Source organism: Streptomyces sp. NBC_01497 (assembly GCF_036250695.1).
Classification (GTDB): domain Bacteria; phylum Actinomycetota; class Actinomycetes; order Streptomycetales; family Streptomycetaceae; genus Streptomyces.
Window position 1 is genome coordinate 2,875,965 of record NZ_CP109427.1, and the last position, 114,649, is coordinate 2,990,613.

The following is a 114,649-nucleotide window of genomic DNA, read 5'->3' on the forward strand; positions in this document are numbered from 1 at the left end:
GTCCTGCATGCGGCCGGCGTCGACGGCGGCCTGGAGTTCCTTGAAGTGCGCGGGGACCACGGTCTTCGCGACGCGCGTGCCGGTGATCCGCTCGACCAGCGCCGGCTGGATCTCCGAGCTGCGGACATGCCGGTTGACGACGGTGACGGTCTGATCCGCCTTGCGGATCTGCAGCCGGTCCCAGAGCCGGACCATGCGCCGCGCCGCCCGGACCGAGACGACGTCGGGCGTCGTCAGCAGCACGGTGGTGTCGGCCATCTCGATGGCGGCGGCGTTGGCGCTGTTCATCTGGGTGCCGCAGTCGAGCACGACGATCTCGTACCGGTTGCGCAGCGCGCTGACGATCTGCCGTACGGACCGGTCGTTGATCTCCTCGCCGCGCTCGCCGTCGGCCGGGGCGAGCAGCAGCCCGATGCCGGTGTGGTGCTGGAACACCGCGTCCTGGAGGACGCGCGGCGAGATGTCCTGGATCGCGGAGAGGTCCACGACCGATCTGCGGAACTGCACGTCCAGGTACGAGGCGACGTCCCCGGCCTGGAGGTCCAGGTCCCCGAGCGCGGTGGCCATGCCCGACGCGTTCGCGGCGAGCGCGAGCTGGACCGCGACGACGGTCGTGCCCACCCCGCCCTTCGCGCCGCTGACGGTGACGACCCGCCCGCCGGGACCCCCGTACAGCTCGACGCCGCCCTGCCCGAGGTGCCGCCGCACCCCCGTCGACCAGGCCGCGGCGGCCTGGACGCGCTGCGCGAGTTCCTCGTACGACAGCGGGAGCGTGACGAGGCCCCGGGCGCCGGCGTCCATGGCGGCGGAGAACAGGCCGGGGCCCGGTTCCGAGGTGATCAGGATGACCGCGACGGACGGGAAGCGCAGCGTGATCTCCCGGACGAGTTCCAGTGCGGGCACCGGCCCGACGCGCTCGTGCACGAGGACGACCTCGGGCAGTTCGCCGACCGCCTCGGTGGCGAGCCGGGCGAGGGTGTCGACGAGGCTGGTGGAGTCGGCGAGCGGCGCGGCGGGTTCGGCGTCGGGCAGCTGGCTGAGCAGCGTGGCGAGGGCGCGGGCGGCGTCCGGATGCGCGACGGCCGCGAGGATGCGGGTGCTCATGGGGCGCTCACTTGTCCCCGGCGAGGGTGTACACGTCCTGGCCGGGGCCCGGGGGGACGGACTTGCCGTCCGGCAGCAGGGCGAGCCGTACGTGGTCCGCGAAGGACTCGGCGTACGCGACGCGCTGTGCGTCGACGGTCTTCAGCGCGAACGTGATGGGAACGGCCTGTTCGGTGCCGAGCGCGCGGTCGTCGGTGCCCTTCTGCTGGAGGGCCGTGATCCGGCCGACGTCGATGACACGGGCGTCGCTGACGATGATGCGGGACTCGTCGGCGGTGGCCTTCCCGTTCTTCTGGTCACCGGCGAAGGTCGCGAAGATGTTGACCCGGGAACCCGGGGTGATCTTGCCCGCGACGCCGGTCTCGGCGTCGATCATGATGGCGATCTCCTCCTCGTCCGGCGCGAGCGCCGGCTTCGGCACGATCATGTCGCTCTGCAGGAGCGAGCCCTTCTTGAGCTGGGTGACCGCTATCTTCCCGTCCACCGCGGACAGGTCGGTGACGGCGGTCGAGGAGAGCCACCGCTTCGGCATGCTCACCTTCGTGAACTGCCCCTGCTGCAGCGGGGTGTACGGGGCGACGTCCGTCTTCAGCTCGTACGCGCTCACCTCGGGCCCGACCTTCGAGTCCACGTCGCTGATCACCAGCAGCACGCCGGCGAACGCGGCGAGGGCGCACAGGACGGAGACGAGCAGGAGCAGGATGCCGCGGCGCTGCCGTGAGTTCATGTCGGAGTTCCTCGGGTCAGGGCACCCGCGACGCGCCGGTGGGTCTCCGGCGGCGCGATCGCCGCCGAGCAGAAACCGCAGCGGTCACCGATCAGGTCGAGGCCGCACCAGGAGCACACCTCCCGCCGGACGGATGAGACGAGCTGGTAGAGAACGGTGATGTCGGGGAGGTACGCGGCGAACTCGACGGCGCGCTGCGTGCCCCACCAGTCCGGAGAGCCCGCGGGCAGCGGGCACTCCCGTACGGCGGCCACCTGCCAGGCGGGCGCGAGGGTCGCGGTGGGCCAGTCGGTGGTGAGCTGGCCCCTGGCGATGAGGAGTTCGGTCCCGAACTCGGGTCCGGGAAGCTGGTCCACGTCCCGGGGGCCGCCGTCGGCGCCGCCCTTGCCGGTCTTGGCCGCCTTGCCCGCGGGGGCGCTGCCGCCCGAGCCGAGCCGTACGAGCGCGGGGCTGGGCGCGGCGAGCACCGCGAACTGCGAGCCCGGGACCCAGGACTTGGCGTGGGACGTGAGGCTGACGGGCACCCGGTCCAGCTTCGCGACGGAACCGAGGACGGCGCCCGCGTACAGGTAGTGGGAGAGCAGCCGGGCGGCGGAGGCGACGACGCCCGCGCTGAAGTCGCAGACGGACAGCTGCCGCAACTGGCGTACGAGGACCCCCAGCGCGAGCGGCGGCAACTCGGAGCGGAGCAGGGCGATCCGGTCGCTCTCCAGGAGGGAGCGCACCGTGTGCAGGCGGCGTTCGTACGCGGCGGGCAGGTTGGCCGGATACAGCACCACGACGTAGCCGTGCTGTTCGAGCAGCAGCTGGGCCGTGGACAGCGCGTCGCCCAACGGCTGCTGTTCGGGCGGCTGGAGGACGGCGGCGGTGGGGGTCTGCCGGTCGGTGGGCGGTAACACCAGATCAGGGCTGGTGACGGCGATTGCGGTCGGCACGCTGGTTCCCCGTTCGGCTCCGGACGCCGGCGTCCCGGCCGTCGCAGCTCAACTCAACTCCTGCTGTGCGTGGTGCGTGTGCGCTCCTGCCTCAGCACTTTATCCACGACCTGGGGCACAGTGAACACTTTTCGGAGCGCCCATGGCACCGTCCGTACATGAACAGCGTCCCCAACCGGGGCGAACCGCCCGTAAGCACACCGCGAACCCTCACCCGGGGGCGGGACCGGCACATCCGGCCCGGACGCCCCCCGCACTTCAGGCACCCCGGACGTCGCCCGCACTTCAGGCACCTCGGACGTCGCGCGCACTTCAGGCACCCCGGACGCCCCGGACGGGCGTCCACGGCGCCTCAGACATCCAGGATGCGGCTGTGCGGGGTGCTCGCGAAGTCCTGGGCCCCCGCTCCCGCGTCGATGTGCCGGGCCTCGTCGTTCATGCGGCGGAGCGTGTCCGCCTCCTGGTCGGTGAAGCCGTCGCGGCTGAGGCGGACCGCCTCCTCGACGACGCCCAGGAGTTCGCCGACGCGGACCACGTCCTTGGCCACCCGGAGGTGGTTCTCGCGGTAGCCGTCACCGGCGTCGCTCTGCCAGCCGCCCTCGATCGTGTCGACGAGGGTGGACATGCGCCGGACCTGGTCGCCCAGGTGGTCCCGCATCTTGTTCAGGCCGCCCACGAGATGGGTGAGGTCGTCCGCCGATACGTCGAGGTCCTTGTCGTCGCCCATGCGCCGACTCTACGACCCGGCGCGTGACGCCTGAAGGGGCTCGGCCCGGTTCGCCCGCGAACGGCGGCCGGGGCGCCGGCACCGGGCATCGCGCCGCACTGTTGCCTTCTTTCCTTTCGCGTACGGAGTCTTGACATCACCCAATGGTCTGGACCAGTTTGTAACCGCTTTCCCCCCACACGTTTTCCGCTCTCCCCCCACGGAGGCCAAGCAGTGCACCTCACCTCACTCCCCCGCAGGGCCGCCCTCGCGGTGGCCGGACTGGCCGCCGCCGCGACGGTGTTCGCCCTGCCGGCAGCCGCCCAGGCGGCACCGGCACCCCAGGCCGCACCGGCCGCGTCGGCGGCCGCCGTCCCGGCGCACGCCGTCACCGGCTACTGGCAGGACTTCGACAACGGCGCGCAGGTCCAAAAGCTCGCCGACGTGCCCGACCAGTACGACATCATCGCCGTCGCGTTCGCGAACGCGACAACCACGCCCGGGCAGATCGCGTTCAGCCTGGACCCGGCGGTGGGCTACACCTCCGACGCCCAGTTCACGGCGGACATCGCGGCCAAGCAGGCCGAGGGCAAGTCCGTGGTGCTGTCCGTCGGCGGGCAGAACGGCACCGTCTCCGTCAGCGACGCCGCCTCGGCGTCCGCGTTCGCCGACTCCGCGTACGCGCTGATGCAGCAGTACGGGTTCAACGGCATCGACATCGACCTGGAGAACGGGCTCAACTCGACCTACATGGCGCAGGCACTGCATCAGCTCGCGGCCAAGGCGGGCTCCGGGTTCGTGCTGACGATGGCGCCGCAGACCATCGACATGCAGTCGACGTCCGCCGAGTACTTCAAGACGGCGCTGGCCGTGAAGGACATCCTGACCGTCGTCAACATGCAATACTACAACAGCGGTTCGATGCTGGGCTGCGACGGCAAGGTCTACTCACAGGGCTCCGTCGACTTCATCACGGCGCTCGCCTGCATCCAGCTCCAGGGCGGACTCGACCCGTCGCAGGTCGGCATCGGCGTACCGGCGTCGTCGAGCGCGGCGGGCAGCGGGTACGTGGCGCCCTCGGTCGTCGACGACGCCCTGGACTGCCTGACGAAGGGCAGCAACTGCGGTTCCTTCACTCCCCCGACGACCTGGCCGGGCGTGCGCGGTGCGATGGCCTGGTCGACCAACTGGGACGCGTCGGCCGGCAGCGCCTGGTCGAGCACGGTCGGCGGGCACGTGCACTCCCTCTGAACAGGCAGCCTGCCGCGGGGTGATCACCCGCGGAGGACGTCCGACCGGAACGCCGTCCGCCACCGCGGGCGGCGTTCCCGTTCGCCCGGCGGGAAGGCGCCGGGGCCCGCAGGACACGTGGCCGGCGCCTCCGGGCCGCCGCACTTCCTGCGGAATTCGCCGTGACATCTTGACAAGTCCATTGGTCTGGACCATTTTACCGGTCAGGCGGTGGCCACCGTTTCCCTTTCCGCACCTCCATCCCACCCCCATCCGGAGGCAGTAAGTGGAACGCACCAGACGCAGATCCTGGCTCCGCAGAACCGCGGGCGGCGCCGTCGCCGCCCTCGCGGCCGGGGCGCTGAGCCTCGCCGGACTCGCCGGCACCGCGCACGCCGCCGACATCAACGTGGCCAAGAACGGCGGTTACGAGTCCGGGCTCGCCAACTGGACCTGTGCGGCGGGCACCACCGCCGTGGTCTCCTCCCCCGTGCACGGCGGCTCCGCCGCTCTCCGGGGCACGCCCGCCGGGCAGGACTTCGCGCAGTGCGCGCAGACCGTGGCCGTCGCGCCCAACTCCTCGTACACGCTCAGCGCCTGGGTCCAGGGCTCGTACACGTACCTGGGTGCCACCGGCACCGGTACGACCGACCCGCAGACCTGGACACCCGGCAGCTCCGGCTGGACGCAGCTGAAGACGACGTTCACGACGGGCCCGTCCACGAAGTCCGTCAGCGTCTACACACACGGCTGGTACGGCCAGGCCGCGTACGACGTGGACGACCTCACCCTCGTGGGCCCGGACGGCGGCGGGGGCGGCGACACCGGCCCGCAGGCGCCCGCCACGCCGGGCGGGCTGAGCGCGAGCGGCGCCACCGCGTCCTCCGTGAACCTGAACTGGGGCGCCGCCTCCGGCGCCACCGGCTACAACGTCTACCAGGGCGCGACGAAGATCCAGTCGACGTCCGGCACGTCCGCGACGGTCTCCGGGCTCGCCGCGAACACGACGTACCAGTTCCAGGTCAGCGCGACCAACTCCGCGGGCGAGTCCGCGAAGTCGACGGCCGTGAGCGTGACGACCACCTCGGGCGGCGGCACCACCCCGCCCGGCGGCTCCCCCTCCGTGCCGAAGCACGCGGTCACGGGCTACTGGCAGGACTTCAACAACGGCGCCACCGTGCAGAAGCTGCGGGACGTCCCCTCGAACTACGACATCATCGCCGTGGCGTTCGCGGACGCCACGAGCACGCCCGGCCAGCTCGGCTTCACCCTCGACCCGGCGGTCGGCTACTCCTCCGCCGCCGACTTCAAGGCGGACATCGCCGCGAAGAAGGCCGCGGGCAAGTCCGTGATCCTCTCGGTGGGCGGCCAGAACGGCACGGTCTCCGTCAACAGCGCCTCGTCCGCGACGGAGTTCGCGAACTCGGCGTACTCGCTGATGCAGACCTACGGCTTCAACGGCATCGACATCGACCTGGAGAACGGCGTCAACTCCACCTACATGGCGCAGGCGCTGCACCAGCTTGCCGCGAAGGCCGGCTCCGGGTTCGTCCTGACGATGGCGCCGCAGACGCTGGACATGCAGTCCACGGGCACCGAGTACTTCAAGCTGGCGCTCGCGGTGAAGGACATCCTCACCGTCGTCAACACCCAGTACTACAACAGCGGTTCGATGCTGGGCTGCGACGGCAAGGTCTACTCGCAGGGCTCCGTCGACTTCATCACGGCACTCGCCTGCATCCAGCTCCAGGGCGGCCTCTCACCCTCGCAGGTCGGCATCGGCGTACCGGCGTCGACGAGCGGCGCGGGCAGCGGCTACGTGGCGCCGTCCGTCGTCGACAACGCGCTGGACTGCCTCGCCAAGGGCAGCAACTGCGGTTCCTTCAAGCCCTCGACGACCTGGCCGGGCCTGCGCGGCGCGATGGCCTGGTCGACCAACTGGGACGCCTCGGCCGGCAACGCCTGGTCGAACACGGTGGGCCCGCACGTGCACGCCCTGCCGTAACACCCCGCCCGGGGCCGGGGGCCAGGGGCCCGACGGCCTCTCCCGTTCCCCCCACAGGGCCGACAGCGCCGCCGCGTCGAAACGGCGGCGCTGTCGCGCGCCCAGGTCCGGCCGGGAACGGGTCCGGCCGGGAAGGGACTGCGAGGACGGACTCAGCCGAGGACGGCCAGCGCGTCGATCTCGATCAGCAGGCCCGGGGGCAGCGCCACGTACACCGTCGTACGGGCGGACGGCGGGGCCTGCAGGTTCTGCTCCGCGAAGTACGCGTTGTAGATCTCGTTCATCTCCGCGAAGTGGGTCACGTCGGTGAGGTAGACGCGCATCATCATCACGTCGTCCCAGCTCGCGCCCCCCTCCTCCAGGATCGCCTTGACGTTCGCGAGGGTCTGGAGCGTCTGCTCGCGCAGGGTGGGGCCCGCGGGCGTGGGGGCCTGGCCCGCGACGGCCGGCAGGAAGCCGACCTGGCCCGCGACCTGCAGGATGTTGCCCTTGCGCACGCCGTGCGAGAACTTCGCCGGCGGCTCGGTGTGGGTGGCGGGGGTCAGCGCGGTCTTGTCGCTCATCCTGTTGCTTCCTTGGGTGGTGTGGTACCTGCGTACTCCCTGCTGACGGCGTCCGCCGTGCGGCGGACCTGCGGCAGCAGTCCGAGGAGTTCCTCGGCGGTCACGACGACGTTCGGTGCCGAGACCGACATCGCGGCAACCACCCGTCCGTCGGGTCCCTTGATCGGGGCGCCCACACAGTTGATGGACTCCTCGTGGCCACCGAGGTCGGTGGCCCAGCCCTGGTCGCGCACGACGGCCAGCTCCCGGAGGAACGCGGGCGCGTCGGGCGTCGAACGGGGCGTGTACATGGGGTAGTCGAGGCGCTCGGCGAGCGCCCGCCGCTCCGGCTCCGGGAGGTCGGCGAGCAGCAGTTTGGCGACCGCCGCGACGGTGATCGGCACGGACTTGCCGATCCGCGAGTACATCCGGACCGGGTAGCGGCTCTCGACCTTGTCGATGTAGAGGACCTCGCGCTCCTCGTAGACCGCCAGGTGGACGGTGTGCCCGCAGCTCTCGTTGAGGGCCATCAGATGCGGGTGCGCGACGTCGCGCACGTCGAGGTTCAGGGCGGCTTCCTGGGCGAGGGTGAACAGCTTGGCGCCGAGCCGGTAGCGCTGGTCGCGCTGGCGGTGCACGAGGCCGTGCTCGTTCAGGGTGCGCAGCAGCCGCATCGCGGTCGACTTGTGGACGCCGAGCGCCTCGGCGACCTCGCCGAGGTCGGCGGGGCCGCGGGCGAGCAGCGGCAGGATGCTCAGGGCGCGGTCGACGGTCTGGCTCATGGCGTACGCACCGCCCCGGCGGCTCCCGCGTCACCGGCGGCCGGGTCCGGTGCGGGGGCCGCGGCCGGGTCCGTCGCGCCGGCGTCCTTGCGGCCCGCGTCCGTCCAGCCCGCCGAGAGCCGCAGCGCCGCCCACTCCCGTTCGCCGAGCGCGGCCAGCCGGTCGGCGTGGGCACGCTCCGGCGGTACGCACACGTCGGCCTCGACCGTCAGGACGGAGGCAGCCATCAGGTGGCCGTGCCGCAGCCGTTCGGCGGGCGGCAGGCCGCGCAGCGTCGCGGACAGGACGCCCGCGGCGAAGGCGTCGCCCGCGCCGACCGGAGCCACGACGTCGACGCTGAGCGCGGGCGCGGTCACCGAGGTGCCGCCGGTGAACAGCGTGGCACCCGCCGCTCCCCGCTTGACGATCAGCGTCGCAGGCTCGGGCAGGGCCGCCCGGATCGCCTCGGCGCCACGCACGTCCCAGGCCTCCGCCGCCTCGTCCTCGCCGACGAAGACGAGGTCGGCGCCGCGCGCGAGGTCCAGCAGGACCCGGGCGCCGGCGGCGTCGCGCCACAGCCGGGGCCGGTGGTTGACGTCGAAGGACACCAGGGGCCTGCCGGGCCGCCGCGCGGTGAGGGTTTCGAGGAGGGCGAGGCAGTCCGGCGACAGGGCGGCGGTGATGCCGGAGAGGTGGAGGACGCGACAGTCGTCGAGGAGGCCGAGCGGCATGTTCGCGGGGGACATCGCGGAGGCCGCGGAACCCGCCCGGTAGTACGCGACCTCGTGCGCGGTCGTCGCCCGGTCGTTGGCGGTGCGGAAGTAGATGCCGGTGGGACGCTCCGTGTCGCGCCGTACCGCCGAGGTGTCGACCCCGTACGCCCCTATCGCCTCGACCAGGTGGTCCCCGAAGCCGTCGGCCCCGACCCGGCTGACCCAGGCGGACCGGTGGCCCGCGGCGGCCAGCGCGCAGGCCACGTTGGACTCCGCGCCGCCGATACCGCGGGCGAAGGAGGGCACGTCCGCGAGGCGGCCGGGCCGCGACGGTACGAACGTGACCATGGACTCGCCCACGCACACAACCTCGGTCACTCGCCGGCTCCTCCCGATTGACCCGATGTCGCGTCGGATGTTAGACAACGACAAGCGTCATGCGCAACGCGCGTTGCAGCATGTGCAACCAACAGGGGGACCACTCACCCCAGGCGACTCACCCCGCAGGAGCGCACACCCATGGGCCCGATCAGCGAGGAGGCCGTCGCAGGCCTCGCAGAGACCCGCGTCGACCACCGGTTCAAGGGGCTGCCGCCCGACGCGGAGGGGCTGACCGTCGGGGAGCTCGCCGCGCAGCACCGCTCCCTGTTCACCGGCGGCTTCACCACCCCGGTGCTCGCCCTGTCCGCCGAGCGGCTTGAGCACAACCTCGCGCTGCTGGAGACCTACACCGCACGCCACGGCCTGGACTTCGCGCCGCACGGCAAGACGTCCATGGCGCCGCAGCTGTTCGCGCGACAGCTCGCGCACGGCGCCTGGGGCATCACGGCGGCCGTCCCGCACCAGGTGCGGGTCTACCGGGCGTACGGGATCCAGCGGATCTTCCTCGCCAACGAGGTCGTCGACGCGGCGGCCCTGCGCTGGATCGCCGCCGAACTGGACGCCGACCCGGACTTCCGCTTCGTCTGCTACGTCGACTCCGTACGCGGCGTGGAGCTGATGGACGAGGCGCTGCGCGCGGCGGGCGCGAGCCGGCCCGTCGAGGTCGTCGTGGAACTCGGCGCGGGCGAGGGCGCGCGGACCGGCGCCCGCACGGAGGCCGACTGCACGGCGGTCGCCGACGCGGTCGCCGCGGCCGGCACGCTCCGGCTGACCGGCGTCGCGGGGTACGAGGGCGAGGTGCCCGACGCCGACAGCGAGCGGGTGCGTGCCTACCTGCGGCGCCTGGTGGCGCTCGCGGCCGGCTTCGACGCTCAGGGCCGGTTCGCCGGGGCCGGGGACATCGTGATCAGCGCGGGCGGCAGCGCCTGGTTCGACGCGGTGGCGGACGTGTTCGAGACGATCCCCGAGCTGTCCGCGCCGGTCGTGAAGCTGCTGCGCTCGGGGGCGTACGTCTCGCACGACGACGGCCACTACCGCCACCTCACACCGTTCAACCGGGTGCCGCAGGAAGGCGCGCTGGAGCCCGCGTTCCGGCTGTGGGCGCAGGTCGTCTCCCGCCCGACGGGTGAGCAGGCGTTCGTCAACGCGGGCAAGCGGGACGCCGCCTACGATCTGGACCTGCCGGAGGCGCAGGTCGTACGGGACGGGCGCACCGGCGAGATCCGCGCGGCCGACGGCATCGCGGTGGCCCGCCTGTCCGACCAGCACGCCTGGATCACCACCGGGCCGGGCGCGGACCTGGAGGTCGGGGACTGGCTCGGGATGGGCCTCTCGCACCCGTGCACGTCGTTCGACAAATGGCAGCTGATCCCCGTGGTCACGGCCGACGGCACGGTCACGGACCTCGTCCGTACGTTCTTCTGAGAGGTACGGCGTGGATCTCGTCATCCGTGGGGCGCTGATCGTGGACGGATCGGGCGACCCGTCCTACCGCGCCGACGTGGGCATCGACGGCGGCCGGATCGCCGGGATCACGCCGGAGGGCGGCGGGCCGCGCCCGTCCGCCGCCCGGCAGATCGACGCGGCGGGGCTCGCCCTGTCCCCCGGCTTCGTCGACATGCACGCGCACAGCGATCTGGCGCTGCTGCGCGACCCCGAACACCTCGCGAAGACCGCGCAGGGCGTGACCCTCGAAGTACTCGGACAGGACGGCCTGTCGTACGCGCCGGCCGACGACCGCACGCTCGGCGAGATCCGCCGCACCATCGCCGGCTGGAACGGCGGCGGGCCGGGCGACCGCTCCGTCGACTTCGACTGGCGCACGGTCGGCGCGTACCTGGACCGGCTGGACGGCGCGTTCGGCGGACGGGGCATCGCGGTGAACGCGGCGTACCTGGTGCCGCAGGGCTCGGTGCGGATGCTGGCCGTCGGCTGGCAGGACCGGCCGACGAGCGCGCGGGAACTCGACCGGATGCGGCAGTTGGTCGCCGAGGGCCTGCAGCAGGGCGCGGTCGGCATGTCGTCGGGCCTGACGTACACGCCCGGCATGTACGCGGACGACGCCGAACTGACCCAGTTGTGCCGGGTGGTGGCCCATTACGGCGGCTACTACTGCCCGCACCACCGCAGTTACGGCGCGGGCGCCCTCGCCGCCTACACGGAGATGGTGGAACTGTCCCGCGACGCGGGCTGCGCCCTGCACCTCGCGCACGCCACGATGAACTTCCCGGAGAACGAGGGCCGCGCGCCCGAACTCCTCGCGCTCCTGGACCGCGCGCTCGCGGACGGCGCCGACATCTCGCTCGACACCTACCCGTACACCCCGGGCGCGACGACGCTCGCGGCGATGCTGCCGAGCTGGGCCAACGAGGGCGGACCCGACGCCGCGCTGGCCCGCCTGGCGGATCCGGCGGTGGCCGCCCGGGTCCGCCACGACCTGGAGGTCACCGGCTCCGACGGCTGCCACGGCGTGCCCATCGACTGGGACACCATCGAGATCTCCGGCGTCACCTCTGCGGACCTCGCACCGTACGTCGGCCGGTCGGTGGCCGCCTCGGCGCGGGCGGCGGGCGAACAGCCGTGGACGGTGGCACTGCGCCTGCTGACCCGCGACCGGCTCGCGCCGACGATCCTGCAGCACGTGGGCCACGAGGAGAACGTGCGCCGCATCATGCGCCACCGGGTACACACCGGCGGCAGCGACGGCATCCTGCACGGCAGCAAGCCGCACCCCCGCGCCTACGGCACCTTCCCGCACTACCTCGGCCGCTACGTACGGGAGTTGGGCGTGCTGTCGCTGGAGGAGTGCGTGGCCCACCTGACCGGCCGTCCGGCGGCCCGGCTCCGCCTCGCGGACCGGGGCCTCGTGCGCCCCGGCTTCCGCGCCGACCTGGTCCTCTTCGACCCGGACACGGTCGCGGCGGGCTCCACCTTCGACGCGCCGAGGACGCCCCCGACAGGCATCCCGTACGTCATGATCGACGGGCGGTTCGTGATGGCGGACGGCCGCCGCACGGACGTCCTCGCGGGCCGCTCGGTACGGCGGAGGGCGGACGGGACGGCGGTCTGAGGACGGGGTGCGAAGGCGCGCAGGTCTGCGCCTGCCGTGTGGCCGGCGCACCGCTCAGCGCTGCTTCGTCAGCGTGTAGAGGTCGGACCCGTCGACGAAGACGTACAGCTGGGGATCGTGATCCGTGCCCAGCACCGACCACTGTTCCGTGCCGCAGGACTTGCCGCCCTCCGTGCGCACCTCCTGTTGCCGCTCGCCCACGTCCGCGTCGAAGGACCAGGTCCCGCTCACTGTGCAGCCGGGACCGAGGACGACCCGGCCGCCGTCGTGCGTGGCCCGGTCGTGCAGGCGCACCGCCTCCATGAAACCGTCGGACTCCAGCCGGACGCCGCCGCCGTGGCCGTCCGCCCAGACACCGACGAGCCGGGCGGGCGTGAGCACCGGCGGCCGGTAGACGTGCAGCGGCCCGACCGTGAACAGCAGCACTCCCGCAGCCACGACGGCGGTGAAGCCGAGGCCCCCGCTCAGCCAGACCCGCTCCCGGGCGTCGGGGAGCGGCACGGGCCGCTCGTCGCGCAGCGTCCACCACACGGGCACGCCCGCGCCGGTGAGCGCTCCGGCCACGGCGAGCGCGGCCCAGCCGGCACTCGCCGGAGCCGCCCCCGCCATCAGGCAGCTCAGTCCCGTCGCGAGGCCCGCCACCGCGGCGAACGCGGGGAACCACCAGCCCCCGTAGCGGCCGCGCCGCCTGCGGACCAGGGAGCCGACGAGGCGCACCAGCGGCACCACGCCGACGCCCGCCAGGATCCGGCACACTCCCCAGACCACGGGCACCATCGCCAGCAGGAAGAACCCGAACAGCCCCCAGTCCCCGCCTCCCGCGTCCGGCTCGGCGGCCCATACCGGTACGTACACCGCCCCGGCGAGCAGCACCTCGAAACACAGCGCGAGCGAGGCCGTGCCCGCCTGCGCCCAGCGGCTTACGCTCTCGTCCTCCGCTGCCGCCGCCCGAAGCGGCCGCATCATCCCCGAACCGTCCACACGCTCCCCCTGTCCCCCACGGCATTCTGCGCTCAGAGGGACCGGGCGGGTCGCGGCGCCCCCGGCCGTCCGCGCGAACGCCTCCCGGCACGCCCGGCCTGTACCGGTACCGCGCCCCGCGTCCGATTCGCGGCCCGCGAGTTTATGAGATTGCTGTGCGAACGGATCCCGGCGGCCCGTTCGATCGTCTCTTTCCCCGACACGGTTGTCGGGGTGGGAGCAGGTAGCGCGATGGGGCAGGCCGCCGGGGGCACGCGGGTACGCCGAGAGGTGCGGGGACGGGCAGGGCGGCGGGGCCGGGGGCGGCTTCGCGCGCGGGCGATGGGGACGGCGGCGGGAGCGCTGGCGCTGGCCGCGCTGCTCGCGGGGTGCGGGTCCGACCATGTGCGGGCGGCCGGTCCCGGGGCGGGCGCGGCCGACGGGAAGGCGCCGCCCCGCCCGTCCGCGTCGGCGAGCCCGTCGCCGACGCACCGGCCGCTGCCCTCACAGACCTCGACGCCCGATCCCGCGCTGCCGCCGCCCGTCGTGTCGATGGACATCGCGCACGCGGCCCTCAGCGGCGGCAAGGCGGTCAACATCACGATCGACGACGGGCCGGACCCGGCGTGGACGCCCCAGGTGCTGCACGTGCTGAAGGAGAACGGCGTCAGGGCGACGTTCTGCATGATCGGGCCGCAGGCCGCCGCCCATCCGGACCTGGTGAAGGCGGTCGTCGCGGCCGGCCACCGGCTGTGCGACCACACCGTGGACCACGACGAGTCGATGAACCACAAGAGCCGGGCGTACCAGAAGCACGAGATCCTGGCGGCGGCCACCCAGATAGCCCAGGCGTCGGGCGGCGTGAAGCCGCAGTACTACCGGGCGCCGGGCGGCGCCTTCACCCCGTACAGCAGGCAGGTCGCGGCGGCGGCCGGACTGCGGCCGCTCGGCTGGAACGTGGACGCGAAGGACTGGGAGCGGCCGGGCGTCGGCGCCATCCAGGCGACCGTCAAGGACGAGCTGTCGAACGGCCCGACGATCCTCTTCCACGACGGGGGCGGGGACCGCAGCCAGACCGTGCAGGCGCTCGGGCAGCTGCTGCCGTGGCTGCGCCACCACGGCTACGCGTTCAGCTTCCCGGTGCGCTGACACCCGCGGGCCGGCGTCCGGGCCACCCGCCCGGCGGGCGCGGGAGCGGGCGCCCCAGGCCCTGGGCGCCCGCGTCCCGGCGGCTCCCGCCGGTCCTGCGCCGGCCGGGCGAACGTGGGGAAAACCACGGCGCGGCCCCGGGCCCGCGCCCGTACAGTGGCGGTCATGCAGGTGATCCAGTCGACCAAGCTCGCCAACGTCTGTTACGAGATCCGGGGCCCGGTGCTCGACGAGGCGATGCGCCTTGAGGCGGCCGGCCACCGCATCCTGAAGCTCAACACGGGCAACCCCGCGGCGTTCGGCTTCGAGTGCCCGCCGGAGATCCTTGAGGACATGCTCCGCAACCTCGCCACGGCGCACGGCTACGGCGACGCGAAGGGGCTGCTGTCCGCGCGGCGCGCGGTGATGCAGCACTACCAGACCAAGGGCATCGAGCTGGGCGTCGAGGACATCTACCTCGGCAACGGGGTGTCCGAGCTGATCCAGATGGCGATGCAGGCCCTGCTGGACGACGGCGACGAGGTGCTCGTACCGGCACCGGACTACCCGCTGTGGACCGCGTCGGTCTCGCTCGCGGGCGGCACCGCCGTCCACTACCGGTGCGACGAGCAGGCGGACTGGCAGCCCGACCTCACCGACATCGAGCGCAAGATCACCGACCGCACCAAGGCGATCGTGATCATCAACCCGAACAACCCGACGGGCGCGGTGTACGGCCCCGAGATGCTGACGGCCCTGGCCGACGTCGCCCGCCGGCACGGCCTCGTGATCTGCTCGGACGAGATCTACGACCGGATCCTGTACGACGGCGCCACCCACACGCCGACCGCGGCGCTCGCGCCCGACCTGCTGACGCTCACGTTCAACGGCCTGTCCAAGAACTACCGGGTGGCCGGGTTCCGCTCCGGCTGGCTCGCGGTGTGCGGCCCGAAGGGCCACGCGTCCTCGTACATCGAGGGGCTGACGATCCTCGCGAACATGCGGCTGTGCGCGAACATGCCGTCGCAGTACGCGGTGGCCGCCGCGCTCGGCGGCCGGCAGACCATCGACGAGATGGTGCTGCCGGGCGGCCGGATCCTGGAGCAGCGGGACACGGCGTACGAGCTGCTGACGCAGATCCCGGGGGTGACGTGCGTGAAGCCGAAGGGCGCGCTGTATCTGTTCCCGCGGCTCGACCCGGCGGTCTACAAGATCAAGGACGACCGGGAGATGGTCCTGGACCTGCTCCGCGCGGAGAAGATCATGGTGGTGCACGGTACGGGCTTCAACTGGCCGGAGCCGGACCACTTCCGGATCGTGACGCTGCCCACGGCGGCGGACCTGGCGGACGCGGTGACCCGGATCGGGACGTTCCTCGACGGCTACGGACAGCACTGACGCCGGGACTCCTGGTAGCCGTCGCCGCCGGTCTTCGATCGGCCTCAACTTTAGACTGATTCCAATGTAGGATGGGTTCCTGACGACGCCAGGAGGCCATGCCATGTACGAGCAGATCCGCACCAGGTCGGTCCACTCGATGGCCGCGCCGCGCCCCGACGTCCCGCACCGCAGCCGCGAGGAGGAGCTGGACAGCCAGCTCGCCGGCTACCTGACCGCCCTCCTCACCGTCACCGACGAGCTCGGCCTCGACGAGGCGGCGCGGCGCGTGCTGCGGGAGATCGTCCGGCTGCGCGGCACCGAACCCGTACGGGCCGCCGCGGTGGACGACGCCGGACACCGTGCCGGACTACACCGCCGGGCCGCCGCCGCCGCGGCGCGCGCCCTCGTCGTCGCCGAGTCCCGCGCGGACGCGGCGGCCACCGAGGTGCTGACGGAGCGCCTGGCGGCGCACACGCGGGCGCTGCGCGAGGGAGCCCAGCTCACGGGCGCGCACTGACCCGCAGCGCGCACCCCCGCGCGGAGCGGCCGGCGCACCGGTCCGCGCCCCGCCCGGCGAACGGCCGTACCAGCAGCCGGAATTGGAGCCTCCGGTTCGTTACCGGGATGGGTACTTCACCTCCCGTACACCCGAACCCGCCCGGAATGTGGAGTTCCGAGAGCACGCTCCCCCTGTGAAGACACGCATCCTGGGAATCGTCCTTGCGGTGGTGCTGATCGGTTGCGTCGCCTCGGTCGTCGTCAACCACCACTCCGAGGACGCGAAGGACCCGGCAACGAAGACCGTGGTCCAGGTGCAGGGCGTGATCGGGTCGGAGAAGGCGGACTTCTTCGCCGATCCCGCCGTGCGGAAGGCACTGGCGGCAGAAGGCTTCTCGGTCAAGACGGTGACGTCGGGCTCGTGGGCCATGCAGGACCAGCCGCTCAAGGGCGACGACTTCGCCTTCCCCTCGTCGCAGGCACCGGCCGACGCGCTGGCGCGGCAACTCCATGTCACGCGCGAACTGCCGCGGCCCTTCTACTCACCGCTCGTCGTCGTCGCCACCCACGCGGCGGCGCAGGTCCTCGCGGACAACGGCCTCGCCACCCTCGACGCGGCCCACCGGGGCACCCTGAAGATGGGCGCCTATCTGAAGGCCGCGGGCCGTGGCACCAAGTGGCAGGACCTCAAGGGGACTTCGTCCCACGCGGAGCTGCGCGGCACGCTCACCATCACCTCCACCGACCCCGACACGTCCAACTCGGGCGCACTGCTGCTCGCGGACGCCGCCTACGTCGACAGCGGCGGCAGCGTCGTCACCGACCAGGCCGGCCTCGACCGCACGGCGCCCCTGCTCAGGAAGCTCGTATCGGCGCAGGGCTCGCAGAAGTCCAGCTCCGAGGAGCCGTTCACGGACTTCATCAGCGGGGTCGGGACACCACTCGTCCTCGCCTACGAGTCGCAGGTGGCGGCGCTGCTCCTGGCCCACCAGGACCCGGGCGACCTGGTGACGCTGTACCCCGACACCACCGTCAGCAGCGACCACACGATCGTGCCGCTGACGCCCGAGGGGTGGCGCTTCAGCGCCCTGCTGAGCGGTGACCCCGCCCTCCAGCGCCTCGAAGTGCGGCACGGGTTCCGGCCGCGCGCGGCGCGCGCCGCGTTCGACGAGGCCACCGCCGGCGACGGCGCGTACCTCAACCGGTCGCTCTCCGGGGTCGTCCTGGCACCCGTGCCCACCAGCGACATCATCCGGCGCATGGCCCGAGCGGCCACGTCCTGACACCGGGCGCCAGGACGCCCGCGTCCCGGCCGCGGTGTCGCGGCGGCCGGGACGCGGCACCGACGTCCACCCGCGTACGCGCATCCGCCGTACGCCCACCGCACGTCCAGGGGGACCCCTTGTCCACTCAGAACAGTACGGAGGTCAGCAGCGTGCCCAGCGACGCCGGAGAGTTCATCCTCACCCCGCCCGATCCCGTGCCGCCGGTGCGCACCGAGCAGGCGTCGGGGCTCGTGCCGCTCGACGCGTCCGTACGCGAGGAGATGGAGCGGCGGGCCGCCGAGTACGTCTCCTCGCTGTCCACGCTCGACGCGCGCTCGCCCGAGTTCACCGCCCGCATCGGCGAGATCGCGAACCTCGGCGCGGGCGACATCCGGGGCGCCGCCCAGCAGTCCAACCGGATGCTGGAGCGGACCGTGCGCTCCCTCGCCGGCGGTGACGTGGACGCGCAGGCCCGGGTGGGCAGTTCACTGGTCGAGCTGCGGCGCACCGTCGAGGACCTGGACCCGCGCGACGGCGCCGGCCGGGGCCGCCGGTTCCTGTCCAGGCTGCCCGGCGGGAACAGGCTGCGCGACCATGTCGCCAAGTACGCCTCCTCGCAGGCGACCCTGAACAAAATCGTCGGCTCGCTGCGCGGCGGCCAGGACGAACTGCGCCGGGACAACGCGGCGCTGCACACCGAACGCACCCGCCTGTGGGAGACCATGGGCAAACTCCAGGAGTACGCGGTGCTCACCGAGGCGCTGGACGCGGCGGTCGAACGGCGCGTCGACGCCGTCGCCTCCACGGACGCCACGCTGGCCGACGCCCTGCGGGCCGACGTGCTCTTCCCGGTGCGCCAGAAGCACCAGGACCTGCTGACACAGCTCGCCGTGTGCGCGCAGGGCTACCTCGCGATGGACGTCGTACGGCGCAACAACGACGAACTGATCAAGGGCGTCGACCGGGCCGCCACCACGACGGTCTCCGCGCTGCGCATCGCCGTGATGCTCGCGCAGGCGCTCCAGAGCCAGCGCAAGGTCACCGAGCAGGTGACCGTGCTGCGGGCGACGACCGAGGACCTGATCCGGGGCAACGCCGAGATGCTGTCCACGCAGAGCGGCGAGATCCAGCGGATCGCGGCGGACCCGGCGGTCGGCGTGGAGACACTGCGGGCCGCCTTCCAGCAGATCTACCGGACGCTCGACGCCATCGACACGTACAAGGTGCAGGCAACCGAAGCCATGGCGACGACCGTCGAGTCGCTGAGCGGCGAACTGCGCACGGCGCGCACGCACCTGGAGCGCAGCCGCTCGGCCAACGCACTGGAAGGCGGTACGCGCTGATGCGCACGGGATCCCCGGGCCCGCGATCACGTCGTACCGGGCCGCTGCGGGTGCTCGCCGCGTTCGCCGTGACGCTGCTGGCGGCGACGGCGTGCACGTCCGGCGGCAGGGGCGGCGCGGACGGCCGCGTGCCGGTCCGCGCCACCACGCCCGCCACCTACCACCAGGGCACACTGCGGGTCCTCGCCTCCAGTGAGCTGTCCGACATGGCGAAGATCCTCACCGACGCCCGCAAGGCGACGGGCGTCGATGTGAAGATGACGTACTCCGGCACGCTCGACGCGGCGGAACTCGTCGCGGACGGCGGTGCCGACGGCCGCTACGACGCGATCTGGCTGTCCTCCAACGACTACCTGCGGCTCCTGCCGGGCACCGGCCCGAAGATCACCGACGAGACGCCCGTCATGTCCTCACCGGTGGCCATCGGAGTCCGGGCCGAGGACGCCGGCCTGCTCGGCCGCCCGGCGTCGGACGTGACCTGGTCGGACGTCTACGACGCGGTCACCCGCCGGGGACTGACGTACGGCATGACCGACCCGGCCCGCTCCAACTCCGGCTACGCGGCGCTGATCTCGGTCACCTCCGCGCTCTCCGACGCGCAGTCCGCACTCACCCAGGCCGACGTGGACCGCACCTCCGCGAAGCTCACGTCCTTCTTCTCCGGTCAGAAACTGACGTCGGGGTCCTCGGGGTGGCTGGCGAGCGCGTACCGGCGCGACGGCTCGGTCAACGCGATGATCAACTACGAGTCGGTGCTGACCGAGCTGAACCGCACCGAGCACGCCGGGCTGAGCGTGATCCGCCCGAAGGACGGCGTGGTCACCGCCAACTACCCGTTCACCCTGCTGACGTCGGCGCCCCAGGACGCCCGCACCTCGGCCGACGCGCTCACCGGCTACCTGCGCACCCCGGCGGTCCAGGAGCGGATCAGCCGGCAGACCTACCGGCGGCCGGTCGTGCCCGCCGCGGCCCCGGCCCCCGGGCTCGGCACGGACAAGCGGCGCGAACTCCCCTTCCCCGGCTCGCTCGCGGTGGCAGGCGGCCTGCTCGACGCGTACGAGAACAAGCTGCGCCGCCCTTCGCGCACGGTCTACGTGCTCGACACGTCGGGCTCGATGGCCGGTGACCGGCTCGCCCGCCTGAAGAGGGCACTCATCGGCCTGACCGGTTCCGGGACGGGCGGGGGCGGTGCGGGCGGGGGCGGTGCGAGCGGCGACGGTGCGGGCGGTGCGGACGACGGCTTCCGGGACCGCGAACAGGTGACGCTGATGCCGTTCGGCACCACGGTGAAACAGGTGACGACCCGCACGGTCGCCCCGGCCGACCCGACGGCGTCGCTGGCGGTGCTGCGCTCCGACATCGGCCGGCTCACGGCCTCCGGGAACACGGCGGTCTACGACAGCCTGGAGGCGGCCTACGCACACCTCGGCCCGGGCAGCGCGAACACGTTCACCTCGATCGTGCTGATGACGGACGGCGAGTCCAACGCCGGTTCCCCTGCAGGGCGGTTCGACACGTTCTACGCGGGACTGCCGGCGGCGGGGCGCTCCACGCCCGTCTTCCCCGTCGTCTTCGGCGACGCGGACCGCGCGGAACTCCAGCACATCGCCGCACTCACCGGGGGCCGGCTGTTCGACGCGACGGGCGGCGACGCGGCTCTCGACGGCGCCTTCGAGGAGATCCGTGGCTACCAGTGACCAGGACCCCGCGGACCCCGGCCGGGTCGTCGGCTACCTGGAGTCCGGCAAGAACATCACGGGCTGCGCGGCGGGGCTCGTCGGCGTCGGCCTCGGTGCGGCGGGCCTCGCGGGCGCCTTCTGGCCTGCCGCCGTGGTGGGCCTTTACGCGGCGGGCGCGCTGATCTTCCCGCCGAAGCGCCCCACGGCGCCGGTGTTCACCGCGGACGCCACGACGGACGAACTGGACAGCGCGCGGGCGGACTTCGCCTCGTTGCGTACCTACCTCGCGGAGGTGGAACTGCCCGCGGGGGCACGCGCCACGGCGGACGAGCTGACCGAGGTGCTCGGCATGCTCCTCGAACCCGGGTGGGTCGGGGACGCCCTCGCCGGGGACCCGGAGGCGGTGCACGTGCTCTCGCGCGCGATCCGCCGCGACGTGCCGGAGTCGGTCGACTCGTACGTCAGGGTCCGCTGGTGGACGCGGCTCCAGCCGGGCGCGCAACCGCCCGAACGCCATCTGGAGCGGCAGCTCACCCTGCTGCGTGAGGAGGCCGGGTCCCTCGCCGCCGCCCTGCGCGAGAGCGAGTCGCGGCGCCAGCAGTCCCACACCCACTACCTGGAGAGCCGCCACCGGGAGCCGGGCGACGGCCTGCCGCGCGACGCCTGAACCCCCGCCGTGACGGGACCCGTTGCGCACCGCCGTGCCTGCGCCGGGCCCCCGCGCGGTGGGCCCCGGCGCGAGCTGCCGCCGGGCCCGCCCGCGTCAGGTGCCCTCGTTCCCGCGCAGTTCCTCGACGGCCACCCGCGCCGCCGCGCCGATGACGGCGTCGGCGCGCGGGAGCCTGGCGTCGGCGCGGGCGGCCTGCGTGAAGACCACGGCGGTGTAGGCGCTGCCGTCGGCGAGTTCGACCACGCCCGCCTCGTGCCGCATCGCGCCGAAGGTGCCCGTCTTCCCCGACACCCGCACGTCGTCGTAGGGGAAGCCGGACGCGAGCCGGTGGTTCCAGGGCTGCTTGCCCATGACGTCCCGCATGAAGCCGCAGCTCTCGGGGGACGCGGCCCGGCCGGTCCAGACGGCCCGGAGCAGCCGGGCCATGTCCTCCGGTGTGCTGGACGCCTTCGACAGCGGGTCGTAGACGCCCTCGGGGACGGTGGCGTCGTTGTCCGCGACGCGCGCCATCGCGGCCGCCAGCGTCCCGGCGCCGGTCTCCGTCACCAGCCGCTCGAAGGTGCGGGCGGCGCCGCCCCGGATATCGGTGGCGGGCATACGGAAGAGGCGGCACACGTCCTCGACCGCCCCCGCTCCCACCGCGCGCAGCACCGCGTCGGCCGCCGTGTTGTCCGAGATGCTCATCATCAGGGCGACCAGGTCGCGCAGCGACATGGTGACGGCGTCCCGCAACAGGGACAGACCCGTCGGGCCGGGAACCCGGTCCGCCGGGTCGAGGGTCAGCCGAAGCGCCGGGTCGAGCACCCCCTCGTCCACCAGCCGGCAGAAGGCCACCATCAGCGGCACCTTGTAGAGCGAGCCCACGGGGACCGCCTCGCCGGGATCGAGGACCACCCGAGCGGCGGGCCTGCGCACGTCGGCGACGTGCAGCCAGCCGCGGACCCCGGCGTCCGCGAACAGCCCCCGCAGGGTCCCCTCCACCCCGCTCCGCCGTGCACCGCTCATGCCGCCGCCTCCCGGGTGAGCGCCTCGGCCAGCGACCGGGCCGCCCGCTCCGTCTCCTCGCGCGCCGCCCCCCGCGCGTCCCACACCACGCGCAGCCGCAGGGGCAGCGGCGGTTCGGTGGCACGCGTCCGTTCGACGCCGTCGGCGGACAGGGTGCCGTCCGCGGTGACCAGCGTCGCCGCGCCGGCCGCCACGAGCGCCAGCCCCGCCCGCTCGTCGGGCACCACCACGGTCTCCACCCGGCGGCCGCGACTGGCCAGCGCGTCCACGAACAGGTCGTAGGCGGCGGGCGCCTCGTCCCGGGGCCGTACGGCGACGGGCAGCGGCCGGCGCGTTCCCCCGGGCGTAGGCGCCGGGGTCAGCAGCCAGGTCGGGAAGAGTTCGACCGGCCCGGCGGCCAGCCCGTTCAGTACCGCCGGATGCCGGATCACGGCGAGGTCGAGGCGGCCCGTCGCCACCCGCGCGAGCAGAGTGGCCGTCGGAGCCGTCACCACGCCGACCCGGCCAGGCCCCCCGGCGCGCACGGGTGCGGCGGCCAGGCCCGCCGCGAGCCGCGCGGGCACCTCGGGGGCCACGCCGAGCCGCAGGCGCGGGCCTTCGGCGTGCTCACGGGCCCCGATCTCGCGGAGTTCCGCCATCGCTGCGAGCGCCGTGCGGGCGTGTGGCAGGAGCCGCTCGCCCTCCTCGGTGAGGGTCACGCCCCGGCTCCGGTCGAAGAGCCGCACTCCGAGCAGCGCCTCCAGCCGGCGCAGTCCCTGCGACAGCGGCGGCTGGGTGATGCCGACGCGCTGCGCGGCGCTGCCGAAGTGCCCTTCGTCGGCCAGGGCGACAAAGATCTCCACGTGCCGTTCGGTGAGCAACCGGCCTCCCGCGTGCGGTGATACGTCCTGCGAATGGGTGGGGCTGCCAGAGCATATTCGACATGGGCCCTCGGCGCGGATTGACTGCGGGGCACGGCCCGTGGACCACGGGCGACGTCCGGTACCGACGCCCCGGACCGCCGTGTGAGGTCCGCCCGGCGGTGCCCGGTGCCCAACGCCCGGGTCCGTCCTGGTGATGACCGGCCGTCGGCGCCCCGCCGACCGCCGTCACCCAGTCGACAGGAAGCGAGAACACATGACTTCGGCAACCGCACCCGCCTCTTTGTCCCGCCGCGCGGTCCTGGCCCTCGGGACGGGCGCCGCGCTGGCCGCCGCGCTGACCGCGAGCGGCGGCACGGCGTACGCCGGTACCACCACCGGGACCACCGGCCCCGCCGTGCCCCCTCCCCTGCGGGCCGGGGACGCGGTCGGCGGGCAGTTGAGGGCGCTCGAACGTGAACACGGCGTACGCCTCGGCGTGTTCGCCCGCAACGCGCGTACCGGCAGGACCGTGGCGTACCGCGCCGACGAACGCTTCGCGATGTGCTCGGTGTTCAAGACGCTCGCGGCGGCGGCCGTCCTGCGGGACCTGGACCGCGACGGGGCGTTCCTCGCCCGGCGGATCCACTACACGCAAAAGACCGTGACGGACTCCGGGTACGCCCCGGTCACCGGCGAGCCCGAGAACCTCGCCCACGGCATGACCGTCGCCCACCTGTGCGCCGCGGCCGTCGGCCAGAGCGACAACGCGGCGGGCAACCTCCTGCTGCGCGCGCTGGGCGGACCCACCGCCATCACCCGCTTCTGCCGTTCCCTCGGCGACCGGCGGACCCGGCTGGACCGGTGGGAGCCCGCGCTGAACTCGGCGGAGCCGTGGCGCGTCACCGACACCACGAGTCCCCGCGCGGTCGGGACGACGTACGGGCGCCTCCTGCTCGGTGACGTCCTCGCGCCTGCCGGCCGGCGGCTGCTGACCGGCTGGCTGATCGCGAACACCACCGACGGCGAACGGTTCGGGGCGGGCCTGCCCGGGGACTGGACCCTCGCCGACAAGACCGGCGGGGGCGACGCGTACGGCGTGGCGAACGACGTCGGCGTGGTGCGGGCGCCCGGCGGGGCGCCGCTGCTGCTGTCCGTCCTGTCGACGCAGAAGCGCGTGGACGGGCCGACGGACAACGCGGTCGTCGCGCGCACCGCCACGATCGTGGCGGCGGCGCTGACCTGAGGCCCCGCACCGTGCGCGGCCGTCCGCTCCCGCGGCACGTGGGCCCGCGCCGCGCACGGAGGAACGCACCCTGCCGCACACCACACGCCGTGTACCGCCCGCTCGTCACCGGGCGGGCGGTACACGGCAGTCCGGGCCGTACGCGGCGCTGCGGGCAGCCGCCCGTCAGCGGGTGTCGGCGACCAGCCCGGCGGGAGTGCCCGTGGGCGGCGCCTCGCGGCGGTGCTCCCGCTTCGGCAGGATCAGCAGTGAGCCCGCGCCGATCACGGCCAGGACCGTCATCACCACGAACCCGCTGGAGAAGCTGCCCGTGGAGCTGACGATGAAGCCCATCACCGACGGCGCGACGATGCCGGAGAGGGCGAACGACGCGTCGGCGAAGCCCGCCGCGACACCCGGCTGCGAGGGTACGGCGTCGATCGCGGCGACCCACCAGATGCCGCCCGTGACGAAGCCGAGCCCCACGCCGATCGAGATGAAGGTGACCGACACGGTCAGCGACGGCGACGTGATGATCGGGACGAGCGCCGCGCCCGACAGCAGCAGTGCCACACCCATGATGGTGAAGCGGGTGCGCGGGCTGCCGGTGCGGGTGAAGACCCGGTCGGTGATGAAGCCGCCCAGGAGCGCGCCGACCACACCGGCCGCCCACGGCGCGACCGTGAAGAGGCCGACCGCGGTGATGCTGAGGCCGTACTGCGAGGAGAGGTAGTCGGGCAGCCAGTACATGAAGCCCCAGAACATGAAGCCCCAGGCGAAGTAGCCGATGGCGATGATCCACAGGTTCCGGCTGGTGAGCACCGGGCGCCACTGGACCCGTACCCGGGCCGAGCGCTCCTCCTCCCGCTGCCCGTCCGCGATGTACGCGCGCTCTGCCGCCGACACCTTCGGGTGTTCCTGCGGGGTGTTGCGCAGCAGCGCCCAGGCGATGACGAACCAGAGCGCGCCGAGCCCGGACAGCACCCAGAACATGCCGCGCCAGCCGACACCCGCGATCAGCTGGGTCACCACCGGGCCGCCGATCAGCAGCGATCCTGCGACGGCGACCCCGCCGACCATGGCGAGGGCGCGGCCGCGCTCGTGCTGCGGCAGCCAGCGGCTGACCGTGCGGGCGGCGGCGGGGAAGCCGGGCCCCTCGCCCGCGCCGAGCACCACACGCGCCGCGAACAGGCCGGCGAACGTGCCCGAGACCGGGGTGATCGCGGTGATCACCGACCAGATGGCCACCCCGATCAGCAGGATGCGGCGGGCCCCGTACCGGTCGACCAGCGGGCCCGCGAGGAACGCGAAGACCATGTATCCGATGGAGAAGGCGCTGCTGATGTACCCGTACTGGGACTTGCTGATGCCGAAGGACTTGGTCAGCGGACCGACGGCGTAGCTGACCGCGCTCCTGTCGATGTAGTTGATGACGATGAGGGCGACGATCAGGCCCAGCGTCGTCCAGCGCACGCCGGAACGGGTGGATCGCGTGGTGCTCATGGGTTCACCTCACACAGGTGGGATGGGAGGACTGCGGTGCGTCATGTGCCGGTCACCACCGCGGACAGCGCGCGGGTCAGACCCGCGGTGTCCTGAGCGCTGCCGATCTTCCAGACCTCGTCGGCGAGCTCCTTCACGGCCGTTTCCGCGCCGGCGCCGAGGGCGTTGGCGAGGAACTTGGCGGTGAGTTCGTCCGCGTCCAGAGGGTCTTCGGGGCTCCCCCTGTTGACCATGACCCGTTCGGTCATGGTGGTTCCGTCGTCCAGTTCGGCGGTGAGGACCGCGGGGAACTGGTGCGGGAACGTGGCCGTGCACTCCTCGTCGGCGACGCAGGTCACGCGCGCCGCGAGGGCGAGGCGGGCGGGATCCGCCGCCGCCTCGTCGGTGAAGTCCTGGTGGAACACGCCGAGTCCGGCGCCGGGCGCCGAGGGGTCGGCGAGGAGTCCCGCGGCCACGGTGTAGGGGCCGCTGAACGCCGCGTGGTAGCCGGACCGCGGGTGCGCCTTCTCCGCCGCCGGCTCCGCGATGGTGCGCAGCACCGGTGCGGGGACACCGAGGGTGAGGGCGGTGATCCGTGCGGGGTCGACGCCCCGCCTGCGCAGCCGCATCGCCGCGTCGACCCCCGCGTGCGTGAAGTGGTTGCACGGGTACGGCTTGACGAACAGCCGGGACAGCTCCCAGCGTTCGCCGAGGCCCTCGGTGACCGCGGCGGCCACGAGGTCCGGGTCGAACCGGTCTCCGCAGAACGCCTGGAAGAAGCCGAACCGGCCCTCCAGCACGGTCGGCGGTCCGGTCAGCCCGAGCCGCGCCATGTCGGCGGCGACCACCCCGGCGTGCGCGGCCCAGCCGCAGTGCACACGCTTGACGGTGCCGCCGGTACGGTTGGCCTCGATGATGCCGGACCCCATGCTGGCGGCGATGCCGATGGCGTCGCAGATCCCGTCGGCGTCCAGGCCGCGCAGCATGGCGGCGGCGACGGCCGCGCCGATCGCGCCGCAGATGGCGGTGGCGTGCAGGCCCCGGTCGAAGAAGACGGAGTTGCCGAGTTCCTCGTCGTACTGGGCCATGCCGAGCCGGCAGGTGACCTCGATGCCGACGGCGGACGCGGCGAGCAGCGCGGCCCCCGACGCGCCGACGGCCTCGGCGGTGGCGAGCGCGGCGGGCAGCACGGACGCCGAGGGGTGCAGCACCGACGGCAGGTGGGTGTCGTCGAAGTCGAGGCTGTGCGCGAGGGTGCCGCCGAGGAGGGCGGCGGACGGCGCGGGCAACCGTACGGGCGAGCCGATGGCGGTGGCGGTGGGCGCGCCGCCCCACTCGGTGACCAGTTCGCGGACGGCCGCGCCGGGCCGCTCGTCGAGGGCGGCGAGACTGTTGCCGAGCAGGTCGAGCAGGTGCCCGGTGGTCTTCTCCGCGAGGTCGGGGCGCAGGGTGGCGCCGCGTACGGCGACGGCGAAGCGGGCGAGGTGCTGGGCGGCGGTCGGTGCGGGGCCCGGTGTGCTGGGGCCGCCGTGCCCGGCGGTCGTGTTCGTGCTCACGTTGTTCCCCCTGGGCTCGTTCTCCGACGCGGTCTCTGCGGTGGACCCTTTGTCCCCGGTGGGCGCGGGCATCAGGCCACCACCGCCAGGGGACGGATCGGGGAGCCGGTGCCGCCGACGATCCGCAGGGGGGCCACCACGAAGAGGAACTCGTGCTGCCCGAGGGCCGCCAGGTCCTCCAGGGCGAGGTGCTCCATGATGTAGATGCCGTGCTCCACCAGCAGCACCCGGTGCACGGGCAGCACACTGTGGCCCGCGCCGGGCGGGATCTGCTCGCACGCGGTGGTGTCGCAGCCGACGGCCCGTACGCCCCGCTCCGCCAGCCAGTGGCCGGCGTCCTCGGTGATGCCGGGCACGCCGGACTCCTTGCCGAGGTACGCGGCCGGGTCACCGAAGTTCCGCGCCCAGCCGGTGCGTACGACGGCGACGTCGCCCGGTCGCGGCTCGGCCCCGCCCTCGGCGGCGGCCTGCTCCAGGTCGGCGGCGCTCACCCCGTACCCGCCCGGCAGGGTGTCGACGCCGTGGGCGGCTGCCACGTCGAGCAGGACGCCGCGGGTGATCATGGCGGGCGTGTGCTCCGCGCCGTGCTCGCTGAACGCGCCGCCGGACTGGGCCTCGGCGGCGTCGACCCCGCCGTGCAGCTTGCCGTTGTGGCTGACGTGCGACAGGGCGTCGATGTGGGTGCCGACGTGACCGCCGGTGATGATCACCTCGTTGGACGCGGACCCGCCGTCGGGGCGCACCATGTCACCGTGGCGGCGGGCCAGGGTCATCCGGAAGCCGGGGTGGTTGGGCGAGCACGGCATCCCGGTGAACAGCGGCTGGCCGAGCTCGACGATGTGCGCCGCCTCGGGCAGCGCGGCGAGCAACGGGTTGGCGGACTGCCGGACTTCGGGGGTACGCGGAACGGAGGTCATGGCCTGCCTTGCCTCGGGTCTGGTGGGGGTGGGGCCGGGTGCGGTGGCCCCGGTGGGGTAGGTGTCCGGGCCGCACCCGGAGGTACGGGTCCTGCGCGAGGGGCACGCGAAAGGGTGCGCGCGGACGGTGGGCGCCGGTGCCCGGCCGGTGCTTCGCGGCCGGGCGGGGCGCGCGCGGTCAGCCGGTGCGCTCCAGGATCCAGCGGGCCTGGGCGACCACGGCCGGGTCGATCAGCCGGCCCCGCTCGTCCAGCCAGGCCGCGCTGCCCGCGTCGGCGGCCGTGTTCAGCGAGTCGATCAGGCTCCGTGCCCCGGCGATCTCCAGCGGGGTGGGGGTGAAGAGCGAGTTGACCGGCGCGATCTGCCGGGGGTGGACGACTGACCGTCCGAAGAAGCCGTGGTCGCGGCCGTGTTCGGTGCTCGTGGCGAGCCCGTCGAGGTCGGCGACGTCGGTGTACACGCTCTGCACGGGCCCGGCCAGGCCCGCGGCGCGCGCGGCGTTCACGATCCGCGCCCGCGCCCAGTCGAGCGCGGCGTCCGCCCGTATCCGCAGATCGGCGCGCAGGTCCGCCTCGCCGAGCGAGAGGAGCGTCACGCGCCGCGCGTCAGCGGCGAGTTCGTACGCGCGCTCCACCCCGAGGGCCGTCTCGAACAGCAGGTGGAGCGGCGCGTCGACGTGGCTCAGGGCGATGGCGATCTGCTGCCGGCTCTCGCACTTGGGCAGCCTGAGCCCGTCGACGGGTGCGCCCGCGAGTGCCTCCAGGTCGGCGGTGCCGTGCGGGTGGCGGACGTCGTTGACCCGGATCCAGAGCGGCTTGGGCCACCTCGCGCGCACCGCCTCGGCGGCCTGGGCGCGCGCCTCGCCCTTGCGGGCCTCCGGGACGGCGTCCTCCAGGTCCAGAACGACGGCGTCGGCGTCGCCGCTCATGGCCTTCGCCAGCAGGTCGGGCCGGGTGGCGGGGACGTACAGCCAGGTCCGTACGGCGGTCGGGACCGCGGCGGCCGGGCTTTTGCCACAAGCGTCCGGCGTCCTCGGGGTGTTCATACGACGCCCCGTTCGGCGAGCCCGGTGAGCGCGTCCTCGTCCACGCCGTACGCACGCAGCACCTCGGCGGTGTCGCGGCCCTTGCGCGGGCCGGGCCAGCGGACGGCGCCTGGAGTGTCGCTGAGCCGGAAGGGCACGTTCTGGAACCGTACGGTGCCGAGTTCCTCGTCCTGAACGGTGGTGATCGTGTCGAGCGCCTGATACTGCGGGTCCTCGAAGATGTCACTCATGTCGTAGATCGGCGCGACGGCGGCCTGTGCCTGCTCGAAGGCCTCGATGACCTCGTCGCGGGTGCGCTGCGCGATCCAGCCGCCGACGGCCTCGTCGAGTTCGTCGGCGTGCTTCGCCCGCTCGGCGCCGGACGCGAACCACGGTTGGTCCACGTACTCGGGGCGTCCGACCAGCCGCATCACGCGTTCCGCGATGGACTGCGCGCTGGTGGAGACGGCGACCCAACTGCCGTCCTTGGTGCGGTAGGTGTTGCGCGGCGCGTTGTTCGCCGAGCGGTTGCCCGTACGCGGCTGGAGCTCGCCGAGCTGGTCGTACATGATGGCCTGCGGGCCGAGCAGGGTGATCATCGGTTCGATGATGGCGAGGTCGAGGACCTGGCCGCGGCCGGTGCGTTCGCGGGCGTGCAGCGCGGTCATGATCCCGAAGGCGGCGGTGAGCGCGGAGACCCCGTCGGCCAGGCCGAACGGCGGCAGGGTGGGCGGCCCGTCCGCCTCCCCGGTGATCGCGGCGAAGCCGCTCATGGCCTCCGCGAGGGTCCCGAAACCGGGCCGTTTCGCATACGGGCCGCGCTGGCCGAACCCGGTGACGCGGGCCAGCACGAGCCGGGGGTTGATGGCGCTGAGCTCCTCGTAGCCGAGGCCCCAGCGCTCCAGGGTGCCGGGCCGGAAGTTCTCGACGACGACGTCGGCGTCCGCGACCATGCGGCGGAAGATGTCCTGCCCCTCGGGACTGCCGAGGTAGAGGGTGATGGCCCTCTTGTTGCGGGAGAGCATCTTCCACCACAGCCCCACCCCGTCCTTGCTGGCGCCGTGGCTGCGCACCGGGTCGCCCTTGGGGTGCTCGATCTTGGTGACGTCGGCGCCGAAGTCCCCGAGCAGGGTCGCGGCGAGCGGTCCGGCGAAGAGGGTGGCGATGTCCAGCACCTTGATGCCGTCGAGCGCGGTGCCGGCGAGGGCCGCCGGCGGGGCCGCGCTCGTGTCGGCGGTGTCAGCGGTGTCGGGGTCACTCATGGGGAGCCGGGTCCTTTCGTGGTCGCGTGGCCGCCGGCGGCGGGCAGCCCGCCGTGCCGCCCGGCGGGAGTGCCGCCGGTCCAGCCGAGCGCGGCGGAGATGTCGCGCGCCGCCTCGGCCACGCGGGGAGCGCAGTCGTTGACGAAAGCGGGGGTGAAGCGGGAGCGCGGTCCGCAGACGGACACCGCGCCGCGCACGTCGCCGTCGAGGCCGAACAGCGGTGCGGCGATGGAGCCCGCGTCGGCCTGCCGCTCACCCTGCGAACTGGCGTAGCCGATGTCACGGATGGCGGCCAGTTCCACCCGCAGGGACACCGCGTCGGTGGGGGTGGAGTCGGTCAGCGCGGGCAGCGCGGCGGTGAGGATCTCCTCGCGCCGCTGCTCGGGCAGGAAGGCGAGGCAGCACTTGCCGGAGCTGCCCGCGTGCAGCGGGAACCTGCGGCCCAGTTCGACGGTCATCTTCACCTCGTGCGTGCTCACGATCTGGTCGACGTACGCGCGCCCGCCGGGCACGAGGGCCGTGAGGGTCACCGTCTCCCCCGTCTCCAGCTGGAGGCGGCGCAGGGTGTCCCCGGCGACCGCCCGCAGGTCGAACTCCCGCAGTGCGCGGGCGCCGAGCGCCGCTGCGCTGGGGCCGAGCCGGTAGAGCCGGGTCTCCTGATCGAACGCCACCATGCCGCGCCCGACGAGGGTTTGCAGGATGCGGTGGACGACGGCCTTGCTGAGGCCGAGTTCACGCGCGATCCGGGAGACGCCGAGTTCGTCGGGTCCGTCGGTGAACAGCAGGAGGACGTCGATCACCCGGCCCGCTGTCTCGGTTCCTGGCTGGGTCGTGGGTTGTGTCGTCATGGGCCCATTCTCGCCTGCCTCCTCGGGGGGTGGCTGACCACGGTCCAATTCTTCGTACCGCTCAATGGAACAACAGAGAAGCACCGCATTCCAGCCAGGTCAAGGGCTCATCACCAGTCAATCCGTGGGAAATGTCGGAGCTACAGGGGTTTTGGGGAAGGGTATTGACGATTCCGAGAAAGCGCTGAGATCATCGAAATATCAAGGCGTTCCGCTGAATGGAACAACCTGGAGGGAGGTGGACACCGTGGAGGTGGAGCCGACCGGACACCAGGACGCGGCAGCCGCGGGCACAGACGGCCTCGCCCGCTGGGCCAGCGGCCTTTCCTGGTCCGAGGTCCCCGTACCGGTACGGGAGCGACTGTCGCTCGTCCTGCTGGACACACTGGCCGTGACACTCGCCGGAGCCCGTACCGACGGGCAGCGGCGCATCAGGGCCGCCTGGCCCAGGCCACCGGGCGACGCCCCGGTGCTCGGATCCGGGTTCCTCACGCACACCGACACCGCCGCGTACCTGAACGCGTCGGCGCTCGTGTGCTGCGAACTCGACGAGGGCGGCAAGTACGCGAAGGGCCATCCGGCCGGGCACGTCTTCCCCGCCGTACTGGCGCTGGCGGCGAGCCTCGGCGCCAGCGGCGAGGCGACCGCGCTGGCCCTGCTCGCCGGCTACGAGGTCGCGGCACGCTTCGGCCGTGCCACCGCGCTCGGCCCCGGCGTGCACCCGCACGGCACCTGGGGCGTGACCGGCGCCGCAGCGGGCTGCGCGCTGCTGCTGGGGCTGTCCGCCCCGCAGGTGGCGGCGGCGATCGATACGGCGGCGGGCCTGCCGGTCGCGGGCCACTTCGACTCCGCGCTCGACGGCCACCGGGTGCGCGACGCCTGGATGGGCGCGGCGGCCGTGTCCGGACTCGCCGCCGCGCGGCTGGCCCGCGCCTCGGTGGTCCGCAACACCGGCACCGCGGCCCGCTCACTCGGGACCCTGCTCGGCACGTTCGACGCGTCGGCGCTGACGCGGGGCCTCGGAGCGCACGGCGCCGCGGCCGACGGCGACGGCCCCGGCGGCCCGGGCCAGGAGGGCATCGTCGACTGGCAGATCACGCACAACTACTTCAAGCGCCACGCGTCCTGCTCCTACACGCACCCGGCCGCCGACCTCGCCCTCGACCTGCGGGCGAGCCGGCTGCACGGCATGACACCGGCCGACGTCGTGGCGGCCGTCGACACCCTGACCGTCGACACCCACCGGCTCGCCGCGCCCCTGGACCGCACCCACTGGGACAGCGGGCTCGGCGCGATGTTCTCCGTGCCGTACGCGGTGGCCGCCGCGCTCCTCGACGGCGAGGTGGCCCCGGCGACGGCGGACGCCACCGAGGAGCAGCGGCCCGAACTCTTCGCGCTGGCACGGAAGGTGACCGTACGTGAGGAGGCGGCGTTCACCGCGCGCCTGCCCCACGAACGCCCGTCACGGCTGACGGCGCACTTCACGGACGGCCGGGAGCGGGCGGTGCTCAGCGCCCCGCACCCGGTCGGGGACAGCGCACACCACCCCTTCACGGACGCGACGCTGTCGTCCTTCCTCACCCGGCTCCTCGGGGACGGCGATTTGGTGGACTCCCTGCGGCAGTCGGCGAAGGACCTGCCGTCGGCGGACGACGTGGGGCCGCTCCTGCGGGGCCTCGCAGGGGAGCCCGAGGAGGACGGACACCCCGGTGCAACCGCCGGCACCACGGCGGAGCGCGCCGCCGGCACCACGGCGGCCGGCGCCGCCGGCACCCTCGGATCAGCAGCAGCATCGGGAGGCACAGCATGAAGATCCTGTCCGTCGCACCGGTGCGGGTCGACGCCGCGGAACTGGCGCGACGCCGTGACCGCTACCAGCAACTGTCGCCACTCGGAATGGAGTTCACCCTCGAACCGGCGGGCCGGGGCGCGCCCGGCCAGTTCGCCACCGCGGACGACATCGCGGCGTCGACGGAGTCGGTCACCGAGGCGCTGGTGGCCCCGCCCGGCGGCGGCTTCGCCTACCGGATGCCGGACTGCGTACTCGACCCGGGCGTGCCGCTGACCCCTGACGGCTCCCCGGTACCGACCGTCGGCATGCTGCGGCTGACCGCCGCGCACCTGGTCGCGACGGGCCGCCGCTTCGGCGCCGTGACCCGCAACCGCGCGATCGGCGACGCGCTGGCCGACCGGATCGAGGAGTACGGGTACGGGCCCTGGTTCGCCGGAGTGAGCGTCCTGGACCTGGACTTCGACGCGATCCCCGACACCGGACGGTGGAACGCCGCGGTGCGCACCGCCCTCGACGGCTTCGCCGCGCGCGGTGTGACCGCGGTCGTGAACGGCTGCTCGGCGGTGACGGTCGAGGAGACGGACGCGGACGGCGCGGGGGACGAGGGATCACCGGCGCCTATCACCGCGCGCCTGGTCGACCCGGCGCGACTGGCGCTGCGGCTGCTGGCGGCGGGAGCCGAGGTATGAAGGACGGCATGGACGGGCACACGAGGACCACGCAGAGCGCGGCAGGACCGGCCGCGAGCCCGGCGGACGAGGCGGCCGTCGACCTGGTGGTGGCCGGTGCCGGCGGCGGCCTCGCCGGGGCACTGCGGGCGGCGGAGGCCGGGCTGAGTGTGCTGGTCGTCGACCCGGACGAGCAGTTCCTGCGCGGCAACAACACCTCGATGTCCACCGCGATGATCCCCGGCGCGGGGTCCCGCTGGCAGCGCGAGGCGGGTATCGAGGACAGTCCTGAACGCTTCCTCGCCGACATCCGCGCGAAGACCCACGGAACGGCCGACCCGACTCTCGCCGCCGCCCTCGCCTCGCTCAGCGGCCCGCTGGTGGAGTGGCTCGCCGATGGCGCGGGACTGCCGCTCCAGCTCGTACGGGACTTCAGCTACCCGGGCCACTCGGCGGACCGGCTGCACACCGTCGAGGGACGGCACGGCTCGACCCTGCTGCGCCACCTGTACGAGCGGGTGCGGCGCTCCCCCTCGATCGACACGCTGGTCCCCGCGCGCCTCGTCGACGTGGAGGTCGCGGATCCCGACGCGCGGGGCGGCGGCCGGGTCACCGGCGCGGTCGTCGAGTACCCGGGCGGGCACCGCGAGACGATCGCCACCCGCGCCGTACTGCTGGCGACCAACGGATACGGCGCAGACCGCTCCCTGGTGGCGCGGCACCTGCCGGAGATCGCGGCGGCCGACTACCACGGCGGCCAGTTCTCGCGCGGCGACGGTCTGGCGATCGGGCTGCGGCACGGGGCGCGCCGTGCGTACATGGACGCCTACCAGGGCCACGCCGCGCTCGCCCGGCGCTCCCGCACCCTCGTCGGCTGGGCCACGATCATGCACGGCGCGATCATGGTCGACTCGGCGGGCGAGCGGTTCGGCGACGAGACGAGCGGCTACTCGGAGTACGCGGCGGCCCTCGCCGCCCGGCCGGGTGCACGCGGCTGGATCGTCCTGGACCAGCGTGTCCACGACCTGTGCACGCCGTTCACCGACTTCCGGGAGACCGCGGAGGCGGGCTCGCTGGTGTGGGCGGACGACCCCGCCGCCCTCGCGGACCGTACGGGCCTGCCGGCCGACGCCCTGGCCCGGTCCCTCGACACACAGGCGGCACAGGCGACGGCGGGGGCTCAGGCGACGGCGGACGCCCGCACGGCCGGGTCCGGCGGCGACGCCTTCGGCCGGACGTTCTTCGAGGCCCCGCTGCGCGCGCCGTACGCGGCCGTCGAGGTCGTCCCCGCGCTCTTCCACACCCAGGGCGGCCTGGTGGTGGACGGCGACGCACGGGTCCTCGGCCCGGGCGGCGCGCCCCTCGGGGGGCTGTACGCCTCGGGCGGTGCGGCGCACGGCATCTCCGGCCACGGCGCCGCCGGCTACCTCGCGGGCAACGGGCTGCTGCCCGCGCTGGGCCTCGCCTGGCAGGCGGCGAACGACCTGACCGGCGCCCGCGTCCCCTGAGGCGTCCGGGCGAAACCCCACCCCGGGCCCCGTCCCCACCCATTCCCCACTCCCCGCCCGCTCCCTCACCCCCTCGCATCCCACCCCACCCCACTCCACGCACCCCACCGCACCTCGCACCACCGAGAGAGGCACAGCACCATGACCGAACTGGACCTGCTGATCAAGAACGTGCGCCTGGTGAAGCACGACGCCGCCGACATCCCGACGACGGACATCGGCGTCAAGGACGGGAAGTTCCACCGCATCGCCCCCGGCATCGCCGCCTCCGAAGCGCGCGAGGTGGTGGACGGCAAGGGACTGCTCGCCTTCCCCGGAGTGGTCGACGCGCACCAGCACTGGGGCATCTACAACCCGCTGTCCGACGACACCGCGAGCGAGTCGCGCGCCTGCGCGCAGGGCGGCGTGACCACCGCCATCACGTACATGCGGACCGGGCAGTACTACATGAACCGCGGCGGCAGCTACAACGAGGTCTTCCCGCTGGTGCTCCAGGGCGCCGAGGGCCGCAGCCATGTGGACTACGCCTTCCACCTGGCGCCCATGCAGAAGTCGCACATCGAGGAGATCCCGGAGCTGATCGCGCGCTTCGGTGTGACCTCGTTCAAGATCTTCATGTTCTACGGCAGCCACGGCCTGCACGGCCGCTCCGAGGACCAGGGCTCGTTCCTGATGACACCGCCCGGCGAGCGCTACGACCTTGCGCACTTCGAGTTCGTCATGCGCGGCGTGCAGGCGGCACGCCAGGCGTACCCGGAGCTGGCGGAGGAGATCTCGCTGTCGCTGCACTGCGAGACCGCCGAGATCATGACGGCGTACACGAAGCTGGTCGAGGAGGAGGGCCGGCTCGACGGCCTCGCCGCCTACAGCGCCTCCCGCCCGCCGCACTCGGAGGGACTCGCCGTCACCATCGCCAGCTACCTGGCGGCGGAGACCGAACTGCCCAACATCAACCTGCTGCACCTGTCCTCGCGCAAGGCGATCGAGGCGGCGATGCTGATGGCGAAGACCTTCCCGCAGGTCAACTTCCGGCGCGAGGTGACGATCGGCCACCTCCTCGCGAACATCGAGACGGCCTCCGGTGTCGGCGGGAAGGTCAATCCGCCGCTGCGGCCGCAGTCGGACGTGGACGCGCTGTGGGAGCACCTGGTGGCGGGGAACGTGAGCTGGGTCGTCAGCGACCACGCCTGCTGCAAGGAGGAGAAGAAGTTCGGCGACCCCAAGAGCGACGTGTTCCAGGCGAAGTCGGGCTTCGGCGGCACGGAGTACCTGCTGCCGGGCCTCGCGGGCGCGGCCCCTTCGCACGGCCTGCCGCTGCAGAAGGTGGCGGAACTGACCGCGTGGGCACCGGCGCAGCGCTTCGGGCTGCGGACGAAGGGCCAGATCGCCGAGGGGTACGACGCGGACCTGGCGCTCGTCGACCCGGCACGGTCGTGGACGGTGGACGCGGCGGACTCGGAGTCGGCGCAGGAGTACACGCCCCTGCAGGGCCTGGAGATCGGCGCGAGCGTCGAGTCCACGTTCCTGCGCGGGCAGCGGATCTACGCCGACCGCAAGGTGACGGGCGACCCGCAGGGCCGCTACCTGTCCCGGCCGACGTCGCGCTGAGGCAGGCTCCGCCCGGCGCTGCGGCACACGAACCGGGCCCCCGGAACCGTCACCACGGCTCCGGGGGTTCGACGTCATCCGAGGCGGCGCACCAGCGCGCGGTACTCGTCCCACAGTGCCGACGGCGCGTGGTCACCGAAGGTGCCGAGGTGCGCGGGGATCAGCGCGGCCTCCTCGCGCCAGACCTCCTTGTCGACCGTGAGCAGCAGGTCGAGGTCGGCGTCGGACAGGCCGAGGCCCTCGACGTCGAGTGCGTCCCGGGTCGGCAGGGTGCCGATCGGGGAGGCGACGCCGTCCGCGCTGCCGTCGAGGCGTTCCACGATCCACTTCAGGACACGGCTGTTCTCGCCGAAGCCGGGCCACACGAAGGCGCCCTTCTCGTCCTTGCGGAACCAGTTGACGTAGTAGATCTTCGGGAGCTTCGCGGGGTCGCGGTCGGCGGCGACCTCCAGCCAGTGGCCCATGTAGTCGCCCATGTTGTAACCGCAGAACGGCAGCATGGCGAACGGGTCGCGGCGCAGTTCGCCGACCTTGCCCTCGGCGGCGGCGGTCTTCTCCGAGGCGACGTTGGCACCGAGGAAGACACCGTGCTGCCAGTCGAACGACTCCGTCACCAGCGGTACGGCCGAGGCGCGGCGGCCGCCGAAGAGGATCGCGGAGATCGGCACGCCCTTCGGGTCCTCCCACTCGGGCGCGATGATCGGGCACTGCCCGGCCGGGACGGTGAAGCGGGCGTTGGGGTGGGCGGCGGGCACGCCGGACTCGGGCGTCCAGTCGTTGCCCTTCCAGTCCGTGAGGTGGGCGGGCGGTTCCTGGGTCATGCCCTCCCACCACACGTCGCCGTCGTCGGTGAGTGCGACGTTGGTGAAGACGGAGTTGCCCCACATCGTCTTCATCGCGTTGGCGTTGGTGTGCTCGCCGGTGCCGGGGGCGACACCGAAGAACCCGGCCTCGGGGTTGATCGCGTAGAGGCGGCCGTCCTCGCCGAAACGCATCCAGGCGATGTCGTCGCCGATGGTCTCGACCTTCCAGCCGGGCACGGTGGGCTCCAGCATCGCGAGGTTGGTCTTGCCGCAGGCGGAGGGGAACGCGGCGGCCACATAGGTGGGCTCGGCCGTGGCGCCCGTCCCGCTCGGCGGGGTCAGCTTGAGGATGAGCATGTGCTCGGCGAGCCAGCCCTCGTCGCGGGCCATGACGGACGCGATGCGCAGGGCGTAGCACTTCTTGCCGAGCAGGGCGTTGCCGCCGTAGCCGGAGCCGTACGACCAGATCTCGCGGTCCTCGGGGAAGTGCGAGATGTACTTGGTGGTGTTGCAGGGCCACGGCACGTCGGCCTGGCCGGGCGCGAGCGGCGCGCCCACGGTGTGGACGGCCTTCACGAAGAAGCCGTCGGGGCCGAGTTCGTCGAGCACCGGCTGGCCCATGCGCGTCATCGTGCGCATGGAGGCGGCCACGTAGGCGGAGTCGGTGATCTCCACGCCGATGGCGGAGAGCGGGGAACCGAGCGGCCCCATGCAGAACGGGACGACGTACAGGGTCCTGCCGCGCATCGCGCCCCGGAAGATGCCCTGTTCACCGGTGAAGACGTCCCGCATCGCGGCGGGGTCCATCCAGTGGTTGGTGGGACCGGCGTCCGCCTCGTCGGCGGAGCAGATGAACGTACGGTCCTCGACCCGCGCCACGTCCGACGGATCGGAGGCGGCGTAGTACGAGTTGGGGCGTTTGGCGGGGTCGAGCTTGACGAAGGTGCCCTTGGCGACGAGCTCCTCGCACAGGCGCTCGTACTCGGACAGGGATCCGTCGCACCACACGACGCGGGCCGGCTGCGTGATCGACGCGATCTCGTCGACCCAGGTGAGCAGTTCCTTGTGCCCGGTGGGCGCCGAGGTGAAGCCGAGGGACGTGTCGGCGGGCGCGACGACGGGAGCTGCCATATCGCTTGCCACGAATGCTCCTTGATGAGGGTGGTGTGTTGGGGCCCCTTGGGGGCTGCGACCCGGACGCTTCGCCGCACGCTCATCCGGTGCCGACCGCACTCATTTGATGATCCGATGCGCGCGCCCATCTGTCCAGGGGGCCGCCCACGTGAGCATCGCCACGGGTCAAGAGCGGAACCCCGTCCGGCGGAATCGAGAAAGCCGCAGGTCAGCACGGATGGGCCGGGAAAAGGCGTCGACCGGCTCAAACGCGCGCACACCCCTCGACCCGGGCGGGTAAAGGACGTAAAGAAAGGCCTAAGGATTCAGCGCGCGCCGATCCGCCCTCATCGGCGTGTCGCGCAGGGCCCGTTCCTCACCGGTGCGCCGCGCGCAGAGCCCACTCGCCGCCACGCGCCTCACCCGCGCGCCTTGCCCGCACGCATCATCCGCGCGACGCACCCTCAACGTCGCGTCGCGCGCACCCGGCGCCGGCGCGGCATCGACTCCGCACCCACCCGCCACGCGACGACCGCGGCCACCGCCGCCGCGACGACCAGCGCGGCGGCCGGTCCGACGAGCAGGAACCCTCCGACACACGCCACCGCCGCGACGGCGGCCAGTCCGCGGAGCCCGTTCCCGTTCCCGTTCCTCATGCCCACGGGGACCCCCTCTCACTGCCCCGGCGGCCGCGCCCCGGGAGCCTTTGCCTACGGAGGGTGCGCGTACCCCCGACAGCACGTTACATGCGGAGGGGACAATCACGGCCGCATCACGACAAGCCGACGCGTGAGCCCGGGCGGGGACGGCCGGGACGGCGAGGCCGCACCCGCCTGCGGTGCCGCCCGGGCACGCCGGTGCCGCACACACCCCGGGAGCCACCTGGGACCCCACCGCCTGCCCCCGGCCACGCGACGTCCGACGCTCCGCAAGCCCCCCGCGCATCGCCCGGGACGTCACCCCCTGTCCCGTTCCCGCCCCCGGCCCCCGGGACGGACGCCCCGGACGCGGGTGCTCCACCTGTGGTCCCGCCGCGCGGGGGTGGCCGACAATGAGGGTCATGGACGTCACCCCCCACATCCCCTGCCTCGCGGAGCGCCGCGCGGGCCTCGGCCTGCGCGAGCGCAAGAAGCTCAAGACCAGGGCCGCGATCCGCCGGGCCATGTACCGGCTGATCGCACAGGAGGGGTACGAGGCGACGACCGTCGAGCAGATCGCCGAGGCCGCGGAGGTCTCACCCTCCACCGTCTTCCGCTACTTCCCCGTCAAGGAGGACATCGTCCTCAGCGACGATCACGACCTGGTGATGGCGGAGGTGCTCCGGTCGCGCCCGGCCGACGAGCCGGTCCTCGAATCCCTCCGCTTCGTGATCGCCCAGGGGCTTCGGAGCATGCTGCGCGACCAGCCGGAGGAGGTGTACGCGCGCACGAGGCTGATGGTCGAGGTGCCCTCGGTCCGCGCGCGCATGGCGGAGTCGATGTCCGGCACGGCGCAGCTCCTCACGGAGATCCTGGCGGAGCGCACCGGCCGTGATCCGGCCGGGCTCGAACTGCGGCTGTTCGTCTCCACGGTGATCGGTGCTCTGCGCGAAGTCACCGTCTACTGGGGGGAACGGGGGTTCCAGGACGACCTGTTCGCGCTCCTCGACCAGGGGATCGCGATGCTCCGGGACCTCGGCCCGCACGACTGAGGGAGCCGCCCCGGGGACGCGCCCGGGGTCGCCCCACCCGCCCCTACCGCCCGGCGCCCGTGCCCAGTTCGGCGGCGAGTTCCGCCGGGTCGGTCGTCGGGGCCTTGCAGACGAAGTGACGGCAGACGTACGCGGCGGGCGCGCCGTCCACCAACGGCCGGTCCACCAGCAGCGGGAACTCGTCGCTGCCGGCCACGCCCGCCGCGAGCACCGCGCCGGGCGCCGTGCCGAGCAGCGCCGTCCGGCGCAGGACCTCCGCCGCCGGGCCCTGACCGACGACCGCCACCTCGCGGGGGCCGTCCAGCGCGGCCTCCGCTGCGGCGAGGCCCCAGCCGACGAACCGCGGCACGCGCGGCCCGAGCGCCTTCACCACGCCCAACGCCTTCTCGGCCGCGGTGCGGTGCGGTTCCGAACCGGTGTGCGCCGCATACGTCAGGAGCGCGCTCGCGGCGGCCGTCCAGCCGGACGGGGTGGCGTTGTCGGTGGGGTCCTGCGGGCGGCGGATCAACTGCTCGGCGTCGTCGGCGGTGTCGAACAGCGCGCCGTCCTCGCCGGTGAACCGGTCCAGGACGATGTCGAGCAGGAAGCCCGCGAACTCCAGCCACACCCCCTCGCCGGTCACCGACGCCAGCGCGAGGAAACCCTCGGCGACGTCGCCGTAGTCCTCCAGGACCCCGGCGTGCGCGCCCGCCCGGCCGTCCCTCGACGTGCGGGCGAGACGGGCCGAGTCGTTCAGGTGCAAGCGTACGAGCAGGTCGGCGGCCTCCGTGGCCCGCTCGACGAGGTCCGGACGCTCGAAGTACGCGCCGGTCTCCGCGAGCGCCGCGATCGCGAGGCCGTTCCAGGCGGCGACGACCTTGTCGTCCCGGCCCGGCCGGGCCCGGCCGTCACGGGCCGCGAGCAGCCGCTCCCGTACCAGGGCCACGCGCGCCTCGTCCCCCGGCGCCGCGTCGCGCGGGAGCCGGAGCACCGACGTACCCTGCTCGAAGGTGCCCTCAGGGGTCACACCGAAGTACCCGGCGGCGAACTCCGCGTCCTCGTCGCCCAGCGCCTCGACGAGCTGCGCGGGCGAGAACACGTAGTACGCGCCCTCGACGTGCGCGCCCGTGCCGTCGTCGCTGTCGGCGTCCAGCGCGGAGGCGAACCCGCCCTCGGCGGTGCGCAGTTCGCGGACCATGAAGTCGGCGGTCTCGATCGCGACGCGCCGCGCGAGCGGTGATCCGGTGGCCCGCCACAGCCGCGCGTACACCCGGCACAGAAGGGCGTTGTCGTACAGCATCTTCTCGAAGTGCGGGACCACCCACGCGCGGTCCACGGAGTAGCGCGCGAAGCCCCCGCCGAGCTGGTCGTAGATGCCGCCGCGCGCCATCGCCTCGCACGTCTCGGCGGCCATCCGCAGCGCGTCCTCCGCGCCCGTACGGGCATGGTGGCGCAGCAGGAACTCCAGCACCATCGACGGCGGGAACTTCGGCGCCCCGCCGAACCCGGCGTCGCGCTCGTCGTAGTCCCGCTTCAGCCCCGACAGGGCCTGGGCGAGCTCGGGCTCACCGGGCGGGGCGCCGGCCCCCTGCGCGAGCGAGCGCCCGGCCAGCTCGGTCACGATGCGCTCCGCGACCTCCGCCACCTCCTCGCGCCGGTCCCGCCAGGCGCTGGTGACACCCTCCAGGACCTGCGGGAAGGACGGCATTCCGGAGCGCGGGGCGGGCGGGAAGTACGTACCGAAGTAGAACGGCCGCGCGTCCGCGTCCAGGAACACCGTCATCGGCCAGCCGCCCTGGCCGGTGGCCGCCTGCACGGCCTCCATGTACACGGCGTCCACGTCGGGCCGCTCCTCGCGGTCCACCTTGACGCTGACGAAGTGCTCGTTCATGTAGGCGGCGGTGGCGGCGTCCTCGAAGCTCTCGTGAGCCATCACATGGCACCAGTGGCAGGCCGAGTAGCCGACCGACAGCAGAACGGGTACATCACGCCGTTTCGCTTCCGCGAACGCCTCACGCCCCCACGGCCACCAATCGACCGGATTATCAGCGTGCTGAAGCAGATACGGCGAGGTCACACCAGCCAACCGGTTCATACGACCCAGCCTCTCACAGCGCCCGGCGCGACCAGCGAAACCCTCATGAGCCCACCCCACTTGGCCGAATCGGACGTGCGGGCCATCACGTGGTGGGCAGTTCCTTCTCCTCAGAGTCCGCGTCACCTCCTTCCCGGCGCTCCCCCGGGGTCGAGAAGCCCGGCCCCTCGAAACAGTAGGCTGGGCGCGGCAGCGCCGGACCTGCCGAGGCCTCTCGAAGGAGGTACACCATGACCGCCGAGATGGTGGCGCCCGCATGGATGCACACGCAGATCAGCGCGGAACAGTACGACTCCTGGTCCGAGGAGCAGTGCGCCTGCGTCGAGATCGTGGACGGGATGGTCGCCGTGAGCCCGAGCGCCTCCAAACGGCGCAACCGGCTGGCCCGGATCCTGGCCAATGCCCTTGACGCCGCCGCGGGCGCCGACTGGAACGCGGACACATACTTCGACGTCCGCCTGCAGGACGTTCCTCTCACCAACCGGCGTCCGGACGTCATCGTCTACCGAGCGAAGACCATCGACCTCACGCCCACCCGCCCCGAGCACGTGCTCCTGGTCGTCGAGGTCGTGTCGCCCGGTTCGCAGACCACGGACCGGATCGTGACGGCCGATCAGTACACCAAAGCGGGTGTCCCCTTCTACTGGCGGGTCGAGCAGGCCGCCACCGGCGTCCCGATCATCTACACCTACGTCCTCGACCCCGCCACCACGGCTTACAGGGACGGCGAGATGTTCACCGGCACGGTGAGGGCCACCGCGCCTTTCTCCATCACAGTCGATCTTGGGGACATGTAAAGAACGGAAAAGCCATCTCCCCTTTCGAATTTCAACGTTTGGCCGGTGGTGCCCGTATCGCGTCCTTCGCGGACCCATCGGGACGCTCTCCTCCTCCGAAACGGCCACTCCACTCGCGGCGGATGCCGCGCCCGGCCGGGGCGGATCCCGCGGATCACCCCTCACGACGACGGGCCGTACATCCCGGCCCTCACCACGGGGGTTCGGCGTACGGCAGCGCGTACGGGCCTTCGCGCTCAGCGGGGCAACGGGATCCACTCACCGTGCTCGGGGTCGGCGAGCACATCCGAGAGGCCCGCTTCCCCGAACGCCCGCGTGATCTCGGCGTGGCCCTCGCTGAAGTGCGCCCAGCCGTCGCAGTGCGCGGGGATGACCATCGCCGGGCCCAGGACGGCGGCGGCCGCGCTGCCCCGCTCGCTGGTCAGGGTGAGCGGACGGCCCTGCTCCTTGGCGGCCACCCGCGCCGCCCCCATGAACAGCACGGCGACGTCGACGCGGCCGATGCGCCGGGAGATCTCCGCGACCACCCGGACCGACGCGTTGTCCCCGCTGACGTACACCGTCGGCAGGCCCCGCCCGGACAGCACGAAGCCGGTGACCTCGCAGTTGACGTGGCCGTCGGCGTCGCGCGCGCCGTCCTCGGGACCGTGCACCGCGGGGACGGCGGTGACCCGCAGTTCCCCTTCTCCGTCGGGGCGCGGAAGCCGGTGCGTACCCCAGGTGGGCAGTCCGATCGCGGGGGAGCCCAGGCGGCCCGCGGTCACCGGCCCGGTCAGGACGACCGGCGCGGCCAGGGCGAACGCGCGCCCGCTCGTGTCGAGGTTGTCGGGGTGCAGGTCGTGGCTGACCAATACGGCGTCCACAGCTCCGACATCGGACGCGGAGGCCGCCGGGCCCGTCAGTTTCGTCAGGTACCCCTGAGCGCCGGGGCCGTCGAACGTCGGATCGGCGACGATCCTGAGACCGCCCATGTCGATCACCGTGCTGGGTCCTCCGAGCACACTGATCGCGCGGTCCTGCCGCGACGGCTGAACACGGTTGTTCATCCCGGCCTCCTGGGCCCTTCGAGGGCACCCGCGTCCGTACGCGACGACCCCGTCGGCACGACACCCGGGCCCGGCCCGGTGGTGCCGACCTCCGCGGTGCCCGTGGCGCCCGTGATGTGCCCGTGGTGTCCGCGGCGCCTCGTCGGACTCCCACCGCATCGTCACCCTAACCGGAGAGCCACCGTGCACGGGGCGGGCCCTCCGGTGTGCTCCGGCACCCGTGTCCCCGGTCGGCGTGCCGCGTTCCCGCGTGCTCCCGCCCGGTGTGCTCCGCTCCCCCTACTCCCGCCGGGCGCGGCCCGCACCTCCTGCGCGCCCGTCCGTGCTGTCGTAGCGTGGACCTTGGTGGACGGTCCTGCGGGAGCGGCCACCGGCAGCGAGCCCTGTCCCGGCCGGCGGATCCGGTCGTCGCGGGTACGCGGCCGCCATCAGGACGCGATCCACCTGGTACCGGCGCCGACACGCGGGCGTGTTTCGCCTTTCGGTCCGGGAAGGCGAGGCCGCCGGTTCGCCGGCGCGGGGGCCGCCGCCCGGACGTGCCGAAGCGGGCCGGGACCGGCCGACGCGTCGAGGCCCGCCAGGTCTGGAGTCAGCGCCGATGTCCCATCACCTCGATTCACCCGCTGCCCGGGCGGATGCCCGGCTGAACATCTCGGACCTGTACGTCTTTCGCGGAGAGAGCGGCACGGCCCTCGTGATGAACGTCAGTTCCGAATCGGCGGGACCTGACGCGCCGAAGGGGTTCCATCCCGAGGCACGCTACGAGTTCAAGATCGACGGGTCCGGCGACGCCGTCGAGGACGTGGTCTACCGCGTCACGTTCGAGCCCGCCGACGCACAGGGGGCGCAGGCCGTCGAACTGCGCCGGCTCGTGGGCGCGGAAGCGGGCGACGACGCGGCGGCCGGCACGCTGCTGCTCAGCGGCACCACGGGCCGGGCGGCCTCCGACGGCAACGGCCTGCGGCTGTGGGCCGGCCGGGCGAGCGACCCGTTCTGGATGAACCCCGGACTCGTCGAGGCGGTCGGCCAGGCGTTCCGGCACGGCACGGACGTCGCCGTACCGAACGACGACCCGACGCAGCTCAAGAGCCTGTTCGCCGACCAGAAGGTGCACGCGATCGTCGTGGAGGTCCCGGACGGCGACATGCCCGTGTCCGCCCAGGACAAACACGTCAACGTGTGGGGCGTCACGGCGCTCGCCACGGACGCCGGAGGATGGCACCGCATCAACCGCTGCGGTCTGCCGATGGTCTCGCCCATCTTCGCCCAGTTCGACGACGACCTGGCGGAGCGCCTGAACCAGACGGCCCCCGCCGACGACGTCCGCACCTTCAGCGAGGAGTTCGCCGACCTGGTGGCCGCGGTCGTCGGTGCGCGCGGCATCGTGACCGACCCGAAGGCCTACGGGCATGACGTCGCCGAGCGCGTACTGCCCGACGTCCTGCCGTACACGATCGGCACACCGGCGGAGTTCGGCTTCGCCGGGTTCAACGGCCGCAGCCTGACGGACAACGCGGGCGAGGCCATGTTCTCCCTGACCACCAACAGCGCACTGAGCCTCGGACTGACCAAGGACGCGATGGACGAACTGCCCACCCCGTCGTTCCCGTACGTACCGGCGGTGTGAGCGGACGGGACCGACCGGCGCACTGACCGGTAGGTACGGAGCGCTGACCGGTCGGTGGGGACGTGGCGGGCGTGACCGGGGGTTGCCTGCCACTCGACACCGGCCCCGGGTCTGCCGCTCGGCACCGGCCCGGGCCCGATCCTTCGCGCGGGGCACCCGGCGCGTCTCCGCCCGCCCTGATCGCCTCGGAAATACGTACGGATCTCCGTCAAGGACGGCCCCCGGGATCGTCCGGTCCCGCGCCGCCCCCGTGACGCGGACGGTACGGCGCGGAACGGGCCGACACGCAGGGCCAATCCGCCCTTGTGGCCCCGTTCCGTCCCGTCCCGGTCCCGGCACGGCAGCCGCAGGTCCGCCCACACCCGTTTGCCGGTGGGCAGTGTTTCCGTTCCCCACCGTCGCGACAGCGCCTCGACGATCAGCACAGGAGAGCGGCGGCGAACTCCACGGGCTGCGGTTCCGCTGCGCGTTGGAGCAGCACACCGGGGGCAGGGGCACGTACTACACCTACGTCGGCGAGGCGTCCGGCGCTCCCGGGTGAGGCCTGCACGGCGGACGCAGCGCGCGAGGTGTGGTTCGTCCGGCACCCGGACTTCGTCTTACGTCACCGCGCTCACCGCATGCCTGACCGCCGACCCGCGCGGCACCGCCACACCCTGCGTCCTCCCGGCGGGGCACCGTCCCGCGCACGACGGGGACCTCGCAGCCGTGCAGGGCTGACACCGGCCGGCGACCGCCCTGGAGTGTGAAGTCCTCCATGTGGCGCGCGCGTCGGGCCGGGTCGGACGCGGCGGGGCCCGGCGGGAGCCGCGAAGCGGGCGCGCTCCCCGGCGGCCAGGACCGGCTCGGGTCCCAAGAGACCGCCGCACGCGCCGCCTTGTCGTGGGCCCCGGCCCGCGCGATGCTGGCGGGTCCCGGTTCCGTCCCGGTTTCGTACGCGTGTTCCGTGACCGGCATCACGCGCATGCCGGGCGGGCATGACCTGGGACACACGACGCGCGTAGGCGGAGGGGGACTGCAGATGCGGGACAGCCATCGTGCCGAGGCCGAGCGGCTGTTGGTGCGGGCGGTGCAGGACGAGGCGCGGCGCGGCGGCGGGATCGACAGTGCCGCCCTGCTCGCGCACGCCCGCACCCAACTCGACCGGCTGACGGCCGAGGCGGCCGAGGAGTACACGGCATACCTGGCGGCACTGCGGGCGCTGGAAGCGGGCAGGGGCCCACTGGCGGGCCGCCTCGGCAAGGGCGCGGTGGCGACTCCCGCACTGGTCACGGCCGTCGCCGCGGTGGCCGCCGCCTGCGCGGACGCCGCGTTCGGCACGGCGGTGGGTACCGCCGTCGGCGCCGGGGCGGTCGTCGCCGTCGCGGGCGCCGCGACCACGGTGGTGCGGGCCACCTCCACGCACCGGCCGGCGCCCGGGCCCGGCGCGGACCCGGCGCGGGTGGAGCAACTGCGGCTCGCCTGGCTGGGGGCACTGGAGGTACGCGGTATCCGGCCGTTCCTGGACCAGCAGCGGGTGGTCAGGTCGGCCACGGTCCGCGAGGCCAGGGGCCGCGCGTCCGCGGTCTCCTCGCTGCGCGGCCAGGACCGCAGCGCGGCGGCGCGGCGGCGGTCGCTGCTGGAGCAGTCCTTCGGCCATCTCCCGGCAGCGGACGGGCCGTTCGCGGGACGTCGGCGCGAGGTCTCGCAGATCACCCAGTGGGTGCACGCGGCGCGCGCGTCCACCAGGACCCAGCCGACGGTGGTGGTGCTGCACGGCGAGGCCGGCTCGGGGCGTTCGACGCTGGCGGTGCGGGCGGCCCACCATCTGCGCGACCAGTTCCGGGGCGCGTGCGTGGTGGACATGCGGGGCGGCGCGAGCGAGGAGCCCACTCCGTCGTCGCCCCTGTCCCCGCTGTCGACCCGGGACGCGCTGCTGCACCTGCTGAACCGACTGGGCGCGCCGCGCGAACAGCTGCTGTTCCGGGACTCGTCGTCGCAGGAGCAGCAGGTGCGGCGCCTCACGGACCTCTACCACCGCCACCTCACGGGTCTGCCGGTGACGGTGGTGCTGGACGACGCGTCGGACGCCGAGCAGGTGCGTTCCTTGATACCGGAGCGCTCCGACAGCCTGGTCCTGGTGACGGCGCGCGACCCGCTGGAGCTGCCGGACGACCTCGCCGCGTGGGTCCATCAGCTGCCGGTGGAACCCCTCGACGCCGCGGGCGCGGAGGAGCTGCTGCGTGAGGCGGCGAGCGCCGGCTCGGACGAGGACGGGGACGAGGACGGGGGCGCCGGTACGGGCGCGGCGGGCGGGCCGCCGAGCGGTGCCGGTTCGGCCGGGACTCCCTACGACGCCCAATCGGTGGACCGTATAGCGCAGTTGTGCGGCGGGCTGCCGCTCGCGCTGCGTATCGCCGGTTCGTCGCTCGGGCAGCGGTCCGCGGACCGGCTGGCCACCGACCTCGGCGCGTACGGGCCGGTCCCGCCGGTGGAGCGGGCGCTGTGGCTGCGCTACACGGACCAGGACGGGCAGGGCCGCCGGCTGCTGCGCCGTCTCGCCCTCGCGGGACGCGCGTCGCTCGGCGCGTCCGCCGCGGCGGCGCTGCTCGCGACCGGCGAGCAGGAGGCGCAGCGGCTGCTGACCGCGCTCGCGGGTGCGGGCCTCATCGACCATGTGCGGGGCCGCCGTTACCGGCTGCACGACGTGGTGCGGGGCTTCGCCCTGGCGCGGTTGCTCGACGAGGAGGAGGCCGGGGACCGCACGGCCGCGCAGGAGCGCCTCATCAGGAACTACAGCCAGTTGGCGGACACCGTGATCCGGCTGGTCGACGGCAACATGTCGACGCGCGCCGACCTCTTCCGTACGACGGCCGGTGCGCACGGCTTCGCCTCCCCGGACGCCGCGCTGCGCTGGCTCGACGACGAGTCGAGCTTCATCACGGCGGCCCTGCGGCAGGCCGAGGGGGTCGACCAGCAGGCCGTGCTGGGGCTGCTCGGCGCGCTGTGCGACTACTGCCTGCTGCGCGGCGACCTCTACCGGCTGGGCGAGATCAACGAGTTGGCGCACGCCGTGGGCCAGGGTCTGCTGGTGCGGTCCGTGCAGTGGCGTACGGGCATCGCGGCCCGTCAGATCGGCGACCTGGACACGGCGCGCACGACCCTGACGTCGGTGGTGGAGCTGTACCGGGAGGCGGAACAGGTCGCGGGCGAGGCGCTCGCGCTGTGCTCGCTCGGCATCACGCTGCACCACCAGGGGGACCTGACGGGCGCCGCGGCGAAACTGCGGGAGGCGCTGGCGCTCCAGGAGCCGGAGTCGCTGGCGGGTGACCGGGCGTGGACGCTGCACGCGCTGGCCGCGGTGGAACGCGACCGGGGCGGTCTCCGCGAGGCCCTGACGATGCTGACCGACGCGCTGCGGCTGCACGGCCGCAGCGGCTCCGTGCACGGCGAGGCGTGGACGTACTTCCAGCTCGGGCAGGTACGCCTGCGGATGGACGACCCGGCGCGCGCCGAGGAGGACCTGCGCCACGCGCTCGACCGGTACGCCCGCACCCGCGACGGCCGCGGTGAGGCCTGGGCGCTGACCCAGCTGGCCCGTACCCGTCTGGTGGCGGGCGAGCCCGCCGAGGCCGCGGACGGCCTGCGCGGCGCGCTCGCCCGCCATCGCGACAACGAGGACGCTCGCGGCGAGGCATGGACGCTGTACTACCTGGGGCAGGCGCTGGAGGACGCGGGCGACGGGGACCAGGCGGTACGGGAACTGGACCGCGCGCGCACGATGTTCTCCCGGATGCGGGACGTGTACGGGCTGGCCTGCGCACGCCACCACCTCGGCCGCGTCACCCGCGACCAGCGGGCCGCCCGCACCGGCAACCTGCGCAACTCCGGCTTCGCCCGGCAGTTGCTGTCCGACGCGCGCGCCGACTTCCGCCGGGCAGGGGTCGCGTACGGCGAGGGATGGACGTGCGTCGAGCTGGCGATCGTGGACGCGGGCAACAGCCGTGCGGCCCAGGCGCTGGCGCTGTGCGACGAGGCGACGGTCCTGTTCGACTCCTACGGCGACGAGCGCGGCGCCGACTGGTCCCGCTTCCTGCGCTGCACCCTGCTGCCGTACGCGTCGGCGGGCGGCGCGGACGTCGGCACGGCCGTCGCCGAACAGGAGCTGTCCGATCTGTCGGCCGCCCGCCACGTCCTGCGAGATCCGAAGCTGGACGACTGTGTGGAGACCCTGACGGTGATGCTGGCGCGCGGGGTGACCCTGGAGGACGGGTGGCGCGCCTGGTCGCTGGGCATGGTCCCGGGCCGTCACGCGCAGGAGGTGATGGGGGTCGGACTCCCGCACCCCGCGGCGTGAGGCGGGGCGTGCGGCCCTGAGGCGCGCGCACCGGCGCGCCGGGCCGCAGGAGCTGGGGTGCGCGCACCCCCACCGCCCCCGGCGCCGCTGTCAGGCGGAGCAGACGTCCCGGTCCGGGTCGCGGAGGAGGCCGCGCAGCAACTGCTCCAGTGCGGTCCTGCGCTTCGCCGCGCTCGTCGGCAGGGGTGCCTTCGTCTCGTAGGAGACCTGCACCACGCGCCGGTAGCCCTTCCTGCGCGGACAACTGTCCACGGCCAGCGCGAAGTCGGACCGCACCTCGGCCCCCTGGCCGATGGGGACGTCCAGCTTCGGGGGGATGCGCGCCCCGCCCTTCCCCGGCCGCTCGTCCAGGGGGTCCGCGTACGAGTGGTCGGTCGAGGTGGTCGCCTGGAGGATGGTCCTCCCGTCCACGGAGACGAAGCAGAGAAGGGCACCGGGATCGTCGTGACCGGGTTCGGTCTGATCCACTGTGCGTTCGCTGACCTTCTCCCCCGGCGGCAGCAACACCGCGAGCGCCCCGGAGTCCACCGGGATGCCGCAGAGGTCGTGCGGAGCGGCGTAGTCCGTCCTCCCGCACCCGGCCACCGCGACGGCCACGAGCAGGCAACCTGTCAGTGCCACCGCCGCGCTCCGGACGCGTCCCGGCCACCGCGCCTCGGGCGCGGGACGCGACCCGGCGCCGGCCCTCCCGGCGCGGACGGCGACCGGGCCACGTCCGCAGGCCGGTCGGCCCGGCAGGGCCGCATCACGCGTCGTGTCCCACCCGCACCTCGTCACTGCGCTCCCGCCAGGCCATCCGCCATGTCGTTGCCGTTGTAGGCATACGTGTTGATGTCGCTGGTAGCGGTGTAGGCGTCCAGGCCGCTGCCCGGGTTCCTTGCCCTCCACTGTGCGGCAAGGGAGCTCAACTGGTTGGACCGGGCGGTGAACACGCCTTGCTCCTGACCTTGGAGCACCGCGTCATGCCGGTGCTGCTCGTCCAGCTGCCACTGATAGGTGGCGGCATCCACACCGCGCTGCGCGACGTCGCCGACGACGGGTATGAAGTTCACCGCGCTGCCGAACCCGTGATAGAGCCACTTCGCGTCCCAACTAGGGTCCAACTCACCCGCCTTGAGCTCCTGATACCGGGCCTGTTCCAAGAAGCCCACGGTCATCCCCGCCCTCTCCAGGGTCTCCCTGGGGTCGCTGGGGTGGCCCTCGTCGATGCTCTGGACGATCGCGTGGGTCATCCCCTGGTTCAGGATGCCGTACGACTGCTGATCACGGGATATCTGCTGGGTGACTGTCAGCAGCTGGTGCCGGTCGAGGAGATTCGGGTCGCCGGGATCGTCGGCGAGCGCGCTCATGCTGTGGTGGGTCACGTCACCGTAGTTGACGAGTACCGTCGCCATGTCGTCGCGCAGTTCCGGCGCGAAACCGTCTCCCGCGCCGGCGAGGATCCGCAAGGAGCCGTCGAGCACCGCACGCTGCTCGGCGGTGTGCGCGACCGGCCGGGCATCCTTGTCGTTGGGGTCGACACCGGTCGCCGCCGCGACGAGTGCTCTACCCGCCGCCTCGCGGGACTCGTTCGGGTTGTGCGGGTCATCGGGGGAGTCGTCGTACTCCGGCCGGTCCTTGAGGATCCACGCCGCGTTGTCCTGGGGCACCTTCTCATTGAAGAACCGCGTCGCCGCGTCCGGATTACCGGACAGGGCGGTGAGCAGGCCCGTCATGGGGTCGCGGCCGAGGCCGCCGGTCCTCAGGTAGTTCATCCGAGGAGCGGGCCCCGATGCCGTGCCCGTGACACCGACCTTCTTGTCATTCGCGACCATGGCGTTGCCGTAGCGGTCCAGGAAGCCGTCCCCGTACGTGCCGACCCGCATGAGGTTGCTCATCAGCTGGAAGCCGGACGCCTGTGTGTACGGCGTACTCACCGTCTTCGGACCGAGGTCGGTCATCTGCTGCTCCCACGTCTGCATCGCGGGGCTCCCCGACTGGGTGGCACCGGCGAGGACGAGGCTCAGTTCGCTCTGAAGCGTGCCCAGTTGGTCCTTCCGGGCCTCCTGGAGGCCGTTGCCCTCGATCGGGTCCGAGATGTCGGCCCAGAAGTCCAGGACGCCGTGCGCCCCTACAGTGGTCGCCAGGTCCTCCTGGAAGAGCGGGTCATTCCGGTACCGCTTCATGTCGGCGAGGAGCGCGTCGAATTGGGCCGGGGTCATGCTGTCCCCTTTCTTCATCAGCGCCGCGTCCTTCCTCGCCGCGTCCACCGCCGCCACCGCGCTGTCCCGGTCCTTGTACGCGGCGGCGGAGAAGCCCACCGGGTCCTGGGCGACCAGTCGCGCCAGCACGTCGGCCGCGCTGCTGTCGCTGTGTGTGGCGCCGGAGAGAATGGTGGTGAGGCGGGCCGTGATGTCCTTCATCGCCGCCTCGGTCGCGGCGGACGGTGTGAGGCGCTGCCCGTCCACGAGCCCGGGTACGGCACCGTTCCATTCGACGACCGCGCCGTCCTCGAACTCCGAGACCGTCAGGCCGTCCTCCCCGGCGTCGGCCACGGCCGCGACGAGTTTCCGCTGCCAGTCGACCAGTTCCTCGTGGGTGTCGCGCAGGATGTTGCGGATCGTGGTCGCCTCGGTCACCGCGTCGGCGAACTCGCCGGCGGTCTTCGTGATGAAGGGCTGGGTGACCGTCGCGTTGACACCCTTCCAGTCGGCCGATTTCGATCGGTGGTCGAGCTGTCCTCCGGCCTCGGCCGACAGGGTGTCCAGCTTCCCGATGAGACTGGTCCAGGCGTCCACGGCCTCGCCCAGGGGCGCGAACTTGGCGGTGCGCAGGGCGTCGAAGCGCATCAGGACCGCCCCTTGCCGTGGCCGAAGCCCTCGTCGAGCTGCGCGTACGTGAAGTCGCTGACGAGATAGCGCTCTTCATCGGCGTGCGCGTTCTTCGTGTAGTCGAGGTGGTCCGAGATCAGCGCGCACGCCGAGAGCAGGCTGTCCACCTGGGTCCCCCAGGCGTCGGCCAGCGCGGGCAGTTGGGCGCCGAGCGCGAAGTCCTTGCCCAGAGCCGTCCCCGCGGTGCGAGTCGGCCCGTCCGCCGTCGTACCGTCCGTCGTCAGCTCCCCGTGGAGCCTGTACGCCTCGTTGCCGACAGCCGCGAGGTCCCGCCGGTTGACCGCCAGGTCGCCGGACGGATCGCCTCCGCCGTCCGGTGCCCTCAGCGAGTTGAGTTCCGTGTGTACGACGGCGTGCTCCCGCGCGGCCGTCTTCGCCTGTGCCCATTGCGCGTCGAACGACATGGTGTCCCCCCACCGGCCGGTCATCGTCCCGTCATGGTGGTCCGCGGCGGCTCGAAAAACCGGGAGAAGCCCCGAGCTTTACCACTTCCTGACGCGGACACCACAGGCCGCGGCCGCCGGGGCGTTGTCGTTCGCTGTCGTTCGTACCGCCCGGACCGCGCCCCAGCGCGGAGCCTCATGACCTCCGAGGTAATCGACCGCGCCGCCCCCGGCGCGAAGACTGCGGGTACGGACGGACCGCCGGGAGCACCCGGGCAACCTCCGGGGCATCCCGGGGCGAGGAGGCAGACCATGACCGCGTACGCGATAGCGCATCTGCGGGACGCCGAGCCGCACGACGACATCCTCACCTACATCGAGCGCATCCAGGCCACCATGGACCCGTTCGGGGGCCGGTTCGCCGTGCACGGCAGCGCCGTCGAGGTGGTGGAGGGGACCTGGCCGGGCGGCGTCGTGGTGGTCGCGTTCCCGGACATGACGGAGGCGCGCGGGTGGTACGCCTCCGACGCGTACCGGGAGATCCTGCCGCTGCGCACGGACCACATCGACGGCGACGTGATCCTCGTACCGGGTGTATCCGACGGCTACGACGCCCGCGACACGGCCGGCGCGATGCGCGCGCGTCCGCACGCCTGACGGGGCGGCGGAACCCACGCCGGTCCCACGGGCGCCCCGGCGACGCGTGGCTCCGCGTCACCGGGGCGCCCGGACCGCCCGCACCCACAGGTCACTTCCGCGGTACGTCGATCCGCCGGGGCATCCGCCCACCGATGCTCCCGGCGCGGTGGCGCTCAGTCCGAACCCCCGGGCACCCACCGGGACGTGGCTTCACCCGCGAGCGAAGTCGAGCAGGTCCGCGTTGAACTGCTCCGCGAACTTCGGGACCATCGCCAGGCCGTGGGGGGCGCCGGGGTAGACCTTGTAGGTCGAGCCCTTGACGATCTTCGACGACTTTTCCCCCGCCGCGACGATGGGGACGATCTGGTCGTCGTCGCCGTGGGCGATCAGCGTGGGGATGTCGAACTTCTTGAGGTCCTCGGTGGTGTCGGTCTCCGAGAACGCCTTGACGCAGTCGTAGGCGCCCTTGATCCCGACGCTCATCGACCACAGCCAGAACGCGTCCTTGGTGCCCTGCGACACGTCGGAACCCTCGCGGTTCGCTCCGTAGAAGGTCTCGCTGAGGTCCTCGTAGAACTGCGAGCGGTCCTTTGCCACGCCCTCCCGGATGCCGTCGAACACCTCCATGGGCAGGCCGTCGGGGTTCGAGGCCGACTTCAGCATCAGCGGCGGGATCGCGGAGAGCAGGACCGCCTTGGCGACGCGGTCCGTCCCGTGCCGGCCGATGTAGCGGGCCACCTCCCCGCCTCCGGTCGAGTGGCCGACCAGGACGATGTCGCGGAGGTCGAGCGTCTGGATGAGCGATGCCAAGTCATCCGCGTACGTGTCCAGGTCGTTGCCTTCCCAGGTCTGGCCGGAGCGCCCGCCGCCCCGCCGGTCGTGGGCGATGGCGCGGAAGCCGTTGTCGGCCATCAGCTGGAGTTGGGGGTCCCACGCGTCGGCCGTGAGCGGCCAGCCGTGGGAGAAGACGACGGGCCGGCCCGTGCCCCAGTCCTTGTAGAAGATCTGGGTGCCGTCCGCGGCGGTGACGAAGGGCATAGCGCATTCCTTTCAACGCCGGTGTGGAACTCCGCGTTGCGAAGTCCAGTGCCCAGGCGGTGTGCGGATCCCGCGCTGCGGACCGGCGACGACGCACGTGGGCGCGGGGCACGGCCGGCAGCGGAAACGAGCGTGAGCACCTCTTGCAATCGACGCTACCCGCTGCCGGGTGATCCGGCAGATCGAGCGATATCCGCAGGTCACAGAGGTGGAGGCATCCGGCGCCTGGGGTCGCGTGCGGTCGGTCCGGGCGCCGGTTCGCGCCGGTACGGGCCGAGTTGGCGCCTTCGGTGGGCTCGGCGAAGCGGTGGGTTCGGCGAACCCGTGATACCGGCTGTCCCGGGATGTCGGCGAACCCGTGAGCCGGTCGTGCCGTGATGCCGGCCGTGCACCGCTGTGCGCGGGAGCCCGCGTGGGGGCCGCGTCACGTGAGGGGCGCGGCGCGCGCGGGGGGCTCGGCGTCACGCGGGGAGCGCCGGGGCGTACGGCGTTCACGCTCCGCGCCCGCTCCCGGGCAGCCCGGGAGCGGGCCGGGCGGGCCGGGGTCTGCGGGGTCGACGCCATGGCCCCCCGTCCGCACGCCGTACGGGAGGGGCGCCTAAGAGTCCGCGGGCGCCCACGTGCGTGGGCGCCGCGCGGGTCCTAACTGTCCGCCGGCGTCTTCGGGGTCGCCTTGCGGTCCGCCTTCGCCTGGGCCGGAGCCTTCGGGGCCGGGGTGGGGGCCGCCGTCTTCGCCGCCGCTGTCGCCGTCGCGGGCTTCTCCACGAAGTCCACCCGGCCCATGTGCCGGTTCATCGACTTCATCAGCAGCCAGACGCCCACCGCCAGCACCGCGAAGACGACGAACCCCAGCAGGCCGGGGGTCACCTTGTTCTCGTTGACCTCGGCCAGCGTGACCATGTTCGTCACCGCGTGAGTCGCATCCATGTCAGGCATTGTCGCGGATGCCCGCGAAGAGGTCGTCCTCGGGGAGGGTCGTATCGACGAGGGAGCGTGCGAGCTCGTACTCCTCCGTGGGCCAGACCTCCCGCTGCAGGTCCAGCGGGACCCTGAACCAGCCGCCGTCGGGGTCGATCTGCGTGGCGTGCGCGAGCAGCGCCTTGTCGCGGATCTCGAAGAAGTCGCCGCACGGCACGTGCGTCGTCAGGTTCCGCTCCCCGCGGTCGCTCTTCTGCCACCGCTCCAGCCACTCCGCGTACGGCGACTCCAGGCCGCGCGCCAGCAGCGCCTCGTGCAGCGCGATCGTACGGGTGCGGTTGAAGCCCTGGTTGTAGTAGAGCTTCTGCGGCTGCCAGGCCGGGCCGAACTCGGCCTCGGGGTACTTCTCGGTGTCCGCCGCGTGCTCGAACGCGACCATCGAGACCTTGTGGGTCATGATGTGGTCCGGGTGCGGATAGCCGCCGTTCTCGTCGTACGTCGTGACGGCCTGCGGCCGGAACGACCGGATGAGGCGGACGAGCTTGCCCGCCGCCTCGTCGACGTCGGCGAGCCCGAAGCAGCCTGCGGGCAGCGGCGGCAGCGGGTCGCCCTCCGGGAGGCCGGAGTCCACGTAACCCAGCCATTCCTGCTGGATGCCGAGGATCTCGCGGGCCTCGTCCATCTCCCGCTTGCGCACCTCGTGGATGTGCTCCTCGATGTACGTGTCCCCCTGGAGCTTCGGGTTGAGGATGTCGCCGCGCTCGCCACCTGTGCAGGTCACGACCACCACGTCCACCCCCTCGGAGACGTACTTGGCCATGGTGGCCGCGCCCTTGCTCGACTCGTCGTCGGGGTGGGCGTGGACCGCCATCAGTCGCAGCTGCTCAGTCAAGACTCGATCCTCAGTGATTCGTCGCAAAGGGCGGCTTCTATAGTGACGGATACCGGGGGGCGAAAATTCCGGCATAGGCGCCCGCCGCGAGAGGACTGATCATGGCCCAGGCGCGTACGCAGGCCCCCGCGGGCCGCTACGGCCGCTCGGCGGACGAGCGCGCGGACCACAAGCTCAAGATCATTGGCGCTGTGCTCGGCGCCGCCGCCGTGATCGGGCTCGGCTACTACGGCTTCCACACGATCGCCGACCAGAGCGTGTCCGGCCAGGTCGTCTCGTACGAGCAGGTGACGCCCTCCGAGGTGCAGATCCACCTGGAGGTCAACAAGGGCAAGTCGACGACCGGCAGCTGCACGGTCCGCGCCCTCGACACCGACCACAACGAGGTGGGCCGCAAGACGGTCCGCTACGACCAGCACACGACGCAGATCGACCAGATCATCACCCTCCGTACGACCGCGAAGTCGACCGCCGCCGAGCTGGTGGGCTGTTCCGACAGCTAGCCCGTTCCCCGGGCCGGCGGCACGGCCGGGCGGGCCCGGACCGAGGCCGTGCACAACAGCGTCGGTACGGGCCGTTCCGCAGGCCGGAAAAGGCCCCGCAGCGCCCTCGAAGAGGGGCGACAACACGCCACTGACCTGCACTGACGCATCTCTGACGGCTTTTGTGCTCCCCCTTTGGCCGCGAAATTGTTAGGCTCGTGGTTTCGCCCGACCGGGAAGGCCTCATCCTTACTGGTAGGGCGTTACTTTGTATTCCCAGTACCTACGAGGAGCACCAGTGACCCAGACCAGCGAGAACGTCACCTGGCTCACCCAGGAGGCGTACAACCAGCTCAGGACCGAGCTGGACTACCTGTCTGGTCCCGCCCGCACCGAGATCGCCAAGAAGATCGAGGCCGCGCGCGAGGAGGGGGACCTGCGCGAGAACGGCGGGTACCACGCGGCCAAGGAGGAGCAGGGCAAGCAGGAGCTCCGCGTCCGCCAGCTGACCCAGCTCCTGGAGCACGCGAAGGTCGGCGAGGCCCCCGCGGACAACGGCGTGGTCGAGCCCGGCATGGTCGTCACGATCGCCTTCGACGGCGACGAGGACGACACCCTGTCGTTCCTGATGGCGTCCCGTGAGTACGCGAGCGCCGACATCGAGACGTACTCGCCGCAGTCCCCGCTCGGCTCGGGTGTGAACGGCAAGAAGGTCGGCGAGAACGCGCAGTACGAGCTGCCCAACGGCAAGTCGGCGACGGTGAAGATCCTCGCCGCCAAGCCGTACTCGGCCTGATCTCCGCCCCGGCCGGATCCGCTCCGGCCGGAACCTCCGGCCGGAACCCGCTCCCGGCGGGCGCCCCGGCCGGCGGCCCACGCACCACGACGACAGGGCCGTACCGCACCGTCTTCCGGCGCCGTACGGCCCTGTCGCACGCTGCCACCGGCCGCGCCCGAGGTCAGGACGTCGCCGAGCGGTACTTGCGCACCGCGAGGGTGCGGAACACCGCGATGATCACCGCGGACCAGATCAGCGAGGCCCACACCGGGTGCTGCATCGGCCAGGCCGTCGAGGTCGACACCCCCGGATTGCCGAACAGCTCGCGGCTGGCCTGCACCGTCGCACTGAACGGGTTCCAGTTGGCGATGGGCTGCAGCCAGCCCGGCATCCTGCTGGAGTCCACGAACGCGTTCGAGATGAACGTGACGGGGAACAGCCAGATCAGTCCGCCCGACGTGGCCGCCTCGGGGGTGCGCACGGACAGGCCGATCAGCGCGCCGATCCAGGAGAACGCGTACCCCAGCAGGAGCAGCAGCCCGAAGGCGGCGAACATCTTCGCGACGCCCTCGTGGATGCGCCAGCCCACCAGCACGGCGACGACCGCGAGCACGACGACGGTCAGCGCGGTCTGCACGAGGTCCGCGAGCGTACGGCCGGTGAGGACGGCGCCGCGCGCCATGGGCAGTGACCGGAACCGGTCGACCAGGCCCTTGTGCATGTCGTCCGCGATGCCGGCGCTCGCGCCCGCCGTGGCGAAGGTCACCGTCTGCGCGAAGATCCCCGCCATGAGGAAGTTGCGGTAGACGGTGGGATCGGTGGTGTTGCCCACGGTCAGTGAGCCGCCGAACACGTAGCTGAACAGCACCACGAACATGATCGGCTGGAACAGCCCGAAGAGGATGACCTCCGGGATGCGCGTCATCCGGATCAGGTTGCGCTGCGCGACGACGAGCGAGTCCCGTACGGACCCGGCGACGCCGCCGCGCACGACGGGGGCCTGGGTCGTGATGACGGTCATTCCGCCGTCCCCTTTCCGGTTCCGGTTCCGCTCTCGTTTCCGCTTTCGGTTTCCGTTTCGGTCTCTGCTCCGGTTCGACGTGGCGTTCCGCTGCCGTCCGCATGTTCCGGATCACCGGCCGGTGGCCGGTCCGCGGTCCTGTCCTCGGACCGGGCCCTGCCCTCGCTCCCCGCCCCGTCCTCATCACCGGCGTCGGCGTCCTCGGCCGCGTGCCCGGTCAGGGAGAGGAACACGTCGTCGAGCGTGGGCCTGCGCAGCCCGATGTCGTCGATCTCGATGCCCCGCGCGTCGAGTTCCCTGATCACCTCGGCGAGCAGCTTGGCGCCTCCGCTGACCGGGACGGTGAGCTTGCGGGTGTGTTCGACGACGGTCACGGACGCGTCGCCGGCGACGGTGCCGGACGTGCCGAAGCCGCGGAGGACGCCGCGCGCGGTGGCGATATGCCGCGGCTCGTGCACGACGACCTCGACGCGCTCGCCGCCGGTGCGGGCCTTCAGTTCGTCGGCCGTACCGCGGGCGATGACACTTCCCCGGTCGACCACGGCGATGTCGTGCGCGAGGTGGTCGGCCTCCTCCAGGTACTGCGTGGTCAGCAGCAGCGTCGTACCCACCGCCACCAACTCCTGGATGATCGTCCACAGTTGCTGCCGGTTGCGCGGGTCGAGGCCGGTCGTGGGCTCGTCCATGAACATGACGGGGGGCGAGACGACGAGCGCCGCCGCGAGGTCGAGCCTGCGCCGCATGCCGCCCGAGTACGTCTTGATGGTGCGGTCGCCGGCGTCGGTGAGGTGGAAGCGTTCGAGCAGTTCGTCGGCGCGTGCCTTGGACTGCCGTCCGCTCAACTGGTAGAGCCGGCCCACCATCCGGAGGTTCTCCCGGCCGGTGAGGTATTCGTCCACGGCCGCGAACTGGCCGGACAGACCGATGGAGCGGCGTACGTCGTTCGGGTGCTTGAGGACGTCGACACCGGCGACGACCGCACGGCCGCTGTCCGGGCGCAGCAACGTCGTCAGGACGCGCACCGCCGTCGTCTTGCCCGCGCCGTTGGGTCCCAGAAGACCGAGCACGGTGCCTTCGGGCACGTCGAGATCGACGCCGTCCAGAGCCCGGACGTCGCCGAAGGTCTTGACCAGTCCCTCGGCATAGATGGCGCCTGGCATGAGGGTTCTCCTGACTGGTGAGGCCGGAGCCGCACGGGTGGGGGCCTGAGCCGCTTGGAGAGCGGAACGCTATCGCGATACATCGCGATATACAAGCATCGACGCGCGACCGTTTCCGCCCCCTTGAGGACCCGCTCCGAGGGCCCGGCTCATCGCCGCCGCACGCCGGATCACCGGCCGCGGCCGGGCGGATCCGCGCGCGGAGCCGGGTCCGGCGGCGGGACGTCACCGACGCGGAACGTGATCGCGGGCACTCCGCGCGGCCCGCGGACGTTGGAGCGGGTGCGGTACGTGAAGGGTTCATTCCGCGTACCCTGGACCACCATCAACCGACCACCGCACGAGAGAGTCCCGGCCATGCCCCCCATTCAGGACATGACTTCCGATGCGTCGGTCTCCCAGGACGCGACGGACGCGCAGGCCCCTCAGGATTCCAGGGAATCCGGGCCGGCCGCTTCCGAATTCCCGGACGGTGCCGGGCTGCTGGACGCGCTCCAGCACCAAGTCGCCATCTTCGCCCGGCGCGCCGAACAGACCAGGCTCGGCGGGGTGGGCCAGGTGCGCAACACCATGGACCGCGCCGCGTACCTGCTGCTCAACCGCCTCGACCTGGAAGGCCCGATGGGCGTCAAGGCGCTCGCCGCCGGGATGGGCATCGACTCCTCGACGGTGACCCGGCAGGTCGCGCCGCTGGTCGACACGGGCCTGGTCAAGCGCACCTCGCACCCGGAGGACGGCCGTGCCGTCGTCCTGGAGCTCTCGGACCGCGGCCACGCGCGCCTCGAAGAGGTGCGCCTCTCCCGCAGGCTGCTGATGCAGCGCGTGACGGACGACTGGACGGAGGAGGAGAAAGTCTCCTTCACCGCGCTGCTCACGCGTTTCAACCGGAGCCTGCCCGCCGCGAAGCAGTCCGTGTCCCCGGAGGACGCGCCGCCGGCCTCCTGACCGGCGCCGCCGCCGCGGACCCCTGATCCACGGGCCGCTCCGGCCTCTTGACCCGGAGGCCGTGCCGGGCCTCATATGAGGACGTGCGGCAGCGGCGTACGTCCCAGGCCCAGGAGCGCCGCCGCGCCCAGGAGTTCGAGTCGTTCGTCGCGGGCGCGGCGGGCCGCCTGCTGCACACCGCCACCCTGCTCACCGGCGAGCCGCCGGGGGCCGCGCCCCGCGCGCTGCGCCTGCTGACGGCGGCGCTGGCCGCCACGTACGCGGACTGGCCGGGACTGCGCGGCTCGGATCCGTACGACAGGGCGCGCCAGGAGCTCGCGATGCGGTACGCCCGCTCCGCCGCGTGGCGCGGCAGGCATACGCGGGACGGCGTACTCGGCGTCCTCGGCCGCCAGGAGCGACTGGTGCTGGTGCTGCGCCTGTACGAGGGCGCCGACGAGGGGCAGACGGCCGCGCTGACCGGACTGCCGGTGGAGCGTGTCAGGGTGCTGTGCGCACGGGCGGTCGCGACACTGCGGGCCAGGGCCCGCGCGGGCGGCCCCGCGACCGGTGGGCGGGCCCTGTCATGAGCGGCAAGGAGGACCAGGTCCGCCGGATGCTGGACCTGCCGCACCCGCCGGTGCCGCCGGGGCTGGCGCTCCGGGCCGCCCGTCGGGGGACACGGATCGCCCACCGGCGACGGGTGACACGGACGGCCGTCATGTTGACGCTGCTGGTCGCGGTGGCGGTGTTCCTCACCTGGCTGGCGGTCGCCGACCCCTGGGCGGCCCCGCCGTCGGTGATCGCACCACCACCCCGACTGTTCTGACGGGACGGGCACGGGAGCGGCCCGGCAGCCGCCCGGGTCCCCCTCCCGGTGGCGGCAGTGGCCGGCAGCGGCCCCGGGGCCCGCGGGTGGCGACGGCGAGGCCCCGGCCGTGTCGCGGTCCGAGGCCGGGACGCCGCCCGCCGTCAGTCGCGTTCCAGCGCCTGCTTCAGGTCTTCCAGCAGGTCGTCGCCCGACTCGATGCCGACCGAGAGGCGCACCAGGTCCGAGGGCACCTCCAGCGGGGAGCCCGCCGCCGAGGCGTGCGTCATCCGTCCCGGGTGCTCGATCAGCGACTCGACGCCGCCGAGGGACTCGCCCAGCGTGAAGAGCCGCGCGCGGTCGCAGACCGCGACCGCCGCCGCCTCGCCGTCCGCGACGCGGAAGGAGACCATGCCGCCGAACGCCTTCATCTGCTTGGCCGCGACCTCGTGCCCCGGATGGTCGGGCAGGCCCGGGTACAGGACGTGCGAGACACGCGGGTGCTGGGTGAGCATGTCCGCGACGCGCGTCGCGTTCTCGCTGTGGCGGTCCATGCGGACGGCGAGCGTCTTGACGCCGCGCAGCACCAGCCACGCGTCGAAGGGGCCGGCGATGGCACCCATCGCGTTCTGGTGGAAGGCCAGTTCGTCGCCGAACGACGGGTCCGCGACGATCAGCGCGCCGCCCACGACGTCGGAGTGGCCGCCCATGTACTTCGTGGTGGAGTGGACGACGACGTCGGCGCCGAGCGCCAGCGGCTGCTGGAGGTACGGGCTCGCGAACGTGTTGTCCACGACGAGCCTGACTCCCGCCGAGCGGGCGACGCCCGCGAGCGCCGTGATGTCGCTGATGCCGAGCAGCGGGTTGGACGGCGTCTCCACCCAGATCGCCTTGGTACGGGTCGTCAGCGCGGCGCGCACCGCCTCCGGGTCGGAGGTGTTCGCGACGGACCACTCCACGCCCCAGCGGGAGGCGACCTTCGCGAACAGCCGGTACGTGCCGCCGTACGCGTCGTTCGGGATCACCACGTGGTCGCCGGGCACGAGGAGCGTGCGCAGCAGGCAGTCCTCCGCCGCCAGGCCGGACGCGAACGCCAGGGCCCGGCTGCCGCCCTCCAGCGCGGCGAGGTTCTCCTCCAGGGCGCTGCGGGTCGGGTTGGCGCTGCGGCTGTACTCGTAGCCGCCGCGCAGCCCGCCGACGCCGTCCTGCTTGTAGGTGGAGACCTGGTAGATCGGGGGAACGACGGCCCCCGTGGCGGGGTCCGCGGTGTTGCCCGCGTGGATGGCACGGGTCTCGAAGTGCAGCGAATCGCCGAAGTGCTCGTGGGTCATGGGGGCGAGCGTAGTCGGCATGCCGCGGGACCCCGGAACATCGGCGTGCCGGGGGCGCCCCGGGGCGTCGGGCGGCCGGGCCGCGACTGGCCGGGGACCCCGGGGCCGGGGCATCGGAGATCCGGGGCCGACCGGGCCCCCGGACGCCCGTGGTCTCGGGAACAATGGAGGTATGGACATTCTGTGGTCCCTGTTCGCGTTCGGCCTGCTGGCCGCCGCGCTGGGCATGATCCTGCGGCGCAGGAACGGCCCGATCCGGCTGGTGCCCGCGGGCTCGGCGGACGCGGCGGACCCCGAGGCGTACGGCTTCGTACGCCAGGAGGAGCTGGACGTACGGCTGCCGGGGCCGGACGACGAGCTGCTGCACGTGCTGGACGTGGTCCAGGGCACCCAGCAGTGGGGGCCCGCGTCCCGGCTGCTCGCGGCGACACCGGCCGAGGGCGAGGGCAGGTGGCAGCGGATCCAGGGATTCGCGGGCGCGGCGTCACTGGAGCTGGCCGGCCGGCCCGGGGCCGGCGCACAGTGGCTGCGCGAGTGGCGGGTGGCGGCTGCGAAGGACGCGGGCGGGGCGGCCGTGCAGGCGGAGTTCCTGGTCCAGCAGGCGTGGCGTACCTCGCGCCCTGGTCAGGACGAGTTCCGGATTTTGCTGGAGGAGGCCCGGACGGTCTGCGGCGAGGCCGCGCTGCTGGCGCCGGGCGATCCGGTGCCGTACATCGTCGAGCTGTCGGTCGCGCGGGGCCTCGCCTATCCGCCCGCGGAGTTCGACCTGCTGTGGGCGAAGGTCATGGACCGCGCTCCCGCGCACATGGGCGCGCACCTGGCCGCGCTGCGCTACTGGAGCGCCGCGTGGCACGGCTCGCGCGAGGACGCGGACCGGTTCGCCACCGCGGCGGCCGCGCGCGCTCCCCGGGGATCGCTGCTGGCGGCGCTGCCGCTGTTCGCGCTGTACGAGCACCTGCCCGAGGTCAATCTCGTGCGGAGCTTCTACCGCAGTGAGGCGGTCACGCGGGCGGTGGAGGGCGCGATGTTCGCGGTGCACTCGGCGCGCGCCGACGACCCCGTCCTGCCGCACGTCCGTCACCTGCTGGTCCTCTTCCTCGTCCGGATGTCGCGCTGGGGCGAGGCGATGAGCCAGCTGGTGCTGGTGGACGGGCAGGTGGGCGCGGTGCCGTGGACGTACACGGCCGACCCGGCCGGGGAGTACGCACTGCACCGGGCGCTGGCGGTCGCCGGGTACGAGGCCAACGGCGGCAGTCCTGCCACCCTGCCGCAGTGACCGGCCCGCCCCCGCCGGACCGGCCCCGCACGGCCGGTCCGGCCCGCACGGCCGGTCCGGGCCCGGGCAGGCAAGGTCCGGAAGCGGCCGTACGGGAAGCCATCGGACATCGTCCGGGGGCCGCCCTGGGGTCCGGGCCGCGGAGGCCGGCCCGCGAAGGTGCCGGGTTCCGGGGGCCAGGGCGCACACTGAAGAAACCGAACACACCGCACCACCCGAGCGGACAGCGCTCAGAGCCGACCGATTGGACCCCCCGTGTCACGCGTCATCCTGGTGATCCTGATAGGGATCTGCATCTACTTCTGGTTCCGGTCCCGGCGCGGCGCGGACCGCATGCTCAAGTCGATGGCGGACCCCGAGGTCGCGGCGCGCGAGGCGGCGCAGGATTCGGAGCGCTCCGCCGAGCTCGGGCTGCTGCCCGCCGAGAAGCAGGACGTCCGGTACGCGAGCGCACCCGATCCCGCCACCGGCCGGGCGCTCGCCGCGGCGGGCGAGGGCGACTGGGAGCCGGCGGCGGAGCTGCTGGCGGCCACCGCGGAGGCGAAGGACTGGGAGCGGCGGGCGCTCGGCGTCGAACTGCTCGGACGGGCCGCCGCCGGTTCCGGCGGGTCGGAGTGGACGGCCGCGTGGGAGCGGGCGCGGGAGGGCGACCCCGACGCGTCACTCGTGCGGGCGGCGGCCGAGGCGCCCGACGTGACCCGCAGGGCAGCCCTCGCGGCCCCGGGCGGCGGCCTCGGTGAGGCGGAGCGCGAAGCACGGGCCGCGGCGCTCACGACCGCCAAGAAGGCCCGCCCCGAGGACCCGACGCCCTACGTGGTGGAGCTCGCGGGCGCGGTGACGGCGGAACTCTCGCACGCGGAGGCGAGCGCCGTGTTCAGGGAGGCCGTCATCCGGGCGCCCTACCTGTACGCGGCGCACGAGGCGGCGCTGCGCTACTGGCTGCCGAAGGGCAGGGGCTCGACGCCGCTCGCGGAGGAGTTCGCGACGGACGCGGCGGCCGACGCCCCGCTCGGCACGCTGATGTCGGCGTTCCCGCTGATCGCGTGGTTCGAGGAGCACCTGGAGAGCACCCGCGACCGGGAGGAGTACCGCACGGCGGAACTGACCGGGCGGATCGACCGGGCCCTGATGGACGCGGCGGCCGCACCGGCCGACCACCCGCGTCTGCCGGAGCTGCGCCACCTGCTCGCGTACTTCCTCTACAAGCAGGAGCGGTTCGACTCGGCGCTCGAACAGTTCCGTCAGGTGGACGGGCACGTGAACGCGCTGCCGTGGCGCTACTACACGCAGGAGGACCTCTACATGCGGGCCCGCGAGGCGACGGTGCGGAACGCGTCCTCCTGAGACCCGGGCGCGGGGGCGGGCGGCGGCCGAATCCGTGACCGCGGGCTGACCGGGTCCCTGAGAACGGGCCGGGCGGGCCGCCCCGTCCGGCCCGCCCGTGCGGGGTCGAGCGGCCCGCCCGGCGTCCCGTGTCCGCGTGGTGGAGAGGCACGCCCGTATCCCGTCGGCACGACGCCGGGCGGCACGCCCCCCGGGCCGTTCGGGAACGCGCCGCCCGGCGTCAGGCGGCTTCGGGCCGGACCCCGGTCACCAGGCCGTCGGCGCCGGCGGCGGCACGACGGCGGGGCGGTCGTCGCAGGTGATCGTGGTGGGGCTGTCGGCCGCGTTGAGCCACGCGGTGCCGGCGCTGCCCGCCGGGTCTCCCCCGGTGTTGCCACCGAGGTCGGTGACGGCGAACTCCGAGCCGGCCGGCCCGAAGTGGAACGAACCGCAGTTGTTGACGCCGACGGCGCCGACGTTGCGCGCGGTCACGTTCTTGAAGGTCGCCCCGCCCGCCGAGCGCGCGCTCAGCACGGACGTGCCCGTGCCGTCGACCTTGATGTCCGCGAAGTGGACGTTCGTGATCGTGTACAGGTCCTTCACCGGGAAGTCCGCGACGAACATGATCGCGTTGTAGGTGTTGTCGAGGAAGTTGTCCCCGGTCACCTCGATGTCCGCGTCGATGTTCTTCTCCAGGGCGTAGAACCAGATGGCGCCGAGGCCGATCCCCCAGTTCAGTTCGTACGTACCCGCGCGGACCGTGGTGTTGTCCTTGATCCACAGGTGGCCGGTGAAGGGCTCGGCGCCGAACCGCGAACCCACCTGGATGGCGCTTCCCTCCCGGATCGGGTCCGCGATCAGGTTGCCGGAGACGGTGTTGTCGGTGCCGCCGTACAGCGCGATGCCGTTGGCGAGGACCGGGGTCTGCACGGTGTTGTCGCGGAAGGTGTCGTCCGCGTCCTCCACCTTGTCGGACCAGGCGGCGATCGCGTCGTCACCGGTGTTGCGCACGAAGTTGTCCGCGACGAGGGAACTCGTCACGCCGGTGTGGAAGTTGATGCCGTCGGCGATCTGGTCCGCGATGACGTTCCCGGTGATGGCCAGGTTCTTCATCGGCCCGTCGAACCACATGCCGACCTTCGTGTGCTGGATGTACAGGCCCTCGATGGTCGAGTCGCTGAGCGCGCCGCCGATGCCGTTGACCTGGTCGGTGTCGACGCGTTCGCGTACGTCGCCCTCGATGGCGAAGTCCGAGAGGTGGACGTCGTGGCTGCCGCCCGCGGCGGCGTCCTTGCCGTAGAAGCCGATGCCGGTGTGGGTGGACCCGTCGGCGGCCGGGGTGGCGAGGGTGACCTGGTGGCCCTTGAAGAGCGTGTACCAGCTGCCCGCGCCCTCGATCGTCACGTCGTCCACGACGATGTGCCGGTTCACCTGGTAGGTGCCCGGCGGTACGTACACCTTCAGATGGGCCTTGCGGGCGAAGGCGATCGCCTTGTCCAGGGCGGGCGCGGAGTCGTGCCTGCCGGTCGGGTCGGCGCCGAACAGCAGCGCGTTCGCGGCGCGCAGGTCGCGCTTCGGGGCGCCGACGAACTGCGAGTCGAGGAGGTCGATCGTGGTGGCCGCGGCGGGGCTGCCGGCCGGCACGGAAAGGCGGATCTTCTCGCCCGCGCGGTAGGTGCGGCCCAGCAGCAGCCGCTGCTCGTCGTAGAAGTGGTTGGGCCGGAAGGGCTTCGCGACGACGGGCGTGGGCGTGGTCTGGTTCGGCACGCAGCCGCACTCGGTGATCCACTGGTCCGGGAAGAGCAGGTCCGCACCCGGGTCGTTGGTGTACGGGTACTGGTTGTACAGCCAGGCGTACGCGGAGGTCAGCGTCATGCGCTGCCGGTGCGAGCCGTTCGCCGTGACGTCGAGGGGCGCGGTGGTCCCGCCGCCGCGCGGGGCGTCCGGGACGCTGTAGCGGACCGTGATGGCGTTGGTGGTCGCCGGCAGGGTGAACTCGACGTACTGGCCCGGCTTCAGGGACACCGCCGAGCGCCCTGACGCCTCCGCGGGCAGGGTGTACGCGGCCGTGCCGGGGCCGATGACCGTGCCGTTCGTCCTCGCGTTCTCGGCCTCCTGCTCGGCGAACGGCACATCGGCGCCGCGTCCCGCGACGAGCGAGGGATCGAGCGCGGCGCGGGTGGGCGCGGGGACGGCCGTCGTGTGGGACGTCTGCGCCGGGAGCGCCGTACGGGGCGCGGCGGCGAGCGCCGCGCCGGAGGACATGAGCCCGAGTCCGAGTGCGGCGGCGGTCAGCGGGGCGAGGACCGTCACCCCTCTTCGCCGGGGCCCGCGGAACCAGCTCATCGCGGCACTGATGCTCACTGACATCGCATGCTCGTTTCTCTGAGGAAAGGCGAACAGCCGCGGTGCCCGCCGCGAGGCAGCGGCACCGTCAGGGTGAGGGCGACAGTAGGGCGGGTTCGGCGGGTATTACAAGACTTGTACGGACTGATTTCGCTTGTCCGTCGCCTTCTTGCGTCAGCACGGCGCCTTATTGCGACGTCGGCCAGTTGACGGTACGTCGGGACGGCCGCTCGGCAGCGCTGAGCGAGAGGGGTGGGGGGCGGGCGGGGTGCGTCCGCGCGCGGCGGGACCGGCCGGAGGATGCTCGACAGCTCGGTCGCGACACACGCATCGGGCTCGGAGCCCGGAGCTGGGGGGAAGAAGGTGTCCGGCCGGCGAAGGGGGCGCGGCCGTCCTCGGCCGGGGAACAGCCGGAGGCCCGCAGGAGACGGCTTCGGTCAGGGGCCGATCGGGCCGGGACCGGGGTCATCCGTCCGGGATGCGCAGGCCGGGGTCATCCGTCCAAGGCGATCAGGCCGGGGTCATCCGTCCGGGGCGATCAGGCCGGGGCCGGGTCAGGAAAGGTCAGAGCTTCATCTCGAAGAGCCCGGCCGGACGCTCCCGGCGGTAGCCGAGGGCCTCGTTGACCGCGAGCATCGCGCCGTTCCCGTCGGCGACGGACGTGGATATCTCCCGTACTCCCGGGTGCTCGTCGCGCAGCACGTCCAGCAGGTGCCGCTTGACCGCGCGGCCGACGCCCCGGCCCCGGTGGGCCGGGAGGACCGAGGTGTCCCCCTGCGCGGCCCGGGTGTCGTCCGACGTGTGCAGGACCGCCTCGGTGTACGCGACGACGGCGCCGGCCGTGTCCAGGGCGGCGACCGTCACGAGGACGCCGCCCCGCTGCCCCACGAGCCGCGCCGCAGCCCGCACACTCCGCGCGTCCCACTGCGGCGGCCGGGCCGCGAGATCGCCGCTCGGCGCGTCCACGAGCGCGTTGTGCACCGTCGCGAGGCTGCCGGCCAGCGCGGCGGGCGCGACACCCGTCCAGTGCGCGAAGCGCAGACCCTCGGGCAGCGACAGCGGGGGTGTGCTCTCCCGTGCCTGTTCGACCCGCTGGACGTACCGGGTGAGCGGCAGCATCTTCACGAACCCCAGGCTGTCCACGAACGCCTCGCCCGCACCGCCGAGTTCGAGGCGCGTGGAGACCGACGTGCGCCCTTCGGCGAGGAGCAGCTCGCGGATCCCCGCCCAGAGCCGCGCCCCCACCCCGCCGCGTCTGACCCCCGGATCCACCACCAGCTTGTGCAGATACGCCGCATGCAGGTTGGGCGGCTCCGTCCACAGGAGGAGGGAAGCCACCCCCTCGTACGAGCCGTCCTCCGCCACCGCCGCCAGGTGTGCCTCCCGCCCGTTCCACGGTTGCACGCTCAGCCTGCCCGCCGTTTCGGAGCGGCTGGGCTCCGGAACGGCGGCCGGGAGGTCACGGACGTGCGCGGCGCTGACCACTGCGTGCCAAGCGTCGATCTCCGCGTCCGAGGGCGGGTTTCCCAGTGTGATCAGCATGTAGAGAACCTACGCGTGCGAGGGTGGCGACGCCCCTTACTTACGGAGACGTCCTGGCGGCGGCGCGGGCCTCCGGGGCCCGGACGAGGACGGATGGCGGCGAGCGTACGGCGACGAGGACGGCGCGAGCGGGATGGACAGACGGTGGGCCGAGCGGTGCTGGTCAGGCAGTGCTGGTCAGGCGGTCGCGTTCTCGGTGACCGTGACCCGTCCCTTGCGGATCGTGGCCAGCCTCGGGGCGCGGCGCGCGATGGTGCTGTCGTGAGTGACCATGATGAAGGTCAGGCCGTGCTCTTTCCAGAGCCCCTCCAAGAGTTCCATGATCTCGTCCCGCATCGACTCGTCCAGGTTTCCCGTCGGTTCGTCCGCGAGCAGCACCTTCGGATGCTTGACGAGGGCGCGCGCGATCGCGACGCGCTGCTGCTGCCCGCCGGACAGTTCACCCGGGACGTGCGCGAGCCGCTCGCCGAGGCCCACCGAGTTCAGCGCCTCGGCGGCCTGCTCGCGGCGTGCGGCGCCCTTGATGCCGAGGGGGACGAGGGCCGTCTCCACGTTCTCCTGCGCGGTGAGGGTCGGGATGAGGTTGAAGCTCTGGAAGACGAACCCGATCTTCTCGGCCCTGACCCGGGTGAGCCGCGCCTCGGAGAGCGCGCCGAGATCGGTCCCGTCGAGTTCGACGGTGCCCTTGGTGGGGCGGTCGAGACCGCCCAGCATCTGCAGGAGGGTCGACTTGCCGCCGCCCGTGGGGCCCTGGATGACGAGTCTGCCGCCGTCGGGGATGGTCAGGTCGACGCCGGCGAGTGCCTGGACGGTCTTCTTGCCGCGCTGGTAGTGCTTGGTGACTCCGGTGAGCTGGTACATGGTGTGTGACTCCTGCGACGAGAAGGAAAGTGCGGTGAATGGGAGGCGCGACGCCCGGGCGGGGCGCGCGGCGCTCCGGCGGGGTGGTCCGGCCCGGCCCGGTGAGGTCGGGCCCGGCCCGTGCGGTGTGGTCCGGCGCCGTACGCAGACGTGGTGCGGTCCGGTGCCGTACGGGCGGACGTCGTGCGGTCCGGTGCCGTACGGGGTGGTGCGGCCTGTCGCTGTACGAGGTGCCGCGGTGCGGGTCGGAGGTCGGGCCGCGCGGTGTGTCCGTACGCGGCGCCGCGGAGCGGGATGCCGCCCGGGTGGGCCCCCGGACGGCCGGTACGGGCCCCGCGGCCGCCTCACGCGGTCCGCGGAGCCCGTCGCGGCGGCCCGGGCGGTGGACCGGAGCCCCCGTGCCCCGGCCCCCGGGACGGCCGACGGGCGGTGTCGTCCGCCCGCCGGCCGCGCCCGCGTGTCGTCCACCCGCACGGGTGGCCGCGAGACAGCCGTCGGCCGGGGACTACTCGATGCGGCGCAGCGCGTCCGCCGGGCGGAGCCGGGAGGCGCGCCAGCCGCCGAAACCGCCGGCGATCAGGCCGCCCGCGACGGCCAGCGCGACCGCGACCGCGATCACACTCAGCGAGACGGGCGCGGAGAGCGTCACCTGGACGGCCTTGGAGGCGAGCTGCCGCGCGGGACCACCCGCGCCACCGCCGCCGAAACCGCCACCGCCGCCACCACCGAAGCCGCCACGACCCGCGCCACCGCCGCCGCCCGCACTCGCGAGCTGCGCCGTGAGCGTCGGGCTGATCGCGGACACCACGTAGGCGCCGATGAGGCCGAGCGCGATGCCGAGCACACCGCCCATCAGGCCGTTGACCAGGGCCTCACCCATGACCTGACGGGTGACCCTGCCGCTCTTCCAGCCGAGCGCCTTGAGGGTGCCGAACTCCCGCACCCGGCGGCTGACCGCGGAGGAGGTCAGCAGGCCCGCCACCAGGAACGCCGCGACGAGCACGGCGATCGACAGCCACCTGCCGACGTCGGACGCGAGATTCGACGCCGTGGACAGCGATCCCGAGACCGTGGAGGCGAGGTCCGCGGAGGTGGTGACGGTCGTGCCGGACACGTTCTTCTGGACCGCCGCCTTCACCGCGTCGATCTGCTTCGAGTCGGACGCCTTCACGTAGACGGTGGTGACCTTCGCCTTGGCGTCGCCCAGCGTCTGCGCCTTCTGCAGCGGTATGTAGACGTTGGCCGCCGCGTCACCGCTGTCGGCGGTCGCGATGCCGATGATCGTGAACTTCGTGCCGCTGATGGTGAGTGTCTTGCCGACGTCGAGGCTCTTCTGCTTGGCGTACGCGCTGTCCACGAGTGCCACGTCGGCGTTGGTCTCGGACGTCTTGAACGTCCGGCCCTTGGTGAGCTTCGAGCTCGTCAGCGGGCCGAGCGCGGCGTTCGTGACGTCCGTACCGAAGACGGTGTACGAGTCGACGCTGAAGGAGGCGCCGCCACCCTGCACCTGGCCGCCGCTCGCACTGCCGCCGCCCCGGGTGCCCCGGCCGCCGCTCTGCTGGCCGGGCTTGAACTCACCGCGCTTGAACTGGCCGTTGACCTTGAGGACGTTGAGGCTGAGGCCGCCGACGGCGGAGGCGACGCCGTGCTGGTCCCCGACCTTCGTGACGGTCGAGTCCGCGAGCGTCTGGAAGCCCTGCACCATCACGCGGTCGGTGCTCTGACTGCTCTTGTCGTCGTTGTTCTGACCCTTGAAGTCGAAGCGGGGACGACCGGAGTCCCCGCTGCTGCCTGCGGCCGGGGCCGCCTTGGTGACGGTCATGTCGGTGCCGAGACCGTAGAGGGACTGCAGGACCTTGTCCTGGGCCTTGTTCATGCCCGCGGTGACCGAGCTGACCACGATGACCAGCGCGATGCCGAGGGCGAGTCCTGAGGCGACGACGAGGGCCGCTTTTCTGCGGCGACGCAATTCGCGCCGGAGGTAGGTGACGAACATGGCGTGAAATTACGGGCGCGTGGTGACAGGTTGTTGAGGCTCCGATGAGAGTGGGATGAGAACACGCGGAAGCGGCACGGCGGCCGCACCCGGAAGGGGTGCGACCGCCGTGCCGCGAGGTGCTCCGATGACCCGCGAGGTTGCCGGTTCCAGGGGGCGCGCCGCGCCGCCCCACCGGGCCGCGAGGCCCCGCGCCGGGGCCGGTCAGGCGGCGGAGCCCGCCTGCCAGTCCGCCCAGCTCATGTTCCAGCCGTTGAGGCCGTTGTCGGGCTGGACCGTCTTGTCGTGGGAGTTCTTGACCGTCACCACGTCACCGACGAGCGAGTGGTCGAAGAACCAGTGCGCGGGCGTGTTGGGGTCGCCCGCGCCCTTCACGTCCTGGAGGCCGACGCAGCCGTGGCTCGTGTTGGAGCTGCCGAACACCGAGGACGCGCCCCAGTAGTTGCCGTGCACGAAGGTGCCCGAGTTGGTCAGGCGCATCGCGTCGGGCACGTCCTTGATGTCGTACTCGCCCTTGCCGTCGGAGTCCGTGAAGCCGACCGTCGCACCGTTCATGCGGGTCTTCTTGTACTTCTCGGAGATCACCATCTGGCCGTTGTACGTGGTGTGGTCCGGCGACCCCGCCGAGATCGGGATGGTCCGCACGGTCTTGCCGTCCTGCTGGACGACCATGGTGTGCGTCTTCGCGTCCACCGTGCTGACCTGGTTGCGCCCGACCGTGAAGGACACCGTCTTCTGCTGGACGCCGTAGGTCCCGTCGGAACCCTTCACACCGTCGAGGTTGAGCTTGAGGGTGACCTTGCTGCCGGCCTGCCAGTAGTTCTGCGGACGGAAGTCCAGGCGCTGGGAGTTGAACCAGTGCCCCACGACCTGCTGGCCGCTCGTCGACGAGACCTGGATGTGCGACTGCACGTCCTTCTTGTCGGTGATGGACTTGTCGAAGTTGATCGACACGGGCATGCCGACGCCGACCGTCGAGCCGTCCTCGGGGGTGAAGTTCCCGATGAAGCTGTGGGCGGGCGAGACGGTGGTGAACGTCGAGTTCTCGTCCGCGCCGCGGCCCTTGCTGTCCTTCGCGGACGCGGAGACCTTGTACGTGGTGGAGCGGGCCAGCTGCCCCTGCGGGCTCCAGCTCTTGCCGTCGGCGGCGATCGCGCCCTTGACCGCGGTGCCGTCCGCTGTGGTGAGACTCACGTGTGTGAGGGTGCCCTGGGTGACGCTGACCTTGGCGGCGTTGTTGATGCTCGCGTTGTCCGCGCCGTTACCCGGCGTGATGGCTATCTTCGCGTCGGACGTGTCCTGCGCGGCGGCCTTGTCGGCGGCCTGCGCCTGTGAGGACTGCTTCGGGGACGACGAGGCGCCCCCTCCCCCGCCGTGGCCGCCACTGCATGCCGAAAGCACCAGGACTCCGCCCAGTGCCGCGGACGCGGCCGCAATGCTGGTGCGCCGCTTCCTCTGCGTCATCACACGCTTCTCCATCGTCGCCGAATAACTCTGCGGACAGCTTCTAGAAACAGCCGTGGCATGCCGTTCGGTTCCACATCGCCGGGCGATGTGTCCGAGGCCACTGATGTGCCACGCGCGGTCCCGTCGCGTACCCCGGTCCCCGGTCGTGATGCCGGTCGGACCCGGGTCCCGGCCGGAGTGGAAAACCCCGCCGCCGGCCAGGAAAACCCGGCGTTCGGGAAGGGCCGGGTGTTCCAGGGTGACACGGATTCGCAGTGACTCGTGACATCTCGTCCCGTTCAGGACGTCTTCAGGACCTCCGTCCCGGACCTATGTCCCGCACCCCGTGTGGCCACCCATCCACGCACAGTAGGGGAACTGGAGGGCGACTTTCCCCCACGGGTGCGTTGTCACTAGCATCGGCGCACCCCACCAATTCGACCTCGTCACAAGGGGATCGATCTCGTGTCCGTCACTTTCCGCTCTGCCGCGTTCCGTCCGCTCGTGACCGCCGGCGCCGCCGGGGTCATGCTCTGCGGCCTCTTCTTCATCCCGACCGCCCACGGCGGGGTACCCCGCGGTGAGACACCCCACAGAACAGGGCAGGCCGCGGTGTCGCAGGACACGGGCGGCACACCGGACGCGGCCGACGCGGCCGGTTCCCCGTCCGCGCCGGGCTCGGGGGCGGCCAGGAGCGCCGTCTTCGCCGGGCAGAACACCCGGGCGTCGCGGCAGCTCGCGCTCGGTGAGACGCCGGCGAGCGACGCGACGCCCTACGTGGTGGGCGGCGCCGGTGTGTTGTGCGTCGGCGCCGCGTTCGTGACCCGGGCCATGCGGCGCAGGGACGGCGCGGCCTGACGGGCGGCGCGGGCCCGGGCCGGGGCCGGGGCCGGGCCTATCCCGGACCCTGCGCGCCACCGGCCCCCATCGCACCGCGGGTCCGCTGATCCACCGGCCCCATCGCGCCGCCGGTCTGCCGCCCCCACCGAACCGCTGTGTGCTGCCCTCCCGTTCGTGTCCGCGCCCTGCGTCCGGCGTGGTGCTCCTTGAGGTCTCCCGCTCACACCAGGGGGCCCGTGTGCGGCTCCACAGCGCTCACCAGTGCCCCCGACCGTACGAAGGCGTCGGCGGCGGCCAGGTCCGGCGCGAGGAAGCGGTCCGGGCCCGCGCCCTGCGACCCGGCGGCGCGCAGGGCGTCGATCGCCGCACGCGACGCGGGCGCCGCGGTGAGCCCTGTCGCGGGGCCGGTGCGCAGTTCGAGCGCCCGCGTCGCCGCGTACAGCTCGACCGCGACGATGCGGGTCAGGTTGTCCACGGTGGTGCGCAGCTTGCGCGCCGCGGACCAGCCCATGGAGACGTGGTCCTCCTGCATCGCGGAGGAGGGGATCGAGTCCACCGAGGCCGGGTTCGCGAGTCGCTTCATCTCGCTGACCAGAGCGGCCTGCGTGTACTGGGCGATCATCAGCCCGGAGTCCACGCCCGGGTCGTCGGCGAGGAACGCGGGCAGGCCGTGCGAACGGTTCTTGTCGAGCAGCCGGTCGGTGCGCCGCTCGGCGATGGAGCCGAGGTCGGCGGCGGCGATGGCGAGGAAGTCCAGGACGTACGCGACGGGCGCGCCGTGGAAGTTGCCGTTCGACTCGACGCGTCCGCCCCCGGACTCCGTGCCGGGCTCGCCCCAGATCACCACCGGGTTGTCGACGGCGGCGGCCAGCTCGCGCTCCGCGACCGTGCGGGCGTACGCGAGGGTGTCCCGCCCCGCGCCCGCGACCTGCGGAGCGCAGCGCACCGAGTAGGCGTCCTGGACGCGCGGCGCCTCGTCCTCCTGGAAGTGCCCGGTCAGCCCGGAACCCGCGAGGACCCGCAGCATGTTCGCGGCGCTCGCGGCCTGCCCGGGGTGGGGCCGGATGGCGTGCAGTTCGGGGGCGAGGACGCCCTTCGAGCCGAGCAGCGCCTCCAGCGTGAGAGCGGCGGTGATGTCGGCGCAGGTGTAGAGGCGGTCCAGGTCGGCGAGCGCCAGCACGAGCATGCCGAGCATGCCGTCCGTGCCGTTGAGCAGCGCCAGGCCCTCCTTCTCCCGCAGTTCGACGGGGGTGATGCCGTGGGCGGCGAGCAGTTCGCCGGCCGGGCGCAGGGTCCCGTCGGGGCCCTCGGCATCGCCCTCGCCCATGAGGGCGAGCGCGCAGTGGGACAGCGGTGCGAGGTCGCCCGAGCAGCCGAGGGAGCCGAACTCGTGGACGACGGGCGTGATGCCCGCGTTCAGCACGTCGGCCATGGTCTGCGCGACCTCGGGGCGTACGCCGGTGTGACCTGAGGCGAGGGTCTTCAGCCGCAGGAACATCAGGGCGCGCACGACCTCGCGCTCCACCCGGGGGCCCATGCCCGCGGCGTGGCTGCGCACGATGTTGCGCTGGAGCTGGGCGCGGAGGTCCTGGCCGATGTGGCGGGTGGCGAGCGCGCCGAACCCGGTCGAGACGCCGTACACGGGCTCGGGCTTCGCGGCCAGGGCGTCCACGACGGCACGGGCTGCGGCGAGTGCGTCGAGGGCGCCGGTGTCGAGTTCCACGCGCGCGCCTTGGCGGGCGACCGCGACGACGTCCTGCGCGGTGACCCCGGACGTTCCCACCACGACGGTATGCATATCCATATTCAGCAGCGTACGGATTGAATCGGAAAGTGTCACCGGCCGGGGGTGCGGGCGCCGCGTCCGACGGGACGTCACGAGCGCCGCGGGGGCACCCGGCAGGTGGCGATCCGGGAGGCCGGTGGCGCCCTAAGGTGCCGGTGGCGCTTCCGGTTTCGGGTCCGGTCGCGGGTCCGCCTTCGGGTAACGGTCCGGATCCGGTCGCGGATCCGGTCGCGGGTCCGGGTCCGGTCGCGGGCCCGGCTTCCGGCGACGGTCCGGCTCCGGGTCCGGTATCCGACCATGGCCCGGGTCCGACGTCGGGCGACGGTCCGGGTCCGGCGTCGGGTAACGGTCCGGGCCCGGCTTCGGGCGACGGTCCGGTTTCCGGGCAGGGCCCGAGTCCGGTTTCGGCCGACGGTCCGGCTCCGGGTCCGGGTCCGGTAGCGGACCATGGCCCGGGCCCGGCTTCGGCTCCCGGGACGGTGGCGATTCCGGCGCGGGCAACGGCGGGCGGGTGTCGCGGAAGTGACGTCGCGCTCCTTCGGTGGGCGGGGGCGTGTCGGGCGCCGCGTCGGCCAGCCGGATCGTGACCCCGTCCCGCCCGGCGATCACCGGCACCGATGCCCGCTCGGCCTTCGCCCGGTACTGCGCGGCGTCGGCGAGCCGGAACAGCCTGCGCGCCGACCGCACCTGCCCGATCGGGTCCGCCGTGGACGCGACCCCGCACGCGACACCCTCGCCGAGTTCGAGCGCACCGGCCCGCAGGCACAGTTCGTCCGCCACGACGATCACCTCGTCCGCGCCGGGCCCGACCGTCAGCAGGCAGAACTCGTCCCCGCCGAGACGTGCCGCGAGTGCGCCGGGCAGCTTCGCGCCGCACACGGACAGCACCGTGCCGAACCGTTCGAGCAGCCGGTCGCCCACGGCGTGGCCGTGGGTGTCGTTGACCGCCTTCAATCCGTTCAGGTCGCACACGACGAGGCTCACCACGCTGCCCTGGGAGCGGTGCAGGGTGATCGCCTCGTCCAGCCGCGCGTCGACCGCGCGCCGGTTGGCGAGCCCGGTCAGCGGGTCCGTGAAGGCGAGCCGCCGCACCTCTTCGAGGCGTTCCGTCTGGGCGATGCCCGCCGCCACCACGGAGGCGATGACCGTGGCGAAGTCCGCGTCGTCGCTCCCGTAGAACGGGGCACCGACCGGCCGTGCCACGTACAACTCACCCCAGGCCCGGCCGTGCAGGATGATCGGCGCGACCACGCAGCAGCCGCGCCCGCGCCGCCGGAGCGCGGCGACGCGCTGGTGGCAGTAGCCGGAGTCGCCCGCGGGGGGGCCGGCCGCGGTCTCCACCCAGGCGTTGGGACCGCCGCCGCCGGCCCACTTCTCGTGCAGGAACTCCGCGATCTCCGGGAACTGGTGCACCGGGTACGCCTCGTCCTCCGGGAACTCCTCCTCGCCGAGGACCCGCTCGCCCGCGTTGACGAGGACCCGGAGCCTGCCGAGGTCGCGCTCCCACACCGACACGGCGGCGAAGCTGCCGCCTAGCGCATCGCGCGCCCCCTGCGCGGCCGCCCGCCAGGACTCGGACGGCGAGTGCGCCGCCGCCATGCCCTGGGCGAGCGCCACCATGGCGCGCATTCGCACATCTACTCCCATAACCCCACCTTAGGGTGGTTCGGGACGTTTCGATCACCTGGAGCAATGCGCGATCACGGAGCGTGTGCGTCGTGGCGCCGGCGGGCCCCGGCGGCACCGGACCTCTGCCGGGCGGCGGGGCCCCTCACTCCCCCGGCCACTGGGGCCTGCGCTTCTCGTTGAACGCGGCCACGCCCTCCGCCCGGTCCCCGGAGAACGCCACGGACCGCCAGGCGCCGTCCTCGACGTCCAGCCCCGTCCGCAGGTCGAGCCCGTGCCCGAGCCGCAGGGCCCGCTTCGCCGCCCGCAGCCCGACCGGGGAGTTCGCCGCGATCCGGCCCGCCAGCGAGAGCGCCTCGTCCCGGTCGCCGCCCCGAGCCGCCAGGACGTCCACGAGCCCCAGCTCGCGCGCCTCCCCCGCCTCGACCCGGCGGGCCGTGAAGACCAGTTCGGCGGCGCGGGCCGCGCCCACCCGGCGCGGGAGCAACTGCGTACCGCCCCCGCCGGGGATCACCCCGACGGACACCTCGGGCAGCCCGACCACGGCCGTCGCGTCCGCGACGATCAGATCGCAGGACAGCGCCAGCTCGAACCCGCCGCCCAGCGCGTAGCCGTGCACGGCGGCGACAGTCGGCATGGGCAGCTCCAGCACCCCGGTGTACGCCGCACGCGCCACCGGACGCTGGCGCATCAGGTCCGCGTCGCTGAATCCGTTGCGTTCCTTCAGATCGGCGCCCACGCAGAAGGCACGCGGATGGCTGGACGTGACCACGGCGACCCGCACGGAGCGGTCGGCGGCCAGCGCGTCGCAGGCGGCGGCCAGGGAGGCGGCCATCTCGGTGGAGACCGCGTTCATGGCCTCGGGGCGGTCCAGCACCAGCTCGGCGACGTGCCCGCCGTCGCCGTGCCGTCGTACGGCGACGAACGCCCCGTAGCGCCGCTCCCCGGCCTGACCGCTCTGGGCGGGCCGGCCGCTCCCCGCGGCCTCCCCGGCTCCTGCGGCCTGCGGTGCCTGCTCCGCTCGCGCGGTGTCCTCGCCCATGCGCCCTCCCTCATCGTCGGTGACCGGCGGCGGCTCGCCCGGCGGCCGGAGTCGATGTTAACGACGGTTCACCGCCCCGCCCAGAGCGGACCGCCGGACGGGCCTCACCCCGAAAGCGCCCGCAAGGCCGGTCCGGAAGCCGCACGGACCGGGGTCCTCCCCGTAACGGGACGGCCCGCGTCAGCCCGTGACGATGCCCGCCACGAGGTTGATGCTGGTGGCCAGGATGCTGGCGCCGAAGACGTACGACAGGAGACAGTGCCGCAGCACCACCGCGCGGATCGTGGAGCTGGAGACGCCGGTGTCGGAGACCTGATAGGTCATTCCGAGGTTGTAGCCGAAGTAGAGGAAGTCGCTGTACCTGGGCCGGTCGCCGGAGTTGAAGTCGATCCCGCCCTCGGGCGGCTGGTAGTAGAGGTACGCGTAGCGGGTGGCGTACATCAGATGCAGTGCCGCCCAGGCCATGAAGACGCCTTCGAGCGCCGTCGCGGCCCCGATATGCCCGGTGTCCGCGTGGCCGAGCACGATCAGCATCACGATGCCCAGCAGTGCGCACACGGCGGCCGCCACCACCGCCAGCTCCTCGACGACGGGCCGGAAGTCCTCGCGTCGGACGTTGCGGTGGGTGGCGGCGGCATCCATCGGCCACAACACGATCCAGCCCGCCACGACGAAGAGGGTCTCCGCCGCCGCGATCCCGGAGATGACGCCCAGCGGCACCTCCGAGAGGAACCCGGCGACGACACCGACCACCGCGCCGGCGACCGCGGCTCCGGCGAGCCGGGGAACCGCGGAGTACGGCAGCCAGGTGGACATGGCCGAACGGTAGCGACCCCGTGTCGCGACCGGTACCACCCCGGCCGCGTGGTGCGGATTGCGGAAAACGAGCGTCCCCGGTCCGGCCTGGAGGCAGGACGGCGTCCGGGGCGGCGCGTTCGGGAGCGTGCGCGGAGTCCGGGCGCGGCTGCCCGCGTTCGTCCCCGCTTGCGAGGCGGCGCGCGGGGCGTTTGAGTGAGGAGTGCGTTCACCGCAGCGGGAACCACCATGCCTGTGGGGTCCGGCTCACGATGCGGAAGGCCCGTCCGTTCGGCGGACCGCCGGATCGTTCCCGTGGACGCCGCCCACGCCGTCCGCCGTGGTTGAGCGGCCTCCGGCGGACGGCTTCCCCACCGGGGTGGGGCCCCGCGCGCGCGTTCTCACGAGCCCGGGCACGGGCCCGGCCGCGACGGTATCCGGCCCCTGCGGTGCACCCATTCCCGGCGGCGCGCACGCGCTGCCGGTGACGCCGCACGGCAAGGAGGCAGTGATGGCGCACCACCACAAGTCCAACAAGGCCGTCGAGGGGAACGCGGACAGCGAGCACGGACGGGGCATGCCGCGCCGCCCGGACGAGGACGCGATGGCAGAGCGGGTGGAGGAGGACCGGCAGGACGTCGGCCTCCCCGGCGACGGACGTGTCCCGTCCTCCTCGGAACCGGGCCGGTCCTCCTCCGAACCGGGCCGCACATCGCAGTAGCCGCACATCGCGGTGGGGGGAGCGGCCATCGGTCCGCCCGGCGGCCGGCCCGGGGCCCTGCCCCCGGCCGGCCGCCGGGCGCTGTCACGGGGCGCTGCCGCGGGCCGCGGCCCCCGCTCTCCGGTCCTAGCCGGTCGTGCGCCGGGAGAGCAGCCAGGGCTCCACCACGCCGAGCCCGCGCACCGGCCGCTGCCACATCGGCTGGAGCGCGAAGCGGTACGAGGGCGGCGCGGCGCCCTCCTTCTCGGCCCCGGCCTTCGCCTCCGCCGCCAGCGCCTCGGACGCGGGCGCCTCGCCGGTGCGGATCAGTTCCTCGGCGAACGCGCCGTCGACCAGGACGGTGTCCCGGGGCGCTATCGACGTCAGGCGGCTGGCCAGGTTGACCGTCGTGCCGAAGACGTCGCCCATGCGCGTGGTGACGGTGCCGAAGGCGATGCCCACCCGCAGCGCCGGCATGGTCTCGTCGTGGGCCATCGTCTCGATGAGCCGGAGCGCGATCTCGGCGGCGATACCGGCGTCGTCCGCCGCGAACAGCACCTCGTCGCCGAGGGTCTTGATCAGGCGTCCGCCGTGCGCGGCGACCAGGTCGGCCGAGGTCGTCTCGAACGCCTCGACCAGCTCGCCCAGTTCTTCCTCCTCCAGCCGTCTCGTCAGCCGGGTGAAGCCGACCAGGTCGGCGAAGCCGACGCACAGCCGCCGGTCGACCATCTCCTCGTCGTCGCCGGCCTGGACGACGCGCCCGGTCGCGGCGGCCAGCTGGCGCCGCCACACGTAGACCAGGAACTCCTCCAGCTCCGGCAGCAACAGCTCGACCAGCGGGTACGTGACCTCGGTGCGGGTCATCCCCGGCTCCGGCGGCTCGGTCAGCCCCTCAAGGAACGAGTCGATCTGCCACTCCGCGAGGCGCGCGGTGGTCTGCCCGGTGGACCGGGCGACCTGCACCGCCATCGGTTCGCTCAGCAGGCCCGCCTCGACGAGGCCCGCGAGGCGCCGCAGGGCCAGCACGTCGGCCTCGGTGAGCGCCTTGGCCTGGCCGATGTCCGCGAAGCCCATCGCGCGCCAGAAGCGCGAGGCGAGGTCCATGGAGACACCGGCCGTACGGGCGGCCTGGAAGGGCGTGTACTGGCGCTCGGCGCCGAGGATGAGGTGTTCCAGGCGGATGGCGAGGGGGTTGTCGGTCGGCTCGGCCGTGTGCTCCACCAGATGGTGCGTGGTGTGCTGGTCGCCGCCCGCCGGGGGTTCCGGCCGCTCGGAGCGGTCCGCCCCCTCGGCCCGCTCCGACGCGTCCGGGCTCGCGTCAGGGACGTCCCCGGCGGGATCCCGGGGGCGGTCGGCCGACCCGTCCTGGGACTCCTGCGGGGTCGGCTGGTCAGCGGCGGCGGCGTCCGGCGGGGGCTGCGGGTCGTCCGCGCCGGAATTCGTGTCGTCGACGGTCACCAGCCGCCTCCTGCCCGTTCCCTGCGCACTGTCCTGCCGATCCTGTGACCGATCTTCGTGAACTGCCTCAACGATACGGCAGGTGTGCCCTGGCTCACGTCCCGCCCGCCCACCTCGCGCCACCAGCCCCACCCGCCCCGGCGCAGGGGCCGCCGCGGGGGCCCGAGCGCCCCCGTACGCGCCGGACCAGCCTCGACGCGCCGGGGCCGGTGTCCGGGGCACGGGAGGCCGCGTACGGCCGGAGCCGCCGGAACGGCCGGCGGGCTCAGTCCGTCTCCGCCGACCGCAGGTGCACGATGTCGCCCGCCGCGACCGGCTCCCGTACGCCTGTCCCGGTCGCCAGTACCAGCCGCCCGTCCCCGTCGATCGCGACGGCCTCGCCGATCAGCTCCCGGTCACCGGGGAGCTCCGCCCTGACCGTGCGGCCGAGGGTCGCGCACCCCGCCGTGTACGCCTCCTGGAGCCGGGAGGCCACGGGGTCGCCGCCGGCCGCGCGCCAGTCCCCGTACCACTGCTCGATGGAGCGCAGCACCGCCCGCAGCAGGGTCTCCCGGTCCACCGAGACGGCGTGGGCGAGGGCGAGCGAGCCCGCCATGGGCACCGGCAGCTCGTCGGCACGCAGCGTCACGTTGAGGCCGATGCCGATGACGACGGCGTGCTCGCCCACGCGCTCGGCGAGGATGCCGCCGGCCTTGCGTTCCTCCCCGTCCACGACGACCAGCAGGTCGTTGGGCCATTTGAGGGACGTGTCCACGCCGGCGGCACGTGCGAGGCCCGTGGCGACGGCGACGCCCGTCAGCAACGGCAGCCACCCCCAGCGCTCGACCGGTACGTCGTCCCCGGGCCGCAGCAGCACGGAGAAGAACAGGCCGGAGCGTGCGGGCGCCGTCCAGCTGCGGTCGAGCCGGCCGCGCCCCGCCGTCTGCTCCTCGGCGACCAGCACCGCGCCCTCGGCGGGCCCGCCGCCGGTGCCGCCGGCCCGGGCCGCCAGGTCCGAGTTGGTCGATCCGGTGGTGTCGACCACGTCCAGTGCGGTCCACAGGCTCCCCGGCCTGATCAGCGTCCGCCGCAGCCCGGCCGCGCCCAGCGGTGGGCGGTCGAGGTCGGACCAGCGGCTTCCTGGGGTGTTCGGCTCCGTCATGCAAGCCAGACTATGTGTGGTAAACACCGCACCGCCGAACCGTAGGGGCGCGGATACGCTACGAGAACAAAGCTACGGATCAGTAGGAGTTAGTTGCCGATGACCGAGCCGACCGAGCCGGAACAGAAGTCCGCGGCAGGTGCGGGACCCGACCTGCACACCACCGCGGGAAAAATCGCCGATCTGCGGCGGCGGATCGAGGAGGCCACGCATGCCGGCACATCCCTCGCGGTGGAGAAGCAGCACGCCAAGGGCAAACTGACGGCGCGTGAACGCATCGACCTGCTGCTGGACGAGGAATCGTTCGTGGAGCTCGACGAGTTCGCCCGGCACCGGTCGACGAACTTCGGCATCGACAAGAAGCGCCCGTACGGCGACGGGGTCGTCACCGGCTACGGAACGGTCGACGGCCGCCCGGTGTGCGTCTACTCGCAGGACTTCACCGTCTTCGGCGGGTCGCTGGGCGAGGTCTACGGCGAGAAGATCGTGAAGGTCATGGACTTCGCGATGAAGACCGGCTGCCCGGTGATCGGCATCAACGACGGCGGCGGCGCCCGCATCCAGGAAGGGGTGGTCGCGCTCGGCCTGTTCGCGGAGATCTTCCGGCGCAACGTGCACGCCTCCGGTGTGGTGCCGCAGATCAGCGTGATCGTGGGGCCGTGCGCGGGCGGCGCGGTGTACTCGCCCGCGATCACCGACTTCACGGTGATGGTCGACCGGACATCGCACATGTTCATCACGGGCCCCGACGTCATCAAGACGGTGACCGGCGAGGACGTGGGGTTCGAGGAGCTCGGCGGTGCGCGCACCCACAACACGACGTCGGGCGTCGCGCACTACATGGCCGGGGACGAGAAGGACGCGATGGAGTACGTGAAGTCGCTCCTGTCCTACCTCCCCTCGAACAACCTGTCCGAGGCGCCGGCCTTCCCCGAGGAGGCGTCGCTCGACGTGAGCGACGAGGACCGGGAACTGGACACGCTGATCCCGGACTCGGCGAACCAGCCGTACGACATGCACACCACGATCGAGCACGTGCTGGACGACGGCGAGTTCCTGGAGACGCAGCCGCTGTTCGCGCCGAACATCGTCACGGGCTTCGGCCGCGTCGAGGGCTTCCCCGTCGGCGTCGTCGCCAACCAGCCGACGCAACTGGCGGGCTGCCTGGACATCAACGCCAGCGAGAAGGCCGCGCGCTTCGTGCGCACGTGTGACGCGTTCAACATCCCGGTACTGACGTTCGTGGACGTGCCGGGCTTCCTGCCCGGCGTGGACCAGGAGTACGGCGGGATCATCCGGCGCGGCGCCAAGCTGATCTTCGCGTACGCGGAGGCCACCGTGCCGCTGATCACGGTGATCACCCGCAAGGCGTTCGGCGGCGCGTACGACGTGATGGGCTCGAAGCACCTGGGCGCCGACCTCAACCTGGCATGGCCGACCGCACAGATCGCGGTGATGGGCGCGCAGGGCGCGGTGGGCATCCTGCACCGGCGCACGATCGCGGCGGCGGGCGACGCGGCGGCGCAGGAGGCGCGTCGCGCGGAGCTGATCGAGGAGTACGAGGACACGCTCCTGAACCCGTACGTGGCGGCGGAGCGCGGCTACGTGGACGCGGTGATCATGCCGGCGGACACCCGGGCACACGTGGTGAAGGGGCTGCGGCAGCTGCGTACGAAGCGCGAGACGCTGCCGCCGAAGAAGCACGGCAACATCCCGCTGTAGGAGGCCGTTCGATGATCAAGGTGGTACGGGGCAATCCGACGCCCGAGGAACTGGCGGCGGCGGTGGCGGTCGTCCAGGCCCGGGCAGCGGGCGCGGCGGAGCCGGCCGCCCCGCCCGCTCCTGGCCCGGAGTGGTCCGCGCCGGCGCGGATCGCGCGCACGCGGGCACCCATGCCGGGGCCGCGCGCGTGGGCGCGCACGTACTGGCCGGTGTGACGGCCCGGGGCCGCCCGTACGGCATGGTTCCTCCGGCCCGTACGGGCGGTCTCCGTGCCGTACGGGCGCACCGTGCCGTACGGGCCGGTCGGCGCGAGGCGGCGGCCGGGCGGACGAACCGACCGCCGCCTCCCGCATCGGCATCCGCACCCGCACCCGCGAGGGCCATGGCCCGGTGAGTACGCGTACTCAGGCGGCGTGCCCGCTTCCCGAAGCACCATCGGACGCATGCTCTGGTCCGATCCCGACGACAAGCCCCCGAGGGAGCTGCGTGACGCGCAGACCATGCTGCGGCGCGCCGGGGTCGTCATCGCCCTGGGGATGGTGCTGGCGATGCTCGTGCTCGGGCTGCTGTGAGCGACCGGCTCCGACCGGCCACCCGGGCGGCCGATAGCCTCGCCCCATGACAGAACTCCGCCGCCGCCTCGTGCTCGCATCGCAGTCCCCCGCCCGTCTCGGCCTGCTCAGGGCGGCCGGAATCGCGCCCGAGGTGATCGTCAGCGGGGTCGACGAGGACGCCCTGAGTGCCCCGACACCCGGCGAGCTGGCCCAGGTCCTGGCCGAGGCGAAGGCCCTGAGCGTCGCCGCGCGGCCGGCGGCCGCCGGTGCGCTCGTCGTCGGCTGCGACTCCGTGCTGGAGCTGGACGGTCAGGCCCTGGGCAAGCCCGCGGACGCCGAAGAGGCCACCGCCCGCTGGAAGTCGATGCGCGGACGGGCCGGCGTGCTGCGCACCGGGCACTGCGTGATCGACACCGCGACCGGCGGGCGCGCCGCCGCGACCGCGTCGACGACGGTCCGCTTCGGGACGCCGACGGACGCGGAGGTCGCGGCGTACGTCGCCTCGGGCGAACCGCTCCACGTGGCGGGGGCCTTCACGCTCGACGGCCGCTCGGCGCCCTTCGTGGACGGCATCGACGGCGACCACTCGAACGTCATCGGGCTGTCGCTGCCGCTATTCCGCCGGCTTCTCCTGGAGCTGGACGTGTCCCTCACGGACCTGTGGGTGTGAACGCTCCGGGGCGGCGGCCCGCCCGTTCGTCCCGTCCTCCCCGTACGCCAGCAGCACCCACACCAGCAGTCCCAGACCCACCATCAGCACCGCGAAGACCACCCACCCGAGCAGAGCGGACGCCACCGCCCCCAGCACCCCGTGCAGGACCGCGCTCACTATCAGCAGGATCCGCCCGGCCCGTCCCGGCGGCTGGTCCCTGACGGCCGTTCGGACCAGCGTCGCCGCGCAGACGAGGGAGAACAGGGCGGCGGCGCCGCACCCGATCCAGGCGCCGAGCGACATGGCCGACGGCTTCAGACCCGCGAGCGACATCTGCTGGAGGCCGACCACTCTCGACAGCAGCGCGGCCACCGCGACCAGCACCACCGCCTCCACGAAGACGACGGCCGCCGTCACCCATGCCACCCACACCACCGGTCGGCGAGCCACGCTGCCCACCCCTTCCTTGTTGCCGCTTGTTGCCGCTTGCTTGTTACCGCGAGTACAGAGTGCTCCGGGCACGCTACTCATCGGTAAACGGGGGGACAAGGGTTCGCACGAGGCGGGCGAAGATCGGGTACGAATGGGCCGTCACACGGCGGCACCTATGGGGTTCCTACAAAGAAACACGATTCGGCGCGGCGTACTCGCACAGAGAGCTGGGCCACATCAGGGCGCTACTGTGCCTGAAAGAATCCCGGCGTACCGTGGTGCCACAAGGGATTTCGTTACCTGGGCGAACCTCGTATCACGCTCCGTGTGAACGAGCTCACCATTGGGGACAGGTCGCAGGACCGTGTCGGCAGTCCCTAAACTCAGCTTGTTTTATTTGGAGGGAGCAATCGTGCGCAAGGTGCTCATCGCAAACCGTGGCGAAATCGCCGTCCGTGTCGCCCGCGCCTGCCGGGACGCGGGAATCGCGAGCGTGGCGGTCTACGCGGAGCCCGACCGGGACGCGCTGCATGTGCGGGTGGCGGACGAGGCGTTCGCCCTGGGCGGTGACACTCCCGCGGCGAGCTACCTGGACATCGCCAAGGTCCTGCAGGCCGCCAAGGACTCCGGCGCCGACGCCGTGCACCCGGGGTACGGATTCCTCTCCGAGAACGCCGAGTTCGCCCAGGCCGTCCTCGACGCGCAGCTCACCTGGATCGGCCCGCCGCCGCACGCCATCCGCGACCTGGGCGACAAGGTCGCCGCCCGGCACATCGCGCAGCGCGCGGGGGCGCCCCTCGTCGCCGGCACCCCCGACCCGGTCTCCGGCAGCGCCGAGGTCGTCGACTTCGCCGAGAAGAACGGTCTGCCGATCGCCATCAAGGCGGCGTTCGGCGGTGGCGGCCGCGGCCTGAAGGTCGCCCGCACCCTGGAGGAGATCCCCGAGCTGTACGACTCGGCGGTGCGCGAGGCCGTCGCCGCGTTCGGCCGCGGCGAGTGCTTCGTCGAGCGCTACCTCGACAAGCCGCGCCACGTCGAGACGCAGTGCCTCGCGGACACCCACGGCAATGTCGTCGTCGTCTCCACCCGCGACTGCTCGCTCCAGCGCCGCCACCAGAAGCTCGTCGAGGAGGCGCCCGCGCCGTTCCTGAGCGACGAGCAGAACGCGCAGCTGTACGCGGCGTCGAAGGCGATCCTCTCGGAGGCCGGTTACGTCGGCGCGGGGACCGTCGAGTTCCTCGTCGGCGCGGACGGCACGATCTCCTTCCTGGAGGTCAACACCCGCCTGCAGGTCGAGCACCCGGTGACCGAGGAGGTCTCCGGCATCGACCTGGTCCGTGAGATGTTCCGGATCGCGGACGGCGAGAAGCTCGGCTACGACGACCCGACGCCGCGCGGCCACTCCTTCGAGTTCCGCATCAACGGTGAGGACCCGGGCCGCGGCTTCCTGCCCGCCCCCGGCACGGTCACCACCTTCGCCCCGCCCTCTGGCCCCGGCGTCCGCCTCGACAGCGGCGTCGAGTCCGGCAGTGTCATCGGCCCGGCCTGGGACTCCCTGCTGGCGAAGCTGATCGTCTCCGGTTCGACCCGCAAGCAGGCACTGGAGCGTGCCTCGCGGGCCCTGGAGGAGTTCACCGTCGAGGGCATGGCCACGGCGATCCCGTTCCACCGCGCCGTGGTCAAGGACCCGGCGTTCACGAGCGAGCCGTTCACCATCTTCACCCGGTGGATCGAGACGGAGTTCGTCAACGAGATCCCGCCGTTCGCCGCCCCTCCCGTCGACGGCGACGTCGACGACGAGGGTCGCGAGACGGTCGTCGTGGAGGTCGGCGGGAAGCGCCTTGAGGTCTCCCTGCCCTCCTCGCTGGGCATGAGCCTGGCCCGTACCGGCCTGGCCGCCGGGGCCAAGCCCAAGCGCCGTGCCGCGAAGAAGGCGGCCTCCGCGGTCTCCGGCGACACGCTCGCCTCCCCCATGCAGGGCACCATCGTCAAGGTCGCCGTGGAAGAGGGCCAGGAGGTCAAGGAAGGCGAACTCATCGTCGTCCTGGAGGCCATGAAGATGGAGCAGCCCCTGAACGCGCACCGCGCGGGCACGGTCAAGGGCCTGGTGGCCACCGTCGGTGGCTCCGTCACCTCCGGCGCCACCATCTGCGAGATCAAGGACTGACGCGGGGGCCGCGCCCCGGCGCGGGGCGGGACCGGGGGCGGGCCGGACGACATCGGCCCGCCCCCGGCGCTGTGCGTGAGCGGCGCCGTCCAATGGCATCCTTGTCCCCACTCGGCCCGGAGCCCGGGCCGCCCGGGGCAGGAAGGGACTGCGGCAGATGGCGAGGAGTACGCCCACGGCCACGGCGGAACCGCGCAGAGCCATGCGCGCGGACGCCCGCCGCAACTACGAGCGCCTCCTGACCGAGGCCCGTACCGGCTTCGCGGAACACGGCACGGACACGTCGCTGGAGGACATCGCGCGACGCGCGGGGGTCGGCATCGGCACGCTGTACCGCCACTTTCCCAACCGCCAGGCGCTGATGAGCGCGGTCTTCCAGGACGCGCTGGCCGCCCTCCTGGAGCGGGCGCGTGCGCTCGGCGAGTCCGAGAACCCGTGCCGGGCGCTCGTCGAGTGGCTCCGGGCGTTCGTGACGTACGCGGGCGAGTACCGGGGGCTGTCACAGGCGCTGATGTCCGCCCCGCGTGACGACGACACTTCCGCGCTGGGCCGCTGCAACGGTCCGCTGCGCACGGCCGGGGACGCGCTCCTCTCGCGCGCGCAGCGGGCGGGCGCCGTACGGGAGGGCGTGTCGATCGAGGACCTGCTCCAGCTCACCAACGCGATCGCGCTGGCGTCGGAGCAGACACCCGAGGACCCGGAGCTGGCGGACCGGCTGCTGGCCCTCACGCTGAAGGGCCTGACACCGCGCCCGTCCGGCCCGCAGGCGTAGCGCGCGACGACGACCGCCCGGACCCCTCCCAGGCCGACCACGACCGCCCCGACCCCTCCCCGGGCCGTTCTCCCGCTCTCCTTGACGCCGCTGTTCCGCTCTCGCGCGACATGAGGACCCCGGCCGCACCGGGGAGGGGGGTGGCCGGCGCGCGACGGTTCACGCACCGGCCCGCGGCTACCTCCTGCGCAGGTCCCCGACCCGGGCCCGCTCGCGCTCCCGATCGGCGGATTCCGCCCTCGACGCCTGCGACGGCGTGGCGCTGCGCAGATGCGCCGGTCCCCCGTGGGTACGCCGCTGTCCGGGCAGCGGCGCCTCCCGGCGGGGCTCGGCCGGCGGCTCGGCCGCCGTCACCTCACTCGCGACGCCACCGGCGCCCGTACCGGCCACCGACACCTGCACACCCTGGTCCGCGAGCGCCTGGAGTTCCATCGCGGCCCGCTCGTCGTGGGCCGGCGGCTCGTCCGTCACCAGGCGGCTGATGAGGTCCGTGGGCACCGTCTGGAACATCGTGTCCGTCGCCAGCTTGGTGTGGTCGGCGAGCACCACCACCTCGCCCGCGGCCCGCACGAGCGCCCGGTCGACGCTCGCCGAGAGCATGTTGGACGTGGACAGGCCCCGCTCGGCGGTCAGGCCCGTACCGGACAGGAAGGCGCGGCTCACCCGGAGGCCCTGGAGGGACTGCTCGGCACCGCTGCCGACGAGCGCGTAGTTGGAGCCGCGCAGCGTGCCGCCCGTCATCACCACCTCGACGCGGTTCGCGTGCGCCAGCGCCTGGGCGACCAGCAGCGAGTTGGTCACGACGGTGAGACCCGGCACCCGGGCGAGCCGGCGGGCCAGTTCCTGCGTGGTCGTGCCCGCGCCCACGACCACGGCCTCGCCCTCGCCCACGAGGGTGGCGGCGAGATCGGCGATGGCGGTCTTCTCGGCCGACGCCAGGTGCGACTTCTGCGGGAAGCCGGACTCCCGCGCTAACCCGCCGGGCAGGACCGCGCCGCCGTGCCGGCGGTCGAGGAGGCCTTCGGCCTCCAGTGCCCGTACGTCACGCCGTACGGTCACTTCTGAGGTCTGGACGACACGGGCGAGCTCACGGAGGGACACGGCTCCGTTGGCGCGCACCATCTCGAGGATCAACTGGCGACGTTCTGCAGCGAACACGGAACTGACAGTAACCCCAATGACCGTCTGCTTTCAGCAGTTTGCACCTAATTACCGAAGTTGTACGTACGGGGTGTCGGTAAGTGGTATACGGGGAACCGGAACATGTCCTGCGGACACCGGAACCGTAACCGCCCCGGCGCCCTCCGGCCGGCTCCGCCCGCCCAACGCCCGCCCACGACAGGGCCGGTGGGGCGGCGCGACGGTGCCGCCCGCGCCGCGCCTCAGACCTCCCCGGCCGCCTTGCGCACGTGCAACTGCCGCGCGACCTCGGCGATCGAACCCGAAAGGGACGGATACACCGTGAAGGTGTTCGCGATCTGTTCCACCGTCAGGTTGTTGTCGACAGCGATCGAGATCGGATGGATCAGTTCACTCGCGCGGGGCGCGACGACCACACCGCCCACCACGATCTCCGTGCCGGGACGCGCGAAGATCTTCACGAAGCCGTCCCTGATGCCCTGCATCTTGGCGCGGGGGTTGCGCAGCAGCGGCAGCTTGACGACGCGCGCGTCGATCCGGCCCTCGTCCACGTCGGCCTGGCTGTAACCGACCGTCGCGATCTCCGGGTCGGTGAAGACGTTCGCGGACACGGACTTCAGGTTCAGCGGCGCCACCGAGTCGCCGAGGAAGTGGTACATCGCGATGCGCCCCTGCATCGCGGCGACGGACGCGAGCGCGAACACGCCCGTCACGTCGCCTGCCGCGTAGACGCCGGGCGCGGAGGTGCGCGAGACCCGGTCCGTCTTGATGTGGCCCGACGGCTTGAGGACGACCCCGGCCTCCTCCAGGCCCATCCCGGCCGTGTTCGGGATCGCGCCGACGGCCATCAGGCAGTGCGAGCCGCTGATGACCCGGCCGTCGGAGAGCGTCACCTCGACGCGGTCGCCGACCCGCTTGGCGGCGGCGGCGCGGGAGCGGGACATGACGTTCATCCCGCGGCGGCGGAAGACGTCCTCCAGGACGGCCGCCGCGTCCGGGTCCTCACCGGGCAGCACCCGGTCGCGGGACGACACGAGCGTGACGCGGGAGCCGAGCGCCTGGTAGGCGCCGGCGAACTCGGCGCCGGTCACACCGGAGCCGACCACGATGAGCTCCTCGGGGAGCTCGTCCAGGTCGTACACCTGCGTCCAGTTGAGGATGCGCTCGCCGTCGGGCTGCGCGTCCGGGATCTCGCGGGGGTGACCGCCGGTGGCGATCAGCACGGCGTCCGCCGTCAGCACTTCCTGCTCGCCGTCCGCGAGCTCCACGACGACCGTGCGGGAACCGTCGGTGCCCTGCCGCCCGTCGAGCCGGCCCCGGCCGCGCAGGACCCGCGCCCCGGCCCGCGTCACGGACGCCGAGATGTCGTGGGACTGCGCCAGCGCGAGCCGCTTGACCCTGCGGTTGACCTTGCCCAGGTCCACGCCGACGACCCGCGCGGACTTCTCCAGGGAGGGGGTGTCGTCCGCGACGATGATGCCGAGTTCCTCGTAGGAGGAGTCGAACGACGTCATCACCTCGGCGGTCGCGATGAGGGTCTTCGACGGCACGCAGTCGGTCAGCACCGAGGCACCGCCGAGCCCGTCGCAGTCGACGACGGTCACCTCCGCGCCGAGCTGGGCGCCCGCGAGGGCCGCCTCGTACCCGCCGGGTCCGCCGCCGATGATCACGATCCGGGTCACGAAAAATCAGCCTCGCGTCGTCTGCCGGCCGTCACTCACCCGGGCCGGGCTCCTGGGTGCCCCGGGAAGGAGGGTGCTCCGGGGGCGATGGAATACATGTCTCATTGTCCCGCACGCCATGGGTGCCGCGGTCACGGGTCCGCCAAACGCCCGCCCGGCGCGGCGGACGGCCGGGCCCGGCGCCCGTCACCCGCGGGAAGCGGCCGTTCTCCACGACGCCACGGGACACCGGGCCGGGCCGGACCCGGGGCCGCGGCGAGCGGGTCCGTACGGGCCGCCCCTGCGAAGCGTCCACCCGCGCACGCCTGCGCGCATCCCCGCGCACCGGCGTACGCGCCGGCGCCGGTGCGGGCGCGTACGGAGCGATGACGGGTGACGCCTTGGCCCCCGGCCGCCCCACGGCGCGCCCCGGGTCCGGCCCACGAACCCCGGCCCTCCCACCCCTCCCGTACCCTCGACCCCATGTCGCTCTACGCCGCGTATGCCGGCAACCTCGATGCGCGGCTGATGTCCCGCCGCGCCCCGCACTCCCCCCTGCGCGGCACGGGGTGGCTGAACGGATGGCGGCTGACCTTCGCCGGCGAGCAGATGGGCTGGGAGGGCGCACTCGCGACGATCGTCGAGGCGCCCCGTGAGCAGGTCTTCATCGCGCTCTACGACATCGCCCCGATGGACGAGGACTCGATGGACCGCTGGGAGGGCGTCGGGCTCGACATCTACCGCCGCATGCGGGTCCGGGTCGACACGCTGGAGGGCGCGGAGCCGTCGTGGCTCTACGTGCTGAACGGCTACGAGGGCGGGCTGCCGTCCGCCCGCTACCTGGGTGAGGTCGCCGACGCCGCGGAGTCCGCGGGCGCGCCGCACGACTACGTGATGGAACTGCGCAAGCGCCCCTGCTGAGCGGGCACCGCACCAGGATCCGCACGCCGCCGGGCCGGCGGAGCGCCTTGCGGGACCGTCACGGCGCCGGGGGCGGTCGCCCGTGGCACCGGGCCGAACGGCCGGCGCGTTCGCGCGGCCGGGGAGCGCGGGGCGGTCGCCCGCGACGCCGGGCGCAACGGCCGGGCGGAACGCGGGGACCAGCGGCGACCGCCGTTCGTCAGGGCCGTACGCCGAACGCCGCTGCGGGCCGCTGTTCGCCGCTGCGGACCGCCGTATGCTGCTCCGGGCCGCCCTTCGCCGCTGCGGGCCGCCGTGCGACGGAGTCGAACCGGGCCCGGTACGCCCGCCCGCCAGGCCGCGGCCGCACCCCGTCAGGTCGTCGTCGGAAACGACAACGCAACAATCACACGGCCCCGGACCTCTTCATCTACGCGCGTAGGGCAGGAGCGGCTAGGCTCACGGCGTGAACGCATCTGTTACTTCGGCCACCGCCGACAGCTCCGCCGACCCCTATGCCGCAGCGGACCGGGCCGCCGCGCGGCTGCGCGAGCTGTCCGGTGCCGAGAGCCACGACATCGTCCTCGTGATGGGCTCGGGCTGGGCACCCGCCGTCGACGCGCTCGGCGCCCCCGACGCCGAGTTCCCCATGGCCGACCTGCCCGACTTCCCCCCGCCGGTCGTCGAGGGCCAGGGCGGCACGGTCCGCTCGTACCGCATCGAGAGCTCCGGCAAGCGCGCGCTGGTCTTCCTCGGCCGTACGCACCACTACGAGGGGCACGGCGTGGCCACCGTGGCGCACGGGGTGCGCACGGCGGTCGCCGCCGGCTGCAAGACGGTCGTCCTGACGAACGGCTGCGGCGGCCTGCGCGAGGGCATGCGCCCCGGCCAGCCGGTGCTGATCAGCGACCACCTCAACCTGACGGGCATCTCCCCGATCGTCGGACCGCACTTCGTGGACCTCACCGACCTGTACTCGCCGCGCCTGCGCGCGCTGTGCAAGGAGATCGACCCGGAGCTCGAAGAGGGCGTGTACGCGATGTTCCCCGGCCCGCACTACGAGACGCCCGCCGAGATCAACATGGTGCGGGTGCTCGGCGGCGACCTGGTGGGCATGTCCACGGTCCTGGAGGCCATCGCCGCGCGCGAGGCGGGCGCCGAGGTGCTGGGCATCTCGCTGGTGACCAACCTCGCGGCGGGGCTGAGCGGTCAGCCGCTCAACCACGAGGAGGTCATCCAGGCCGGGCGCGACTCGGCGAAGCAGATGGGCTCGCTGCTCGCCAGGGTGCTGGAGCGCGTCTGACCGTCCGGCGGGCGCCGCGCGCGGCGCCCGCCGCCCCGGACCCGCGCCCCGCCCCGCCGGCCCGTGTGCCCGTGTGCCACTACCGCCGGGCCGTGTGCCCGTACCGTACGAATCTCCCGCACCCGCACCACCTCTCGCAGGGGAAGGACCCATCGTGACGCAGGACTCCGTGACCGCCCGCGCCGAGGCCTGGCTGGCCGAGGACCCGGACGGCGACACCCGCGCGGAGCTGCGGGCGCTGATCGACTCGGGTGACGGCGCGGCGCTCGCCGAACGCTTCTCCGGGCTGCTGCAGTTCGGTACGGCCGGTCTGCGCGGGGAACTCGGCGCGGGCCCGATGCGGATGAACCGGGCCGTGGTGATCCGCGCCGCGGCCGGACTCGCCGCCTATCTCAAGGAGCAGGGCGAAGGCGGCGGGCTCGTGGTGATCGGCTACGACGCCCGCTACAAGTCGGCGGACTTCGCGCGCGACACCGCGGCCGTCATGACGGGTGCGGGGCTGCGCGCCGCGCTGCTGCCCGGCCCGCTGCCGACGCCGGTACTCGCCTTCGCCGTGCAGCACATGGGCGCGGTGGCTGGGGTGCAGGTGACGGCGAGCCACAACCCGCCGCAGGACAACGGCTACAAGGTGTACCTGGGCGGCGGTTCGCAGATCGTGCCGCCGGCGGACGGTGAGATCGCCGCGCACATCGGGGCGGTCCGCGCGCTCGGGGACGTCCCGCGCCCGGCGGACGGCTGGGAGGTCCTCGACGACACGGTGCTGACGTCGTACCTGGACCGTACGCAGGCGGTGCTGACCCCCGGCTCGCCGCGCACCGCGCGGGTCGTGCACACCGCCCTGCACGGCGTCGGCACGCGGACGGTGCTCGCGGCGTTCGCACGGGCCGGCTTCCCCGCGCCCGTGCCGGTGGCCGAACAGGCCGAGCCGGACCCGGCGTTCCCGACGGTCGCGTTCCCCAACCCGGAGGAGCCGGGCGCGATGGACCTGTCGTTCGCCACGGCCCGCGCCGCCCAGCCCGACGTCATCATCGCCAACGACCCGGACGCCGACCGCTGCGCGGTCGCGGTGCCCGATCCGGCGGCACCGGCCGGCTGGCGGATGCTGCGCGGAGACGAGGTGGGCGCGCTGCTCGCGGCGCACCTGGTCGCCAAGGGCGCGAAGGGCACCTTCGCCGAGTCGATCGTGTCGTCGTCGCTGCTCGCCCGGATCGCCGCCGCCGCGGGCCTGCCGTACGAGGAGACCCTGACGGGCTTCAAGTGGATCGCCCGGGTGCCCGGCCTGCGCTACGGCTACGAGGAGGCGCTCGGCTACTGCGTCGACCCGGACGGCGTCCGCGACAAGGACGGCATCACGGCGGCGCTCCTGGTGGCGGAGATGGTCTCCGAACTGAAGGCGGAGGGCCGGACACTGACGGATCTCCTCGACGAACTGGCGCTCACCCACGGCCTGCACGCCACCGACCAGCTCTCCGCGCGCGTCGAGGACCTGTCCCTGATCGCCGCGTCGATGCGCCGCCTGCGCGAGCACCCGCCGACCGAACTGGCGGGCCTCACGGTGGCACGCGCCGAGGACCTGACGACCGGCCCGCACGGCCTCCCGCCGACGGACGGCCTGCGCTACACCCTGAGCGGCGCCCACGAGGCCCGCGTCATCGTCCGCCCCAGCGGCACCGAACCAAAGATCAAGTGCTACCTGGAGGCCGTCCTCCCGGTAGCGGACGCGGCAGCGCTCCCCGCCGCGAAGGAGGCAGCCGCGCGGCTCCTGGAGACCCTCAAGCAGGACCTGGCGAGGGCGGCGGGGCTCTGACGCCACCCGGCGCACGTTCCGCGTTGCGCCGGGGGAACCGTTGTGGTCCTGCGCGCGCCCCGGTCGGCTGAGGCCCGCTCCGACCCCTGCGCCGTCCGTCGTCCGCACGCGCCCGGGTCCGTGCAGCGGCGAACGGGACGGGCAACGGCGGGCCGCCCCCGGGCTGGTTGCCCCGGGGCCGGCCCGCCCGCTCCGTGGTGGCTACGCCGCTGGCGTCCAGCGTTGGGCGCCGGTGCCGTTGCAGTCGTAGATGCCGAGCTGGGTGCCCGGCACCACGCTCGCCGCCGGGTCGTCGAGGCAGCGGCCCGAGGACGGGTTGAGGAAGCTGCCGTCCTGGCGGTGCTGCCAGACCTGGGCTCCGGTGCCGTTGCAGTCGTACAGGTCGACCTTGGTGTTGTTGGCCGTACCCGCCGCGACCACGTCCAGGCACTTGCCGAGGGAACGGACCGTGCCGTCCTGGCCGATGGACCACTGCTGGGCCGCGGTGCCGTTGCATGTGTAGATCTGTACGGGCGTCTTGTTCGCGCTGTTCGCCGAGTTGACGTCCAGGCAGAGGCCGGGGCCCGCGCCCGAGGTGATCGCGGTGCCGGGCGCGCCGCTGCTGCCGAGCGCCGGGGTGGCCGACCAGACGAAGGCCGTGGTGCCCGAGGCGCCGGTGGCGTCGGTCGCCTTCACGGTGACCGTGCTGGTGCCCACGGTGGTCGCGGTGCCCGCGATGGTGCCGGTCGACGCGTCGATCGAGAGGCCGGCGGGCAGGCCCGTGGCCGTGTAGGTGAGGCTCTGGCCGGATGCCGAGTCCGTGGCCGTGACCGGCAGGCTCGCGGCCACGGCGACCGGGCTGCTCATGCCGGCCGGCTGCGGCACGGTGACCGTGTTGCCCGAGGCGGTGGAGGTCACGGCGAGCGAACCGGCGAGCTGCGGGCTCGCGGACGTGTCACCGACGAGGATCCGGTACGTGCCGCTCGCCGTGGTCCAGCCGCCCGCGCTGTCGCTCCACGTCGCCAGGTCGTGCAGCGTGACGGGGAAGCTGACCTGCTGGGTCGCTCCTGGCGCCAGGTCGATCTTGGTGAAGCCCTTGAGCTGCTCGGGCGGTTCGCCCGTGCTCGCCGGGTCGCCCACGTACAGCTGCGCGACCTCGGCGCCCTCCTTCGTGCCGGTGTTGGTGACGGTCGCCTTCACGGTCGCCGTGCCGTGTGCGTCCAGCGGCGAGACGGACAGGCCGGAGAACGAGAACGACGTGTACGAGAGTCCGAAGCCGAACGGGAAGAGCGGTGCGATGTTCTTCGCCTGGTACCAGCGGTAGCCCATGTCGAGGCCTTCCGAGTACTGCACCTGGCCGTTCTGGCCGGGCCACTGCGCCGCTGTGTGGGCGGGCACGTCGCTCAGGCTCTTGGGGAAGGTGACCGGCAGCTTCCCGCTGGGGTTCACGTCCCCGTACAGCAGCCGCGCGACGGCGGTGCCGTCGCTCTGTCCCGGGTACCAGCCCTCCAGCACGCCGGAGACCGAGCCGAGCCACGGCATCGTGACGGCGGAGCCGGTGTTGAGGACGACGACGGTGTGCGGGTTGGCGGCCGCGACCTGGGTGATCAGCTGGTTCTGGTTGCCGGGCAGGTCGATCGAGCCGAGGTCGCCGCCCTCGCTCTCGTTCATCGACGCGAAGACGACCGCGACGTCGGAGTTCTTCGCCAGGTTCACGGCCTGGCCGATGTTCGCGGACGTGTCACCGGGCGCGTAGGAGACCGTGACCCCGGAACCCGCACGTGCCGTGATGCCCTGGAGCGGGGTGACCACGGACGGCGCCTTCACGGACGCGCTGCCGCCGCCGGCGGTCTGCGGGCCGGTGCTCGCGTCCGCGCCGAGTACGGCGACGGTCTTCTGCGTGCCGGTGGCCAGGGGCAGTTGGCCGCCCGCGTTCTTGAGCAGGACCGTGCCCTGCTCGGCGACCTGCTGGCCGGTGGCCGCGTGCGCGGAGGTGGTGACGGTGGCGGCGGGGGATCCGGTTGCCGCCTTGTCGAACATGCCGAACGTGAACATCTCGGTGAGGGTGCGGCTGACCATCGTGTCGAGCGTGCCGCCGGAGACCTGGCCGGAGTTGATGGCGCTCTGCAGGGCGGAGCCGTAGAAGACCGGGCTCGGCATCTCCATGTCGAGGCCGGCGTTCGCGGACGCCGCGGTGGCGTGTGTACCGCCCCAGTCGGAGGTGGTGAAGCCCGGGAAGCCGAACTGCTGGTCCAGCACGGTGTTCATCAGGTACGGGTTCTGGCAGGCGGGCGTCCCGTTCACCACGCTGTACGCGCACATCACCGACGAGACGGCGCCCTTGGTGGCGGCCTGGAAGGCGGGCAGGTACAGCTCCTGCAGGGTCCGGTCGTCGACGATCGCGTTGTCCGACGACGTGTTGCGGCTGGTCTCCTGGTTGTACACGGCGAGGTGCTTGACCTGCGCCATCACGCCCTGCCCCTGGATGCCGCCGATCTGCGCGGCGCCCAGGGCGCCCGCGAGGTAGGGGTCCTCACCGTTGGCCTCGAAGGCCCGGCCCCAGCGCGGGTCGCGGACCATGTTGACGGTCGGGCCGAGGTCGACCGAGGTGCCCTTGCCGGCCTGTTCGCTGCCGATGACGGCGCCGTACCGCTGTTCGGCGCCGGTGTCCCAGGTGGCGGCCGCGCCGACGGGCGCGGGCAGCTGGGTGACGCCGCTCATGCCGTCGGCGACGCCCGCGGGGCCGTCCTCCAGGGTCAGCGCGGGGACGCACAGGGCCGGGATGCCCGGGGTCGAGCCCACGTACGAACTGCCGACGCCGGAGACCATCGACAGTTTCTGCGCCTGCGACATCTTCGCGAGCAGTTGCGACACGCGCTGCGGTACGGGCGCGACCGAGCCGACCCAGGGGCAGGCGGCGCTCGCGGCGGCGGCAGCGGTGCCGGGCGCGGCCGGCGCGGCACCGGCGGGTCCCGCCCCGGTGCCGAGGGCGCCGCCGATCGTCAACAGCAGGCCCGCGGCCACCGCGAGCGGCGTGCGCGGTATCCGGCCGCGCGGGCGGGTACGGGCTCTTCCGGGGACGCGAGAGGGTCCGGCGCGCATACGGCGACTCCGTGAGGTGGGGGGAGAGAGCGGGCCGACGGCACCGTACGCCGTGATTTCCCGAACGGATCCCGCCCGTGCAGCGCTTTGGTACGAACCTTTACCCGGTGCTTACCCAGCTGCGCTTCGCCGCTCAACTCCCCCACCCGCGGGGGCCTCACCGGACTTCGGAAGGTGAACGGGCCGGTCCCCGGAGCCCGGGCGGTGAGGGTTCGACGGCCGTCCGCCCGTTCAGGTCTTCAACCGCGAGGCCCCGCGACGGACCGACCGGCACTCAAGGCACCTCGCCGCCCGCACCCCGCGGCTGTCCCTCGCACGGCGTGGCTGTTCCTCGCACCGCACCGCACCGCCCGCATCGCGTGGCTCTTCCTCGCACCGCGCAACCGCGCCCACCCGATCACCCGTGCGTCCGCACGGGCACCGCGCCAACCCGGACGGTCGCGCTCGCGCTCCTGATCGCACCGGCGTTCTCGGCCCGGCGCCTCAGCCGAGTGTGACGAACCTCGCCCGATCAGGGCCCACGGTCAGCCCACCGCGATCAGCCCAGCGCGGTCAGCCCACCGCGATCAGGATGATCAGCAGGATGGCGCCTGCCAGCGCCGGCGCCAGCACCTCGTACGCCCAGCGCACCACCGGTGCGCCCTGCGCGGCGGCGTCGTCCCGCGCGACCGCGCGGTCCGCCAGCTCGCGCATCTCCATGATCGCCCGGTCCGCCTGGGCGAGCTTGGTCTCGCTGTCGGCGGCCGAGAAGCTCAGCGCCGCCTGCCGGGAGCCCGAGGACGCCGGGGCGGAACGCTCCAGACGGCTCATCCTGCGGTCCACGCGCTTGCGCTGGCGCAGGCTGACCGGGACGGCCCACATCTGGTACTTCGCACCGTCGTGCGTGAAGAGTTCCGTGCTGAAGCGCGCCTTGATGTGCTTCATCGCACTCCACGGCACGGTGACCGTGCGGAACGGATTCCTGATCCGGACGTGGTCCTCGCCCGCGTAGACGGCCGGGCGGACCGTGTACGCGATCAGCAGCGGCACCACGAACAGCAGCGCCGCGAGGGACAGCCACGGCGCGCGGCCACTGCCGGTGACCAGGGCGTCGATACCGAGCCAGAGCACCAGGGCCAGCACGAGGATGCCGCCCGCGATGCCACCGCCCGAGCGGTACACACGGTCGGCGTACGCGGGCGTACCGGGCGCCGGTGCCGGGGCGGCGGAGGCGGCCTGGTCGGCCTCGGGCTGCTGCTGTTCGGAACGTGCCATACCCATGATTCTGCCGCACGCGCGAGCGAACGGACGAGGACCGTTCATGGTCGTTATCGATCGGTTCGCCCCGCCGTTATCGTTTCGCTCGTCACGCCCGGCCGTTTTCGGGCGTCCGGGAGGGCCCCGGCCGGGCCTCCGGGGCCCTCCCGGACGAACCGTTCCACGCCTGTACAGACCGCTACGCGCGTAGATATGCTGCCCTGGTGACCATGTCCACCAGCACCCCACCCCCGCTCGCCGATGTCGCCGCATCGGACAGCACGCTGCGGCGCTTCCTGCACGGGCTGCCCGGCGTCGACCCCGTAGGCCTGGAGGCGCGCGCCGCCGCTCTCGGCACCCGGTCGATCAAGACCACCGCCAAGGCGTACGCGATCGATCTCGCCATCTCGATGATCGACCTGACCACCCTCGAAGGCGCCGACACGCCGGGGAAGGTCCGCTCGCTCGCCGCGAAGGCGCTGCGCCCTGACCCGTCGGACAGGACCGCGCCCATGACGGCCGCCGTCTGCGTGTACCCGGACATGGCCGCGACGGCCAGGGCCGCGCTGGGCGACGCCGACGTCAAGGTCGCGTCCGTCGCCACCGCCTTCCCGGCGGGCCGCGCCGCGCTCGACGTGAAGCTCGCCGACGTGCGCTCCGCCATCGACGCGGGCGCCGACGAGATCGACATGGTCATCGACCGGGGCGCGTTCCTCGCCGGGCACTACCTGAAGGTGTACGACGAGATCCGCGCCGTGCGGGCCCAGTGCGAGGGGCATGCCCGGCTGAAGGTCATCTTCGAGACCGGTGAGCTGTCGACGTACGACAACATCCGCCGCGCCTCCTGGCTCGGCATGCTCGCGGGCGCGGACTTCATCAAGACCTCGACCGGCAAGGTCGCGACCAACGCGACCCCGGCGAACACCCTGCTGATGCTGGAGGCCGTGCGCGACTTCCGCGCCCAGACCGGCACCCAGGTCGGCGTGAAGCCGGCGGGCGGGATCCGCACCACGAAGGACGCGGTCAAGTACCTGGTGCTGATCAACGAGACGGTGGGCGCGGACTGGCTGGACAGCCACTGGTTCCGCTTCGGCGCGTCCTCCCTCCTCAACGACCTGCTGATGCAGCGTCAGAAGCTGCGCACCGGGCGCTACTCCGGTCCCGACTACGTGACGGTGGACTGATACACCATGGCATCGCCGCATCCCGACCCCAGTTCCGCACCGGCCGCCGGGCGTTCGCCGTTCGCGTACGCGCCCGCGCCCGAGTCGCGTTCCGTCGTCGACATCGCGCCCTCCTACGGGCTGTTCATCGACGGTGAGTTCACCGAGGCCGCCGACGGCAAGGTGTTCAAGACCCTCGCCCCGGCCACCGAGGAAGTGCTCTCCGAGATCGCCCAGGCCGGCGAACAGGACGTCGAAAGGGCCGTACGAGCGGCCCGCCGCGCCTTCGAGAAGTGGTCCGCGCTGCCTGGCGCGGAACGCGCGAAGTACCTCTTCCGGATCGCCAGGATCCTCCAGGAGCGCGCCCGCGAGCTGGCCGTGCTGGAGACGCTGGACAACGGAAAGCCCATCAAGGAGACACGGGACTTCGACGTCCCGCAGGCCGCCGCGCACTTCTTCTACCACGCGGGCTGGGCCGACAAGCTGGAGCACGCCGGGTTCGGCCCCGCGCCGCGCCCGCTGGGGGTGGCCGCGCAGGTCATCCCGTGGAACTTCCCGCTGCTGATGCTGGCGTGGAAGATCGCGCCCGCCCTCGCCACCGGCAACACGGTGGTGCTGAAGCCCGCCGAGACGACCCCGCTGTCCGCGCTGTTCTTCGCGGACGTGTGCCGCCAGGCAGGGCTGCCGAAGGGCGTCGTCAACATCGTGACGGGCGACGGCACGACGGGCGCGGCCCTGGTGGCCCACCCGGAGGTGGACAAGGTCGCGTTCACCGGCTCGACCGATGTCGGCAAGGCCATCGCACGGCAGGTCGCCGGCACCCGCAAGAAGGTCACGCTCGAACTCGGCGGCAAGGGCGCGAACATCGTCTTCGACGACGCGCCTCTCGACCAGGCGGTCGAGGGCATCGTCACCGGGATCTTCTTCAACCAGGGCCAGGTGTGCTGCGCCGGTTCGCGGCTGCTGGTCCAGGAGTCGGTCGCGGACGAGCTGATCGAGTCGCTCAAGCGCCGGCTCGGCACTCTGCGGCTCGGCGACCCGCTCGACAAGAACACCGACATCGGCGCCATCAACTCGGCGCAGCAGCTGGCGAAGATCCGCGAGTTGACGGAGATCGGCGCGGCCGAGGGCGCGGAGCGCTGGTCGCCGGAGTGCGAACTCCCGTCGTCCGGCTACTGGTTCCCGCCGACGCTGTTCACCGGTGTGGCGCAGGCGCACACCGTCGCGCAGGACGAGATCTTCGGCCCGGTGCTGTCGGTGCTGACGTTCCGCACCCCGGACGAGGCGGTCGCCAAGGCCAACAACACCCCGTACGGGCTGTCCGCCGGTGTGTGGACGGAGAAGGGGTCGCGGATGCTCGCCGTCGCGGACCGGCTGCGCGCGGGCGTCGTCTGGGCGAACACATTCAACAAGTTCGACCCGACGTCGCCGTTCGGTGGCTACAAGGAGTCGGGTTACGGCCGCGAGGGCGGCCGCCACGGCCTGGAGGCGTACCTCGATGTCTGACAGCAGCGGCCAGGGCCGGCTGACGGTCCTCAAGACCTACAAGCTGTACGTGGGGGGCAAGTTCCCCCGCAGTGAGAGCGGCCGGGTGTACGAAGTGACGGATGCCAAGGGCCGCTGGCTCGCCAACGCCCCCCTCTCCTCCCGCAAGGACGCCCGTGACGCGGTCGTCGCGGCGCGCAAGGCGGTCGGCGGCTGGTCGGGCGCCGCGGCGTACAACCGCGGGCAGGTCCTGTACCGGATCGCGGAGATGCTCCAGGGCCGCGCGGACCAGTTCACGCGCGAGGTCGCCGACGCGGAGGGGCTGTCCAAGTCGAAGGCGGCGGCCGTCGTCGAGGCGGCCATCGACCGCTGGGTCTGGTACGCGGGCTGGACCGACAAGATCGCCCAGGTGGTGGGCGGCGCGAACCCGGTGGCGGGGCCGTACTTCAACCACTCGGTGCCGGAGCCGACGGGCGTCGTCGCGGTGCTCGCGCCGCGCGAGTCGTCGCTGCTGGGCCTCGTGTCGGTGGTGGCGCCGGTCGTCGCGACCGGCAACACGGCCGTGGTGGTGGCGAGCGAGGACCGCCCGCTGCCCGCCCTGTCGCTGGCGGAGGTACTGGCGACGTCGGACGTGCCGGGCGGCGTCGTGAACGTCCTGTCGGGACGTACGGCGGAGATCGCGGCGCCCCTCGCCGCGCACCAGGACGTCAACGGCATCGATCTGACGGGCGCGGACGCTGCGCTCGCCAAGGACCTGGAGATCGCGGCGGCGGACAACCTGAAGCGGGTGCTGCGTCCGGCGGGCACGGCCGCCGACTGGACGGCCGACCCGGGGACGCGCCGCATGACGGCGTTCCTGGAGACGAAGACCGTCTGGCACCCCACGGGCGCGCTGGGCGTGGCGGGCTCGTCGTACTGACGTATGACGTAATGACGTTCAGGAGCGGTGCGGCGGAGCAGCCGCCACCACGGGCGCGCGGCCCGGTCCTTCACGGGACCGGGCCGCGCGCCGTCGGCATCGGTGGGCCGGCGGGCCGTGACCGGAGGGCGTCGGTGACCTGACGGCCTGCCCCGTGCGGCGGCCGAGGCGCCCGACGGCCCGGGTGCCCACGCCCGGCAGTTCAGCCGCCGAGGAGGCTCGTGACCTGGCCGGTCACCGGGAGCGAGCCGAGGGCGCCGCCCTGGGTGACCGGGTCGGTGAGCGTCTTGGTGGACACCGGCTTGAAGTCCGCGATCTGTGTGCCCACTCCGTTGTCCAGCGGGTCCACGCCGGTCTTCGCCAGCGGGTCGAGCTGGAGGTTCGTCACGGGCAGCGCCGCGCCCTTCACCACGTTGCCGACGGCCCCGGTCAGCGCCTGCGCCGTCGCCCCCGACGCCTGCTGGGCGCTCGTGCCTGCGGCCTGGGCCGCCGCCCCGCTGAGCCCGAGCGCGGCGCCCGCTGCGGTGACGGTGAGGCCGACGCGCAGCATCGCGTGGCGTCGGGGTGTGGGAGCTGCGTGACGTGCCATGGGGGTTTCCGTTCCGGTACGTGATGGGGTCAGTACGTACAGTAAGTGACGGCCGGGGCCGCTCACCACCTCTACGGCGGGCCGGTCCCCGGGGGTCCCCTGCGCGGGCGTATGCCTCACACTGGTGTTCCGTGACGCATCCGAACCCCCGCCCGACGCCCGTCCTCCTGCTCTCGGGCCCCTCGGGTTCCGGGAAGTCGTCCCTCGCCGCCCGTACCGGACTGCCGGTGCTGCGCCTTGACGACTTCTACAAGGAGGGCGACGACCCGACGCTGCCGCTCGTGCCGGACAGCGACGACATCGACTGGGACGCGCCGGGCTCGTGGGACGAGGACGCGGCGGTCGCGGCGGTCCTGGACCTCTACGGCAGCGGGCGTACGGACGTCCCCGTGTACGACATCGCGACCAGTTCGCGTACGGGCACGACGACCCTGGACGTGGGCGCGGCACCCGCGTTCCTCGCGGAGGGCGTCTTCGCGGCGGAGATCGTCGCCCGCTGCCGTGAACTGGGCGTACTGTCCGACGCGTTGTGCCTGCGCGGCCGCCCGTGGACGACGTTCAGGCGGCGGCTGGCCCGCGACCTGCGCGAGGCCCGCAAGTCGGTGCCGTTCCTGCTGCGGCGCGGATGGCGGCTGATGCGCCTGGAGCCCGGCATCGTGGCGCACCAGGTGGGGCTGGGCGCCCACCCCTGCGGCGCCCCCGAGGCCCTGGACCGGATCGCGGCGGCGATCGCCGCCGCGAGCGCCCCGGACGCCACGGCCGGCACGGGCACCCGCACGGCGGCCCGGCCCGGCCGGGGCCTCGCCTAGAGGGCCCTCGCGCAAGACCCGCACGCGCAGGACAGCGCCCCGGCACCCGAGCCGCACCTGGGCGCACCACGCACGGCGTCATCCCGGAGGCCGGGCGCACCACGCACGGCGTCTTCCGGGAGGCCGGGCCCCTCATCGGCGAGACGGCGGGCCGCGCGGGCGCGGGGGCGACGGCGAGCGGATTCCCGCGACGGTGTCCACCGAAGGCCGGGCGCGCCGGCCCATGTCCGCGACAGCCATGCCTATGACCGGCCGCGCGCCCGTCGGCCCACCCCGGTCCCCCGGCAGCCGCGCCGAAGGGGCGGCCATCCGGCCACCCGTTCGGCCCGGCTACGACAGCGACCGGCCGAAACCCGCCGCGAGCGGCATCCGCAGCCCCACCGGGGGCGGCGCGGCGAGGGCGTCCTCCACGGGGCGGGAGTACGGCCGGGACAGCAGCGCCCCCATCGCGAAGTCCTTCGCCAGCGAGGTGACTTCGCGGTGGTAGTGGCGCAGCGCGTGACCGTCGGAGTGGACCTCGAAGCGGCAGGTGTCGCGGTTGGCCTTCTTCGCCCGCTCCGCCAGCCGGAACGACAACTCCGGGTCGGTGCGCCGGTCGTTGGTGCCGTGCACGATCAGCACCTGGCGCCCCACCAGTTGGCGCACCGGCTCGTCGGGCGCGGCGAGGTCGTCGTCGGGCAGCCAAGGGGCGATCGCCAGGACGGAGTTGACGGCTTCGTGGCCCGCGGCGCGCAGGGCGGCCCGGCCGCCCATCCCGTATCCGGCGAGGCACACCGGCACGTCCCCGTACCGCCGTCCGACCTCGTCGGCGGCCCAGGCGACGTCGGCGCACAGGGCCGCGTCCGGGCCGTTCCAGCCGCCGACGCGGTAGCGCACCACATGGACCATCACGCCCTCCCGGGCGCCCGCCCGCCCCAGCGACCGGGCGAGGGGTGCGAGCGTCGCGCGGGTGAGCGGTGACGGGCGCCGCGTGGAGGTCTCCGCGGCGGTGGGCAGAACGAGGACGACGCCGCCCGTCGACGTACCGGCGGAGGGTGGGACGAGGGGCCGCCCCAGCCGGGGCAGGGGGCCGGTCCCGTCGCGTTCTGGTTGCTGCGGACGCTCCGTTGCGTCCTGGCCTGCCTGATGTCCCATAGCGGAACGATGTCAGACGCGCGCGTGGACTCCACCCTTCCGCGCGGTCACTGTTACGTATCGACACCTGTCGGACGGTGCTCGTTCTACGCGCGTAGGCGTTAGATTGGACGGATGACGAGCCAGCCCGGTCAGACCACCCCTCCCCCGAGCGCGGACCAGATCCACCGCGCCCCCAAAGTGCTGCTGCACGACCACCTCGACGGCGGACTGCGGCCCGGCACGGTCATCGATCTCGCCCGGCAGGCCGGCTACGACGGCCTGCCGGAGAGCGACAGCGAGAAGCTGGGCATCTGGTTCCGCGAGGCCGCGGACTCGGGCTCGCTGGAACGCTACCTGGAGACGTTCGCCCACACCTGCGCCGTCATGCAGTCGCGGGACGCGCTGCTGAGGGTCGCGGCCGAGTGCGCCCAGGACCTCGCGGCGGACGGCGTCGTCTACGCCGAGGTGCGCTACGCGCCCGAACAGCACCTGGAGGGCGGCCTGAGCCTCGAAGAGGTCGTCGAAGCGGTCAACGAGGGCTTCAGGGAGGGCGAGCGGCGCGCCCGGGCCGACGGCCACCGCATCAGGATCGGCGCGCTCCTCACCGCGATGCGGCACGCGGCCCGCGCCCTGGAGATCGCCGAACTGGCCAATTCCTACCGGGATTCGGGCGTCGTCGGCTTCGACATCGCGGGCGCGGAGGCCGGTTACCCGCCCACCCGCCACCTCGACGCCTTCGAGTACCTGAAGCGGGAGAACAACCACTTCACGATCCACGCGGGCGAGGCGTTCGGCCTGCCGTCGATCTGGCAGGCGCTGCAGTGGTGCGGTGCGGACCGCCTCGGCCACGGCGTGCGCATCATCGACGACATCGAGGTCGCCGAGGACGGCTCGGTGAAGCTCGGCCGGCTCGCGTCGTACGTGCGGGACAAGCGCATCCCGCTGGAACTGTGCCCCAGCTCCAACCTCCAGACGGGCGCCGCCACCTCGTACGCGGAGCACCCCATCGGGCTGCTGCGCCGGCTCCACTTCCGCGCCACCGTCAACACGGACAACCGGTTGATGTCGGGCACGAGCATGAGCCGCGAATTCGGCGCACTGGTGGAGACCTTTGGGTACAGCCTCGACGACATGCAGTGGTTCACGGTCAATGCGATGAAATCAGCATTCATTCCTTTCGATGAACGTCTCGCCATGATCAATGACGTCATCAAGCCCGGCTACGCGGAACTCAAATCCGAATGGCTGTTCAGGCAGACGTCCGTGACCAGCTGATTCATCGCGAAGAACGTCCATCACACCTATCCGTCGACGCTCCGGAACACGAATACGGAAGGGCGCCGGATATTTGCGGAGGACGAGCCGCGCTGACTAGATTTCAGAGCTGCTCGTTTTTCCACACCCCCACAAGGACGAAATCTCAGATGAACAGGTCCGCTGTCAAGACCCTCGGTGCCGCCGTTCTCGGTGCCGCCTTCGCCGCCACCGCCGCCGGTTCGGCCTCCGCCGCCGTCGGCCCCCTCCCGGACACCGGCAAGGCACTCGAAACCGTCAACAAGCTGCCGGTGGACCAGCTCGCCAAGGAACTGCCGAACGCGGGCAACGACACGCTGACCGCGACCCGCGTCACCGGGGGCGTCGTCAACGAGACCGCTCCCCAGGTGCTCCAGGCCGCCCAGACGGCCAACCCGCTCGGCGCGCTGCTCGGCGGCCTGCCCGTCAACGGCCTCCAGAACGGCCTGCCTATCAACGGTCTCGGCCGCTGAGGCGCTGAGCCCCGCCACCACATCGCCGCCCGGAGCGAGACCGCACCAGGCAGCACGATGGGGCGCGCCCCGGTCGTTCCGGAGTGCGCCCCATGCCGTCTTCCGCCGTATCCCCACCGGCACCCGTCCCAGGCCCCGGCCCCCGGGCTCTGGCGAAACGCCCGGAGCTGCCCCTACGGGACCGGCCCCGCGCTGTGACCGGGCGGTACGGGAGTGGTGATCGCCCGCCTCCCGGGGTGGCCGCAGCCTGCCCTTTCGCTACCAGGCCGGCCGCTCCGACTTCTCGCCCGGCAGCAGCACCCACAGCGCCAGGTAGACCAGGAACTGCGGCCCCGGCAGCAGGCACGACACCAGGAAGATCACGCGCATCGTCGTCGCGGACGTGCCGAAGCGCCGTGCCAGCGCTGCGCACACTCCGCCGATCATGCGTCCGTCGCGGGGGCGGACAAGTGCACCGGCCATGGTGGGCTCCTTCACGAGAGCTTCCGGGGAACCGTCCTTACGTCTGCGCGGCTCCCGATGACTCCATGTTCGCCGGGTACCCCTTTTCCGCGCGTCGCTCTACGGAGCGAGGCCGACCCTGGGAATCGTCGGGGTGGGCCCCTGCGGGCCGTCACCCTCAGGTACGGCATCCGGGTCGTACACGTCGGCCCGTGGGTCGACCACGCCGTACGCATATCCGTTGACCCGCCCGGTACCTGGCCGCCGCGGGCCCGGGTCCGCGGCGGCGCGCTCCGCCGCGGCACCCGCGACGGCGGCTGAGCGTGCCGCGGCGGACGCGCGCAGGCCGCGGCGCAGGCGCGCCCGGCCGAGCGGCACGACGACGGCGTGCGCCACCGCCACGCCCACCGTGTTGAGGATCAGCGAGTCGATGTCGAGCACCCGGCCCGGTACCCCGGTCTGGAGCAGCTGGATGGTCAGGGAGATCAGCACGCCCGCGCCGACCGTCCGGGTCAGCGATGCCCAGGGCGAGACCCAGAGCCTGCCGCTGACCACCGGAAGCAGTACTCCGAGCGGCGCGAGCAGCGCGAGGCCCTCGGCGACGCTGCGTACTCCGTGTGCCGTGCCGACGGCGAAGTCAGCCCTGATGCCGGCGAGGGGCCGCAGATTGGCGGCGGTCACCCAGGGGGCGTCGACGGGTCTCAACGTCAGCCACCCCACGATCAGCAGATGCATGAGGAGGAGGAGGGCTCCCGCCGTTCGCAGGCGGATGGCGGCACTGCCGCCCTTACCGTGACGCACGTTCCTCTAGACGCCCGGGCGGGCGCGCCTGGTTCCCCGTGAGAGCAGCGTCACTCCTGTGGCCGTACGCGGGCCCTCAGCAGGCCGCACGCAGGGTCTACGCGGCCCGTACGCGGCCCGCACGCGCCGCGTACGGGCCGCTCGGGCCGCGGACGTCCTCCGGACGGCCTCGCCCCGCGCTCAGGGCGTCGCGGGCGCCATGGGTGCGGCACTCGGCGCGGCCGTGGGCACCGGGGCATCCGGGTCGGTCTTGACCCGGCGGTCGCAGGTGTAGTCCCGGGGCCGGTACGCACCGGGCCCGCCGAGAACCACCTGCCCACTGTCGTCACCCGCCGTGCGGCTCCCGGTGTCGTTCTCGACGAACGTGCAGACGATCTGCGCGAGCGCCGACTGCGGCAGGTCCTCGGGCTGGGTGGACAGCCGCAGCGCCCCGGCCGGGTCGCCGGGTCGCCCCGGCCTGACCAGCAGCGGTGGCTCCACGTACGTGGTGAAGCCGGCCTGGTGCTCCTGCGCCGACGGTTGCGCCTGCAACGCGTCGAGCAGCGCCTGCGCGAGCGGGACCCGCGCTGCGGCGGGCCGCCTCGGCACGGGCACCGTGCGTTCCACGGCCGTCAGCGCGGAGGCGCACACCAGGTAGACCCTGACCGGCACGGTGGTGGCGGCGGAGGGGGACTGGCTGACGGCGTCCTTCTGGTCGACCTCGCAGGCCAGCCTGGACGGTGCCGCGCCCGCGTCGACCGGTACGGCCGTCGTCCGCACGCCGCACGCCGACAGCAGCACCGCGCACAGTGCCGCGCCGGCCACGAGCGCCGTCGTGCGCCCCCTGCCCGCGCGCCGCCGGGCACCCCCGGACGTCCCGCCGGGGCCGTTTTCGCCGTTCACCGTGCCCGGCCCCCGCCGTCGTCCGGGGCCCGGCCCTGGTCACCGCTGCCGGTGCCGGTGCCGGTGCCCGTGCCGGAACCGGTGCCGGGGTCCCCGCCCGCATCGGTGTCGGGACCGTCGTCGGCCGGCCCCCCGCGCGGCAGCCGCAGCACGAACATGGCTCCCTGGCCGTCCGGGACGTTCGACGCCGTGATGGTGCCGCCGTGGATGTGCGCGTTCTCCATCGCGATCGAGAGGCCGAGCCCGCTGCCGTCGGAGCGCGGCCGGGACGCGGACGCCTTGTAGAACCGGTCGAAGACGTGCGGCAGAACGGCCTCCGGAATACCCGGCCCGTTGTCCCGTACCGCGATGACGAGTTCCTCCCGGCCCGTGGCGGCCGTCTGCGTACGCACCGAGACGCGCACCCCCGCGCCGCCGTGCTTGAGGGCGTTGCCGATGAGGTTCGCGAGGATCACGTCGAGCCTGCGCGGGTCGAGGCGGGCCATGATGCCGCGCTCCGCGTCCAGGTCCACCGCGTCCAGCCAGGCCCGCGCGTCCAGACAGGCGGTGACCTGGTCGGCGACGTCCACCGAGTCCAGCACCAGCCGGGCGGTGCCCGCGTCGAATCGGGTCACCTCCATCAGGTTCTCCACCAGGTCACCGAGTCTGCGGGTCTCGCTGACCACGAGGGTCACGGCCGGGGCGATCATCGGGTCGAGGTTGTCGACCTCTTCCTCCAGCACCTCGGCCACGGCGGTGAGCGCGGTGAGCGGGGTCCGCAGCTCGTGCGACATGTCCGCGACGAAGCGGCGGCTGGACTCCTCCCGCGCGCTCATGTCCTCGACCTTCGTCTGGAGCGAGGCCGCGGCGTTGTTGAACGTACGCGACAGGTCGGCGAGTTCGTCGGTCCCGGTGACCCGCAGCCGGGTCTCGAACTTGCCCTCGCCGAGCTTGCGGGCGGCCTCACCGAGGCGCTGCACCGGCTTGAGGACCGTGCGCGCCGCGGCCTGCGCGATGATCGCGGCCCCGACCAGCGCGAGCGCGGCGGCGATCCCCAGCGACCAGGCGAGCGAGTCGAGGTCGGCCCGCTCCTGCGCCAGCGACTTGAACACGTAACCGGTCAGTCCGCCGTCGATGTGCGCCCCGCCGACCAGGTAGGGCGTGCCGTCGTGGTCCACCCGCTGCCAGAACAGGTGGTACGGGTACTTGTTCGCGGACGTGACCTTCTGCTTGCCCCCCACCGCGGCGCGCAGCGTGGCGGGCACCTCGGCCAGGGTGAAGGTGTCGGCGTCGGACGCGCCACTGATGGGCCGGCCGTCCTGGCCGGTGGCTATCAGCAGCACGTCGTACGCGTTGCCGTCGCCCGCCATCTGCCGCGCGGTGGTGCGCAGATCGCTCGCGTTCGGCCGGACCGGCAGGTCGGCGGCGCGGTTCTGCATCTGCTGGCGGAAGTCGTTGAGCGTGGCGTCCTGCGTACGGGTCAGCACCGCCTCGCGGTTGATCCAGTACGCGATGCCCGACGCGGAGACCGCCGCGGTCAGCGCGACCGCCCCGACGACCAGCGCGAGGCGCAGTCGCAGGCTGCCCCAGCGCAGGCCGAGGTGGCCGAAGCGCCGCCCGCCGGAGGGGGCGCCGTCCTCGGCTCCCGTGCCGCGGGGCGGCTGCGGCTGCTGCGCGCCCTCACGGGCGTCGTCGTCCCTCACCTGCCGTGTCCGTGCATCACGCAGGCGCGTCCAGCCGGTATCCCACACCGCGCACGGTGCGGATCAGCGTCGGCGAGCCCGGTACGTCCTCGACCTTGGCGCGCAGCCGCTGCACACAGGCGTCGACCAGCCGTGAGTCGCCGAGGTAGTCGTGCTCCCACACGAGGCGCAGCAACTGCTGCCGGGACAGCGCCTGTCCTGGCCGCCTGCTCAGTTCGAGCAGTAGACGCAACTCGGTCGGCGTGAGCTGGAGATCCTCGCCGTTCTTGGTGACGGTCATCGCCGAACGGTCGATGACGAGGCTGCCGAACGTCGCGGAGTCCGTGGACTCGCGCTCGCCGCGGCGCAGCACGGCACGGATGCGCGCGTCGAGCACCCGGCCCTGCACGGGCTTGACGACATAGTCGTCGGCGCCGGACTCCAGGCCCACCACCACGTCGATGTCGTCGCTGCGCGCGGTGAGCAGGATGATCGGCAACTGGTCCGTGCGCCGGATGCGCCTGCACACCTCGAAACCGTCGATGCCGGGCAGCATCACGTCCAGCACGATCAGATCGGGCCGCTGCTCCTTGAGCAGTTTCAGGCCGTCCTCTCCCGTCGCCGCGGTGGCCACCCGGTGGCCCTGGCGTGACAGCGAGAGTTCGAGAGCCGTGCGGATGGCGTCGTCGTCCTCGATCAGCAACAGGAAAGGCACGTGGGCCATTCTGAACCATGCGGCGCCCGGAGTTCGACCGTCCGGGCGGCTCCACCTCAGCCGTCCCCGCCATCTCGGCCGGTTCGACACGGTTCCGCCACCCCTCCATCGCGCCTCAGGAGCCCGCTCCGTCCCCTGTGACAGCTCTGTGACAGTCGGGGGACAACGCGATGAAGTGGGTTCGGCAAGCTCCTCGGTGTAAGGAAAGACGAGGCTCCGACCGAGGGGGGCGCGGGATGAACGCACTGCACGAGACGGCTGCGGGCGCGGTTGTCACGCGTCTGCACGACCTGGGGACCACGGAGAAGCCGGGCGGTGCGAACGGACGGGGGTGCGTCCGCGCCGCCGCACGTCAGCACAAGCCGTCGTACATGAGCGTGGTCGACGCGGCCAGGGGCAACGGCGACCCCGTGTTCACGGGGGGCACGGGGACCGCCGGGGTTCACGGGGGCGGCACACAGGCCGGGGGGCCCGCAGGGCAGAGCGTGAACGGCCCGGCCGCCACGGACAGCGCGGACAACACGGCCGCCTTCACCGCCTACGTCCAGGAGCGCCGCGCGTCCCTGTACGCGGCGGCCTACCACCTGACCGGCGACCGGTTCGAGGCGGAGGACCTGCTGCAGAGCGCGCTGTTCTCCACCTACCGGGCGTGGGACAGGATCAGCGACAAGGCCGCGGTCGGCGGCTACCTGCGCAGGACGATGACCAACCTGCACATCAGCGCGTGGCGCCGGCGCAAGCTCAACGAATACCCCACGGAGGAGCTGCCGGAGACGGCCGCGGGTACGGACGCGATGAGCGGCACGGAACTGCGCACGGTGCTCTGGCAGGCGCTGACCAGGCTGCCGGAGACCCAGCGCACGATGCTGGTGCTCCGCTACTACGAGGGCCGCACCGACCCGGAGATCGCGGACATCCTCGGCATCAGCGTCGGCACGGTGAAGTCCAGCATCTGGCGCTCCCTGCGCCGGCTGCGGGACGACGAGGTCCTCAGCTTCGGCCGTGACGAGGAGGAGTCCTTCGGCGAGCTGGTCGCCTGACCGGCCCGTCCGGGGGCGGGGGGGAACCAGGGGGACGCGGACCGTTCGGGGGGACGGACCGCACAGCAGGAAAACGGGCCGGAAACGGGCCGGCAA

The 114,649-nt window shown here is 72.9% G+C and carries 97 protein-coding genes and 1 pseudogene (1 of these 98 running past the window's edge); 46 read left to right on the forward strand and 52 right to left on the reverse strand.

Going from position 1 to position 114,649, the window contains the following annotated elements; genetic code table 11:
* The 4 genes from OG310_RS12225 to OG310_RS12240 all read right to left on the reverse strand — a co-directional run.
* Positions 1-1,104 carry the 5' portion of an AAA family ATPase gene (locus tag OG310_RS12225; RefSeq protein ID WP_329455909.1) on the reverse strand. The gene continues 210 nt to the left of window position 1, outside the view, so 1,104 of the gene's 1,314 nt are visible here — the first part of the coding sequence; it begins with the start codon at positions 1,102-1,104; the stop codon falls past the left edge of the window.
* Between the two features lie 7 nt (positions 1,105-1,111).
* Positions 1,112-1,831, reverse strand: coding sequence for a Flp pilus assembly protein CpaB (cpaB, locus tag OG310_RS12230; protein ID WP_329455910.1), 720 nt, complete (start codon positions 1,829-1,831; stop codon positions 1,112-1,114).
* Positions 1,828-2,766 (reverse strand): hypothetical protein, encoded by a 939-nt coding sequence (locus OG310_RS12235; RefSeq protein ID WP_329455911.1) that lies wholly within the window; start codon positions 2,764-2,766, stop codon positions 1,828-1,830. Before OG310_RS12235 ends, cpaB begins: the two co-directional genes overlap by 4 nt.
* A gap of 352 nt (positions 2,767-3,118) precedes the next feature.
* On the reverse strand, positions 3,119-3,493 hold the full coding sequence (locus OG310_RS12240) for a WXG100 family type VII secretion target (RefSeq protein WP_329455912.1): 375 nt from the start codon (positions 3,491-3,493) through the stop codon (positions 3,119-3,121).
* 213 nt (positions 3,494-3,706) lie between these two features.
* Here OG310_RS12240 and OG310_RS12245 point away from each other — a divergent pair, with 213 nt between their 5' ends.
* Both OG310_RS12245 and OG310_RS12250 read left to right on the forward strand, forming a co-directional pair.
* Positions 3,707-4,723: a chitinase gene (locus OG310_RS12245; protein ID WP_443078618.1), complete on the forward strand. Its 1,017-nt coding sequence runs from the start codon at positions 3,707-3,709 to the stop codon at positions 4,721-4,723.
* A gap of 265 nt (positions 4,724-4,988) precedes the next feature.
* On the forward strand, positions 4,989-6,707 hold the full coding sequence (locus OG310_RS12250) for a chitinase (RefSeq protein ID WP_329455913.1): 1,719 nt from the start codon (positions 4,989-4,991) through the stop codon (positions 6,705-6,707).
* A 152-nt stretch (positions 6,708-6,859) separates the two neighbouring features.
* On the opposite strand, the gene OG310_RS12255 is transcribed toward OG310_RS12250, so the two are convergent.
* The 3 genes from OG310_RS12255 to OG310_RS12265 are packed head-to-tail and all read right to left on the reverse strand — an operon-like array spanning position 6,860 to position 9,140.
* The gene (locus OG310_RS12255) at positions 6,860-7,270 is read right to left on the reverse strand and encodes a RidA family protein (protein WP_329455914.1); all 411 of its coding nucleotides are present in this window, start codon (positions 7,268-7,270) and stop codon (positions 6,860-6,862) included.
* On the reverse strand, positions 7,267-8,031 hold the full coding sequence (locus OG310_RS12260; protein WP_329455915.1) for an IclR family transcriptional regulator: 765 nt from the start codon (positions 8,029-8,031) through the stop codon (positions 7,267-7,269). The genes OG310_RS12255 and OG310_RS12260 overlap by 4 nt, the downstream gene beginning before the upstream one ends.
* Positions 8,028-9,140, reverse strand: a complete 1,113-nt coding sequence (locus OG310_RS12265) for a sugar kinase (RefSeq protein WP_443078841.1) — start codon at positions 9,138-9,140, stop codon at positions 8,028-8,030. Before OG310_RS12265 ends, OG310_RS12260 begins: the two co-directional genes overlap by 4 nt.
* A gap of 102 nt (positions 9,141-9,242) precedes the next feature.
* On the opposite strand from OG310_RS12265, the gene OG310_RS12270 reads away from it, so the two are divergent.
* Both OG310_RS12270 and OG310_RS12275 read left to right on the forward strand, forming a co-directional pair.
* Entirely contained in the window at positions 9,243-10,529 is a 1,287-nt protein-coding gene (locus OG310_RS12270) for an alanine racemase (protein ID WP_329455917.1), read from the forward strand.
* Positions 10,530-10,539: 10 nt separating this feature from the next.
* Positions 10,540-12,174, forward strand: a complete 1,635-nt coding sequence (locus OG310_RS12275) for an N-acyl-D-amino-acid deacylase family protein (protein WP_329455918.1) — start codon at positions 10,540-10,542, stop codon at positions 12,172-12,174.
* Between the two features lie 54 nt (positions 12,175-12,228).
* On the opposite strand, the gene OG310_RS12280 is transcribed toward OG310_RS12275, so the two are convergent.
* Complete coding sequence (locus OG310_RS12280; protein WP_329455919.1) at positions 12,229-13,140, reverse strand: hypothetical protein; 912 nt, start codon at positions 13,138-13,140, stop codon at positions 12,229-12,231.
* Positions 13,141-13,476: 336 nt separating this feature from the next.
* Between OG310_RS12280 and OG310_RS12285 the strand changes: the two genes are divergently transcribed.
* The 7 genes from OG310_RS12285 (at position 13,477) to OG310_RS12315 (ending at position 21,094) form a co-directional block, all read left to right on the forward strand.
* On the forward strand, positions 13,477-14,283 hold the full coding sequence (locus OG310_RS12285; RefSeq protein ID WP_443078842.1) for a polysaccharide deacetylase family protein: 807 nt from the start codon (positions 13,477-13,479) through the stop codon (positions 14,281-14,283).
* A 165-nt stretch (positions 14,284-14,448) separates the two neighbouring features.
* On the forward strand, positions 14,449-15,660 hold the full coding sequence (locus OG310_RS12290) for a pyridoxal phosphate-dependent aminotransferase (protein ID WP_329455921.1): 1,212 nt from the start codon (positions 14,449-14,451) through the stop codon (positions 15,658-15,660).
* Between the two features lie 103 nt (positions 15,661-15,763).
* Positions 15,764-16,159, forward strand: coding sequence for an SCO4983 family protein (locus OG310_RS12295; protein ID WP_329455922.1), 396 nt, complete (start codon positions 15,764-15,766; stop codon positions 16,157-16,159).
* A gap of 175 nt (positions 16,160-16,334) precedes the next feature.
* Complete coding sequence (locus OG310_RS12300; RefSeq protein WP_329455923.1) at positions 16,335-17,423, forward strand: hypothetical protein; 1,089 nt, start codon at positions 16,335-16,337, stop codon at positions 17,421-17,423.
* A gap of 119 nt (positions 17,424-17,542) precedes the next feature.
* Positions 17,543-18,748 (forward strand): toxic anion resistance protein, encoded by a 1,206-nt coding sequence (locus OG310_RS12305; protein WP_329455924.1) that lies wholly within the window; start codon positions 17,543-17,545, stop codon positions 18,746-18,748.
* Entirely contained in the window at positions 18,748-20,445 is a 1,698-nt protein-coding gene (locus OG310_RS12310; RefSeq protein ID WP_329455925.1) for a substrate-binding and vWA domain-containing protein, read from the forward strand. Before OG310_RS12305 ends, OG310_RS12310 begins: the two co-directional genes overlap by 1 nt.
* The gene (locus OG310_RS12315) at positions 20,432-21,094 is read left to right on the forward strand and encodes a hypothetical protein (protein ID WP_329455926.1); all 663 of its coding nucleotides are present in this window, start codon (positions 20,432-20,434) and stop codon (positions 21,092-21,094) included. Before OG310_RS12310 ends, OG310_RS12315 begins: the two co-directional genes overlap by 14 nt.
* Positions 21,095-21,190: 96 nt before the next feature.
* Here the strand turns inward: OG310_RS12315 and OG310_RS12320 are convergent, their stop codons facing one another.
* Together OG310_RS12320 and OG310_RS12325 are read right to left on the reverse strand one after the other, a co-directional pair.
* Positions 21,191-22,102, reverse strand: coding sequence for a serine hydrolase (locus tag OG310_RS12320; RefSeq protein WP_329455927.1), 912 nt, complete (start codon positions 22,100-22,102; stop codon positions 21,191-21,193).
* A complete protein-coding gene (locus OG310_RS12325; protein ID WP_329455928.1) occupies positions 22,099-22,944 on the reverse strand; it encodes a LysR family transcriptional regulator in 846 nt (281 codons plus the stop codon). Before OG310_RS12325 ends, OG310_RS12320 begins: the two co-directional genes overlap by 4 nt.
* Before the next feature lie 274 nt (positions 22,945-23,218).
* Here OG310_RS12325 and bla point away from each other — a divergent pair, with 274 nt between their 5' ends.
* Entirely contained in the window at positions 23,219-24,187 is a 969-nt protein-coding gene (gene bla / locus OG310_RS12330; RefSeq protein ID WP_329455929.1) for a class A beta-lactamase, read from the forward strand.
* A 165-nt stretch (positions 24,188-24,352) separates the two neighbouring features.
* On the opposite strand, the gene OG310_RS12335 is transcribed toward bla, so the two are convergent.
* The 6 genes from OG310_RS12335 to OG310_RS12360 all read right to left on the reverse strand — a co-directional run bounded on the left by OG310_RS12335 (position 24,353) and on the right by OG310_RS12360 (position 31,255).
* Complete coding sequence (locus OG310_RS12335) at positions 24,353-25,669, reverse strand: MFS transporter (protein ID WP_329455930.1); 1,317 nt, start codon at positions 25,667-25,669, stop codon at positions 24,353-24,355.
* A gap of 41 nt (positions 25,670-25,710) precedes the next feature.
* Positions 25,711-27,204, reverse strand: coding sequence for an MmgE/PrpD family protein (locus tag OG310_RS12340; protein WP_329455931.1), 1,494 nt, complete (start codon positions 27,202-27,204; stop codon positions 25,711-25,713).
* Positions 27,205-27,275: 71 nt separating this feature from the next.
* Positions 27,276-28,121, reverse strand: a complete 846-nt coding sequence (locus OG310_RS12345; protein ID WP_329455932.1) for a cyclase family protein — start codon at positions 28,119-28,121, stop codon at positions 27,276-27,278.
* Between the two features lie 178 nt (positions 28,122-28,299).
* Entirely contained in the window at positions 28,300-29,166 is an 867-nt protein-coding gene (locus OG310_RS12350; RefSeq protein WP_329455933.1) for an HpcH/HpaI aldolase/citrate lyase family protein, read from the reverse strand.
* Positions 29,163-30,407, reverse strand: coding sequence for a CaiB/BaiF CoA transferase family protein (locus OG310_RS12355; RefSeq protein ID WP_443078619.1), 1,245 nt, complete (start codon positions 30,405-30,407; stop codon positions 29,163-29,165). The genes OG310_RS12350 and OG310_RS12355 overlap by 4 nt, the downstream gene beginning before the upstream one ends.
* A complete protein-coding gene (locus tag OG310_RS12360) occupies positions 30,404-31,255 on the reverse strand; it encodes an IclR family transcriptional regulator (protein WP_329455934.1) in 852 nt (283 codons plus the stop codon). The genes OG310_RS12355 and OG310_RS12360 overlap by 4 nt, the downstream gene beginning before the upstream one ends.
* A 238-nt stretch (positions 31,256-31,493) precedes the next feature.
* Here OG310_RS12360 and OG310_RS12365 point away from each other — a divergent pair, with 238 nt between their 5' ends.
* The 4 genes from OG310_RS12365 (at position 31,494) to OG310_RS12380 (ending at position 36,831) form a co-directional block, all read left to right on the forward strand.
* Positions 31,494-33,065 (forward strand): MmgE/PrpD family protein, encoded by a 1,572-nt coding sequence (locus tag OG310_RS12365; protein WP_329455935.1) that lies wholly within the window; start codon positions 31,494-31,496, stop codon positions 33,063-33,065.
* Positions 33,062-33,736: an aspartate/glutamate racemase family protein gene (locus OG310_RS12370; RefSeq protein WP_329455936.1), complete on the forward strand. Its 675-nt coding sequence runs from the start codon at positions 33,062-33,064 to the stop codon at positions 33,734-33,736. Before OG310_RS12365 ends, OG310_RS12370 begins: the two co-directional genes overlap by 4 nt.
* On the forward strand, positions 33,733-35,223 hold the full coding sequence (locus OG310_RS12375) for an FAD-dependent oxidoreductase (RefSeq protein WP_329455937.1): 1,491 nt from the start codon (positions 33,733-33,735) through the stop codon (positions 35,221-35,223). The genes OG310_RS12370 and OG310_RS12375 overlap by 4 nt, the downstream gene beginning before the upstream one ends.
* Before the next feature lie 141 nt (positions 35,224-35,364).
* Positions 35,365-36,831 (forward strand): dihydroorotase, encoded by a 1,467-nt coding sequence (locus OG310_RS12380; RefSeq protein WP_329455938.1) that lies wholly within the window; start codon positions 35,365-35,367, stop codon positions 36,829-36,831.
* A 74-nt stretch (positions 36,832-36,905) separates the two neighbouring features.
* Here the strand turns inward: OG310_RS12380 and OG310_RS12385 are convergent, their stop codons facing one another.
* Both OG310_RS12385 and OG310_RS12390 read right to left on the reverse strand, forming a co-directional pair.
* Positions 36,906-38,777 carry a phosphoenolpyruvate carboxykinase (GTP) gene (locus OG310_RS12385; protein WP_443078620.1) on the reverse strand — a complete coding sequence of 624 codons (1,872 nt, stop codon included), beginning with the start codon at positions 38,775-38,777 and terminating at the stop codon, positions 36,906-36,908.
* Between the two features lie 434 nt (positions 38,778-39,211).
* A complete protein-coding gene (locus OG310_RS12390) occupies positions 39,212-39,403 on the reverse strand; it encodes a hypothetical protein (RefSeq protein ID WP_329455939.1) in 192 nt (63 codons plus the stop codon).
* A 404-nt stretch (positions 39,404-39,807) separates the two neighbouring features.
* Here OG310_RS12390 and OG310_RS12395 point away from each other — a divergent pair, with 404 nt between their 5' ends.
* Positions 39,808-40,437, forward strand: a complete 630-nt coding sequence (locus OG310_RS12395; RefSeq protein ID WP_329455940.1) for a TetR/AcrR family transcriptional regulator — start codon at positions 39,808-39,810, stop codon at positions 40,435-40,437.
* Positions 40,438-40,480: 43 nt separating this feature from the next.
* On the opposite strand, the gene OG310_RS12400 is transcribed toward OG310_RS12395, so the two are convergent.
* Positions 40,481-42,511, reverse strand: coding sequence for a thioredoxin domain-containing protein (locus tag OG310_RS12400; protein ID WP_329455941.1), 2,031 nt, complete (start codon positions 42,509-42,511; stop codon positions 40,481-40,483).
* Between the two features lie 230 nt (positions 42,512-42,741).
* On the opposite strand from OG310_RS12400, the gene OG310_RS12405 reads away from it, so the two are divergent.
* On the forward strand, positions 42,742-43,308 hold the full coding sequence (locus tag OG310_RS12405) for a Uma2 family endonuclease (RefSeq protein ID WP_329455942.1): 567 nt from the start codon (positions 42,742-42,744) through the stop codon (positions 43,306-43,308).
* A 236-nt stretch (positions 43,309-43,544) separates the two neighbouring features.
* On the opposite strand, the gene OG310_RS12410 is transcribed toward OG310_RS12405, so the two are convergent.
* Positions 43,545-44,354, reverse strand: a complete 810-nt coding sequence (locus tag OG310_RS12410; protein WP_329455943.1) for an MBL fold metallo-hydrolase — start codon at positions 44,352-44,354, stop codon at positions 43,545-43,547.
* Between the two features lie 598 nt (positions 44,355-44,952).
* On the opposite strand from OG310_RS12410, the gene OG310_RS12415 reads away from it, so the two are divergent.
* Both OG310_RS12415 and OG310_RS12420 read left to right on the forward strand, forming a co-directional pair.
* Positions 44,953-45,981, forward strand: coding sequence for a DUF4331 family protein (locus OG310_RS12415; RefSeq protein WP_329455944.1), 1,029 nt, complete (start codon positions 44,953-44,955; stop codon positions 45,979-45,981).
* A 1,021-nt stretch (positions 45,982-47,002) separates the two neighbouring features.
* Positions 47,003-50,317: a tetratricopeptide repeat protein gene (locus OG310_RS12420; RefSeq protein WP_329455945.1), complete on the forward strand. Its 3,315-nt coding sequence runs from the start codon at positions 47,003-47,005 to the stop codon at positions 50,315-50,317.
* A 90-nt stretch (positions 50,318-50,407) separates the two neighbouring features.
* Here the strand turns inward: OG310_RS12420 and OG310_RS12425 are convergent, their stop codons facing one another.
* The 3 genes from OG310_RS12425 to OG310_RS12435 form a co-directional block, all read right to left on the reverse strand.
* Complete coding sequence (locus OG310_RS12425; RefSeq protein WP_329455946.1) at positions 50,408-50,938, reverse strand: hypothetical protein; 531 nt, start codon at positions 50,936-50,938, stop codon at positions 50,408-50,410.
* Between the two features lie 152 nt (positions 50,939-51,090).
* The gene (locus OG310_RS12430) at positions 51,091-53,145 is read right to left on the reverse strand and encodes a hypothetical protein (protein ID WP_329455947.1); all 2,055 of its coding nucleotides are present in this window, start codon (positions 53,143-53,145) and stop codon (positions 51,091-51,093) included.
* Positions 53,145-53,615 carry a hypothetical protein gene (locus OG310_RS12435; protein ID WP_329455948.1) on the reverse strand — a complete coding sequence of 157 codons (471 nt, stop codon included), beginning with the start codon at positions 53,613-53,615 and terminating at the stop codon, positions 53,145-53,147. Before OG310_RS12435 ends, OG310_RS12430 begins: the two co-directional genes overlap by 1 nt.
* Positions 53,616-53,882: 267 nt before the next feature.
* Here OG310_RS12435 and OG310_RS12440 point away from each other — a divergent pair, with 267 nt between their 5' ends.
* Complete coding sequence (locus OG310_RS12440) at positions 53,883-54,227, forward strand: DUF1330 domain-containing protein (protein WP_329455949.1); 345 nt, start codon at positions 53,883-53,885, stop codon at positions 54,225-54,227.
* 192 nt (positions 54,228-54,419) lie between these two features.
* Here the strand turns inward: OG310_RS12440 and OG310_RS12445 are convergent, their stop codons facing one another.
* The 3 genes from OG310_RS12445 to mca form a co-directional block, all read right to left on the reverse strand.
* Positions 54,420-55,247, reverse strand: coding sequence for an alpha/beta fold hydrolase (locus OG310_RS12445; protein ID WP_329455950.1), 828 nt, complete (start codon positions 55,245-55,247; stop codon positions 54,420-54,422).
* Positions 55,248-55,889: 642 nt separating this feature from the next.
* On the reverse strand, positions 55,890-56,174 hold the full coding sequence (locus OG310_RS12450; RefSeq protein ID WP_329455951.1) for a hypothetical protein: 285 nt from the start codon (positions 56,172-56,174) through the stop codon (positions 55,890-55,892).
* A gap of 1 nt (position 56,175) precedes the next feature.
* Entirely contained in the window at positions 56,176-57,057 is an 882-nt protein-coding gene (gene mca / locus OG310_RS12455) for a mycothiol conjugate amidase Mca (RefSeq protein WP_329455952.1), read from the reverse strand.
* Between the two features lie 101 nt (positions 57,058-57,158).
* Here mca and OG310_RS12460 point away from each other — a divergent pair, with 101 nt between their 5' ends.
* On the forward strand, positions 57,159-57,560 hold the full coding sequence (locus tag OG310_RS12460; RefSeq protein ID WP_329455953.1) for a DUF4307 domain-containing protein: 402 nt from the start codon (positions 57,159-57,161) through the stop codon (positions 57,558-57,560).
* A 277-nt stretch (positions 57,561-57,837) separates the two neighbouring features.
* A complete protein-coding gene (greA, locus tag OG310_RS12465) occupies positions 57,838-58,335 on the forward strand; it encodes a transcription elongation factor GreA (RefSeq protein WP_329455954.1) in 498 nt (165 codons plus the stop codon).
* A 163-nt stretch (positions 58,336-58,498) separates the two neighbouring features.
* On the opposite strand, the gene OG310_RS12470 is transcribed toward greA, so the two are convergent.
* Both OG310_RS12470 and OG310_RS12475 read right to left on the reverse strand, forming a co-directional pair.
* The gene (locus OG310_RS12470; protein ID WP_329455955.1) at positions 58,499-59,338 is read right to left on the reverse strand and encodes an ABC transporter permease; all 840 of its coding nucleotides are present in this window, start codon (positions 59,336-59,338) and stop codon (positions 58,499-58,501) included.
* Positions 59,335-60,498, reverse strand: coding sequence for an ATP-binding cassette domain-containing protein (locus tag OG310_RS12475; RefSeq protein WP_329455956.1), 1,164 nt, complete (start codon positions 60,496-60,498; stop codon positions 59,335-59,337). The genes OG310_RS12470 and OG310_RS12475 overlap by 4 nt, the downstream gene beginning before the upstream one ends.
* A gap of 357 nt (positions 60,499-60,855) precedes the next feature.
* Here OG310_RS12475 and OG310_RS12480 point away from each other — a divergent pair, with 357 nt between their 5' ends.
* From OG310_RS12480 to OG310_RS12490, 3 genes are all read left to right on the forward strand, one after another.
* Positions 60,856-61,443, forward strand: a complete 588-nt coding sequence (locus OG310_RS12480) for a MarR family winged helix-turn-helix transcriptional regulator (protein WP_329455957.1) — start codon at positions 60,856-60,858, stop codon at positions 61,441-61,443.
* Between the two features lie 83 nt (positions 61,444-61,526).
* A complete protein-coding gene (locus OG310_RS12485; protein WP_329455958.1) occupies positions 61,527-62,012 on the forward strand; it encodes a sigma factor-like helix-turn-helix DNA-binding protein in 486 nt (161 codons plus the stop codon).
* The gene (locus OG310_RS12490; protein ID WP_329455959.1) at positions 62,009-62,251 is read left to right on the forward strand and encodes a hypothetical protein; all 243 of its coding nucleotides are present in this window, start codon (positions 62,009-62,011) and stop codon (positions 62,249-62,251) included. The genes OG310_RS12485 and OG310_RS12490 overlap by 4 nt, the downstream gene beginning before the upstream one ends.
* A gap of 143 nt (positions 62,252-62,394) precedes the next feature.
* Here the strand turns inward: OG310_RS12490 and OG310_RS12495 are convergent, their stop codons facing one another.
* On the reverse strand, positions 62,395-63,561 hold the full coding sequence (locus OG310_RS12495; RefSeq protein WP_329455960.1) for a cystathionine gamma-synthase: 1,167 nt from the start codon (positions 63,559-63,561) through the stop codon (positions 62,395-62,397).
* Between the two features lie 172 nt (positions 63,562-63,733).
* On the opposite strand from OG310_RS12495, the gene OG310_RS12500 reads away from it, so the two are divergent.
* Both OG310_RS12500 and OG310_RS12505 read left to right on the forward strand, forming a co-directional pair.
* On the forward strand, positions 63,734-64,837 hold the full coding sequence (locus OG310_RS12500) for a hypothetical protein (protein ID WP_329455961.1): 1,104 nt from the start codon (positions 63,734-63,736) through the stop codon (positions 64,835-64,837).
* A gap of 255 nt (positions 64,838-65,092) precedes the next feature.
* A complete protein-coding gene (locus OG310_RS12505; RefSeq protein ID WP_329455962.1) occupies positions 65,093-66,181 on the forward strand; it encodes a hypothetical protein in 1,089 nt (362 codons plus the stop codon).
* Between the two features lie 246 nt (positions 66,182-66,427).
* Here OG310_RS12505 and OG310_RS12510 read toward each other — a convergent pair whose 3' ends face one another.
* The 5 genes from OG310_RS12510 to OG310_RS12530 all read right to left on the reverse strand — a co-directional run bounded on the left by OG310_RS12510 (position 66,428) and on the right by OG310_RS12530 (position 74,384).
* Positions 66,428-68,530 carry a glycosyl hydrolase family 28-related protein gene (locus OG310_RS12510; RefSeq protein ID WP_329455963.1) on the reverse strand — a complete coding sequence of 701 codons (2,103 nt, stop codon included), beginning with the start codon at positions 68,528-68,530 and terminating at the stop codon, positions 66,428-66,430.
* A gap of 540 nt (positions 68,531-69,070) precedes the next feature.
* Positions 69,071-70,048, reverse strand: a complete 978-nt coding sequence (locus OG310_RS12515) for a GNAT family N-acetyltransferase (protein ID WP_329455964.1) — start codon at positions 70,046-70,048, stop codon at positions 69,071-69,073.
* 177 nt (positions 70,049-70,225) lie between these two features.
* Positions 70,226-70,909 (reverse strand): ABC transporter ATP-binding protein, encoded by a 684-nt coding sequence (locus tag OG310_RS12520; protein WP_329455965.1) that lies wholly within the window; start codon positions 70,907-70,909, stop codon positions 70,226-70,228.
* Positions 70,910-71,414: 505 nt separating this feature from the next.
* The gene (locus OG310_RS12525) at positions 71,415-72,905 is read right to left on the reverse strand and encodes an ABC transporter permease (RefSeq protein ID WP_329455966.1); all 1,491 of its coding nucleotides are present in this window, start codon (positions 72,903-72,905) and stop codon (positions 71,415-71,417) included.
* Positions 72,906-73,109: 204 nt separating this feature from the next.
* Positions 73,110-74,384, reverse strand: coding sequence for a L,D-transpeptidase (locus tag OG310_RS12530; protein WP_329455967.1), 1,275 nt, complete (start codon positions 74,382-74,384; stop codon positions 73,110-73,112).
* A 432-nt stretch (positions 74,385-74,816) separates the two neighbouring features.
* Here OG310_RS12530 and OG310_RS12535 point away from each other — a divergent pair, with 432 nt between their 5' ends.
* The gene (locus OG310_RS12535; protein WP_329455968.1) at positions 74,817-75,209 is read left to right on the forward strand and encodes a hypothetical protein; all 393 of its coding nucleotides are present in this window, start codon (positions 74,817-74,819) and stop codon (positions 75,207-75,209) included.
* A gap of 202 nt (positions 75,210-75,411) precedes the next feature.
* On the opposite strand, the gene hutH is transcribed toward OG310_RS12535, so the two are convergent.
* The 4 genes and pseudogenes from hutH to OG310_RS12555 all read right to left on the reverse strand — a co-directional run bounded on the left by hutH (position 75,412) and on the right by OG310_RS12555 (position 80,461).
* Positions 75,412-76,989 carry a histidine ammonia-lyase gene (gene hutH, locus OG310_RS12540; RefSeq protein ID WP_329460146.1) on the reverse strand — a complete coding sequence of 526 codons (1,578 nt, stop codon included), beginning with the start codon at positions 76,987-76,989 and terminating at the stop codon, positions 75,412-75,414.
* Between the two features lie 492 nt (positions 76,990-77,481).
* Positions 77,482-78,624 (reverse strand): annotated as a pseudogene (locus tag OG310_RS12545) (diguanylate cyclase domain-containing protein); the annotation flags it as partial.
* Positions 78,625-78,748: 124 nt separating this feature from the next.
* Positions 78,749-79,645 (reverse strand): enoyl-CoA hydratase/isomerase family protein, encoded by an 897-nt coding sequence (locus tag OG310_RS12550; RefSeq protein ID WP_329455969.1) that lies wholly within the window; start codon positions 79,643-79,645, stop codon positions 78,749-78,751.
* Positions 79,646-79,825: 180 nt separating this feature from the next.
* A complete protein-coding gene (locus OG310_RS12555) occupies positions 79,826-80,461 on the reverse strand; it encodes a DUF1345 domain-containing protein (RefSeq protein WP_329455970.1) in 636 nt (211 codons plus the stop codon).
* 490 nt (positions 80,462-80,951) lie between these two features.
* Between OG310_RS12555 and OG310_RS12560 the strand changes: the two genes are divergently transcribed.
* Positions 80,952-81,161 (forward strand): hypothetical protein, encoded by a 210-nt coding sequence (locus tag OG310_RS12560; RefSeq protein ID WP_329455971.1) that lies wholly within the window; start codon positions 80,952-80,954, stop codon positions 81,159-81,161.
* 126 nt (positions 81,162-81,287) lie between these two features.
* On the opposite strand, the gene OG310_RS12565 is transcribed toward OG310_RS12560, so the two are convergent.
* Entirely contained in the window at positions 81,288-82,598 is a 1,311-nt protein-coding gene (locus OG310_RS12565) for an adenylate/guanylate cyclase domain-containing protein (protein ID WP_329455972.1), read from the reverse strand.
* A gap of 265 nt (positions 82,599-82,863) precedes the next feature.
* On the reverse strand, positions 82,864-83,739 hold the full coding sequence (locus OG310_RS12570; RefSeq protein WP_329455973.1) for a biotin--[acetyl-CoA-carboxylase] ligase: 876 nt from the start codon (positions 83,737-83,739) through the stop codon (positions 82,864-82,866).
* A gap of 99 nt (positions 83,740-83,838) precedes the next feature.
* Here OG310_RS12570 and OG310_RS12575 point away from each other — a divergent pair, with 99 nt between their 5' ends.
* The 4 genes from OG310_RS12575 (at position 83,839) to OG310_RS12590 (ending at position 86,685) form a co-directional block, all read left to right on the forward strand.
* The gene (locus OG310_RS12575; protein WP_329455974.1) at positions 83,839-85,461 is read left to right on the forward strand and encodes an acyl-CoA carboxylase subunit beta; all 1,623 of its coding nucleotides are present in this window, start codon (positions 83,839-83,841) and stop codon (positions 85,459-85,461) included.
* A gap of 11 nt (positions 85,462-85,472) precedes the next feature.
* Complete coding sequence (locus tag OG310_RS12580; protein WP_329455975.1) at positions 85,473-85,676, forward strand: acyl-CoA carboxylase epsilon subunit; 204 nt, start codon at positions 85,473-85,475, stop codon at positions 85,674-85,676.
* A 228-nt stretch (positions 85,677-85,904) separates the two neighbouring features.
* Complete coding sequence (gene mmpB / locus OG310_RS12585; protein ID WP_329455976.1) at positions 85,905-86,033, forward strand: morphogenic membrane protein MmpB; 129 nt, start codon at positions 85,905-85,907, stop codon at positions 86,031-86,033.
* Between the two features lie 46 nt (positions 86,034-86,079).
* Positions 86,080-86,685 carry a Maf family protein gene (locus OG310_RS12590; protein ID WP_329455977.1) on the forward strand — a complete coding sequence of 202 codons (606 nt, stop codon included), beginning with the start codon at positions 86,080-86,082 and terminating at the stop codon, positions 86,683-86,685.
* Here the strand turns inward: OG310_RS12590 and OG310_RS12595 are convergent.
* Entirely contained in the window at positions 86,629-87,117 is a 489-nt protein-coding gene (locus OG310_RS12595; RefSeq protein WP_329455978.1) for a hypothetical protein, read from the reverse strand. The genes OG310_RS12590 and OG310_RS12595 overlap by 57 nt on opposite strands.
* Before the next feature lie 394 nt (positions 87,118-87,511).
* On the opposite strand from OG310_RS12595, the gene OG310_RS12600 reads away from it, so the two are divergent.
* Complete coding sequence (locus OG310_RS12600) at positions 87,512-89,266, forward strand: acetyl/propionyl/methylcrotonyl-CoA carboxylase subunit alpha (RefSeq protein WP_329455979.1); 1,755 nt, start codon at positions 87,512-87,514, stop codon at positions 89,264-89,266.
* A 157-nt stretch (positions 89,267-89,423) separates the two neighbouring features.
* Positions 89,424-90,038 carry a TetR/AcrR family transcriptional regulator gene (locus OG310_RS12605; RefSeq protein WP_329455980.1) on the forward strand — a complete coding sequence of 205 codons (615 nt, stop codon included), beginning with the start codon at positions 89,424-89,426 and terminating at the stop codon, positions 90,036-90,038.
* Positions 90,039-90,215: 177 nt separating this feature from the next.
* On the opposite strand, the gene OG310_RS12610 is transcribed toward OG310_RS12605, so the two are convergent.
* Both OG310_RS12610 and OG310_RS12615 read right to left on the reverse strand, forming a co-directional pair.
* A complete protein-coding gene (locus OG310_RS12610; RefSeq protein ID WP_443078843.1) occupies positions 90,216-91,160 on the reverse strand; it encodes a DeoR/GlpR family DNA-binding transcription regulator in 945 nt (314 codons plus the stop codon).
* Positions 91,161-91,420: 260 nt separating this feature from the next.
* Positions 91,421-92,860, reverse strand: coding sequence for an NAD(P)H-quinone dehydrogenase (locus OG310_RS12615; protein WP_329455982.1), 1,440 nt, complete (start codon positions 92,858-92,860; stop codon positions 91,421-91,423).
* Between the two features lie 462 nt (positions 92,861-93,322).
* On the opposite strand from OG310_RS12615, the gene OG310_RS12620 reads away from it, so the two are divergent.
* From OG310_RS12620 to OG310_RS12630, 3 genes are all read left to right on the forward strand, one after another.
* Entirely contained in the window at positions 93,323-93,760 is a 438-nt protein-coding gene (locus OG310_RS12620; RefSeq protein WP_329455983.1) for a gamma-glutamylcyclotransferase, read from the forward strand.
* Between the two features lie 445 nt (positions 93,761-94,205).
* Positions 94,206-95,042 (forward strand): purine-nucleoside phosphorylase, encoded by an 837-nt coding sequence (locus tag OG310_RS12625; protein ID WP_329455984.1) that lies wholly within the window; start codon positions 94,206-94,208, stop codon positions 95,040-95,042.
* 154 nt (positions 95,043-95,196) lie between these two features.
* Positions 95,197-96,849 (forward strand): phospho-sugar mutase, encoded by a 1,653-nt coding sequence (locus tag OG310_RS12630; protein ID WP_329455985.1) that lies wholly within the window; start codon positions 95,197-95,199, stop codon positions 96,847-96,849.
* A 201-nt stretch (positions 96,850-97,050) separates the two neighbouring features.
* Here the strand turns inward: OG310_RS12630 and OG310_RS12635 are convergent, their stop codons facing one another.
* Together OG310_RS12635 and OG310_RS12640 are read right to left on the reverse strand one after the other, a co-directional pair.
* Positions 97,051-99,930 (reverse strand): glycoside hydrolase family 3 C-terminal domain-containing protein, encoded by a 2,880-nt coding sequence (locus tag OG310_RS12635; RefSeq protein WP_329455986.1) that lies wholly within the window; start codon positions 99,928-99,930, stop codon positions 97,051-97,053.
* Positions 99,931-100,482: 552 nt separating this feature from the next.
* Positions 100,483-101,184: a PH domain-containing protein gene (locus tag OG310_RS12640; protein WP_329455987.1), complete on the reverse strand. Its 702-nt coding sequence runs from the start codon at positions 101,182-101,184 to the stop codon at positions 100,483-100,485.
* Between the two features lie 212 nt (positions 101,185-101,396).
* Here OG310_RS12640 and deoC point away from each other — a divergent pair, with 212 nt between their 5' ends.
* The 3 genes from deoC to OG310_RS12655 are packed head-to-tail and all read left to right on the forward strand — an operon-like array spanning position 101,397 to position 104,733.
* Positions 101,397-102,350, forward strand: coding sequence for a deoxyribose-phosphate aldolase (gene deoC / locus OG310_RS12645; protein WP_329460147.1), 954 nt, complete (start codon positions 101,397-101,399; stop codon positions 102,348-102,350).
* Positions 102,351-102,356: 6 nt separating this feature from the next.
* The gene (locus tag OG310_RS12650) at positions 102,357-103,835 is read left to right on the forward strand and encodes an aldehyde dehydrogenase family protein (RefSeq protein WP_329455988.1); all 1,479 of its coding nucleotides are present in this window, start codon (positions 102,357-102,359) and stop codon (positions 103,833-103,835) included.
* Positions 103,828-104,733, forward strand: a complete 906-nt coding sequence (locus OG310_RS12655; RefSeq protein ID WP_329455989.1) for an aldehyde dehydrogenase family protein — start codon at positions 103,828-103,830, stop codon at positions 104,731-104,733. The genes OG310_RS12650 and OG310_RS12655 overlap by 8 nt, the downstream gene beginning before the upstream one ends.
* Positions 104,734-104,935: 202 nt before the next feature.
* On the opposite strand, the gene OG310_RS12660 is transcribed toward OG310_RS12655, so the two are convergent.
* The gene (locus tag OG310_RS12660; RefSeq protein WP_329455990.1) at positions 104,936-105,322 is read right to left on the reverse strand and encodes a hypothetical protein; all 387 of its coding nucleotides are present in this window, start codon (positions 105,320-105,322) and stop codon (positions 104,936-104,938) included.
* A 131-nt stretch (positions 105,323-105,453) separates the two neighbouring features.
* Between OG310_RS12660 and OG310_RS12665 the strand changes: the two genes are divergently transcribed.
* A complete protein-coding gene (locus tag OG310_RS12665) occupies positions 105,454-106,131 on the forward strand; it encodes an ATP-binding protein (RefSeq protein WP_329455991.1) in 678 nt (225 codons plus the stop codon).
* A 330-nt stretch (positions 106,132-106,461) separates the two neighbouring features.
* Here the strand turns inward: OG310_RS12665 and OG310_RS12670 are convergent, their stop codons facing one another.
* Complete coding sequence (locus OG310_RS12670; protein WP_329455992.1) at positions 106,462-107,265, reverse strand: alpha/beta hydrolase; 804 nt, start codon at positions 107,263-107,265, stop codon at positions 106,462-106,464.
* Between the two features lie 114 nt (positions 107,266-107,379).
* Between OG310_RS12670 and OG310_RS12675 the strand changes: the two genes are divergently transcribed.
* Positions 107,380-108,522: an adenosine deaminase gene (locus OG310_RS12675; protein ID WP_329455993.1), complete on the forward strand. Its 1,143-nt coding sequence runs from the start codon at positions 107,380-107,382 to the stop codon at positions 108,520-108,522.
* A gap of 149 nt (positions 108,523-108,671) precedes the next feature.
* Positions 108,672-109,013, forward strand: coding sequence for an ATP-binding protein (locus OG310_RS12680; RefSeq protein ID WP_329455994.1), 342 nt, complete (start codon positions 108,672-108,674; stop codon positions 109,011-109,013).
* A 258-nt stretch (positions 109,014-109,271) separates the two neighbouring features.
* Here OG310_RS12680 and OG310_RS12685 read toward each other — a convergent pair whose 3' ends face one another.
* From OG310_RS12685 to afsQ1, 5 genes are all read right to left on the reverse strand, one after another.
* A complete protein-coding gene (locus tag OG310_RS12685) occupies positions 109,272-109,475 on the reverse strand; it encodes a PspC domain-containing protein (protein WP_329455995.1) in 204 nt (67 codons plus the stop codon).
* A gap of 99 nt (positions 109,476-109,574) precedes the next feature.
* Positions 109,575-110,189 carry a VanZ family protein gene (locus tag OG310_RS12690; RefSeq protein ID WP_329455996.1) on the reverse strand — a complete coding sequence of 205 codons (615 nt, stop codon included), beginning with the start codon at positions 110,187-110,189 and terminating at the stop codon, positions 109,575-109,577.
* A 246-nt stretch (positions 110,190-110,435) separates the two neighbouring features.
* Complete coding sequence (locus tag OG310_RS12695; RefSeq protein ID WP_329455997.1) at positions 110,436-111,137, reverse strand: hypothetical protein; 702 nt, start codon at positions 111,135-111,137, stop codon at positions 110,436-110,438.
* The gene (locus OG310_RS12700; protein ID WP_329460148.1) at positions 111,134-112,711 is read right to left on the reverse strand and encodes a HAMP domain-containing sensor histidine kinase; all 1,578 of its coding nucleotides are present in this window, start codon (positions 112,709-112,711) and stop codon (positions 111,134-111,136) included. Before OG310_RS12700 ends, OG310_RS12695 begins: the two co-directional genes overlap by 4 nt.
* A gap of 124 nt (positions 112,712-112,835) precedes the next feature.
* Positions 112,836-113,513 (reverse strand): two-component system response regulator AfsQ1, encoded by a 678-nt coding sequence (gene afsQ1 / locus OG310_RS12705; RefSeq protein ID WP_235797034.1) that lies wholly within the window; start codon positions 113,511-113,513, stop codon positions 112,836-112,838.
* Between the two features lie 236 nt (positions 113,514-113,749).
* On the opposite strand from afsQ1, the gene OG310_RS12710 reads away from it, so the two are divergent.
* Positions 113,750-114,553, forward strand: coding sequence for a SigE family RNA polymerase sigma factor (locus OG310_RS12710; RefSeq protein WP_329455998.1), 804 nt, complete (start codon positions 113,750-113,752; stop codon positions 114,551-114,553).
* The last annotated feature ends 96 nt before the right edge of the window (positions 114,554-114,649 follow it).

What these genes read in the sequence shown, in the direction of transcription:
- cpaB (WP_329455910.1), bottom strand. Translation starts at nt 1,831, where the DNA reads ATGAACTCACGGCAGCGCCGCGGCATCCTGCTCCTGCTCGTCTCCGTC.
- OG310_RS12240 (WP_329455912.1), bottom strand. Translation starts at nt 3,493, where the DNA reads ATGGGCGACGACAAGGACCTCGACGTATCGGCGGACGACCTCACCCAT.
- OG310_RS12255 (WP_329455914.1), bottom strand. Translation starts at nt 7,270, where the DNA reads ATGAGCGACAAGACCGCGCTGACCCCCGCCACCCACACCGAGCCGCCG.
- OG310_RS12260 (WP_329455915.1), bottom strand. Translation starts at nt 8,031, where the DNA reads ATGAGCCAGACCGTCGACCGCGCCCTGAGCATCCTGCCGCTGCTCGCC.
- OG310_RS12270 (WP_329455917.1), top strand. Translation starts at nt 9,243, where the DNA reads ATGGGCCCGATCAGCGAGGAGGCCGTCGCAGGCCTCGCAGAGACCCGC.
- OG310_RS12280 (WP_329455919.1), bottom strand. Translation starts at nt 13,140, where the DNA reads ATGATGCGGCCGCTTCGGGCGGCGGCAGCGGAGGACGAGAGCGTAAGC.
- OG310_RS12285 (WP_443078842.1), top strand. Translation starts at nt 13,477, where the DNA reads ATGGGGACGGCGGCGGGAGCGCTGGCGCTGGCCGCGCTGCTCGCGGGG.
- OG310_RS12290 (WP_329455921.1), top strand. Translation starts at nt 14,449, where the DNA reads ATGCAGGTGATCCAGTCGACCAAGCTCGCCAACGTCTGTTACGAGATC.
- OG310_RS12295 (WP_329455922.1), top strand. Translation starts at nt 15,764, where the DNA reads ATGTACGAGCAGATCCGCACCAGGTCGGTCCACTCGATGGCCGCGCCG.
- OG310_RS12310 (WP_329455925.1), top strand. Translation starts at nt 18,748, where the DNA reads ATGCGCACGGGATCCCCGGGCCCGCGATCACGTCGTACCGGGCCGCTG.
- OG310_RS12320 (WP_329455927.1), bottom strand. Translation starts at nt 22,102, where the DNA reads ATGAGCGGTGCACGGCGGAGCGGGGTGGAGGGGACCCTGCGGGGGCTG.
- bla (WP_329455929.1), top strand. Translation starts at nt 23,219, where the DNA reads ATGACTTCGGCAACCGCACCCGCCTCTTTGTCCCGCCGCGCGGTCCTG.
- OG310_RS12335 (WP_329455930.1), bottom strand. Translation starts at nt 25,669, where the DNA reads ATGAGCACCACGCGATCCACCCGTTCCGGCGTGCGCTGGACGACGCTG.
- OG310_RS12345 (WP_329455932.1), bottom strand. Translation starts at nt 28,121, where the DNA reads ATGACCTCCGTTCCGCGTACCCCCGAAGTCCGGCAGTCCGCCAACCCG.
- OG310_RS12350 (WP_329455933.1), bottom strand. Translation starts at nt 29,166, where the DNA reads ATGAACACCCCGAGGACGCCGGACGCTTGTGGCAAAAGCCCGGCCGCC.
- OG310_RS12355 (WP_443078619.1), bottom strand. Translation starts at nt 30,407, where the DNA reads ATGAGTGACCCCGACACCGCTGACACCGCCGACACGAGCGCGGCCCCG.
- OG310_RS12360 (WP_329455934.1), bottom strand. Translation starts at nt 31,255, where the DNA reads ATGACGACACAACCCACGACCCAGCCAGGAACCGAGACAGCGGGCCGG.
- OG310_RS12370 (WP_329455936.1), top strand. Translation starts at nt 33,062, where the DNA reads ATGAAGATCCTGTCCGTCGCACCGGTGCGGGTCGACGCCGCGGAACTG.
- OG310_RS12375 (WP_329455937.1), top strand. Translation starts at nt 33,733, where the DNA reads ATGAAGGACGGCATGGACGGGCACACGAGGACCACGCAGAGCGCGGCA.
- OG310_RS12380 (WP_329455938.1), top strand. Translation starts at nt 35,365, where the DNA reads ATGACCGAACTGGACCTGCTGATCAAGAACGTGCGCCTGGTGAAGCAC.
- OG310_RS12390 (WP_329455939.1), bottom strand. Translation starts at nt 39,403, where the DNA reads ATGAGGAACGGGAACGGGAACGGGCTCCGCGGACTGGCCGCCGTCGCG.
- OG310_RS12395 (WP_329455940.1), top strand. Translation starts at nt 39,808, where the DNA reads ATGGACGTCACCCCCCACATCCCCTGCCTCGCGGAGCGCCGCGCGGGC.
- OG310_RS12400 (WP_329455941.1), bottom strand. Translation starts at nt 42,511, where the DNA reads ATGAACCGGTTGGCTGGTGTGACCTCGCCGTATCTGCTTCAGCACGCT.
- OG310_RS12405 (WP_329455942.1), top strand. Translation starts at nt 42,742, where the DNA reads ATGACCGCCGAGATGGTGGCGCCCGCATGGATGCACACGCAGATCAGC.
- OG310_RS12410 (WP_329455943.1), bottom strand. Translation starts at nt 44,354, where the DNA reads ATGAACAACCGTGTTCAGCCGTCGCGGCAGGACCGCGCGATCAGTGTG.
- OG310_RS12415 (WP_329455944.1), top strand. Translation starts at nt 44,953, where the DNA reads ATGTCCCATCACCTCGATTCACCCGCTGCCCGGGCGGATGCCCGGCTG.
- OG310_RS12420 (WP_329455945.1), top strand. Translation starts at nt 47,003, where the DNA reads ATGCGGGACAGCCATCGTGCCGAGGCCGAGCGGCTGTTGGTGCGGGCG.
- OG310_RS12430 (WP_329455947.1), bottom strand. Translation starts at nt 53,145, where the DNA reads ATGCGCTTCGACGCCCTGCGCACCGCCAAGTTCGCGCCCCTGGGCGAG.
- OG310_RS12435 (WP_329455948.1), bottom strand. Translation starts at nt 53,615, where the DNA reads ATGACCGGCCGGTGGGGGGACACCATGTCGTTCGACGCGCAATGGGCA.
- OG310_RS12440 (WP_329455949.1), top strand. Translation starts at nt 53,883, where the DNA reads ATGACCGCGTACGCGATAGCGCATCTGCGGGACGCCGAGCCGCACGAC.
- OG310_RS12445 (WP_329455950.1), bottom strand. Translation starts at nt 55,247, where the DNA reads ATGCCCTTCGTCACCGCCGCGGACGGCACCCAGATCTTCTACAAGGAC.
- OG310_RS12450 (WP_329455951.1), bottom strand. Translation starts at nt 56,174, where the DNA reads ATGGATGCGACTCACGCGGTGACGAACATGGTCACGCTGGCCGAGGTC.
- OG310_RS12460 (WP_329455953.1), top strand. Translation starts at nt 57,159, where the DNA reads ATGGCCCAGGCGCGTACGCAGGCCCCCGCGGGCCGCTACGGCCGCTCG.
- OG310_RS12470 (WP_329455955.1), bottom strand. Translation starts at nt 59,338, where the DNA reads ATGACCGTCATCACGACCCAGGCCCCCGTCGTGCGCGGCGGCGTCGCC.
- OG310_RS12475 (WP_329455956.1), bottom strand. Translation starts at nt 60,498, where the DNA reads ATGCCAGGCGCCATCTATGCCGAGGGACTGGTCAAGACCTTCGGCGAC.
- OG310_RS12480 (WP_329455957.1), top strand. Translation starts at nt 60,856, where the DNA reads ATGCCCCCCATTCAGGACATGACTTCCGATGCGTCGGTCTCCCAGGAC.
- OG310_RS12490 (WP_329455959.1), top strand. Translation starts at nt 62,009, where the DNA reads ATGAGCGGCAAGGAGGACCAGGTCCGCCGGATGCTGGACCTGCCGCAC.
- OG310_RS12495 (WP_329455960.1), bottom strand. Translation starts at nt 63,561, where the DNA reads ATGACCCACGAGCACTTCGGCGATTCGCTGCACTTCGAGACCCGTGCC.
- OG310_RS12500 (WP_329455961.1), top strand. Translation starts at nt 63,734, where the DNA reads ATGGACATTCTGTGGTCCCTGTTCGCGTTCGGCCTGCTGGCCGCCGCG.
- OG310_RS12510 (WP_329455963.1), bottom strand. Translation starts at nt 68,530, where the DNA reads ATGTCAGTGAGCATCAGTGCCGCGATGAGCTGGTTCCGCGGGCCCCGG.
- OG310_RS12515 (WP_329455964.1), bottom strand. Translation starts at nt 70,048, where the DNA reads ATGCTGATCACACTGGGAAACCCGCCCTCGGACGCGGAGATCGACGCT.
- OG310_RS12520 (WP_329455965.1), bottom strand. Translation starts at nt 70,909, where the DNA reads ATGTACCAGCTCACCGGAGTCACCAAGCACTACCAGCGCGGCAAGAAG.
- OG310_RS12525 (WP_329455966.1), bottom strand. Translation starts at nt 72,905, where the DNA reads ATGTTCGTCACCTACCTCCGGCGCGAATTGCGTCGCCGCAGAAAAGCG.
- OG310_RS12530 (WP_329455967.1), bottom strand. Translation starts at nt 74,384, where the DNA reads ATGGAGAAGCGTGTGATGACGCAGAGGAAGCGGCGCACCAGCATTGCG.
- hutH (WP_329460146.1), bottom strand. Translation starts at nt 76,989, where the DNA reads ATGCATACCGTCGTGGTGGGAACGTCCGGGGTCACCGCGCAGGACGTC.
- OG310_RS12550 (WP_329455969.1), bottom strand. Translation starts at nt 79,645, where the DNA reads ATGGGCGAGGACACCGCGCGAGCGGAGCAGGCACCGCAGGCCGCAGGA.
- OG310_RS12555 (WP_329455970.1), bottom strand. Translation starts at nt 80,461, where the DNA reads ATGTCCACCTGGCTGCCGTACTCCGCGGTTCCCCGGCTCGCCGGAGCC.
- OG310_RS12560 (WP_329455971.1), top strand. Translation starts at nt 80,952, where the DNA reads ATGGCGCACCACCACAAGTCCAACAAGGCCGTCGAGGGGAACGCGGAC.
- OG310_RS12570 (WP_329455973.1), bottom strand. Translation starts at nt 83,739, where the DNA reads ATGACGGAGCCGAACACCCCAGGAAGCCGCTGGTCCGACCTCGACCGC.
- OG310_RS12575 (WP_329455974.1), top strand. Translation starts at nt 83,839, where the DNA reads ATGACCGAGCCGACCGAGCCGGAACAGAAGTCCGCGGCAGGTGCGGGA.
- OG310_RS12580 (WP_329455975.1), top strand. Translation starts at nt 85,473, where the DNA reads ATGATCAAGGTGGTACGGGGCAATCCGACGCCCGAGGAACTGGCGGCG.
- mmpB (WP_329455976.1), top strand. Translation starts at nt 85,905, where the DNA reads ATGCTCTGGTCCGATCCCGACGACAAGCCCCCGAGGGAGCTGCGTGAC.
- OG310_RS12590 (WP_329455977.1), top strand. Translation starts at nt 86,080, where the DNA reads ATGACAGAACTCCGCCGCCGCCTCGTGCTCGCATCGCAGTCCCCCGCC.
- OG310_RS12605 (WP_329455980.1), top strand. Translation starts at nt 89,424, where the DNA reads ATGGCGAGGAGTACGCCCACGGCCACGGCGGAACCGCGCAGAGCCATG.
- OG310_RS12610 (WP_443078843.1), bottom strand. Translation starts at nt 91,160, where the DNA reads ATGGTGCGCGCCAACGGAGCCGTGTCCCTCCGTGAGCTCGCCCGTGTC.
- OG310_RS12620 (WP_329455983.1), top strand. Translation starts at nt 93,323, where the DNA reads ATGTCGCTCTACGCCGCGTATGCCGGCAACCTCGATGCGCGGCTGATG.
- OG310_RS12635 (WP_329455986.1), bottom strand. Translation starts at nt 99,930, where the DNA reads ATGCGCGCCGGACCCTCTCGCGTCCCCGGAAGAGCCCGTACCCGCCCG.
- OG310_RS12640 (WP_329455987.1), bottom strand. Translation starts at nt 101,184, where the DNA reads ATGGCACGTTCCGAACAGCAGCAGCCCGAGGCCGACCAGGCCGCCTCC.
- deoC (WP_329460147.1), top strand. Translation starts at nt 101,397, where the DNA reads ATGTCCACCAGCACCCCACCCCCGCTCGCCGATGTCGCCGCATCGGAC.
- OG310_RS12650 (WP_329455988.1), top strand. Translation starts at nt 102,357, where the DNA reads ATGGCATCGCCGCATCCCGACCCCAGTTCCGCACCGGCCGCCGGGCGT.
- OG310_RS12655 (WP_329455989.1), top strand. Translation starts at nt 103,828, where the DNA reads ATGTCTGACAGCAGCGGCCAGGGCCGGCTGACGGTCCTCAAGACCTAC.
- OG310_RS12660 (WP_329455990.1), bottom strand. Translation starts at nt 105,322, where the DNA reads ATGGCACGTCACGCAGCTCCCACACCCCGACGCCACGCGATGCTGCGC.
- OG310_RS12670 (WP_329455992.1), bottom strand. Translation starts at nt 107,265, where the DNA reads ATGGGACATCAGGCAGGCCAGGACGCAACGGAGCGTCCGCAGCAACCA.
- OG310_RS12675 (WP_329455993.1), top strand. Translation starts at nt 107,380, where the DNA reads ATGACGAGCCAGCCCGGTCAGACCACCCCTCCCCCGAGCGCGGACCAG.
- OG310_RS12680 (WP_329455994.1), top strand. Translation starts at nt 108,672, where the DNA reads ATGAACAGGTCCGCTGTCAAGACCCTCGGTGCCGCCGTTCTCGGTGCC.
- OG310_RS12685 (WP_329455995.1), bottom strand. Translation starts at nt 109,475, where the DNA reads ATGGCCGGTGCACTTGTCCGCCCCCGCGACGGACGCATGATCGGCGGA.
- OG310_RS12690 (WP_329455996.1), bottom strand. Translation starts at nt 110,189, where the DNA reads ATGCATCTGCTGATCGTGGGGTGGCTGACGTTGAGACCCGTCGACGCC.
- OG310_RS12710 (WP_329455998.1), top strand. Translation starts at nt 113,750, where the DNA reads ATGAACGCACTGCACGAGACGGCTGCGGGCGCGGTTGTCACGCGTCTG.